The organism is Amycolatopsis thailandensis (assembly GCF_002234405.1).
Classification (GTDB): Bacteria; Actinomycetota; Actinomycetes; order Mycobacteriales; family Pseudonocardiaceae; genus Amycolatopsis; species Amycolatopsis thailandensis.
In genome coordinates this window covers 1-109913 of sequence record NZ_NMQT01000035.1, presented here as the reverse complement: position 1 = coordinate 109913, position 109913 = coordinate 1, and the positions used below count along the sequence as shown (strand labels likewise).

The 109913-nt window shown below is 69.3% G+C and carries 90 protein-coding genes and 1 riboswitch; of the genes, 47 read left to right on the top strand and 43 right to left on the bottom strand.

Translation table 11 applies throughout. The features are described from left to right. Nucleotides 1–159: 159 nt before the first annotated feature. Complete coding sequence (locus CFP71_RS11725) at nt 160–1380, bottom strand: PucR-like N-terminal domain-containing protein (RefSeq protein WP_167406085.1); 1221 nt, start codon at nt 1378–1380, stop codon at nt 160–162. Nucleotides 1381–1573: 193 nt separating this feature from the next. On the opposite strand from CFP71_RS11725, the gene CFP71_RS11720 reads away from it, so the two are divergent. The 5 genes from CFP71_RS11720 (at nt 1574) to CFP71_RS11700 (ending at nt 13877) form a co-directional block, all read left to right on the top strand. Continuing rightward, on the top strand, nt 1574–2980 hold the full coding sequence (locus CFP71_RS11720; RefSeq protein ID WP_093933862.1) for an MFS transporter: 1407 nt from the start codon (nt 1574–1576) through the stop codon (nt 2978–2980). Between the two features lie 170 nt (nt 2981–3150). After that, complete coding sequence (locus CFP71_RS11715; RefSeq protein WP_093933861.1) at nt 3151–4911, top strand: fatty acyl-AMP ligase; 1761 nt, start codon at nt 3151–3153, stop codon at nt 4909–4911. After that, complete coding sequence (locus CFP71_RS11710) at nt 4908–11306, top strand: type I polyketide synthase (protein WP_093933860.1); 6399 nt, start codon at nt 4908–4910, stop codon at nt 11304–11306. Before CFP71_RS11715 ends, CFP71_RS11710 begins: the two co-directional genes overlap by 4 nt. Continuing rightward, nucleotides 11303–12886: an acyl-CoA carboxylase subunit beta gene (locus tag CFP71_RS11705; protein WP_093933859.1), complete on the top strand. Its 1584-nt coding sequence runs from the start codon at nt 11303–11305 to the stop codon at nt 12884–12886. The genes CFP71_RS11710 and CFP71_RS11705 overlap by 4 nt, the downstream gene beginning before the upstream one ends. A 13-nt stretch (nt 12887–12899) precedes the next feature. Continuing rightward, complete coding sequence (locus tag CFP71_RS11700) at nt 12900–13877, top strand: alpha/beta hydrolase (protein ID WP_093933858.1); 978 nt, start codon at nt 12900–12902, stop codon at nt 13875–13877. Between the two features lie 85 nt (nt 13878–13962). Here the strand turns inward: CFP71_RS11700 and CFP71_RS11695 are convergent, their stop codons facing one another. The 3 genes from CFP71_RS11695 to CFP71_RS11685 are packed head-to-tail and all read right to left on the bottom strand — an operon-like array spanning nt 13963 to nt 15909. After that, nucleotides 13963–14922 (bottom strand): pyridoxal-phosphate dependent enzyme, encoded by a 960-nt coding sequence (locus CFP71_RS11695; protein WP_093933857.1) that lies wholly within the window; start codon nt 14920–14922, stop codon nt 13963–13965. Next, entirely contained in the window at nt 14919–15563 is a 645-nt protein-coding gene (locus tag CFP71_RS11690) for a helix-turn-helix transcriptional regulator (protein ID WP_093933856.1), read from the bottom strand. The genes CFP71_RS11695 and CFP71_RS11690 overlap by 4 nt, the downstream gene beginning before the upstream one ends. Next, nucleotides 15556–15909, bottom strand: coding sequence for a RidA family protein (locus tag CFP71_RS11685; protein WP_093933855.1), 354 nt, complete (start codon nt 15907–15909; stop codon nt 15556–15558). Before CFP71_RS11685 ends, CFP71_RS11690 begins: the two co-directional genes overlap by 8 nt. A gap of 113 nt (nt 15910–16022) precedes the next feature. On the opposite strand from CFP71_RS11685, the gene CFP71_RS11680 reads away from it, so the two are divergent. Both CFP71_RS11680 and CFP71_RS11675 read left to right on the top strand, forming a co-directional pair. Then, complete coding sequence (locus tag CFP71_RS11680; protein WP_093933854.1) at nt 16023–16769, top strand: GntR family transcriptional regulator; 747 nt, start codon at nt 16023–16025, stop codon at nt 16767–16769. A 70-nt stretch (nt 16770–16839) separates the two neighbouring features. Next, nucleotides 16840–17043: a fumarylacetoacetate hydrolase family protein gene (locus CFP71_RS11675; protein WP_279629217.1), complete on the top strand. Its 204-nt coding sequence runs from the start codon at nt 16840–16842 to the stop codon at nt 17041–17043. 139 nt (nt 17044–17182) lie between these two features. Here the strand turns inward: CFP71_RS11675 and CFP71_RS11670 are convergent, their stop codons facing one another. Together CFP71_RS11670 and CFP71_RS11665 are read right to left on the bottom strand one after the other, a co-directional pair. Next, nucleotides 17183–18751 (bottom strand): multicopper oxidase family protein, encoded by a 1569-nt coding sequence (locus CFP71_RS11670; protein ID WP_093933853.1) that lies wholly within the window; start codon nt 18749–18751, stop codon nt 17183–17185. Then, entirely contained in the window at nt 18748–19155 is a 408-nt protein-coding gene (locus CFP71_RS11665; RefSeq protein WP_093933852.1) for a hypothetical protein, read from the bottom strand. Before CFP71_RS11665 ends, CFP71_RS11670 begins: the two co-directional genes overlap by 4 nt. An 80-nt stretch (nt 19156–19235) precedes the next feature. On the opposite strand from CFP71_RS11665, the gene CFP71_RS11660 reads away from it, so the two are divergent. Then, on the top strand, nt 19236–20138 hold the full coding sequence (locus CFP71_RS11660; protein WP_093933875.1) for a LysR family transcriptional regulator: 903 nt from the start codon (nt 19236–19238) through the stop codon (nt 20136–20138). Nucleotides 20139–20161: 23 nt separating this feature from the next. On the opposite strand, the gene CFP71_RS11655 is transcribed toward CFP71_RS11660, so the two are convergent. The 3 genes from CFP71_RS11655 to CFP71_RS11645 all read right to left on the bottom strand — a co-directional run bounded on the left by CFP71_RS11655 (nt 20162) and on the right by CFP71_RS11645 (nt 23309). Continuing rightward, nucleotides 20162–21256, bottom strand: coding sequence for a S1 family peptidase (locus CFP71_RS11655; RefSeq protein WP_093933851.1), 1095 nt, complete (start codon nt 21254–21256; stop codon nt 20162–20164). Nucleotides 21257–21576: 320 nt separating this feature from the next. Next, nucleotides 21577–22728 (bottom strand): GDSL-type esterase/lipase family protein, encoded by a 1152-nt coding sequence (locus CFP71_RS11650; RefSeq protein WP_093933850.1) that lies wholly within the window; start codon nt 22726–22728, stop codon nt 21577–21579. A gap of 8 nt (nt 22729–22736) precedes the next feature. After that, nucleotides 22737–23309 carry a TetR/AcrR family transcriptional regulator gene (locus CFP71_RS11645; RefSeq protein WP_093933874.1) on the bottom strand — a complete coding sequence of 191 codons (573 nt, stop codon included), beginning with the start codon at nt 23307–23309 and terminating at the stop codon, nt 22737–22739. A 119-nt stretch (nt 23310–23428) separates the two neighbouring features. Here CFP71_RS11645 and CFP71_RS11640 point away from each other — a divergent pair, with 119 nt between their 5' ends. The 3 genes from CFP71_RS11640 to CFP71_RS11630 all read left to right on the top strand — a co-directional run bounded on the left by CFP71_RS11640 (nt 23429) and on the right by CFP71_RS11630 (nt 26260). Beyond that, nucleotides 23429–24277 carry a hypothetical protein gene (locus tag CFP71_RS11640; RefSeq protein ID WP_093933849.1) on the top strand — a complete coding sequence of 283 codons (849 nt, stop codon included), beginning with the start codon at nt 23429–23431 and terminating at the stop codon, nt 24275–24277. Nucleotides 24278–24307: 30 nt separating this feature from the next. Continuing rightward, nucleotides 24308–25318 carry a hypothetical protein gene (locus CFP71_RS11635; protein ID WP_093933848.1) on the top strand — a complete coding sequence of 337 codons (1011 nt, stop codon included), beginning with the start codon at nt 24308–24310 and terminating at the stop codon, nt 25316–25318. Between the two features lie 81 nt (nt 25319–25399). After that, complete coding sequence (locus tag CFP71_RS11630) at nt 25400–26260, top strand: endonuclease/exonuclease/phosphatase family protein (RefSeq protein WP_093933847.1); 861 nt, start codon at nt 25400–25402, stop codon at nt 26258–26260. A 6-nt stretch (nt 26261–26266) separates the two neighbouring features. On the opposite strand, the gene CFP71_RS11625 is transcribed toward CFP71_RS11630, so the two are convergent. After that, the gene (locus tag CFP71_RS11625; RefSeq protein WP_093933846.1) at nt 26267–26683 is read right to left on the bottom strand and encodes a Dabb family protein; all 417 of its coding nucleotides are present in this window, start codon (nt 26681–26683) and stop codon (nt 26267–26269) included. Beyond that, the gene (locus CFP71_RS11620; RefSeq protein ID WP_244199640.1) at nt 26680–27867 is read right to left on the bottom strand and encodes an MFS transporter; all 1188 of its coding nucleotides are present in this window, start codon (nt 27865–27867) and stop codon (nt 26680–26682) included. The genes CFP71_RS11625 and CFP71_RS11620 overlap by 4 nt, the downstream gene beginning before the upstream one ends. 80 nt (nt 27868–27947) lie before the next feature. Between CFP71_RS11620 and CFP71_RS11615 the strand changes: the two genes are divergently transcribed. From CFP71_RS11615 to CFP71_RS11600, 4 genes are all read left to right on the top strand, one after another. Continuing rightward, complete coding sequence (locus tag CFP71_RS11615; protein ID WP_093933872.1) at nt 27948–29291, top strand: FAD-binding protein; 1344 nt, start codon at nt 27948–27950, stop codon at nt 29289–29291. Between the two features lie 23 nt (nt 29292–29314). After that, on the top strand, nt 29315–30082 hold the full coding sequence (locus CFP71_RS11610) for an EI24 domain-containing protein (RefSeq protein ID WP_093933845.1): 768 nt from the start codon (nt 29315–29317) through the stop codon (nt 30080–30082). Between the two features lie 24 nt (nt 30083–30106). After that, a complete protein-coding gene (locus tag CFP71_RS11605; protein ID WP_244199639.1) occupies nt 30107–30544 on the top strand; it encodes a MarR family winged helix-turn-helix transcriptional regulator in 438 nt (145 codons plus the stop codon). A 108-nt stretch (nt 30545–30652) separates the two neighbouring features. After that, complete coding sequence (locus CFP71_RS11600) at nt 30653–32446, top strand: MSCRAMM family protein (protein ID WP_093933843.1); 1794 nt, start codon at nt 30653–30655, stop codon at nt 32444–32446. A 56-nt stretch (nt 32447–32502) separates the two neighbouring features. On the opposite strand, the gene CFP71_RS11595 is transcribed toward CFP71_RS11600, so the two are convergent. After that, nucleotides 32503–35487, bottom strand: a complete 2985-nt coding sequence (locus CFP71_RS11595) for a 3-keto-alpha-glucoside-1,2-lyase-like domain-containing protein (protein WP_093933842.1) — start codon at nt 35485–35487, stop codon at nt 32503–32505. 144 nt (nt 35488–35631) lie between these two features. Between CFP71_RS11595 and CFP71_RS11590 the strand changes: the two genes are divergently transcribed. The 7 genes from CFP71_RS11590 to CFP71_RS11560 are packed head-to-tail and all read left to right on the top strand — an operon-like array spanning nt 35632 to nt 44670. Beyond that, nucleotides 35632–36453, top strand: coding sequence for an SMI1/KNR4 family protein (locus CFP71_RS11590; RefSeq protein ID WP_093933841.1), 822 nt, complete (start codon nt 35632–35634; stop codon nt 36451–36453). A gap of 28 nt (nt 36454–36481) precedes the next feature. Next, complete coding sequence (locus CFP71_RS11585; protein WP_093933840.1) at nt 36482–37795, top strand: hypothetical protein; 1314 nt, start codon at nt 36482–36484, stop codon at nt 37793–37795. Beyond that, nucleotides 37792–38847: a hypothetical protein gene (locus CFP71_RS11580; protein WP_093933839.1), complete on the top strand. Its 1056-nt coding sequence runs from the start codon at nt 37792–37794 to the stop codon at nt 38845–38847. The genes CFP71_RS11585 and CFP71_RS11580 overlap by 4 nt, the downstream gene beginning before the upstream one ends. A 1-nt stretch (nt 38848) precedes the next feature. Continuing rightward, on the top strand, nt 38849–41881 hold the full coding sequence (locus CFP71_RS11575; protein ID WP_093933838.1) for a tetratricopeptide repeat protein: 3033 nt from the start codon (nt 38849–38851) through the stop codon (nt 41879–41881). Nucleotides 41882–41939: 58 nt separating this feature from the next. Beyond that, a complete protein-coding gene (locus tag CFP71_RS11570; RefSeq protein WP_093933837.1) occupies nt 41940–42467 on the top strand; it encodes a DUF3592 domain-containing protein in 528 nt (175 codons plus the stop codon). 8 nt (nt 42468–42475) lie between these two features. After that, complete coding sequence (locus CFP71_RS11565) at nt 42476–43336, top strand: DUF3592 domain-containing protein (protein WP_093933836.1); 861 nt, start codon at nt 42476–42478, stop codon at nt 43334–43336. A gap of 20 nt (nt 43337–43356) precedes the next feature. Continuing rightward, nucleotides 43357–44670, top strand: coding sequence for an MFS transporter (locus CFP71_RS11560; protein ID WP_093933835.1), 1314 nt, complete (start codon nt 43357–43359; stop codon nt 44668–44670). Here CFP71_RS11560 and CFP71_RS11555 read toward each other — a convergent pair. Both CFP71_RS11555 and CFP71_RS11550 read right to left on the bottom strand, forming a co-directional pair. Next, nucleotides 44663–45478: an MBL fold metallo-hydrolase gene (locus CFP71_RS11555; protein WP_244199638.1), complete on the bottom strand. Its 816-nt coding sequence runs from the start codon at nt 45476–45478 to the stop codon at nt 44663–44665. The two genes, CFP71_RS11560 and CFP71_RS11555, sit on opposite strands and share 8 nt — an antisense overlap. 82 nt (nt 45479–45560) lie before the next feature. Beyond that, entirely contained in the window at nt 45561–46157 is a 597-nt protein-coding gene (locus CFP71_RS11550; protein WP_093933834.1) for a DUF6801 domain-containing protein, read from the bottom strand. Nucleotides 46158–46384: 227 nt separating this feature from the next. Here CFP71_RS11550 and CFP71_RS11545 point away from each other — a divergent pair, with 227 nt between their 5' ends. Continuing rightward, nucleotides 46385–47179 carry an adenylate/guanylate cyclase domain-containing protein gene (locus tag CFP71_RS11545; RefSeq protein ID WP_093933833.1) on the top strand — a complete coding sequence of 265 codons (795 nt, stop codon included), beginning with the start codon at nt 46385–46387 and terminating at the stop codon, nt 47177–47179. A 36-nt stretch (nt 47180–47215) separates the two neighbouring features. Here CFP71_RS11545 and CFP71_RS11540 read toward each other — a convergent pair whose 3' ends face one another. Both CFP71_RS11540 and CFP71_RS11535 read right to left on the bottom strand, forming a co-directional pair. After that, nucleotides 47216–48613 carry a Gfo/Idh/MocA family protein gene (locus CFP71_RS11540; protein WP_093933870.1) on the bottom strand — a complete coding sequence of 466 codons (1398 nt, stop codon included), beginning with the start codon at nt 48611–48613 and terminating at the stop codon, nt 47216–47218. A gap of 172 nt (nt 48614–48785) precedes the next feature. Continuing rightward, entirely contained in the window at nt 48786–49481 is a 696-nt protein-coding gene (locus tag CFP71_RS11535) for a nitroreductase family protein (RefSeq protein WP_093933832.1), read from the bottom strand. A gap of 302 nt (nt 49482–49783) precedes the next feature. On the opposite strand from CFP71_RS11535, the gene CFP71_RS11530 reads away from it, so the two are divergent. Next, nucleotides 49784–50503, top strand: coding sequence for a S1 family peptidase (locus CFP71_RS11530; RefSeq protein ID WP_093933831.1), 720 nt, complete (start codon nt 49784–49786; stop codon nt 50501–50503). Between the two features lie 245 nt (nt 50504–50748). Here CFP71_RS11530 and CFP71_RS11525 read toward each other — a convergent pair whose 3' ends face one another. Beyond that, the gene (locus CFP71_RS11525) at nt 50749–51930 is read right to left on the bottom strand and encodes a Shedu anti-phage system protein SduA domain-containing protein (RefSeq protein ID WP_167406084.1); all 1182 of its coding nucleotides are present in this window, start codon (nt 51928–51930) and stop codon (nt 50749–50751) included. Nucleotides 51931–52172: 242 nt separating this feature from the next. Continuing rightward, nucleotides 52173–52796: a CGNR zinc finger domain-containing protein gene (locus CFP71_RS11520; protein ID WP_093933829.1), complete on the bottom strand. Its 624-nt coding sequence runs from the start codon at nt 52794–52796 to the stop codon at nt 52173–52175. A 64-nt stretch (nt 52797–52860) separates the two neighbouring features. Between CFP71_RS11520 and CFP71_RS11515 the strand changes: the two genes are divergently transcribed. The 6 genes from CFP71_RS11515 to CFP71_RS11490 all read left to right on the top strand — a co-directional run bounded on the left by CFP71_RS11515 (nt 52861) and on the right by CFP71_RS11490 (nt 60701). Continuing rightward, a complete protein-coding gene (locus CFP71_RS11515) occupies nt 52861–53499 on the top strand; it encodes a haloacid dehalogenase type II (RefSeq protein ID WP_093933828.1) in 639 nt (212 codons plus the stop codon). A 72-nt stretch (nt 53500–53571) separates the two neighbouring features. Then, nucleotides 53572–54069 carry a hypothetical protein gene (locus tag CFP71_RS11510; RefSeq protein WP_167406083.1) on the top strand — a complete coding sequence of 166 codons (498 nt, stop codon included), beginning with the start codon at nt 53572–53574 and terminating at the stop codon, nt 54067–54069. Then, nucleotides 54069–55448 carry a hypothetical protein gene (locus CFP71_RS11505; RefSeq protein WP_244199636.1) on the top strand — a complete coding sequence of 460 codons (1380 nt, stop codon included), beginning with the start codon at nt 54069–54071 and terminating at the stop codon, nt 55446–55448. The genes CFP71_RS11510 and CFP71_RS11505 overlap by 1 nt, the downstream gene beginning before the upstream one ends. Further along, nucleotides 55445–56815, top strand: coding sequence for a VWA domain-containing protein (locus tag CFP71_RS11500; RefSeq protein WP_093933825.1), 1371 nt, complete (start codon nt 55445–55447; stop codon nt 56813–56815). The genes CFP71_RS11505 and CFP71_RS11500 overlap by 4 nt, the downstream gene beginning before the upstream one ends. A 20-nt stretch (nt 56816–56835) precedes the next feature. Further along, nucleotides 56836–57948 carry an ATP-binding protein gene (locus CFP71_RS11495; protein WP_093933824.1) on the top strand — a complete coding sequence of 371 codons (1113 nt, stop codon included), beginning with the start codon at nt 56836–56838 and terminating at the stop codon, nt 57946–57948. Next, nucleotides 57945–60701 (top strand): DUF5682 family protein, encoded by a 2757-nt coding sequence (locus CFP71_RS11490; protein WP_093933823.1) that lies wholly within the window; start codon nt 57945–57947, stop codon nt 60699–60701. Before CFP71_RS11495 ends, CFP71_RS11490 begins: the two co-directional genes overlap by 4 nt. Before the next feature lie 42 nt (nt 60702–60743). Here the strand turns inward: CFP71_RS11490 and CFP71_RS11485 are convergent, their stop codons facing one another. Beyond that, nucleotides 60744–62219 carry a carotenoid oxygenase family protein gene (locus tag CFP71_RS11485; protein WP_093933822.1) on the bottom strand — a complete coding sequence of 492 codons (1476 nt, stop codon included), beginning with the start codon at nt 62217–62219 and terminating at the stop codon, nt 60744–60746. A gap of 83 nt (nt 62220–62302) precedes the next feature. Between CFP71_RS11485 and CFP71_RS11480 the strand changes: the two genes are divergently transcribed. Further along, complete coding sequence (locus CFP71_RS11480) at nt 62303–63022, top strand: TetR/AcrR family transcriptional regulator (RefSeq protein ID WP_093933821.1); 720 nt, start codon at nt 62303–62305, stop codon at nt 63020–63022. Nucleotides 63023–63045: 23 nt separating this feature from the next. Here CFP71_RS11480 and CFP71_RS11475 read toward each other — a convergent pair whose 3' ends face one another. Continuing rightward, entirely contained in the window at nt 63046–63651 is a 606-nt protein-coding gene (locus CFP71_RS11475; RefSeq protein WP_093933820.1) for a TIGR03086 family metal-binding protein, read from the bottom strand. Nucleotides 63652–63721: 70 nt separating this feature from the next. Here CFP71_RS11475 and CFP71_RS11470 point away from each other — a divergent pair, with 70 nt between their 5' ends. Then, entirely contained in the window at nt 63722–64150 is a 429-nt protein-coding gene (locus tag CFP71_RS11470) for a MarR family winged helix-turn-helix transcriptional regulator (protein ID WP_093933819.1), read from the top strand. Nucleotides 64151–64164: 14 nt separating this feature from the next. On the opposite strand, the gene CFP71_RS11465 is transcribed toward CFP71_RS11470, so the two are convergent. Together CFP71_RS11465 and CFP71_RS11460 are read right to left on the bottom strand one after the other, a co-directional pair. Then, nucleotides 64165–64785 (bottom strand): YaaA family protein, encoded by a 621-nt coding sequence (locus CFP71_RS11465; protein ID WP_093933818.1) that lies wholly within the window; start codon nt 64783–64785, stop codon nt 64165–64167. A gap of 13 nt (nt 64786–64798) precedes the next feature. Next, entirely contained in the window at nt 64799–65914 is a 1116-nt protein-coding gene (locus CFP71_RS11460; RefSeq protein ID WP_093933817.1) for a DICT sensory domain-containing protein, read from the bottom strand. A gap of 146 nt (nt 65915–66060) precedes the next feature. Between CFP71_RS11460 and CFP71_RS11455 the strand changes: the two genes are divergently transcribed. Continuing rightward, entirely contained in the window at nt 66061–69057 is a 2997-nt protein-coding gene (locus tag CFP71_RS11455; RefSeq protein ID WP_093933816.1) for a DEAD/DEAH box helicase, read from the top strand. Beyond that, a complete protein-coding gene (locus CFP71_RS11450; RefSeq protein WP_093933815.1) occupies nt 69050–69751 on the top strand; it encodes an SWIM zinc finger family protein in 702 nt (233 codons plus the stop codon). Before CFP71_RS11455 ends, CFP71_RS11450 begins: the two co-directional genes overlap by 8 nt. On the opposite strand, the gene CFP71_RS11445 is transcribed toward CFP71_RS11450, so the two are convergent. The 6 genes from CFP71_RS11445 to CFP71_RS11420 all read right to left on the bottom strand — a co-directional run bounded on the left by CFP71_RS11445 (nt 69742) and on the right by CFP71_RS11420 (nt 76843). After that, nucleotides 69742–70521 (bottom strand): enoyl-CoA hydratase, encoded by a 780-nt coding sequence (locus CFP71_RS11445; protein ID WP_093933814.1) that lies wholly within the window; start codon nt 70519–70521, stop codon nt 69742–69744. The genes CFP71_RS11450 and CFP71_RS11445 overlap by 10 nt on opposite strands. Then, nucleotides 70518–71405 (bottom strand): 3-hydroxyisobutyrate dehydrogenase, encoded by an 888-nt coding sequence (gene mmsB, locus CFP71_RS11440; RefSeq protein ID WP_093933869.1) that lies wholly within the window; start codon nt 71403–71405, stop codon nt 70518–70520. The genes CFP71_RS11445 and mmsB overlap by 4 nt, the downstream gene beginning before the upstream one ends. Then, nucleotides 71402–72430 carry an enoyl-CoA hydratase/isomerase family protein gene (locus CFP71_RS11435; protein WP_093933813.1) on the bottom strand — a complete coding sequence of 343 codons (1029 nt, stop codon included), beginning with the start codon at nt 72428–72430 and terminating at the stop codon, nt 71402–71404. The genes mmsB and CFP71_RS11435 overlap by 4 nt, the downstream gene beginning before the upstream one ends. After that, a complete protein-coding gene (locus CFP71_RS11430) occupies nt 72427–73566 on the bottom strand; it encodes an acyl-CoA dehydrogenase family protein (protein ID WP_093933812.1) in 1140 nt (379 codons plus the stop codon). Before CFP71_RS11430 ends, CFP71_RS11435 begins: the two co-directional genes overlap by 4 nt. A 7-nt stretch (nt 73567–73573) precedes the next feature. Further along, nucleotides 73574–75073, bottom strand: a complete 1500-nt coding sequence (locus tag CFP71_RS11425; RefSeq protein ID WP_093933811.1) for a CoA-acylating methylmalonate-semialdehyde dehydrogenase — start codon at nt 75071–75073, stop codon at nt 73574–73576. A gap of 158 nt (nt 75074–75231) precedes the next feature. After that, a riboswitch (cobalamin riboswitch) is annotated at nt 75232–75417 on the bottom strand. 25 nt (nt 75418–75442) lie between these two features. After that, nucleotides 75443–76843, bottom strand: coding sequence for a short-chain fatty acyl-CoA regulator family protein (locus tag CFP71_RS11420; protein ID WP_093933810.1), 1401 nt, complete (start codon nt 76841–76843; stop codon nt 75443–75445). A gap of 135 nt (nt 76844–76978) precedes the next feature. Here CFP71_RS11420 and CFP71_RS11415 point away from each other — a divergent pair, with 135 nt between their 5' ends. Genes CFP71_RS11415 through CFP71_RS11400 form a run of 4 tightly spaced genes read left to right on the top strand, consistent with a single transcriptional unit; the run spans nt 76979 to nt 82181 of the window. Continuing rightward, nucleotides 76979–78460, top strand: a complete 1482-nt coding sequence (locus CFP71_RS11415) for an MmgE/PrpD family protein (RefSeq protein ID WP_093933809.1) — start codon at nt 76979–76981, stop codon at nt 78458–78460. Next, nucleotides 78460–79353, top strand: coding sequence for a methylisocitrate lyase (prpB, locus tag CFP71_RS11410; protein WP_093933808.1), 894 nt, complete (start codon nt 78460–78462; stop codon nt 79351–79353). The genes CFP71_RS11415 and prpB overlap by 1 nt, the downstream gene beginning before the upstream one ends. Before the next feature lie 9 nt (nt 79354–79362). Further along, entirely contained in the window at nt 79363–80478 is a 1116-nt protein-coding gene (locus CFP71_RS11405) for a bifunctional 2-methylcitrate synthase/citrate synthase (protein ID WP_093933807.1), read from the top strand. A gap of 47 nt (nt 80479–80525) precedes the next feature. Further along, nucleotides 80526–82181, top strand: coding sequence for a DUF885 domain-containing protein (locus CFP71_RS11400; protein WP_093933806.1), 1656 nt, complete (start codon nt 80526–80528; stop codon nt 82179–82181). 22 nt (nt 82182–82203) lie between these two features. On the opposite strand, the gene CFP71_RS11395 is transcribed toward CFP71_RS11400, so the two are convergent. Continuing rightward, the gene (locus CFP71_RS11395) at nt 82204–84726 is read right to left on the bottom strand and encodes a LamG-like jellyroll fold domain-containing protein (protein ID WP_244199635.1); all 2523 of its coding nucleotides are present in this window, start codon (nt 84724–84726) and stop codon (nt 82204–82206) included. Between the two features lie 410 nt (nt 84727–85136). On the opposite strand from CFP71_RS11395, the gene CFP71_RS11390 reads away from it, so the two are divergent. Beyond that, nucleotides 85137–86720: an FAD-binding oxidoreductase gene (locus CFP71_RS11390; protein ID WP_093933805.1), complete on the top strand. Its 1584-nt coding sequence runs from the start codon at nt 85137–85139 to the stop codon at nt 86718–86720. A 21-nt stretch (nt 86721–86741) separates the two neighbouring features. On the opposite strand, the gene CFP71_RS44895 is transcribed toward CFP71_RS11390, so the two are convergent. Beyond that, entirely contained in the window at nt 86742–86855 is a 114-nt protein-coding gene (locus CFP71_RS44895) for a hypothetical protein (protein WP_244199634.1), read from the bottom strand. Between the two features lie 135 nt (nt 86856–86990). Between CFP71_RS44895 and CFP71_RS11380 the strand changes: the two genes are divergently transcribed. Beyond that, the gene (locus tag CFP71_RS11380; protein WP_167406082.1) at nt 86991–88376 is read left to right on the top strand and encodes a M20 family metallopeptidase; all 1386 of its coding nucleotides are present in this window, start codon (nt 86991–86993) and stop codon (nt 88374–88376) included. Between the two features lie 751 nt (nt 88377–89127). Here the strand turns inward: CFP71_RS11380 and CFP71_RS11375 are convergent. Further along, nucleotides 89128–90366: an HNH endonuclease signature motif containing protein gene (locus CFP71_RS11375; RefSeq protein ID WP_093933866.1), complete on the bottom strand. Its 1239-nt coding sequence runs from the start codon at nt 90364–90366 to the stop codon at nt 89128–89130. Between the two features lie 440 nt (nt 90367–90806). Further along, complete coding sequence (locus tag CFP71_RS11370) at nt 90807–92231, bottom strand: amidase (RefSeq protein WP_425266612.1); 1425 nt, start codon at nt 92229–92231, stop codon at nt 90807–90809. Between the two features lie 147 nt (nt 92232–92378). Between CFP71_RS11370 and CFP71_RS44620 the strand changes: the two genes are divergently transcribed. Both CFP71_RS44620 and CFP71_RS11360 read left to right on the top strand, forming a co-directional pair. Beyond that, the gene (locus tag CFP71_RS44620) at nt 92379–92546 is read left to right on the top strand and encodes a hypothetical protein (RefSeq protein ID WP_208635930.1); all 168 of its coding nucleotides are present in this window, start codon (nt 92379–92381) and stop codon (nt 92544–92546) included. Between the two features lie 225 nt (nt 92547–92771). Continuing rightward, nucleotides 92772–93299 (top strand): TetR/AcrR family transcriptional regulator, encoded by a 528-nt coding sequence (locus tag CFP71_RS11360; RefSeq protein WP_244199633.1) that lies wholly within the window; start codon nt 92772–92774, stop codon nt 93297–93299. On the opposite strand, the gene CFP71_RS11355 is transcribed toward CFP71_RS11360, so the two are convergent. Together CFP71_RS11355 and CFP71_RS11350 are read right to left on the bottom strand one after the other, a co-directional pair. Beyond that, nucleotides 93278–94861, bottom strand: a complete 1584-nt coding sequence (locus CFP71_RS11355) for an AMP-binding protein (protein WP_093933803.1) — start codon at nt 94859–94861, stop codon at nt 93278–93280. The genes CFP71_RS11360 and CFP71_RS11355 overlap by 22 nt on opposite strands. A gap of 118 nt (nt 94862–94979) precedes the next feature. Further along, the gene (locus CFP71_RS11350) at nt 94980–95540 is read right to left on the bottom strand and encodes a TetR/AcrR family transcriptional regulator (protein ID WP_093933802.1); all 561 of its coding nucleotides are present in this window, start codon (nt 95538–95540) and stop codon (nt 94980–94982) included. Between the two features lie 125 nt (nt 95541–95665). On the opposite strand from CFP71_RS11350, the gene CFP71_RS11345 reads away from it, so the two are divergent. From CFP71_RS11345 to CFP71_RS11335, 3 genes are all read left to right on the top strand, one after another. Beyond that, nucleotides 95666–96370 (top strand): alpha/beta fold hydrolase, encoded by a 705-nt coding sequence (locus CFP71_RS11345; RefSeq protein WP_093933801.1) that lies wholly within the window; start codon nt 95666–95668, stop codon nt 96368–96370. Between the two features lie 70 nt (nt 96371–96440). Next, nucleotides 96441–97085 (top strand): flavodoxin family protein, encoded by a 645-nt coding sequence (locus CFP71_RS11340; protein ID WP_093933800.1) that lies wholly within the window; start codon nt 96441–96443, stop codon nt 97083–97085. Further along, nucleotides 97086–98105 (top strand): LacI family DNA-binding transcriptional regulator, encoded by a 1020-nt coding sequence (locus CFP71_RS11335; RefSeq protein WP_093933799.1) that lies wholly within the window; start codon nt 97086–97088, stop codon nt 98103–98105. A 69-nt stretch (nt 98106–98174) separates the two neighbouring features. Here the strand turns inward: CFP71_RS11335 and CFP71_RS11330 are convergent, their stop codons facing one another. The 9 genes from CFP71_RS11330 to CFP71_RS11290 all read right to left on the bottom strand — a co-directional run bounded on the left by CFP71_RS11330 (nt 98175) and on the right by CFP71_RS11290 (nt 107962). Next, nucleotides 98175–99482, bottom strand: a complete 1308-nt coding sequence (locus tag CFP71_RS11330; RefSeq protein ID WP_093933798.1) for a protein kinase domain-containing protein — start codon at nt 99480–99482, stop codon at nt 98175–98177. Between the two features lie 16 nt (nt 99483–99498). Continuing rightward, nucleotides 99499–100131, bottom strand: coding sequence for an SGNH/GDSL hydrolase family protein (locus tag CFP71_RS11325; RefSeq protein WP_093933797.1), 633 nt, complete (start codon nt 100129–100131; stop codon nt 99499–99501). Beyond that, nucleotides 100128–100889, bottom strand: a complete 762-nt coding sequence (locus tag CFP71_RS11320) for a sugar phosphate isomerase/epimerase family protein (RefSeq protein ID WP_244199632.1) — start codon at nt 100887–100889, stop codon at nt 100128–100130. Before CFP71_RS11320 ends, CFP71_RS11325 begins: the two co-directional genes overlap by 4 nt. Continuing rightward, nucleotides 100886–101923 (bottom strand): LacI family DNA-binding transcriptional regulator, encoded by a 1038-nt coding sequence (locus tag CFP71_RS11315; RefSeq protein WP_093933796.1) that lies wholly within the window; start codon nt 101921–101923, stop codon nt 100886–100888. Before CFP71_RS11315 ends, CFP71_RS11320 begins: the two co-directional genes overlap by 4 nt. A 112-nt stretch (nt 101924–102035) precedes the next feature. Beyond that, entirely contained in the window at nt 102036–103478 is a 1443-nt protein-coding gene (locus CFP71_RS11310; RefSeq protein WP_093933795.1) for a polysaccharide lyase 6 family protein, read from the bottom strand. Between the two features lie 13 nt (nt 103479–103491). After that, nucleotides 103492–104790, bottom strand: coding sequence for an alpha-L-fucosidase (locus CFP71_RS11305; protein WP_093933794.1), 1299 nt, complete (start codon nt 104788–104790; stop codon nt 103492–103494). A gap of 27 nt (nt 104791–104817) precedes the next feature. Next, nucleotides 104818–105684, bottom strand: a complete 867-nt coding sequence (locus tag CFP71_RS11300) for a carbohydrate ABC transporter permease (protein WP_093933793.1) — start codon at nt 105682–105684, stop codon at nt 104818–104820. Then, a complete protein-coding gene (locus CFP71_RS11295; RefSeq protein WP_093933792.1) occupies nt 105681–106637 on the bottom strand; it encodes a carbohydrate ABC transporter permease in 957 nt (318 codons plus the stop codon). Before CFP71_RS11295 ends, CFP71_RS11300 begins: the two co-directional genes overlap by 4 nt. Next, nucleotides 106634–107962 (bottom strand): sugar ABC transporter substrate-binding protein, encoded by a 1329-nt coding sequence (locus CFP71_RS11290; RefSeq protein ID WP_093933791.1) that lies wholly within the window; start codon nt 107960–107962, stop codon nt 106634–106636. Before CFP71_RS11290 ends, CFP71_RS11295 begins: the two co-directional genes overlap by 4 nt. A 181-nt stretch (nt 107963–108143) precedes the next feature. On the opposite strand from CFP71_RS11290, the gene CFP71_RS11285 reads away from it, so the two are divergent. Both CFP71_RS11285 and CFP71_RS11280 read left to right on the top strand, forming a co-directional pair. Further along, on the top strand, nt 108144–109151 hold the full coding sequence (locus tag CFP71_RS11285) for a hydroxyacid dehydrogenase (protein WP_093933790.1): 1008 nt from the start codon (nt 108144–108146) through the stop codon (nt 109149–109151). A 124-nt stretch (nt 109152–109275) separates the two neighbouring features. Then, entirely contained in the window at nt 109276–109473 is a 198-nt protein-coding gene (locus tag CFP71_RS11280; RefSeq protein WP_244199631.1) for an alpha/beta fold hydrolase, read from the top strand. The last annotated feature ends 440 nt before the right edge of the window (nt 109474–109913 follow it).

The window sequence follows — 109913 nt, the reverse complement described above, 5'->3', positions numbered from 1 at the left end:
GGAACAAGTGTCCCTTGTGGACGGTCAAAGTCGTGACCGGCTCACGCGGCCAGGTCGGTCCGTGCCGCGAAGGCCATGCTCGGCAGGAGACTCGATCACGACATATTTGCCTTGCCTTCCAACAGGCCGAATCGCCACTCACGACCGACCCGGCCCCGCTCACTGATCGTCCGAAGTGGACTCTTCCGGCGGCCGGGTGCCCAGCAGCTGATGTGCCCGCAAGGCCATCTGGAGTTCGAGGCGTCGCGCGGGATCCGCCAGGCTGTCCCCGAACAGGTCGCTCAGCTGACTGACCCGGTAGCGCACCGTCTGCGGGTGGATCGCGAGCGCCTGCGCGATGTCCGGCGTGCTCCCGTTGTGCTCCAGCCAGGCCAGCAGTGTCTCCGCCAGCCGGATCTGCTGTTTCACCGTCAACCCGGAGAACGGCGCGAGCACCTTGTCCGAAACCTCGTCGAGCAGGAAGCGGTCGAGCAGGAGCCAATGGGTGGCCAAGTGGTCCGAAGTGCGGATCACCGCGCGGTCTTCGATCACGCCCCGGCTCACCAGATCGAGGGTGCGCCGGGCCCACCGCAGCGACTTCGCGGCGTCGGCCGGATGGACCCGGGGGCCGACGGCGGCGCGCCAGCCGGGGAGCCTGCCGTCGAGATCGCGCAGATCGCGGCCCGGATCCGGGGTGAGCAGACAGGGTTCGTTGCCTTCCAGATCGAGCAGGACGTCGTCGGCGACGCGCGGCGCGGGGATCCGGTGTTGTTCGGCGCGCGGGTCGAGCGCTACGACGCAGACCCTGTCCGGCATCTCCCACTTCGCGGCTTCCGCCATCGTCGCGAGAGTGGCGGGGGACGACGGGGGAGTGGCGAGCAGCAGTTCGAGCAGCCGTCTTCGCCTCCTCTCCAGTGTGCCGGTCGCGGTCGCCTGCGCGAGCGTGTAGCCCTCCACCGAATGCGACGAGATCTCGTCCACGTAGGCGAAGATCGCCTCCGCGCCGATGCAGAGGACCGCCGGGGGAAGGCGGTGCGCCTGCCCGAACTTCGCCACATAACGCAGCGCCGCGCGGCCGCCCGCGCGGTAGGCGGCTTGCAGCGTGTTCAGGCTTCCGCCGTCGCGGTGCACCCGCTTGCCGACCTCGACGAACAGCCGCACCCAGTCGTCCGGGGGCGCGCCGAGGTCACCGATGCTGTCGATGCAGCTGACCACCGCTTGTTCGATCGCGCGCACGATGACCCGGCCGAACTCGCCCTCCAGCGGCTTCCCGTACTCGGGGACAGCCTGCTGGATCTCCTCCAGGATGCGCCGCGCGAGCGGGTCGGCATGCGGCCGGAAGCGCCGCGCCACCTCGTCGGGCAGCGAACACCAGAGCCGCTGTGCGGCCGTTCGGGTCATGGCTACTCCTTGCCGCACGACGACGTACGAGCACGCCATGTACTCACACGAGTGAGGAATTCGGCAACCGCCGGAAGGAGTTCCTGTCACGAGTATCAACGGGCGCGGCGGAAATTGTCACGTGAGTGAGAGTGCGGGTTTCGCGAGTGGTAAAGACGGTTCGAATCGTCATTACCACTCGCGAGGAGTGAAAATGCGGCCGACGCTGGTCATGATCGCGCTCGGGGCTTTCGTCACCACGCTCGACAACACGATCGTCGCGGCGGGCGCGCCGTCCATCGCCCGTGACCTCGCACTCGATCTGCCCACGCTGCAATGGGTGAGCATCGGGTACATGCTCCCGTTCGCCGGGCTCCTGCCGGTCGCGGGCACGCTCGTGGACCGCTGGGGACAGGCCGCGACCCTGCGGGCAGGGCTGCTCGGGTTCGGCGCCGGAGCGGCCGTCGGAGGGCTGGCCACGACGGCGTGGCTCGTCATCTCCGCGCGAATACTGCAGGGCGCCGCCGCCGCGTTCCTGGTCCCGGCCCTGCTCAGCCTGCTCCGCACCAACCTCGACGAGCGAAGACGGGCAGTCGGCGCGACGGTCTGGACAGCCTGCCTCGCGGTCGCGCTGGCGCTCGGCCCGACACTCGGCGGCGTGCTCAGCGAGTACCTGGGCTGGGGCTGGATCTTCTTCGTCAATCTCCCGTTCGTGGCGGCGATGCTGGCTCTGTTGCGCAAGGTCGCCGTCGCGGGTCGCGATCTGGCCGCGGGCCGGCCCGCCGTGCTCTCGATGCTGGTGGCGACCACCGGGATGGTCCTGGTCACCGCCGCCGTCGTGGAACTGGGCGAGGGTGACGTCTTGGTGTCCGCGGTGTCCGGGGTCGCGGGAACGGGCTTCGCGATCTGGTTCGTGCTCAGGGAAAGACGCGCGCGAGACCGGCTGGTACCCAGCGAACTGACCGGTCAGCGGGTCTTCTCCGGCGCGCTCGTCGTGCAGTTGCTGTGGGGGCTGGGAGTCTCGGGAGTCTTCTTCTTCACCCCGTTGCTGCATCAGGAATCCCTCGGGCTCGGGCCGGTCCTCGCCGGGTCGCCGCTGGTCGTGGTGGCGATCGCGGTCGTCGCCGCGACCCCGCTGGTGCCCTGGGCCGTGCCGCGGTTCGGTCCACATCGGACCGTCGCGGCGGGGCTGGCCACGGTGGCGGTGGGCCTGCTGGCGGTCGCCGCGGTCAACCACGTCCCGGAGGTTCTCCCGAGGATTCCCGGGCTGGTGCTGATCGGGGCCGGATCGGCCTTGACCACGCCGCTGACCTCGTACGCGCTGGAAATCGTGGCGGAACGGCACGCGGGCACCGCCTCCGGGCTGCTCACCGCGTCCAGGGAGCTGTCGAGCGCGCTGGGCGTCGCGCTGATCGGAGCCGTACTGGCGGTGGTGCGTGCGGCGCGGCTCGACGAAGGTGCCGCGTCCGCGCTGGCCGACGGTTACACGGCGGGCTTGCTGACCGCGGCGGGACTGGAGATCCTCGGCGCGCTCCTCGCGCTCCGGTTGCTGAACCCGCGGGCGGGGCAAAGTCCGTCCCGAAGTGACAAGCGGGGTGCCCCGTTTCTCTCTTCCCGGTGAGCACGGCCGCACCGCCGTCAGCGTTTCACGGCCCTTTCATTGACACTCTTCGCGGATGATCCATACAGTTCCGGGAAGAGAAAAGAACGGTCTCCGGAATGGAATCCGCTTTCGGCAACGGCGCCGTTCCGCATTCACCCGCTCCTGCTCACGTCGTCAAACGAGGGGCCATGGAAACCATTTCGGAAACGGTCGTCGCCGCCCACGGCCAGGACGGCGCACCCGCCGGGGAGTCTTTCGCGACCCTGTTGGAGTACTGGGCGCGGCGGCTCGGCGACGAGGTCGCGGTGACCTACCTCGACCATCGCGCCGGTGCGGACGGCCGGGCGGTCACCCTGTCCTGGCGCGAACTCGACGACCGCGTCGAGGCCCTCGCCACCCGCCTGGCCACCTTCGCCGCCCCGGGGGAGCGGGCGGCGATCCTGGCGCGGCAGTCGGCCGACTACGTCGTCGCGTTCCTCGGCGCGATCCGGGCCGGGCTGGTCGCGGTCCCGCTGTTCGCCCCGGACCTCCCCGGACACGCGGGCAGGCTGACCGCGGTACTCGCCGATTGCGCGCCGCGGGTCGTGCTCACGACCACCGACGGAATCGACGCCGTCGCCGGTTTCCTCGCCTCGACGGCGATCGAGCGGCCCGCCGTGCTCGCCGTCGACACCTCTGCTTCGGTCGCGGCCGGTGAACGTTCCTGGCCGCGACCGGAACCTGACGCACTGGCGTACCTCCAGTACACGTCCGGTTCCACGCGGACCCCGGCCGGCGTGATGCTGACCCATCGCAACGCGCTCACCAACGCCCGCCAGGCCTGCGACGCCTACGCGATCGAGACCGGGACGACGTCCACCGTCAGCTGGTTGCCGCTCTTCCACGACATGGGCCTGATCCTCGGCATCGGCGCGCCGATGGCCGCCGGCGTGGCCTCGGTCCTGATGGATCCGCTCGCGTTCCTCGAACGCCCGTCCCGCTGGCTGCGCGCCCTCTCGGCCAGTCCCGGCGCGATCAGCGCGGCACCCAATTTCGCCTACGCCTACAGCGCTTCCCGCGTGACCGAAGCCGAGAAGAGCTACCTCGAACTGAGCCGGGTCGTCTCGCTGATCAACGGCAGCGAGCCGGTCCTGCCCGCGACCATCGCGAAGTTCCACGGCGCTTTCGCGGACTGCGGGCTGCGTCCCGAGGTCCATCGCTCCTCCTACGGGCTGGCCGAGGCCACAGTGCTCGTCTCCGTCACCGAGGCGGGCAAGGCGCCCCGCCAGGTCACCTTCGACCGCGACCGGCTCGCCGCCGGACTGGCGGCCCCCGCCGCTCCCGGCGCGGCGTCCACCACGCTCGTCTCCTGCGGATTCCCCGCCGGGCAACGGGTTCGCATCGCCGACCCGGTCACCGGCGCGCTGGTCGAACCGGGCCGGGTGGGGGAAATCCAGGTCAACGGCCCGAACGTCGGCGTGGGCTACTGGGGATTGCCCAGCGAGTCCGTCGCCGTCTTCGGCCTGCCGCCGATCGATCCGGACTCCGGCGCGGGCTGGCTGGCGACCGGAGACCTCGGCGTGCGCCACGACGGCGAGCTGTTCATGACCGGCAGGCTGAAGGATCTCGTCATCGTCGACGGCCGCAACCACTATCCGCAGGACGTCGAGCAGACCGTCGAGACCCACCCCGCGGTCCGCCCGCATTCCGCCGCGGCCTTCGCGATCGAGCGCGAAGACGGCGAAGCGGCGGTCGTGGTGGTGGAACAGGCCAAGGGGACCGAGGCCGACGTCGCCGCGGCGGCCGCGGAGATCCGCAGGACGGTTTCGACAGCGCACGGCCTGCGCCCTTACGACGTCGTCTTCCTCGCGCCGGGCGAAGTGCCGCGCACCTCCAGCGGGAAGATCAGCCGTTCCTTGTGCCGGAAATCCTATGTGGACGGTGTACTGACCGCGCGGCGGCTCGGATGACCGCGGGGATCCGGGCCTGGCTCATCGCGTGGGTGGCGGACCGCACGGGGCTGCCCGCGGACCCGGACCGGCCATTGCACGAAAGCGGGCTTTCGTCGCGCGAGTCGATGGAGCTGGCCGCGGACCTCGGCCGGTACCTCGGTCGTCCGCTGGCGCCGACCCTGGTGTGGGAACATCCGACGATCGCCGCCCTCGCCGACCATCTGTCCACAGTGGAGCAACCAGTGGCCGCTACCGGTGAGGCCCGGGAAGAGGAACCGATCGCGATCGTCGGCATCGGCTGCCGCCTGCCCGGCGGTACCGAGTCGCCGGAGCAGTACTGGCGCTTCCTGGACGTCGGCCGCGACGGCATCCGCGACATTCCCGAAGGGCGCTGGGAGGAAGACTTCGGCCGCGGTGGTTTCCTCGACGACATCGCCGGGTTCGACGCCGACTTCTTCGGCATCGTCCCGGGGGAGGCCGAAGCGATGGATCCCCAGCAGCGGATGCTGCTCGAAGTCACCTGGGCGGCACTGGAACACGCCGGGATCCCGCCGTCGACGCTGCGAGGAAGCCGCACCGGGGTCTTCGTCGGGCTCTCGGCGGGCGAGTACGGCCACCTGACCATGACCGATCCCGCCGCCGTCGACGTCTGGTCCGCCACCGGCGCCGCGACGAGCATCGCCGCCAACCGGCTCTCGTACCTGTTCGACCTGCGCGGGCCCAGTCTCACCCTCGACACGGCCTGTTCGTCGTCGCTGGTGGCGGTGCACCAGGCGGTGCAGAGCCTGCGCCGCGGTGAATGCGGGACGGCGCTCGTCGCGGGGGTGAACCTGCTGCTCACCCCCGCCGTCACCGCCACCTTCCGGCGGGCCGGAGTGCTCGCCCCGGACGGTCACTGCAAACCGTTCGACGCCGCCGCCGACGGCATCGCCCGAGGCGAGGGCTGTGGTGTCGTCGTGCTCAAACCGCTGAAGGCCGCCCGTCGCGCGGGGGACCGGGTGCTCGCGGTGATCCGCGGCAGCGCGGTGAACTCCGACGGCCGGTCCAACGGTCTCGTCGCGCCCAGTCCCCGTGCGCAGGCCGCCCTGTTGCGGGAGGCGTACGCGGCGGCGGGGGTCGAACCGTCCTCTGTGGACTACGTGGAGGCGCACGGGACCGGCACCGCGCTGGGGGACCCCATCGAGGCCGGCGCGCTCGGCGAGGTACTCGGAACCGGACGTGAAGCCGCCCGCCCGCTCCTGATCGGCTCGGTCAAGGGGAACCTGGGCCATCTCGAAGGCGCGGCGGGCATCGCCGGGCTGATCAAGGTCGTCCTCGCGATGGTCCACCGGCGGCTGCCGCCGACCCCGCACTACCGGGAACCCAGTCCGCACATCGACTTCACCGGACTCGGTCTCCGTGTGGTCGGCACCGGGGCGGACTGGCCCCGCTACTCCGGTGTCGCCCGCGCCGGGGTCTCCGCGTTCGGCTTCGGCGGCACCAACGCCCACGTCGTCCTCGAAGAGTGGCCCGCCGCGTCGTTCCCCACCCGCGGAAAGGAAACCGAAGGCCCGCAGGTGTTCGCGCTGTCGGCACGGTCGCCCGAGGTGCTCCGGACACGGGCCGCCGACCTGGCGGCCTGGCTCGAAGACCACCGTGAGGTACCGCTGGACGTCGTCGCCGCGACGCTGGCGCGAGGGCGGGACCACCTGCCCATCCGCGGGGCGGTCGTCGCCCAGGACCGTGACCGGCTCGCCGCCGCGCTGCGCGAAATGACCGCCGCCGAAGCCGGGCCCGTGCCCGATCTCGTGTTCGTCTTCTCCGGCTACGGCTCACAGTGGCCCGGCATGGGCCGTCTCCTGCTGCGGACCGAGCCCGCGTTCCGCGCCGAGGTGGAGGCACTCGATCCGGTGTTCCGCGAGGAAGCCGGGTTCTCCCTGCGCGAGGTGCTCGCCGGCGAGCGTGACCTGCCGGATCTCGGCGCGACGCAACTCGCGCTGTTCGGCATGCAGCTCGCCCTCGCGGGACTCTGGCGCGCGCACGGCGTCGTCCCGGACGCGGTGCTCGGGCATTCGATGGGCGAAGTCGCGGCCGCCGTCATCGCGGGGGCGCTGGACGTCGCCGACGGCCTGCGCGTGATGACCACGCGGGCCCGGTTGCTCTCCGAGGTCGACGCGAGCGGCGTCGGCGCGATGGCGGTGGTCGAGCTTTCCCCGGCCGAACTGGCCGAGCTGGAAGCGGAGTTCCCCGGCATCACCGTCGCGGTCTACGCCTCGCCGGTCCAGTGCACCGTCAGCGGCGACGCCGAGCAGGTCGAGGCCCTGGTCTCGCACGTCGAAAGCCTCGGCAGACTGGCGAGACGGCTGCCGGTCGGGGGCGCCGGGCATTCGGAGGCCGTCGACGCCGTCCTCGACCGGTTCCGTGCCGAGCTCGACGGGCTCGCGCCGCGACCGGCCGAGATCCCTTGCTACAGCAGCGTTCTCGACGATCCACTGTGGTCGCCGACGTTCGATGTCGAGTACTGGGCGGCGAACCTGCGCCGTCCGGTGCGGTTCAGCCAGGCGCTGGCGGCGGCGACCGCCGACGGGTACGGCGTGTTCGTCGAGATCTCCCCGCATCCGGTGGCGCTCGCCGCGATCGAGCAGAGCACCGGGGCGCTCGCGCTGCCCTCGGCGAGCCGCAAGATCGACGAACGGACGGCCTTCCTGACCACACTCGCCCGGCTGCACACCCTCGGCGTGCCGGGCGTGCTCGACGCCCGGGGTCCTCGTCCGGTCCCGGTCGAGCTGCCCGGCCCGCGCTGGCGGCATGAACGGTTCTGGCCGCGGCGCCCGGCCGCCCGGCCCGGATCCGGTGGCACGCACCCGTTGCTGGGTGTCCACATCGAACAGCCGACCGGTGGCGGGCACCTGTGGAACGCGGACGTCGGGACGGAGGTGCTGCCCTGGCTCGCCGATCACGCGGCGATGGGGGTCGCGTTGTTCCCGGGCGCCGGGTTCCTCGAACTGGCGCTCGCGGCGGCCAAGGCGGTCCTGCGGCCCGGTGGGCAACTGCGCGTCGGCGGGCTCGAACTGCACCGGGTGCTGCCGCTCGCCGCGCACACCGAGGTGACGACCAGCCTGAGCACCGGTTCCGGACCGTCCGAAGTGGACGTCTACGCGCGATCCGCGGGCGGCGGCTGGATCCGGCACGCCACGGCCCGAGTCCGCGACGGGGAGACGTCGGTGGTGCCGTTCGGCGCTGTCACCGAGGACGCCAGGCCTCTCGATCTCTACCGGACACTGGCTGGGATGGGACAGAGCTACGGTCCCGCTTTCCGCGGGCTGAGCGGTGTCTTCGCGGCGCCTGGCCGGGCGTCGGCGTCGATCACCTTGCCCGTCGACCATCCGGCCTACGTCCTGCACCCGGTGATCGCGGACGCTTGCCTGCACGCGCTGGCCGCGGCCGCCGGGGACGCGCTGCGCGAAGCCGAGGGAGTCTTCCTTCCGCTGACCTTGGGCGAGGTCGTCCTCGCGGGCGACCCCGGCCGGGGCGTCCGGGTGGACGCCGTGCTCGACTCCCTCGACCCGGCCGGTGACGGCTTGGTCGGCGGCGTCCAGCTGGTCGACGCCGACGACGTCGTCCTGGTCGAGTTCCGGGAGGTCTACTGCCGCCGGTTCCAGCGATCGGCGCTGCCGGTGCCGATGACGGACCTGCTGTTCGAAACGGTCTGGCGGCAGACCGACCTCCCGGCGGGGAAACCGGGCGCACGCCACTGGGCCGTCCTGCACGAGGGCGTGCCTTGGCTGACGGCGTTGCGTGATCTGCTCACCGAGTCCGGGGACGAGATGGCGACCGCGCCGCTCGGAGATCGCGCCGCGTTGGCGGAGCTCGTGGGGTCCCGGGAAGTGGCGGGGGTGCTCGTCTGTGTCCCGCAGTCGGATCCGCTGGTGGCCCCGCGGACGGTCGCCGCGCTCTCCGGCGTGGTCGCCGAGCTGGCCGGAGCGCCGACCCCGCCGCGGTTGTGGCTGGTCAGCGCTGGCGCCTCGGCCGTCGAAGCCGGCGAGTGCGGTGATCCCGGCCAGGCGTGGCTGCGCGGCTTGGTCCGGGTGCTCGCCTTCGAACACCCCGAGCTGCGGGCGAGTCAGGTCGACTTCGACGCCGAGCAGGTCCCCGCCCGGCTGTGGGCGGGCAGGCTGGTCGCCGAGATCCGCGCGGAGGCGCCGGACGACGAGATCGCGTGGCGCGAAGGCGTCCGGTACACGCGGGTCCTGGACCGCCCGGAACTCGGCGGCCCCGGCGACAAACCCGTGGTGCGCGAAGGCGCGTACGTCATCACCGGCGGCCTGGGCGGCCTCGGTCTGGTCGCGGCGGACTGGCTCGCGAAACGCGGCGCGACCAGGCTCGTCCTCTCCGGTCGTCGTGGCGCGAGCTCCGAGGTCGAACCGATGCTGGCGGATCTGCGTGAGCTGGGCGCCGACGTCCGGGTGATCGCGGGCGACATCGCCGATCCGGGAACGGCCGAGGAACTGGTCACGGCCGCCACGGACGACGGGATGCCGTTGCGTGGGGTGCTGCACGCGGCCGGTGTCCTGTCCGACGGCGCGGCCGTCTCCGTCGAGATCAGCGTGGTCGAAGCCGTCTGGCGGGCGAAAGCGCTCGGAGCGTGGCGGCTGCACGAGGCGACGGCAGGACACGACCTCGACTGGTGGCTGACGTACTCGTCGGCGGCCGCGATGTTCGGATCGCCGGGGCAGACCGCCTACGCCACCGCGAACGCCTGGGTGGACGCGCTCGTCGCGTGGCGCCGGGCCGCCGGCCTGCCCGCGGCGACCATCGGCTGGGGAGCCTGGGGCGAGGCCGGAGCTGCCGTCGGCAACCGCAACCCGGTTCTCGAACCGCTCGGTACGGAGGAGGCCCTGGCAGCGATGGATGCCGTGCTGGCGCGTGACCGGGCGGCGACCGGGATCGCCCGCGTCGACGCCGGGATCGTGCTGGCCCTGTTCCCGGGACTGGCCGCACGGCCGTTCTTCGAGATCTTGGTGCCGAAGGAAGAACCGGACACCGGACCGTCCACATGGGACGGACTGGAGGCGCTGCGGGCGGTCCTGCCGGAAGCCGCCCGTGAGATGCTGGCCGACTACCTGGCCGGGCTCGTCGCCGGGATGCTCGGCCTCGCCGCGGACGAGATCGACAGGCACACGTCACTCACCCGGCTCGGCCTGGACTCGCTCACCGCCATGCGCGCCAAAGGCGTCGTGGAACGCGATTTCGGCCTGCCGTTGCCGATTCCGCTGCTTCTGCGCGGAGCCAGCCTCGCCGAACTCGCCGACCATCTCGCCGACCAGGCAGGATTCGGCGAGACAGGCGCGCGGCCCGCCGGCCCGGGTGCGGCGGTCGGGCCCCGGGATCCGGCCGAACGCTGGGTCGCCCGGCATTGGCAGGCGGAACTGGGCGGCGCCGAGCCCGGTGTCCACGACGACTTCTTCGCGGTGGGTGGCGACGCCGAAGCGGCCGATCGGCTGCGCGCCGTGTTCGCCGGGGAGCTCGGAGCCGTCCCCGATCGGCTCTTCGCGACACCGACCATCGCCGCGGTGGCCGACCTGCTGCGCGACCGGATCGAGGGTCGCGGGGGCTGCCCGGTCCGGCCGTTGCGCGAGGGCGGCACGGATCCACTGTTCCTGTTCCATCCGGCGGGTGGCCCGACGAGCGTCTACGACGGACTCGTCCGCCTGCTGCCCGAGGGCAGGTCTGTCTACGGGCTCGAACGGATCGACGAAGAGGACACCGTCGAGGGCAAGGCCGAGTGCTACCTGGAGCTGATCCGGGAAATCCAGCCACACGGGCCGTACCGGCTGGGCGGCTGGTCGTTCGGCGGTTGTCTCGCCTACGAGACGGCCCGGCGGCTGACGGCGGCGGGGGAGCGGGTCGACCTCGTGGTCATGATCGACAGCATCCTGCCGTTGCCCGCGCCCGGGATTCCGGCGCAGGAGATCCTGCTGGACCGCTTCGCCCGGTTCGCCGAACACGTCGAGCAAACTTACGGCGTTCCCCTGGAGATCCCGCGCGAGGACCTCCTCCGGCTCGGCGACGACGAACAGATCCGGCTGGTGATCGGCGAGCTGGCCGCGCGAGTGCCCGGGATGGGTCAAGGGGTGCTGCGGCACCAGTACGAGTCCTATGTGGACGCGCGGGTGGCCGAACGCTACGCCCCGGAACCCTACGCCGGGCCGGTGCTGTTGCTGCGGGCGCAGGAACCACATCCGCTGACCACCACGCTCGACCCGCGCTATCTCCGGACCGACGACGCCCTCGGCTGGGACGCTTTCTGCGCCGAGCTGGAGGTCGTGCGCGTTCCCGGTGATCACCTGTCGATGATCGACCCGCCGCACGTCGAAGTGGTCGCCGGGGCGCTGGCGGCGCGGCTCGCGGCACCGAGAGCGGCGCGGCCATGACCGACGTCCCGTTCACCCCGACGACGGCGTTCCGCATCGCCGACCTCGCCGCCCGCCAGGACGAAGCCGTCCGGATCGCCGAGAAACGAGCCGTCGACCGGCAGCACGCCAAAGGCAAGCTGACCGCGCGCGAACGCGTCGAACTGTTGCTGGACCCTGGCTCCTTCGTCGAGCTCGACCAGTTCGCGCGGCACCGGTGCACGGAGTTCGGGATGGACGCCCACCGGCCCTACGGCGACGGCGTGGTGACCGGGCACGGCACGGTCGACGGCAGGCAGATCTGCGTGTTCTCCCAGGACTTCACCGTGTTCGGCGGCAGCATGGGCGAGGTCTTCGGCGAGAAGGTCCTCAAGGTGATGGATCTGGCGATGACGCTGGGCTGCCCGGTGGTGGGGATCAACGACTCCGGCGGCGCCCGGATCCAGGAAGGCGTCGTCTCGCTGGCCTACTACGCCGAACTCGGGCGGCGCAACGCGCTGGCGTCCGGTGTCATCCCGCAGATCTCGCTGATCATGGGCCCTTGCGCGGGCGGCGCGGTCTATTCGCCGGCGATCACGGACTTCACGGTGATGGTCGACGAGACCGCGCACATGTTCGTCACCGGGCCGGACGTCGTGCACGCCGTCAGCGGCGAGCGGGTCACCGCCCAGCAGCTCGGCGGGGCCGCGGTGAACACCGAGATCTCCGGGAACGCGCACTACCGGGCCACCGACGAGGATGACGCGATCGACTGGGTGCGGACGCTGCTCGGCTACCTGCCGTCCAACAACCTCGACGTCGTCCCGGAGTACGCCGACGACACCGCTCCCGACCTCACCGCCGCCGATCTCGAACTCGACCGCCTGGTGCCCGATTCGCTGAACCAGGCCTACGACATGACCGAGGTGATCGTCCGCCTCGTCGACGACGGCGAGTTCACCGAGGTGCACGGCGCCTTCGCGCCGAACATGATCTGCGCGTTCGGCCGGGTGCGGGGCAGGACGGTCGGCGTCGTGGCCAACCAGCCGCGGCATCAGGCCGGTGTGATCGACATCGACGCCTCGGAGAAGGCAGCGCGGTTCGTGCGGTTCTGCGACGCCTTCGGGATCCCGATCCTCACCCTCGCCGACGTCCCCGGCTATCTGCCCGGGGAAGCCCAGGAACGGCACGGGATCATCCGGCGCGGGGCGAAACTGATCTACGCCTACGCCGAGGCGACCGTGCCGAAGGTGACCGTGGTGATCCGCAAGGCCTACGGCGGCGGGTACGCGGTGATGGGGTCGAAGCATCTCGGCGCCGACGTCAACCTGGCGTGGCCCACCGCGGAGATCGCGGTCATGGGCGCGGAGGGCGCGGTGAGGGTGCTGCACCGGCGCGAACTGGCCGGGCTGCCGCCGGAACAGCGGTCGGCCGAACGGAGACGCCTCACCGAGGCCTACCGCGAACGGCACTCGAACCCTTACCTGGCGGCGGAACGCGGCTACGTCGATCAGGTCATCGCACCGTCGCAGACGCGCCTGCACGTGGCGAGGGCCCTGTGGGCGCTGCGGACCAAACGGCAGACCCTCCCGGCCAAGAAGCACGGAAACATCCCTTTGTGAGCGAGGAGAAGTGATGAACCGAAGGCGGTGGTGGGGTCCGCTGATGTTGTCGATGGTCGCCCTGCTCGGAAGCTCGATCCCCGCGGTCGCCGCGCCCGCGCAGGTCACTGCCGACAACGGCGCGAAAGTCGTCGAGGAGACCTGGCTCGACGCGCGCACCGTCGACCTCAAGATCAGCTCGCCCGCGCTCGGCACCACCGGCATGGTCCGCCTGCTGGTCCCGACCGGCTGGGCCGCGCAACCCGCGCGGACCTGGCCCGCGTTGTACCTGCTGCACGGCTGCTGCGAACCGGTGGACTACCGCTCGTGGGACCAGTTCACCGACGTGAAGGCGTTCACCGCGGACAAGGACGCCCTCGTCGTCATGCCGACCGGCGGCCCCGCCGGGATGTACACCAAGTGGTGGAACTTCGGCCTCAAGAGCACTCCGGACTGGGACACCTTCCACACCCTGGAGGTGCGGCAGATCGTCGAACGCGGCTACCGGGCGGGCACGCGCCGCGCGATCGCCGGACTGTCGATCGGCGGCTACGGCGCGCTCGCGTATTCGTACAAGCACAAGGGGATGTTCACCGCGGCGGCGTCCTACAGCGGCGTGCCGAACACGCTCAACCAGGGAGCCCCGCTGTTCATCCAGGGGATCCTGGCCCGCGCGGGGATCTTCAACTACCTGGAACTCTGGGGCGACAGCTGGGGGATGCGGCCGATCTGGTCGGCGAACAACCCGTTCGACCACGTCGACGACCTTCGCGGCACGACGCTCTACATCTCCTGCGGGAACGGGAAGACCGGCCCGCTCGACCCGCCGGGCCAGTCCGACTTCTTCGAGCCCGAGGCGCTGGCCTCGTCGGTGAGTTTCACGGATCGGTTGAAGGCCAAGGGGATTCCGGTGACCGTCGACTACTACGGCGACGGCACGCACAGCTGGCCCTACTGGCAACGGGCGCTGCGGAACTCGTGGCCGGTGCTGGCGGGCGGCCTCGGCCTCTGACCCAAGTCCGTGAAGGACTCCTTGAGGGACCCAGAGTCCCTCAAGGAGTCCTTCACGGACTACCGCGTTCAGAGGACGAAATGCGTCAGGGAGCGATCAGTTCGGCGAAGCGTTCCGGGCTGACGTTCCCGCCGCTGATGATCACCCCGACCCGGCCCGAAACGGGGATCTGCTTGCTGAGCAGCGCCGCGAGACCGGTCGCCCCGCTGGGCTCCATGACGAGCTTCAGCCGCTCGAACGCGAACCGCATCGCGTCCCGGACCTGGTCGTCGGTGACCAGCGCGATGTCGTCGACGAGCCGCTGGTTGATCGAGAACGTCAGCTCGCCGGGGATCGAGGCAGCCTGGCCGTCGGCGATCGTCCGCGGGACCGGGATCGACACGCGTTCGCCCGCTTCCAGCGAGCGCTTGGTGTCGTCACCTTCGGCGGGTTCGACACCGACGACCCGGATGCCGGGCCGCACGGCCTTCGCGGCGGTCGAGCTACCCGCGATCAGGCCACCGCCGCCGACCGGGACGACGAGAGTGTCCAGGGAGTCGGTGTCCTCCAGCAGTTCCAGCGCCGCGGTGCCCTGTCCGGCGATCACGTGCGGGTGCTCGTACGGTGGGATGAGCGCGAGACCCCGGTCGGTCGCCAGCGCCTCGCCGATCGCGACCCGGTCGCCGGTGTACCGGTCGTAGGTGACGATCTCGGCGCCGTAGCCCGCGGTGGCGTCCTTTTTGGACTGCGGGGTGTCCTCCGGGATCAGGATGACCGCGCTGCTCCCGAGTTCCCGCGCGGCCAGCGCGACGGCCTGCGCGTGGTTGCCCGAGGAGTAGGCGGCGATGCCCTTCGCCAGCTGTTCCGGCGTGAGCCGGGAGGCGGCGTTGTACGCGCCACGGAACTTGAAAGCCCCGACGCGCTGGAGGTTCTCGCACTTGATGAAGACCTCGGCGCCGACGAGGTCGTCGAGGGTACGGGAACGCACGACCGGGGTCCGGTGCGCGACACCGGCCAGGCGGGCGGCGGCGTCGCGGATGTCGTCGATGGTCACGGGGGCGGTCATGATGCTCCTTGATCACGGATTTCGGCGAGATAGTTGTAAGCGGAGGCCCGGGAGATCCCGATCCGGGCCGCGACCTGGGGAACGGCCCGGCGTACGGCGAAAACCCCGCGCGCGTGCAGGCTGCGGAACAGGTCGAGTCGTTCTTCGCGGCTGAGCGCGGTCCAGGGTTTGTTCAGCCGGAGCTGGTGTTCGTCGACGATCGCGTCCACGACGGCGTCCACGTCGTCGCCGAAGGTCGTCGTCGGTGTCTCGGTGGCGGTGCCGACGTCGGCGAGTTCACCGACGAGGGTCTTGAGCTGGCCGAGCGCGGTGACGTCGAGGTTCACGCACAGGGCGCCGAACACCGAGCCGCCGCTGTCGCGCAGCAGCATGGTCGAGGACTTCACCAGCTTCCCGGACGCCGTCCTGGTGACGTAGTTCAGCTGGTCTTCGGCGTCGTCGCCGCGGGCGAGCAGACCCATGCCGATCTCGCTCATCGACCCGCCGACGCTGCGGTCGGTGACCGAGCCGGCGATCGCCACCACCGACTGTTCAGGGCGCCGGAAGTCGTGCACCACGACCTCGCAGAACGAGCCGAGCGTCGCCGCGATGCCGTCGGCCACCGGGGCGAGCGCGTCGAGGATCGCGTCCTGCTCAGACATCGCGTACCCGGGCGAGGGCCTCGACTTCGACGGCGCCGCCGTAGGGGAGCGACGCGACTCCGACGCAGGTGCGAGCGGGCCGGGGCTCGGCGAAGAACTCTTCGTACACACGGTTGAGGCCGTCGCGATCGGCGATGTCGGTCAGGTACACGACGACCTTCACCACGTCGGCCCGGCCGGCGCCCACCGAAAGCAGCGCGCTGTCGAGGTTGGCGAAGGCGCGCGGGCATTCGGCGTCGAAGCCGCCGGGGACCAGTTCCCCGGTCTCGGTCACGCCGAGCCGTCCGGACACGGAAACCAGGTCGCCGCTGCGGAAGGCCGGAGGATACGGATGCTCGTTGGTCACGAGACTGACTGTATAAGCGCTGGACGGAAAGTCCAATCGAATAAGAGGTGACGTACCGCTCATGCCGACGGAAAGTGATTGATATACCGTATACAGAAGATGAGGGGGTTCGGATGACCACGAGTTCCACGGCCGCCGTGCAGGACGAGCACGGCCGGATCGTCGCGCCGCCGAGCATGGCCGATCTGGCCACCCAGGCGCTGCGCGCGATGATACTTTCCGGCGAACTCCCGCCCGGCACGCGTTTGGTCGAGGCCAAGCTCACCGAGCGGCTCGGGGTGTCCCGCCCGCCGCTGCGCGAAGCGTTGCAGGTGCTGGCGTTCGAGGGGCTCGTCGTGCCCCATCCGCGGCGAGGTGTCGTCGTCCGCCCCCTGACCCGCCACGACGTCTACGAGATCATCACCCTGCGCGAAGAGCTGGAAACCTTCGCCGTCCGGATCGGCGTCCCGGTCCGCTCGCCGGAGCGGCTGCAGGACTGCCGGAACGCCTTGGCCGCCTTCGAACAAGCGGGCCTCGACGGAGACGAAGGCGTCTTCACACAGCGCAAGTACGACTTCCACCAGTCGATCGTCGCGCTGGCCGGGCACGAACGGGTCACCGAGGCCTATCGCGCGCTTTCCCTGCAGATGCAGTTGTGCATGGCGCTCAACCGCAGCGCCCGTCGTGACGGCGAATCGCTGATGCAGAACGTCGAGCGGCACCGCGAACTGCTCACGATCATCGAGGGCGGCGATCCCGACGCGGTGCTGAAGGCACTCGCTGACCACGGTCACGGCAGTTTCCTCGACGAGGTGGTGGACCGGCTCGACGGCGGCACTCCCGACTCCGAGCGCTGGCTGGCCGAGCGCCGCTCCCGCTAGCGAAGAGTCCACATCGGACGGCTTTCGCGGACCGTCCGATGTGGACCCCGCTCAGCCCCAGCCCGGCAGGATGAACAGCAGCCAGGTCGTGACGGGCGCGATCTTCGGCGTGCCCGAGATCCTCGCTTGGGTGACCCGTTGGTTCACCCTGCGCCCCGGCGACGTCGTGCTCACCGGCAGCCCGGCCGGGGTCGGCCCGATGGAGCCAGGGGACGAGGTGACGGTGGCGATCGAGGGCGTCGGCGAACTGACCAACCCGGTCCGGCGTGCTTGAAGGCGGAACACACGTGCTTGAAGGCGGAACTCGCGTGTCTGGAGACGGATCTCGTGAGTTCCGCTCCCAAGCACGCGAGATCCGCCTCTGATCACGCGAGTTCCGTCCCTGATCACGCGAGATCGCCACACTCGCGGTTTCAGAGCACCTCGAAGTTCGCCATCATCGCCATGTCCTCGTGTTCGGCGTTGTGACAATGGAAGACGTAGCGGCCGCGGTAGCCGTCGAAGCGGGCGATGACCTCGACCGACTCGCCGGGGGCGAGGTCCACGGTGTCCTTGACGCCACCGTCGAACGGCCCGGGTTCGTGCCCGCCGCGCGAGAGGATCCGGAACCCCACCAGATGCAGATGCACGGGGTGGTGGATGTCGGCGACGAACCGCCAGATCTCCGTGTCGCCGAGGCGCGGGCTGGCCGACATCAGATCTGGCGAAAACGGTTCCCCGCCGATCACCCAGCCCGCGCGACCGTGGACGGTGCCCGCGCGGAACGAGAAGTCACGCGTGGTCGTGGCCTGTTCTCGGGGGAGCGGCGGGATTTCCGCGAGCTTCGCGGGAACCCGGCTTTCGTCCAATGCGCGGCGGGCGACGACGAACCGCATGACCTGGGCGGTCGAGCCGGTGCCGAGCCGGTTCACGAGGGTGACCTCGGTGCCGACCGGATACCGGCCGAAGTCGACGACGACGTCGTACCGTTCCGCGGGAGCGATGGGGAGGTGGTCGTGTGCGCGCGGTGCGTCGAGGAGGCCTTGGTCCGCGCCGATCTGGACGAAACCGCCCCCGCCGGGCGGCGGCGGATCGAGCACCAGGTCGTAACGGCGGGCATTGGAGCCGTTGAGGAAGCGCAGCCGATGCCGCACCGCCGCGACTTCGTGGACGGGCCACGGCGCGCCGTTGACGAGGATGACGTCACCGAAAACGCCCTCCACGTAAGCACTTTCCACGCCCGGCGTGGTCCGCAGCGTCCGGTCGAGCGAGGGGTAGGCGAAGGCGCCATGCTCGTCGAAGGAGCGGTCGGCGATCATCAGCGGCAGTTCACGCTCGCCGGACGGCAGCCCGAGGGCGTCTTCCTCGCCGTCGCGGATCAGGTGGAAACCCGCCAGCCCTCGGTACACGGCCGGGCCGGTGAAGTCCATGCGGTGGTCGTGGTACCACAGCGTCGCGGCCCGTTGCCGCAACGGGAAGACGTAGTCGCGTTCGCCGTCGGAGATCCGGGCGCGGGCGTCGACCATGCCATGGCCGGTGTGCCCGGCGTCCCAGCCGGACTTCGGCAGGACGAGGTCGGTCGGGTAGCCGTCGGATTCGGCGGGCGTGTGCCCGCCGTGCAGGTGGACCACGGTCGGCACCGGGAGTTCGTTGCGGTGGTGCGCCACCACCGTCCGGTCCCGCCGGGATTCGATCGTCGGGCCGGGGAAGATCCCGTCGTAGCCCCAGATCGGCGTCCGGACACCGGGGAGGATCTCCGCCGTCGAAGCACGCTGGGTGATCGTGTAGTGATCGGCGTCGGCCGTCCTTTGTGGACGCAGGACCGGCGGGATCGGCAGCGGCACTTGGAACGGCGGCGGCAACGGGAGTCCGCTGCGCAGCAGTTCGCCGGTCCCGGGAGAACCCTGCGCGATCAGCCGGGGTGCCGCGATTCCGGCGGCGACGAGGACCCCGGCCCCGCCGGCGAGCCCGAAGAACGTCCTGCGAGGCAGCTTGCGGCTCATCGGCTCGCCCGCCAGGCCTGTGGCCGCCAGACGGCGACGGTCGTCAGCACCATGCCGGTGACCAGGGCGACGCCGAGGGGGATGTGCAGATCGAGCGCGCCCGCCAGCCCGGCGAAGTATTGCGCGGTCTCACCCGCCGCGAGCAGCAGGCTGACCCAGAACAGCCAGCGCGGCCCGCGCGCCAGCCAGAGGGCCAGCGCCGCGAAGAGCTGCGCGTACGCCACGAACGACACGGCGTCGGCACCCACGCGATGCAGCGACAGCATGTCGTAGGCGCCGCCGAGGTAGCCGCCGGCGAACACCGGCTGGCCGATGATCGCGACGGCGTGGATGCTCACGAGCACCCGGTTCACCACCAGCGTCCCGTTCGCCTTCCGGCTCGGGCTGGTCAGGGTTTCACTCACGTGATCGAACGTAAGAGCCGACGTCTTATGCTGTCCAAGACAAGTTCGGTTATCTGTTCATAACAAGTGAGGTATCAGTGGTGGATCTCCTGGCCCTCCGGTACTTCCAGACGGTCGCCCGGCTCGAACACGTCGGCCGCGCCGCCGAGAAACTGCGGGTCGCGCAGCCCTCGCTCAGCCGGACCTTGGCCAGGCTGGAGCACGATCTCGGCGTACCCCTGTTCGACCGGCACGGCCGCCGGATCCGGCTCAACAGGTTCGGCGCCGCGTTCCTCCGCCGCGTGGACCGCGCGCTGGCCGAACTCGACGACGCCCGTCAGGAACTCGACGACGCCGCCGGACTGGAGCGCGGCATCGTCACTGTCGCGGCGGAAAGCCTGCTCGCCCTCACTGAACCGCTTCGCACCTTCGTTCCGGGTCATCCGCTGGTGGACCTGCGGCTGTCCCAGTCTTCGGCGGAGGGGATGTCGGAGAAGCTGCGATCCGGCGACGTCGACCTGTGCGTCACGTCGCAACCCTTGTCCGGCGACGACATCCGGAGTCGTGTGCTGCTCGACGAACGGGTGATGCTCTGCGTTCCGGCCGGTCACCGGCTCGCCGGACGCGGCCGCGTCGCACTCGCGGACCTCGCGGGTGAGCCGTTCCTCACCACCCGGCCTGGTTACTGGCAGCGAGCGCTCGTCGAGCGCCTCTTCACGAAGGCGGGTCTCGACCTGCACATCGTCTGCGAGGGTGACGAAGCCGCGGTGCTCTTCCAGCTCATCGACGCGGGTCTCGGCGTCGCGTTCGTGCCTTCTCTGGGGCTTCGGGCGGACACGAGCACGACGGTGGCCTGGCTGGAGGTCGACGACCCCGAGTGCCGGCGCGTACTCAGCGTCGCTTGGCGCGAGGACACCTATCTTTCCGTCGCCGCCCAGCGCTTTCGCGACCACGCTGTCGAGCACTTCCACGCGCAGGCCGAAGCCGGGTCCCGGTCGGAGTGACCGGAACCCGGCTCGGGGAGGAACTACTGGTTGAGCGCGACGCCGTAGGCGCTCATGGCCTCGCCGATCGGCTGGAAGTACGAGGTCCCGCTGCCCTTGCCCGAGGTGATGCCCAGGCCGACGCTGCCGGCGAACAGGCAGCCGCCCGAGTCGCCGGGGTTGACCAGCGCGCTGGTCTGGATCAGCTGGTACACCGAGCCTTCGGAGTAGTTCACCGTGACGTTCAGCCGCTGCACCGAGCCCGAGGTGAGGCGCGTGGTGCTGCCGCTCTTGCTGATCCGCTGTCCGACGGTGGCGGAGCCGGCGGAGGCGATCCGCTGGGTGGAGCCGTTCCACAGGGTGACCGCGCCGGGTCCGCTGCCGCTGGTGTTGCGGATCAGGCCGTAGTCGTTGTTCGGGAAGCTCGCGCCCTGCGACGGTCCGACGTTCCACTGCGACACCGCGCGGGTGCAGTGGCCGGCGTCGAGGATGTAGTTCTGGCCGCCCTTGTTGGTGTTGAACCCGACCGAGCAGCGCGTGCCGCCGCCGGTGATGGCTTCACCGTTGTAGATCGCGGTGTGCATCTCGCCGGTGGTCCGCTCCACCCGGACCTTGTCACCGAGCGCCTTCGCGGCCTTCACGAGGGCTTCGGAGCCCTTGGCCGCGTCGGACACCGTCAGCACGATCTGATTGGCCTTCGGGTCGACGCCGATCGACGTGTGCGCGACCGTCGGCAACGCCTGCAAGGCGTCCTGCGCGCCCGCCAGCGCCGCGCTGGAGTACTTGACCACGCGGGCCTGCGCGCCGCTCGCGGTCACCTGGTCCGCCGCGGCCTGGTCGAGCACGTTCACGACCGGCTTGGCGGCGTCGTCGAGGTAACCGTCGGCGGCACGGTCGCCGAGAGACGAGGTGACCTTCTGGAGCGTTTCGACGCTGGCCGTCTGCGTCCGGAGGAACTCGACGGCGGCGGCCTGGCTGATCCCGGCGTCCGACGCGAGGGACGTCACGGCCTCTTGCTGCACGGTGGGCGAGTAGCCCTCGATCGTCATGGCGGTGGCCGTCGACGGGGCCAGGAAGCCGATGGCCGCGGCCGCGGCCACCAGGGTGGTGGCGGTACGGGCTAAGGGGTTTGGGCGCATACCGGTGACTCACTTTCGCGAGGGAGGATCCAGCGCGAGGGGTGGCCGCACTGGACACAGTGGGGTCGCCGGGCACGGCCAAGGTGGCCCGGCACCGATGATCCGGTGCCGATCATGGTGGTCCGCGCCGCCGACGGCGGATACCGACTTTCGTTGGACAGGAAGAAAGATAGGTATCCCGCCGTTCGGCCTACCGATGTATTCGCGCACTGCAAACGGAGTTCGGCACGGTCGGGTTCACACGCCCGGCCTAGCGTCTCGAGTGGCGAGAATGGTTCGAACCACCGGAGGTCGCGAAAGCCGCTTCCGCAACGTGCCACTCACGAAGCCCACGTACCTCCGAAGGCGAGCATCGCGAAGCGCTCACCCATGAGCCGGTGCGTGGCCGCGTCCGGGTGGAGGCGGTCTGGCAGCGGCAGCTCGGCATGATCCGCTTCGCCGTAGAGGTCGAGGCCGTCGAGGTAGCTCAGGTTCGGGTCGGTCGCGCTCCGCTCCTTGACGATGCGGGCGAGTTCGCCGCGGATCGTCGTGAGCGTGAGCTTTCCCGCCTTGACCTCCGCGGGATCACCGGTGGCCGTGAACAACACTTTCCCTTCGCGCAGGCCGTCCGGGTCGAACGCGCAGGGGCCGGGGGTGTGCTCGTGGATGGGGCAGAGGATCGGCGAGACGACCAGCAACGGCGTGGTGGGATGCCCGTCCCGGATGGTGTCCAGGAAACCGTGCACGGCCGGGCCGAACACGCGCAGCCGCATCCCGTCCGAGTTGACGAGGTTGATGCCGATCTTGACGCTGATCAGGTCGGCGGCGGTGTCCCGCATCGCGCGGGCGGTGAACGGGTCCAGCAACGCGCTGCCGCCGAAGCCCAGGTTGATCAGGTCGACTCCGGCGAGGGCCGCGGCCGTGGCGGGCCAGGTCCCGGTCGGGGTCGCCGCGTTGGAACCGTGACTGATCGAACTGCCGTGGTGAAGCCAAGTACGGCGGCCGCTCGACTGTGCACTGTGGACTTTCGCGTCGGTGCGCAAGGCGACCAGCCGGGTGGCTTCGTCGTGCGGCAGCCAAATCTCGACGTCCTTGTCCTCGCCCGGCAGCCCGGTGAAGCGCAGGGTGCGCACGGGGCCTGGCCTGGACTCGGCGGAACCGGTGGACATGTCGATGGTGAGCGTGTCGCCTTCGGTCACGCTCGCCCGCCCCGCGAGCCGGCCGTCGACGAGCAGTTCGTAGACGCCGTCGGGCCTGGGCGGCGCGCCGAGGTAGGCCCGCTTGGTGGCGATGACGTCGAGTTCGACGACCGTCGCCGCGGTGCGGAAGACCAGCCGCACGCCGGAGGGCTGCGCTTCGGTCATGGCCAGCTGGCCGTCGGGGATCTGCCGCCTGGCCTGCGAGGGAAGCCGGTGGGGGAGGACGCCGCGTTCGGTGTGTTCGAGGTCCAGGGCGCCGCGCACGAGGGCGGCGGTGATCGGGGTCGTGAGCATTTCCTCTGTCATTTCCTTCGGGGCCAAGCGCGCAGCAGGACGTCGAGCGCGTCGAGGATTTCGGACCAGCTCTCCGGTGAGCCGGGGGTGCTGTGGCTGAAGCCGCCGGCGGCCTCCAGCCCGACAAAGCCGCTGAAGACACTGCCCAGTAGCCGGACCGCGTGCGTCTGATGTGGTTCGGCCAGGTCGTAGCCGCGCAGGATCGCGCGCATCATTTCGGCGTGCCGGACACCGGCGCTGGTGGCGGCCTGCTCGGGCGCGAGCCGGAACCTCGCGGCGGCGAATCTGCCGGGATGCGCGAGGGCGTAGTCGCGATGGACGTTCGCCAAGGCGATCAGCGCGTCCTTGCCCGCCAGGCCCGCCACCGCGCCGGCGGCGAGTTCGGCGAGCTCCGCCAAGGCCAGCAGGGCGATCCCGGTCTTCAGCTCGTGGGCGTTCTTCACGTGCGAGTACAGGCTCGCGGTCTTGACGCCGCACCGCTTCGCCAGCTCCGTCGGGGTCACCTGCTCGAAGCCGACCTCGTCGGCCATCTCCGCGCCCGCCTGGATCACGCGCTCCGTGCTCAGTCCCGCTCGTGCCATGACGACGACGTTACCATAGTCCATTCTGGATTTTCCTAATGTGATTAGGAATCAAAACGTGGGTTCGGTAGCGCCGGGCGCACCGGAAGCTGGACGCGAGCCGGACGGAGGTGAGCGTCATGAACACAGTGGACCCGGAGCGGGCCCGGCACGACCGCGTCGAGCGCCTGCGGGGAGACCGCCGCCTCCTCGTGGGTGCGATCCTGGCTTCGGTCATCAGCCTGGCCTGCGGTTTCCTGGCCGGACACGGCTTCGGAGACCTCCTTGAGCAGCTCCGGACCATGGCGATCGACAGCGTCTTCGACGACCGTGGCGACGCCGAACCTCCGTACGGTCCTGTGTGGGGGACCTTCGGCTTTCTCGGTTGCCTCGCGGCAGGCAGTCTCACCGGGGCAGCCGTGCGGCGCTACCAAGGACGGCCGTCGGGACCGGTGTTCCCGGCCGTGCTGGTCTTCGCGGCCAGTACGGCCGGCGTCTGGGTTTCGTCCCGAGGGTGGCTTCCGCCGCTCGCTGTCGGCACCGCTGTCGACCCGGTCTTCCACGAGGACGAAAAGTGGGGGTTCTGGGCGTGGCTGATGTACTACGCCGACCGGTGGGTGCCCGCGCTCCTGTTCGTCCTGACGGCGCTGGTCTCGTGGTACGCCGTCCAGGTTTCGCGCCGGTACGCCGAGATGGTCCGGACCAGGGACCGGCTGCTGCGACACGGGCGCCGGATACCCGCCGGAATCGTCGAGGTGAAGCTGCGCCTTGCAGGCGACGAGTCAGGTACCCGGGTCGTGGGCGCGGACGTGACGGTGTCGTTCCTCGACCTCGCGGGCGTCCGGCACTGGGTCACCCGCCGAACCCGGGAAACCACCATCTCGGCCGCCGAAGTGCTGTTCGACCCGGCTTCACCTTCGGACGACAAGAAGATCTTCGTGGCGCTGCGGCGCCATCCCGCCCTCGGTGACTGGCTGCCCGCGAGCTGAGCCCCACCCCGAAAGTCTGGAGACACGTTCATGTCGGCTGTAGCAGGACCGGTCGCTCTCGCCCGCGGGTTCCTGACGGGAATCGTCATCGGGACGACCCTGTGCGCCTTCGTCGTGGGGATCATCATCGAGTACGGCCCGCTGATCATCACCGGCGTCGGGCTCCCGGTCGTCTACGGAATCCTGCGCTACCTCGCCGGGGCACCGCGACGCGCTCGCGAGGCGCGGACGGCCCCGGTGGTCGCGCTCGCGAAGATCGAAAGCCTCCGGGCGGGCGGCACCGAGACGGGGGACATCCCGGTCGATTTCGACCTCACCGTCGCGCCCGACGGCGCGGCGCCGCATCGCGTGAAGATCACCCACGGCGTCAACCTGGTCGACCTCCCGGACTATCGGCCGGGCGGGATCCTCGTCGTCCAGTACCAGCCGGACCGGCCATGGAAGGCGCGGGTCGCGGAGCGGCTGTCACCGGAATGGGAGCGCCGCGTGGCCGGTGCCGTGATCGAGTCCGCTCCGGAGTCCAGCCTGGTCCAGGAACCACCGGAGGGCTGCCTGTTCAGCGCGCTCGCGTTCCTCGGGCTGCTGCTCGGTGCGGCGCTCGTGCTTTTCCTGTTCCGCGCCGAACTGTTCGCACCGGAAACGCCTGAGCGCACTGAAGAGCCGCAGTCCAGCGTGACCACTTCCTCGTCGGGATCCGCGACCGTGAACGTCGACAGGTCTCTGCTGGGGGAGGGGGAGCTACGCCGGGCGATCGACGCGCTGGCGCAGGCCACGGACGTCTCCCAGGTGATCACCGTGGTCGTCGAGGAGCGACGGCTGACCGTGGTCTTCGCGCCGACGGGCGCCCAGGTGCCGCGCTTCGACCTCCGTGCCCTTCCCGTCGACCGTGTCCCGCCCCTGGTCGAAAGGGCGACGAGCACGATCGACGTCGGGTCACCGCAGACGTGGCAGGTCACGATCGTGCCGTTCGGGACCGCGGTGAGCAGCCGCGTCATCGTGACCGGTCCCAAGGGCAGCGGCTCGCTCGCCGGCGACGGCTGAGGTGTCCGGCGCCTGGCCCGCCGTTGAACACTCGCCTGACGGCTGGACTTTCCCCTCCTCCCACCGGTAGACCGAGATCCCGTGACCTCCGCCAAGCGCCGCCTCGCCGGCGTCCTCGCCGTCCTCCTGCTCACGATGACCGGTGTCGCCACCCCGGCCGCCGCGGCAACGAACCTGACCGTGCTGAGCTTCAACATCTGGATGCGGGGCTCGCACGGCGGGATCGGTTCGGTGGTGAACCAGATCCGCGCCTCGGGTGCGAACGTGGTGGCGCTTTCGGAGACCGGCGGTGGCGCCACCGAAGCCATCGCCGACGCGCTGGGCTGGCAGCACACCGAACCCGGCTGGGACATCGACGTGATCAGCGCCCTGCCGATCCAGGACACCGATTGGAAGTCCTGGAACGACACGGGCGCGCGGGCCATCACAGCGAAGATCGCCGGTGTCTGGGTCTACGCGATCCACCTGGACTACACGAAATACGGCCCGTACAACGCGTGCTTCGACAAGGACAGCGTCAGCACGATCCTCGCCGACGAGACGAATCGCCGCCGTCAGGCCGAGCAGATCGCCGAGTGGACGGGCAGCAGCCCCGGCATCGTCGCGGGCGACCTGAACAGCCCGTCCCATCAGGACTGGACCGCGGCCGCCAAGTCACGGCACTGCGGCTACGAAGTGGCCTGGCCGACCACGAAGGCGTTCACCGCCCGCGGTTTCACCGACTCGTACCGGAAGCTGCGGCCCGACCCCGTCGCGGATCCGGGCGACACCTGGTCCCCGGTGGTCAAGGACAACCAGGGCAGGCCGGAACCGCAGGACCGGATCGACTTCGTCTTCTACCGCGGCGGGTCGATCACACCCGAGAGCACGCGCACGTTCGGTGGCGGGACGGGCTGGCCGTCCGACCACCTCGCCGTGCTCAGCTCGTTCACGGTGTCCTGACCACGGTCAGGAACCGTGCTTTCCGGGCGCGGCGCTGCCGGAGTACTCGCCGAGATCGGAGACCAGCTTGGTCAGTTCGGCGTCGTTGTCGTAGCGCCGCTGGTGGAGTTCGGCGATCTTCGTGCCCATCTCGGGGTCCGCGTCGTCGGTGATGTCGAAGGAGACGAACTTGTCGACCAGCGGCAGCCCGACCCGGTCGGTGTTCCGGTGCGCCGGGTGCATGAGGTACTCCCAGTAGCCGTCGAGGTCTTCGATCGCGAAGACGGCGCCCCATTCGTAGTCGCCGCCGAAATCGCGGCCGACGACGAACGACTTCACCGACGGGATGACCCGGCCCTGGTTGCGGAGGCTCTCCAAGGCTTCCTCGATCTGCTCCGGGGAGGCTTCGGGCCGCAGGGTGAAACGGTTGCCGTGGTAGATCATCGTGTTTCCTTTCGGTTGTTTCCGGTTGACCGGGAGCCGACGGCGGCGACCGCCGCGCCAGCTCCCAAGGCGATGCCCGTCCAGGTGAAGGCGTCGGCGATGCCGATGCCCTGGACGAGTGGCTGGACGACGAGCGGGGACAGGAACTGCCCGAGGAAGATCCCGGTGACCAGGCCGCTGAGCACCCGGCCGCGCTGCGCGGGATGGGCGAACTCGGCCAGGCGCAGGTTGAGATTCGGGACGATGAGACCGACACCGAACCCGCCGACGAGCAACCCGGCGACGATCTGGGCGACGGTGCCCGCCGCGCCGATCACCAGCCAGCCCACGCCCAGGAGCGCGACGCTGGCCGTGGTGATCGCCGTGGCGCTCAGTCGCTCGCGCAGGCGGGGGAAGACCAGCGCGCCGACGACGCTGGTTAGTGTGCTCCCGGCGACCACGGCGCCGATGACGGCGGGGCCGCTGCCGAAACCTTCGAGCAGGAACGGCAACTGCGTCGGCGCCATGTAGAAGATCAGCGTCGCGACCAGCGCCAGGACGTACACGCCGACGATGCGGCCGGGCAGGCGGGTCCGCTCACTCGTGCCGGCCGCCGGTTCGTCCCGTCTCGGTTCCCGCAGCGAGAAGATCGCGAAGACGGCCACGATCGCCGAGACCGAGTAGACCCAGAACGGCGCTTGCCAGCTCACCGTGGCCAGCAGCCCGGCGAGCGGCAGGAAGACGACGCCGCCCAGGCTCGCGAACGCCTGCTGGAGCCCGAGGAACGAAGCGCGGCCCGGACCGGAGAACCAGTCGGTGATCAGCGTGCTGATCGAGGTCATGATCCCGCCGACGGCGATCCCGAGCCCGGCGCGGGTGACCAGCAGCAGGTAGAGGTCGTCCACGAAGAACCCGGCCGTACCGGCGACCGCGTAGAGCCCGAGCCCGGCCAGGAGCAGCGGGCGGCGTCCGACGCGGTCGGCGACGATGCCGGAAAGGGGCGCGCTGATCGCGATCGCGAGCGAGGTCACGGTCAGCGCCAGCCGCACCAGAAGGCCGGAACCGGGCGTACCGGAGAAGACCTCGCGCATTTCGGGCAGGCTGGGCGCGATGATCGCCGCGGCCATGATGGTCAGCGGCGCCGCGGCGAGCACGGTGCCGCGGGCCAGGCGCGTCGGGGTCGTGGTGTCCGCTCGGTTCGTCACGACACCAACCTCGCAGCGGGACCACGGTGTTCGCGTCGGTGAAAATCGCCTATGTCCGCCCGCGTCGGTAGCGTGTGATCATGACCGACGAGATCCTGCCCGCCATCGCCGGAGAGATCCTCGCCGGAGAAGCGGCCCTGTCCGCCGCGGGGCGGGACTGGGGGAATCTGATCCACGCCAGGCCGGGCCTGGTGGTGAGGCCCGCTTCGGTGACCGATGTGGCCGTGGTGCTCAGGTTCGCCGCGGCGCGCGGCCTGCCGGTCGCGGCTCGTGGAGCGGGTCATTCACCGTACGGCCAGGGACAGGTCGAGGGCGGGATCGTGCTGGACATGACCGCGCTGCCACCGCGCCGGGTGGTCACCGGTGATCTGGTGTCGGTGGACGCGGGTGCCCGCTGGCGCGAAGTCCTGGAAACGACCTTGCCCTACGGGCTGACCCCGCCGGTGCTCACCGACTACCTCGACCTGACCGTCGCCGGCACGCTGGTGGTCGGCGGGATCGGCGGCGCGACCCATCACCACGGCACCCAGACCGACTGCGTGGTGGAACTGGAGGTCGTCACCGGCACGGGCGAGGTGCTCACCTGCTCCCGGGACACCGACCGGGAACTGTTCGACGCCGTTCTCGGCGGCCTCGGCCAATGCGGCGTGATCACCCGCGCGACCCTGCGGCTGATCCCGGCTCCGGCGAGGGCCAGGCGCTGGAAGCTTTACTACGACTCACTTCCGGCGTTCCTGGCGGATCAGCGCGCCGTCGTCGGAGACGGTCGTTTCGACTACGTGGAAGGCCAGCTGATCCCCGTGGACGGTGGCTGGCGGTACATGCTGGAGGCGGTCGCCTACTACAGCCCGGCCGACGGCCCGGACGAAGCCGCGCTGCTGGATTCACTCGAGTTCGGCGAGTCCGAAGACGAGGACACGACGTACTTCGACTTCCTGAACCGGATGGCCGACGGAGAGGCGGCGCTGCGAGCGGAGGGAGACTGGTTCCGTCCGCATGTCTGGCTGAACGTCTTCCTCACCGACGGCGCCGTCGAGGAGGTCGTCGCCGAAACACTCGCAGCCACCGGCGAAGCCGAGTTGGGCGCGACAGGGCTGATCCTGCTCTACCCGGTGCGAAACGACCGGCTGAAGACGCCTCTGCTCCGCGTGCCGCCGGGTGAGTTCTCCTGGCTCTTCTCCCCGCTTCGCACCGGCTCTCCCGACGACCCGCTGCACAACGCGCGCTTGATCGAGCTCAATGTGGACCTTCACCGGAGGGCGCGGGGCCTGGGCGGAAAGGTCTATCCGTCGAACACGCTGCCGATGACCGCCGAGGACTGGCGCGAGCATTTCGGTCCTGCGTGGCCGAAGCTCGCCGACGCGAAAGCCCGGTACGCGCCGGGGAACCTGCTCAACCCGGGACAGCGGCTCATGGTCGGCTGAGGCCGCACTGGTAGAAATGTCCGATGCGGGATTTCTTCAAGGGGTTCGGGATGTTCTGGCAAGGCCTGGGCATCCTGCTGCGGTCGCCGAAGCTGTTGCTGATCGGGGCACTGCCCGCGGTGCTGACCACGCTGCTGCTGCTCGGCGGAGTCGTCGCCCTGGCGTTCTGGATCGACGACCTCTCGCTGGTGCTCACTCCGTTCGCCGACGAGTGGTCGCCGCGATGGCAGGTGCTGATCCGGGTGGCCGTCGGGATCGGGGTGTTCGGCGCGGTACTGGCGATCTGCCTGATCGGTTTCACCGCGCTCACGATCGCCGTCGGCGGGCCGTTCTACGAGCACATCGCGGAGAAGGTCGAAGACGACCTGGGTGGAGTGCCCGGCGCCGTCGAGCTGTCGTGGTGGCGTTTGCTGGTGATGGGCCTGAAGGACGGGCTGGCGCTGGTGCTGCGTTCGCTGCTGTTCACGATCCCGCTCATGTTCGCGGGCTTCATCCCGGTGGTGGGGCAGACCGTCGTCCCGGTTCTGCTGGCCCTGGTCACGGCGTGGTTCCTGGCGCTGGAACTGATCGCCGTGCCGTTCTACCGCCGTGGGATGGGCCTGAAGCAGCGGCGCCCGCTGCTGCGCCGGCGCCGCGCGCTCGCCCTGGGGCTCGGTCTTCCCGCCTCGCTGCTGTGCTTGATCCCGTTCGCCGCGTTGATCGTGATGCCGGTGGCGTTCGTCGGCGGGGTGCTCGTGGCGCGTGAAGTCCTCGCGATGGACGCGGCGGATCAGCCGCTCCGGGTCGCCTGAGCTTCGCGAAGGAGGTCGATCGACGTGCTCCCGCAAGGGCTGGATGACAACCTCGGCTGGCTCCTCGCGCAGGTGTGCCGGGCACACGGAACCGCACTGGCGAACGCGGTTTCCGGGATCCCGCACGGCATGCGTGGCTACCAGGCGCTGTGCGGCGCGGTGCACGGGAGCGCGCGGAACCAGGCGCAACTGGGCAGGCAATTGGACGTCGACCGCACCGTGATGGTGTACCTGGTCGACGACCTGGTGGCCGCCGGGCTGGTGGAACGCGTGGTGGATCCGGACGACAGGCGCAACAAACTGATCCAGGGGACCGAGGCCGGGCGGAAGCTGCTGGAAACGACCAAGGCCGCGATCCTTTCCGCCGAAGCCGAGGTGCTGGCCCCGTTGGCGCACAAGGACCAGGACCGGTTCCGGCAGATGTTGCGCGCCGTCGTCGCGTACAACCTCGGCGGCCGCTAGCGGGAGTCATGGCGTCGCGGACCCCTCGGTCGCCGGTGTGTGTCAGGTGACGCAGACACCGGTGGATCCCCGCCGTCATCGTTGACGCGACACTGAGGGGAGCTTCCGATGAAGAGATCATGGGTGCTGGCCGCCGTCATACCGATCGCCGCGTTGCTCACGGCCGGTCCGGCGGCGGCCGACGAGGGGGTCGTGTCCGGTGTGGTCAAGGCCGCGGGGACCGGAGAGCCGGTGGCCGGAGCGTGCGTCACGTTGTTCGACCTGGACCTGAAGGAAACCGGCTCGGGGTGCGCGGGACCGGACGGCCGCTACGAGATCGCGGACGTCGTCCCCGGCAAGTACAAGGCCCGCGCGACCGCGGCCGGATACGCCGAGCTTTGGTCGTACAACAAGGGAAGCGCGCTGGCCGCCGAGGTGGTGGACCTGCCGCACGGCCTGGACTTCGCGCTGCGGCAAGAAAACTCCACGGTCCGCGGGCTGATCACCGATCAGGGCAAGCCCGCCGCCGGTGCGTCGGTGAGCCTCACCGATCAGAACCAGCGGTGGTGGTCGACGGTCCTCGCCGGGGCGGACGGTACGTACTCGTTCAGCGGCGTCACCGCCGACACCTACACGATGGTGATCACGTTCGGCGACCGCACGCAATGGATCCGGCAGAAGGCGAGCTTCCCGGAGGCGGACACGTTCGCCGTCACCGACGGCCAGGTGGCCGTCGTCGACGAGGCGATCGCACCGTTCGGGAAGCTTCGAGTGATCGCGACGGACGAGAAGACCGGCGCGCCCGTCGCGGGTGCGTGCTCACAGTTGGAACAGGGGCACCCGCCGCAGTCGCGGAAGTGCGCGGGCGCCGACGGCGTCATGGTCTACGAGGACTTGCCGCCGTTCGGCTACTACACGCTGAGTGTCTGGGGGCCGGACGGTTCGTACTATCCGGTCAACTCGCAGCGGGTCGAGCTGACTCCGGGGCAGACGACCGACTTCCGGGCGTCGATGAAACCCGCCGCTTCGATCGTGACCACCGTGCGGGACTCGAAGACGAAGGCTCCGCTGGAGGACATCTGCGTCGACACCTACGCCCTGCCGATCGTCGGGGTCCTCGACGCCGACTACCGGTATTACTGCAGTGACGAGAAGGGCCGACTGGTGATCGGGCCGATCGAGCCCGGCGCGTACAAGCTGCTGGTCAAGCCGCTGGACGAGCGCTACGGCATGCAGTGGGCGGGCCAGAACGGCGGCACCGGCGACATCGGGCGCGCCCGCGTCGTCACCGCCGAACTCGGCAAGGTCGTCTCGACGGCGGACATCAAGATGGACCCGGCGGGGACGATCACCGGCACGGTCACCGACCGGGCCACGGGCGCCCCGGTCAACGGCGTCTGCGTGTACCCGTACGCTGTCGATCCCCGGATCGGCTTCCGCTTCGACGTGAACTGCAGCCGGAACGGCGGGACCTACACGATCAAGGGCCTCGGCCCGTACGACTGGCCCCTCGAGTTCGCGTCCTCCCGGGGCGACTACGCGTGGCAGTGGTCCGGGGACGCCGCCGACCGGTTCGCCGCCCGTCCGGTGCGGGTGCGGCCGAACGCCACGGTGACCGAGAACGCCGCGCTCGTGCCGAACGGCGCGGTCAGCGGGCGGATCCTCGGCAAGGACGGGAAACCGGCCTTCGGCTACGTCTACGCCTATAACGCCCGGACCGGCGAGGTCCTCGACTCGACGAATTCGGACTCGAACGGGCAGTACGTCGTCAACGGCCTCACCACCCAGAACGTCAAGATCAAGTACTACACCGACGCCGAGTGCTGGCACCGCGACGCGGCCGATTTCGCTTCCGCCACCCCGGTTCCGGTCACCGCGGGGCAGACGACGGGAGGCGTGGACCTCGGTCCGTGCCGCCGCTGACCACCCGCGACGGAAGTCCGTGAAGGCCTCCTTGAGGCCTTCACGGACCACGTCACCTAGCCGATCGGTTCGATCCAGATGTTGCGGAACCGCGGGTTCTCGCCGGGATCCCCGTGATCCTGGAGCCGGATCGCGCCGGGCCCGGCGTTCTCCGGGTTGCTGTCGCCGGTACCGCCGTCGATCTCCACGTCGTTGTGGACCACGACACCGTTCCAGACCACGGTCACGCGGGCGTTGTCGGTCTTGTTCCCGGCGCCGTCGAACCGCGCGGCGCGGAAGGTGACGTCGTAGGTCTGCCAGGTGCCGGGCGCCGTCGCCATGTTCCGGTCAGGCGCCCGCTTCGAGTAGATCGCGCCCGCCTCGTTGTCGGCGAGAGTGGTGTCCCCGAACGATTCCAGCACCTGCAGTTCGTAGCGTTCCTGGAGGTAGATCCCGCTGTTCCCCCTCTGTTGCCCGGTGACCTCCGGCGGATAGTTCGGTTCGTTCCACTCGGCGTGCAGCCGGAAATCGCCGAACTGCTGCTTCGTGCGGATGTCGCCGCCGTTCGACTCCATCGCGCCACCGGACACCGGCCAGGTCGCGGCACCGCCCGCGCGTTTCTCCCAGGCGTTCAGGTCGGTTCCCTTGAACAGCTGGACGCGCTGGGACTCGGTGACCGTGAGGCTGTCGAGGTTGACGTTGCCCCCGTCGCCGGTGTCGTACCGGTAGGAGATCGTGTTCGACCCGGCTTTGAGGTTGAGCGTGTCGGGCTGCGTGTTCCACGTGTCCCAGTTGCCCGTACTGGCGAGCCTGACCTGTTTCACCTTGGCGCCGTTGACGTAGACGGTCACGGATTTGGTCCCGGGAGCGGGATCCGGGCCGTTCGAGTACCGCAGCGCGGCGTTGTAGGCACCGGTCTTGGGCGCGTTCACGGTGAACGTCGTCGCGGCGCCCTGGTTCCAGTAGCCGTCGACGAATCCGGTGCCGGTGTAGCCCTTGTGGTTCGTGTTCGTCGCGGCGCCACCGCTCACCGCGGCCCGCTCGGCCTCGTAGGTCGTGCTCGCCGGCGGCCCGCCGACCAACGAGTTCAGCGTGTACCAGGCCTCCGTGCTCCACAGCGCCGCACCGGACTCCGAGGCGAACGGCCGCGGGGACCGGACGTGCACGACGTGCCCCGCCTTCAGCCCCGCCACCTGCAGCGTGACCTTCTTGCGGTCGGGCGACAGGCTCGCGGAGGTCACGGACAGGGTCTGCTCGTCGATCTTCGGGCCGCCGTATGCCGGAGTGGGCTGGTAGCGCCACTGCTGTGCCTGGTATTTCGCCGCGAGGTTCTGCGCGGTCGCGGTCGACAGCGGCTGGGTGTATTCGAGTTCGAAGCCGCCGGCGACGGCCCGCATCGCGCGGATGTCGAAGGCGTTCGTGCCGTTGGGCGTCACCTTCTGGAGGCCGTAGGCGAGCTTGCCGGGCTGGCCCCAGTTGCCCCCGCCGTCGATCCCGCCGGTGTAGATCGCGCCGTCGGGTCCGAGGCTGATCCGGCTGACACCCGATTCGAGTCCTTGGGTGAGCCGGAAGACGGCGCCCTGGTATTCGCCGTTGACCTTCTCCAGGAAGGCTCGCTGGAGCCCGCCGTAGGTCACGTCGCCGTACACCATCTGCCCGGCGAAGGGGCCCTGCGAGAGCATGACCATGTTGCTCGGCGAGTTCGCGATCTCGTTGTGCGGCAACCACAACACCGGCGCGGTGACCGGCTTCGCGTCGAACGGTCCCGGGGGATTGGTGTAGTGGTTGAAGAAGCGGTCCTGCTTGACCCGCACGAGCTTGTTCGCCGGCAGCCAGCCGCCCTGGTTGTCCGTGACGAAGACGTCGCCTTCCGGTCCCCAGCCGATGCCGTGCGGCGTGCGCAATCCACCGGCGATGTAGGACACCTTCCCGGTGGCCTTCTCGACCTTGATCGTGGTCCCGCGGTTCGCGGCGGGCTGCGGATCGGTCGTGGCGCCGCCGTAGTTGATGGCCACGGAAAGGTTGGCGTAGAAGAAGCCGTCCTTGTACAGCAGGCCGAACGCGAACTCGTGGAAGTTGCCGCCGAACGGCCAGGTGGCGACGGTGCGGTAGTCGTCGGTCACGCCGTCGCCGTTGGTGTCGTTCAGTTCGACGAGCCGCGTCTTCTCCGACACGTACAGCTTGCCGTCGACGTACTTGACGCCCATCGGTTCCTTCAGCCCGCTGGCGACGCGCTTGGTCCGCACCTTGCTCGGGTCGGTGTTCCCGCTGACGTTGCTCAGCAGGTGGACCTCGCCGAGGACTTTGTCGGAGCCGCCCCAGGTGGCGATGGCGAGCCGCCCGTCGGGCAGCCAGTCCATCCCGGTGACCTGCGGCTGGAACCCGTCGGGACGCAGGTTCGTCAGCGTGAAGCCGGGGTGCACGGCGTTCAGCGGCAGGCCGTCACCGGGCGAGTCGGCGGCGCCCTCGCACTCCTTGCGTCCCGGCGAAGTCACCCGGACGACGTCGGCGTCGGTGCTGAGCACCGAATTCGGCACGAGCGCGAAGTCGCCCGCGCCCGGTGGCCGCCATTCGAGGGTGACCTGCTGGTCGTTGGTGTTGTCGAAGTGGTCGATCCGCAGCGCGTGGTAGCCGGTGCTCAGCTGGACCGAGCCGGTCGCCGGTGTCGCTCCGTGCAGGCCGTCGTGGTTGATCACGGTCTGGCCGTCGACGCTGAGCCGGGAGCCGTCGTCGCTGGTGAGCCGGAATTCGTACTGGCCGGCCGTGGCGATGTTGATGTTCCCGATGACCTCGGAGACGAACCGCTCTTCGAGCCCGAAGTCGGCGGTGCTCGTCCAATTGATCGTCGGCATGAGCTTGTCGACGTTGGGGGTCTGGCCGGTCTTGATCGCGCAGAGCTTGGTGATCTCGCGTTGCAAGTCGTACGTGCGGAGCGTGACACCGGGTTGCTGGGGTGGGACGGCCGCTGCGGCCGGAGCCGTCACCAGCCCTGACAGGCCCGTGACCAGCGCTAACGAGACGATTATGGACCGGTTGAAGCGCTTGCGGACAGACGGAAGCATCGTTGCCCCTCGGGTCGGCGGCGGAGCACCTCTGTGACGCCGCTGAACCTAAGAGGACTTTCGTATGAAGTCAACGAAAGTATGTACAACTCGGACGAAAGTTACCCCGAACGGTCGCGCCAGGTCGCTGGCTAGAGTCAGGGCGTGGGGAACCTTGACGATCTGATCCAGCTGATACCGCCGCCGGGGGGGCCGGTCGATCCCGGCGGGGATTGGCAGTCGGCCGAGAAAGAGCTCGGGCTCGTACTGCCGCCCGAATTCAAAGCGCTCGCCGCGCGCTATGGAGCGGGAAACTTCGACGACATCTCGCTGCTGAGTCCCGGCGAGCTGGTCGTGAGCGCGCGCGATCTCCTCGGAACGGCAGGAGCGTTCCGTGACGACTGCCCGGAAATGGTGCCCTTCGCGCTGTGGCCCGAGCCCGGTGGAGTGCTGGAGTGGGCCCGGACCGGCAACGGGGACTCACTGTGCTGGCTCACCGAAGGCGAACCCGAAGACTGGACGACCGTGGTCTGGAACCCCCGGGCCGGTTCAGGCCGCTACCCCCTGGGCGCGGTGGCCTTCCTCTGCGCCTACTTCGGCGGGCGGCTCGACGTTCCGTTGCTCGGTCCGCCGCCGCCGGAGCCGTGGTTCGATTCTCGCCGCGACAGATCCCATGTGTACGTCAAGCTTTCCGCGGGCGAGCTGCCCTACGAGCAACGCCTCGGAATCCTTCGCGACACCCTGAGTCCCACCGCGGACCGCGGATTTCATGACGAGGGTGAAGGCAACCGCCAGTACCACTTCAAGGCCTGCGACCGAGACTGGTTGCTGACCTACGAAGACTGCTACGGACACCAGATCCGGGTCGCGTTCCCGCCGGAAGACGACGGCGAGGCGCGTGCGGTGATCCTCGGCGCCGTGGAGGCGATGGGGTGTCAGGTGCTCAGAGTCATGACGATCGAAGGCAAACCCGCCTGGCTCGGATAGAGTCGTGATCAGCGCGAGGGGAGGGCGAGTGACGACGGGATCGAGCGAACCCCGCCTGCGTTCGGCCGTCCTCACTCGGGCTTGGGAACGCATCGACGGCGTCGAGGTCCTGTCGTCGGCCGACGGCGGACCGCTGACCCGGACGATCAAGAAGATCATCGACCCGCTGGTGATCCGCACGGTGGCGCGTCCGCGGCTCGGTCGCCCCGTCCTGGACGCGATCGCGGCGGCGGAAGTGACGGAACTGCTCCTGGCCGACGCGGACAGGCTGCGCGCGACGGCCGCGTGGTTCACCCATCTCAAGCGACAGCGCCGGGCCTTGCGCATCACGGCGGGCAACGTCCAGGACGTCTGCTTCCCGCTGGCGTACGAGCTGGCGACAGGCTTCGGCCCACCCGGGCCGGAGGCGGCCGAGACGGCGTCGGCGGCGTTGCGCGATCTGCACGGCGAGGGCGGGACGGCAGGCGTCGATCAGCTCGCCGGGTACCTCGCGGATCCCCGGATCTCGGCGGACCTCACCCGGGAACTGGAGCGCCGCTGGCACGCCGAGACCGCCCCGGATCAGGACATCGCGCGGCTGAAGTCCTTTGTGGACGAACTTTCCGACCCGGCCTGGCGCGCACTCGCCGGTTCGGCCGCCGGACACGCTTTCGGGCTCGCGCTGCGGCAACCGGACGGCGCCCGCGCCTTGAGCCGGACCGTCCAGGAGATCTCCGGGCTACCCGCGCCGGATCTCGGTCTCCAGCGCGGCGATCGCACCGCCGTCCCGCCGCTGAACCGGCGCGACGAGTCCGGCGCCGAACTCCTCGAACGCAGCGTCGAACGGCGGGTGCGCGCGACCCTGCGCCGTCTTCCCCCGGACGAACGAGCTCCGGTCGCCGACCTCGTCGACGACGAGCTGGCCCGCGCGGCCGCCGGATTCGGGCTGAGCGTGCCCGCCCTGGCCGCGTGCTTCGCGCTCGGTGTCGTCCTCGCGCCCGCGCTGCGGCCACTCGACGGCGCCGCTCCCGCGGGCGTGCCCGAATTCGCGCGACAACTCAACGCCCAGGTCGCGCGGGAGGGCTACGTCCTGCACGCCCGTCGCGCGCTGGCCGCCGCCACGCCGCTCACCCCGAGGCCCGACGCTGAACTCTTGCGCGATCTTCGCGAGTTCGCCAAGCAGTTCCTCAGCAGGTTGTGGGTCCGGCTGCACGGCTTCGACGTCCGAGGCGACCTGCCCGCCGACGCCGCCGACGTCCGCGACCTGGTCACCGGCGTGGTCCGCTCCACCTCGCTGGATCTGCGGACGAAGGTGCGCCGCGCGCTCGTGGCCCGGCTGCCGCGTCTGGAGGCCGTGTCGTGACGCATCCGGTGCACACGCCCGTGGTCGCGGCGGACGGCGGCCTGATCCGGTTCATACTCGCCGATCTGCTCGTCAGCCGGGCCACGTCGATGCGGCTCGAACTCAGCGACGGCGGGGCCGCGGAACCGTGGCTGACCCGGCTCGTGGGTGCGGAGACCAGCCTCGCCGTGCTCCGCCAAGGCCAAGCCGATCTGCCCGCCGGCCCGGAACTGGGCAGGCTCGCCTTGCTGCTCTGGCTGCGTCGCTGGTGGCCCGCGAGCCCGTCGCTCGGGGTGCCCCCACTCGACCCGGCGTTGCTGGACCTCGAAACGGCGGTCGCGACAGCCGACGTGGAGGACCTGGCCGAAGGTCTCCTCGACGGTTTCGAAGCTTCCCCGGCCGAGTTGTTCGACACGGCGATCGCGGACGGCGCCCTCCTCGCCGCCGCGCCGCCGGTCGCGGGCGAAGTCCGCGGACTGTGCGCACGCCTCGCGGCCTGGTTCGACGCCCAGGACGACGTCGTGCGAGCCGAAGCCGCGGCGGAAGTGTCGTCACGGTTGGAAAACGCGGCGCCGGGTCAGCGCGCGTACGCACTGGCGGCGGGCACCGATCCGGTCATGACCGGTGAAGGCGTACTGGCGAGCGGACGGGCGAGCGTCGACTGGGCACGGGTGCCACCGGGGATCCTGGACGCCGCCGAAGACACCGTGACCTGGCGGATCGTCGCGGCCGCGGCGGCCACCCGGCTCGAAGTCGAGGTAGCGGGCGCGTTCGCCGACGCGGCCATCACCGCGGTCGCGGCCCGCGACGGCGAGCCGTTCGCGGAAGTGCCGTTGTCCTTGGGGGCGGGGCGATTCACCGGTACGGCCGACCTGGACGACGCCGCGACCCGGCTCGCCGCCGAAGTCCACAGTGGACGGATCACGCTCATCGTGGGCGTCGCGGGCGAAGGTGTCGCCGGGACCACCGCCGAAGACCGGGCTCAGGTGGTCGCGCTCGTGCGGGCACGGCCGCCGGAGGCGAGGACGCTCGCCGAGCGGGCGGCGGCCGCCGCGGACGACGAGGAGTTCTGACGTGCTCGTCGGCATGCCGCCGCCCCAAAACCCGCCGGACCGCCCGCTCCCGCCCGAATTGAGTGCCGCGACCTCGCATGGCTACAACTGCCGCTGTGTCGCGAAGCATTTCGGCCTCGACCCGGCCGCGTACGGCGAAGTGCCGGCGTGCTCGCTCTCCGAGAGCAAGTACCGCAAGCTGCTCGTCGAAGCCGCCAAGGTCCAGGACCAGGCCAAACAGCTCGCCGCGGTGCGGAACGTCGCCGCCGCGCACCGGAAGTACGCCCGGATGCGCGAGATCGCGCAGCGGCTCGACCGGACCGATCTCGAACTCGCCGCGGTCAGCGATCTGGCCACGGTCTGCTATTCCGCGGGCGACCTGCGCAACGCGCGGCAATGCGCGGAGGCCGTGCTCCACGTCTTCAAGGTGAGCACGGCCGCCATCGTCCACTTCGGTCAGTACGCCGAGGTGCGGATGATCGAAGGCTCCCGGGAGGTCGCCGATCGTGTGCTCATCTCCCTGGCCACCGAAGAAGGGGACGTCGCCAAGGCTCGCGAGCTGATCGCGGGGCAGCGCAGCCGGGCGGCGTTCCGCAAGGACGCGGGGCCGGACCAGTATCCGCCCGAGTTGCTCGACGTCCACGGTTGCGACGAGATGGAACTGCGGATCCTCGACGCGCGCGTCCAGATCGCCGCCGGGGATCTGGCGGGGGCGCGGGTCGCGCTCGAGGAGAGCCTGGCCGGGCTGGAGGCCCTCGCGGAGATCGACGAGGTCCGCGAGCGGGCCGTCCAGCAGCAGGCCATGGCCAGGGCCGAACGTGCCCGGATCCGCCACGCGGGCGGCGAGGACGCGGACGCGCGGGCCGATCTGCTGAGGCTGAGCGCGCAGCACGAGGGCGGCCCACTGGCCGCGAAGACGGGCATCGGCCTGGCGGAGGCCCGCGCCCTGGCGGGCGACTTCCCCGGCGCGGTCGCCGCGATCGTCGCCGCCCGCGACGAACTCGCGGCGGCGGGTCTGACCGGCGACGTCGCGGAGGCGAGCTTCGCGCTGGGCACGTTGCTGCTGTACACGGGCGACGTCGCGCAGGCCAGGGAACAGTTCGAGCACGCGAAAACGATCCGGACGTCCAATGACGACGTTCCGGGTCTGCGCCTCGTCGACACCGCACTGGCCCGCTGCGCCGCGGCGGAAGGCGACTGGGCGACGGCTGAGGACTTCGCGACCCGCGCGCGGGAATCGGCGCGGGGGTCGGGGGACTGGTCGGACCTCCTGCACACGGATTTCGTCGCGGCTTCCATCGGTTTCGCTCGCGGGAACGATCCTCGGGCGGTGCTGGACCTGATGCTCCCGCTGACGCTCGCGGCGGCGGAGTACCGGTTCGAGTTCGTCTCGCCGGAGGCGCGCACGGCGTGGGCGCGGGACATCGCGGCTCCGACGATGGGGATGGCGTTGGCGCTGCTCGCGCAGCTTCAGGAGCCGAGGCTGGCGGCGGAACTGATCGAACGCACCTGCGCCGTCGGCGCGTACACGGGAGTCGAGAGGCCGTCGCTCGGCCTGACCGGGACACTGCCCTCCCTCGAAGTCATTCCGTCCACTGAGGACGATCGGCTTCCGTTGGCGGCCTTGGGTTCCGTCACCTCGTCGCTTCCGCTTCGGCTCGCCCCGCCGCCCGCCCTGCGCTGGTCTCCGTCCTCGCCGATGGAGCTGGATCGCTGGCACCGCCTCGCCACCGAGTGGTATCGCCTGCCGCGGCTCGCCGCCGAAGCCGTCGAGACGTGGCCCGCCGCCCGGTCGGGGAGGGAGACCTTCATCCTGCGTTTCGCCGACGCCGGGCACACGTTCCTCAGCTGGCGGACCACCGGGGACCTCGACACCGTCCACACGCATCCGATCGACTTCGCGCTGGTCGGGACCGCCCGTCAGTTCCTGGACGACGCCTCCCCGACACCGCACGAGGGCGAGAGCGTGGCCGACGCCGTCCGGCGCTCCCTGGGCGAAGACGCGTTCGGCGGCTTCGCCGGTGAGCAACGCCTGGCCCGCGTCCTCGCCCTCAATCTCCTGCCCGCCGACCTGGTCGCGGCGCTCCGTCGTGCCGCCGCCGACGGGAACCGCCCGCTCCTGCGGATCCAGCCGTCGCCCAGCCTCGCCGGTGTCCCGTGGGGACTGCTGGCGCTGCCCGACCGGCGGGCCGATCACGTACTCGAACTCGACGAGATCGGCACCTGTTTCGACGGCGACGAGCGCGTCCTCGACGTCGCCGACGTCTCTCTGCTCGCCCCGGCCGCGATCCCGCGTCGTCCGCCCGGCGCGGACGGCCCGCCGGTCTACCTGCTCGACCCGCGAATCCCCGGACAGAGCGCCTTCGGGGAACTGGGCTCCGTCCTCGGCAAGCAGGACGCGACGTCGCCGCTGATCCGTCATCTGGACGCGAGGCTCGCCGACGGCCCGGTCCTGCCCGCCGTCGCCCGGGGGCTCGATCTGGTCCGCCGCACCGACACCGACCGGGCCCTGCTCGCCGAACTCCTGTCGCGGCCCTGCTCCCGGCTGGTGTTCGTGGGACACGTCAGCCGCGTGCGCGACGAGTACGGCGCGCAGACCGCGCTGCACCTGTCCTGTTCGGCCGACCTTCCCGGCACGGCCCAGCCGATCGGACCGCACCGGCCGTTCACCGCCGCCGACCTCGCACTGTCCGAAGTGGACGCCATGCCCGCGCGGGTGGCGCTGATCGGCTGCGCCAGCGCGGGCGATTTCGGCCTGGCCGAACCGTTCGGCGTACTGCTCGCCGCCGTCGCGGCCGGAGCGGGGCTGGTCGCCGCCACAGTCTGGGCGCTGCCGACGTCGGCCGCCGTGCCCGGTTCGGATCCGATGTCCGAACTGGTCATCGCCGTCGACACCGCGCTCGCCGGTGAGGATCCGGTCGGCGAGCTGTGCGCGTGGCAGCGTTCCCGGCTCGCCCGCTGGCGCGAACAGCCGGAACCGGCGACCTCGCCGGTGTTCTGGGCGCCCCTGACCTGCCTCGACGCGACCGACGACGCGAAAACCTGGGTTCGGTAGCAGAGCGGCCCGCTGAAGCTGTGTCCAGCGAGAACGACACGGCGAAAGGCGGCACCCGATGTTCAAGAAGATCCGCGACAAGATCAACGACGCGACGCAGCAGGGCATGGCGCGCGGGCAGCAGGACTTCCAGCGGCACGCCGAGCAGTTCCGGCAGGCCGCCGCCGCGCAGGGGCACGACATCACCCCGCAGCTGCCGACGCCGCAGCTGGCGGCGCAGGCCTTCCGGGGCCTCAACGCCGATCCGGACATGGCGGAGTTCATGGCGCTGCCGATGGACGAGCAGCTGCGCCAGCAGCAGGAACTCCAGGCCTACGGAACCGAGCTGCGCCGGCTCTACGACACCTGCCAGCCCGCGACCCTGGTGATCCGCGGGCTGGAGCCGACCGGCCGGAAGATCGCCGGACAGGCGCAGTACACCGCGACGCTCGAGGTCACCCGCGCCGACGGCACCACCTACCGGACGGTGACCTCGCTGATCACGCCGCTGGCGACGATCCAGCAGTACGCGCCCGGCACCCGCCACGAGGCCCGCGTCGACCCCGCCGACCCGGCGAAGGTCGCCGTGTTCGGGCCGATCGGTTAGGGGCGGTCATGTTCGGGTCCTTCGAGTTCGGCCTGCCGGAGCACCCCCGGCAGGCCCGCCGCCCCGGCCTGCGCATGTGGCTGCTCGGCGTGCCGACGACGCTCGCCTGGGCGGTCACCGGCTGGTCGGGCGCGCTCGGGCTGCTGGACGGCTTCCGGTTGATGTCGCTGAACCGCGTCGACGCGTGGGGGGCCGACGCGGGCCCGGCGGTTTCCCTCGTCCTGCTCTTCAGCGTCGCGATCACGATCGCTTCGTCGCTCGGGTTCGCGATGCTGTGGAGCGGTGGGATGTCGCTGCGCGGGATGGGCGTCGGCTTCCGGGCGAGCAGCCTGGCCGCGTCGCTCGGCATCGCGCTGGGCAGCGGCGTCGCGATTCCGTCGTGGACACCGCCCGAATCGGTGGGGAAGCGGCTGCCGTTCGGTGACGGCGCGGCGGAACCGTGGACCGACGTCGACTGGATCGTCTACTACGAGCCGTATCTCGTGCCCGCGGTGGCCGGGGTGACCGCGCTGGTCATGATCATGGTGCTGGGGCGGGCGTTCGTCAGCAAGGCGGAGGCGGACGACCGCGCGCAGGCGCTGGCCCAGACCGGCGTCCAGGTGATGGGGCAGGTCGTCGGCGTCGAGTTCACGAACGTCTGGGTGATGGGGAATCCGCGGTTCACCGTGCAGGTCCGGTTCCCCACGGAAACAGGGGAGCGGACGGTCGTCGCGACGATGATCACCGCGCCGCTGCAGGCCCCGGCCCGCGGTTCGACGGTGAAGGTCACCTACGACCCGCGCGACCCCGACGTGGTCCAAGTGGATCCCGATCCCGCTGATCGGGCCGCCGGTGGCAACCTCGGTGCCTTCCTGCCACCACTGTTCTGACCCCCTCTACACTCCCGCGGATGGACGAACAGACGGCAGAGGTGTCCACCGCGCAAGCGGTCCGTAAAGCGATGATCCGGCTGGTCCCGTTCCTCGGGCTGCTCTATCTGCTCAACTATCTCGACCGGGTCAACGTCGGGTTCGCGGCGCTCACCATGAACGCCGATCTCGGCATCAGTTCGGCCGCCTACGGGCTCGGCGCCGGCCTGTTCTTCGTCGGGTACTTCTTCTTCGAGGTGCCCAGCAACGTCATCCTGCACAAGGTCGGCGCCCGGATCTGGATCGCGCGGATCATGGTCACCTGGGGCATCGTCGCCTCGGCCACCGCGTTCATCCAGGGCGAGGTCAGCTTCTACATCGTGCGGGTGCTGCTCGGGATCGCCGAGGCCGGGTTCTTCCCCGGCATCATCCTGTACCTGACCTACTGGTTCCCGCGGAAGGTGCGGGCCAAGATCGTCGCGCTGTTCTTCCTCGCGGTGCCGCTCTCTTCGGTCCTCGGCAGCCCGATCTCCGCTCTGCTCATCCAGAACGGCGAGGGCGTCCTCGGATTCGACGCGGGCTGGCGCTTCATGTTCTTCGCCGAAGGCGTGCCTTCGATCCTGCTCGGTGTCGCGGTGTTCTTCCTGCTGCCGAACAAGCCGAAGGACGCGAAGTGGCTGTCGCCGGGGCAGCGCACGGCGTTGCAGTCGACCCTGGACTCGGAAGACACCGCCACGGTCGCCCACGAGGTGAGCACGCGATCGGCGCTGACCGACCCGCGCGTGATCGCACTGAGCGCCGTCTACTTCGGAATCATCTTCGGCCTCTACGTCCTCGCGTTCTTCCTCCCGCAGGTGATCAAGGGCTTCCAGCAGCAGTTCCAGACCACTTACAGCATCGTCGAGATCGGGCTGATCACGGCGGTTCCGTATGCGATCGCCGCCGTCGCCATGGTGCTGTGGGCCCGGCATTCGGACCGCACCGGCGAACGCGCCGGGCACGTCGCCATCGCCGCGTTCGTCGGTGCGGTCTCGATCGCGGCCGCGCTGTACCTGGGATCGCCGTTCCTGGTGATGGCCGCGGTGACCCTCTGCGCGGTCGGCGTCTTCACCGCCGTCCCGGTGTTCTGGCAGCTGCCCAACGCGTTCCTCACCGGCGTCGGCGCCGCCGCCGGCATCGGCCTGATCAACTCGTTCGGCAACCTCTCGGGTTTCGTCGGCCCCTATCTCGTGGGCTGGCTGCAAGGACTGACCGGCAGCTTCCGCCCCGGCATGTGGTCCGTCGCGTTCTTCATGGCGATGGCCGGCGTCATCGCGTTGTTCTTCCGCCGCAAGGAGAAGAACGCCGTCAAGTGAGATGGTCGAAGTCGCCGCTGACCCACCGGATGTGGGTCTCGGCGCTTCGGCGGACCACCGCGCGGGCGTCCTTGTCGATGGTGTCGCCGCCGAGGGTGTAGAGCCGGTCGTAGGGGAAGTCGTCCAGCCGGTCGACGATACGGCGGACCACGGCCGCGGACATCGGGATGTGCTTGGGGAAGTTGCGCTGGAACGACACCCAGTCCGGCGCGAGCCCGCCGGTGATCGTGTCGCCTGCCAGGATGCTGCCGTCCGGCGTCCTGGCCACGGCGCTGCCGCGCATATGCCCGCCGAGCCGCACGAGTTCGAGTCCCGGCAAGGGTTCGGCGTGCTCGTCCCAGAACTCGAACGCCGGATCGGGTGCGGGCAGCCATTCGCGATTGCGTTCGTTGACCAGCACCGGGACCACGCCCAGCGCGCGGCTCCAGCTCAGCTGCGCGCCGAACATGTGCGGATGGCTGGTGGCGATCGCGGTGACGTCGCCGAGACCGCGCACGACGTCGAGCACTTCGGTGTCCAACCAGGACGGCGGATCCCACAGCAGGGCCCCGGCCGGGGTCACCGCGACGAACGACCAGTGCCCGATCGCGAAATGCGGCTCCCGTTTGACACTGTGCAGGCCGCGGCCGTGATCGCGGTGCAGCGTCTTGTGCGGCGCGGAGATCAGTTCCTCGTGCGTCCACCAGCGTCCGGTGTGCGCGCCGAGGTCACCGGCTTCCTCGATGCCGACCTCACCCCGGTCGAGGACACATCGGGGAGGTTCCGGGCTCGCCGGATGTTCGATACCGCACCTGTCGCAGATCCACATGATCGACAGCTTGTTACCTCCAGTGCGCTGGAGGTCAAGACGCGTCTTCCCCCGGCTCGCCGAGCCGGGGGAAGACGGGGGTTCAGCTGACGGTCGTCTTGCCGAGGACGGCGTCCTGGTCGGGCGGGTCGAGCGTGAGCTGCACGTCGAACTCGCCGAGCGAACTGTCGGTGATGATGTGCGAGGTCGCCGCGGCGTCCACGCTGCTGGTCGCCTCACCGGCGGGGGTCCCGGCCGGGATGGTGAAGTCGACCTTGCCCGACGCGGTGAACTTCAGCGACCCTTCGGCGGGCACCTCGGTGTCCGGGATCGGCAGCTCGATGGGGATGGCCACCTTCTGGTCGCCGAGCGCGACGTTCACCTTCGAGCTGATCGTGCCGGAGAGCTTCTTCGCGCCGACCAGCCGGAGCCCGTCGCCGGCCGCCTGGCCGGAATCGACGTCGAGGGTGAACGGCACCGAAATCGGCGTTCCGGCCTGGGCGGTCGCCGGGATCTCCGCCTTCACGACCACCGCCACCTGCTGGTCGCCGATGATGGGGAAGCCGCCCTTGTACGTGAGGTTCTTTTCGACGGCGGCCGCGGTTCCGGCCGCGGTGAGCATCACGGTTCCGGCGACCGCGGCCGCGATCCCGGCGGCGCAGAACCGGCGAACACCCTTTCGCACCAGGGTTTCCGTCATGTCAGGTCCTTTCGTCGTTGAATGGGCTCGACGCCGAATCTAGGTGGAAAGTCACCAACGAGGAAAGGGAAAGAACCATCGCTTTTTCTTTACGCGTCGATCTTGTCACGCGTAGGTGGAATAGAGCTTTCGTGAATTGTCACGCGAAGGCGGAAAGGGGAAATGCCTGCCGCTTTCTTGTCACCGGGGTGACAGGTGCCCGGGCCGGGTGGCGAACGACTAGGGTCTTGACCGTGACCGACCGACCCGAGCCGTGGCACCTCCGGACCCGCCGGTTCCTGCGCGCGACGGACCAGCGTGGTGAGCTGGTGCGCGGCGCGCGGTTCCTCCGGGGGCTCGTCCCGGGGGAGAACGACCCGCTGGCGCCCGCGACGGACCGTTCGTCCGACAGGCTCGCGCGGCTGCTCACCGAGGCCGGAGCCGACAGGCCCAGCGCCACCCGTGAGCTGGGGCTGGCCGCGGTCCAGGCCTGGCAGGCCGTCCGCCGGTCCGGCACCCGGCCGATGTCCGCGGACGGTGTCACGGTGCTGTTCACCGACCTCGTCGGCTTCTCGACCTGGGCGCTGCGCGCCGGTGACGAACGCGTCCTGGAGCTGCTGCGTTCGGTCTCGAAGGTGACCGAGTCGGTGGTCACCGGGCACCGCGGCAGCATCGTCAAAGGACTCGGCGACGGCGTGATGGCCGTGTTCGCCGACCCGGACGAGGCGGTGAACGCCGCCTACGAGACCTGTTCCGCCGTGAGCGTGATCAAGGCCGAGGGCTACCTTCCGCATTTGCGCGCGGGCCTTCATCGAGGGAATCCGCAGCGGGTCGGCAACGACTATCTCGGCGTCGACGTGAACATCGCGGCCAGGATCATGGCCGCCGCGGACGGCGACGAGGTGCTGGCCAGCGCCAGCGTCGTCGAAAAACTCGACCGGGACGCCTTCACCGTGCGCCCGCGCCGGAACTTCCGGGCCAAGGGGACACCGAGGGACCTCCGGGTGTTCCGGGTCGTTCCCCGCTACACGGCCGACGGCTGACCGGTCCTCTTCGGACCGGCCGGCCGTCGCCGTGGCCTAGCCGGGCATCTCCGAAGGCTGCGAGTCGAGACCGGCCCGGGGCTTCGACCAGCCGCCGCGCGTGAAGTCCGGCATCGACACCGGCTTCCCGCCGCGGGCCAGCGAGACCACGCTCAACGGCACGGGGGAGCACCAGGCCGCGGAGTCGTAGACGTCGATGTCCGGCACCAGCCCGGCGCGCATCTGCTGCACGATCCGCCACTGCAGCACGTAGTCCATGCCGCCGTGACCGCCGAGGTTCGGGTCGTCCTTGAGTTTCTTCCACAGCCAGTGGTCGTGCCGCTCGCGGTACGGTTTGAAGTCCTTCCACGCGTGCCCGCTGTGGTCGGGTTCGAGGTAGATCCGCTCGGGGTAGTCCTCCACGATGCCGCGGCTGCCCGCGAGGCTGTTGATGCGGCTGTACGGGCGCGGCGAGCTGACGTCGTGCTCGGCGCGGATGATCCGGCCCTGCTCGGTCTCGATCAGGCAGGTCACCAGGTCGCCGTTGATGTAGGTCTCTTTCCACGACGGGTGGCCCGGCGGCATGTGGCGCTTGCGGTAGTCGGCTAGCCCCTTCGGCTCGGTCGCCGTGGCGCGCAGCGTGGCGAACCGGTCGCCGCGGTTGACGTCCATGCAGGCGGCGATCGGGGCGAGACCGTGCATCGGGTAGAAGCTCGCGGTGCTGCGGGTGTGCCACTTCCGGCGCCACGCGTCGGTGTAGTACGTGTCGGAGAACAGCAGTTCGCGCAGGTCGTGCAGGTAACCGCCGTGCCCGTTGGTGATCTCACCGAAGACACCGGCGTGCGCCATCTTGAGGATCGCGAGCTCGTTGCGGCCGTAGTTGCAGTTCTCGGCGAGGAACAGGTGCTTGCGGGTCTGCTCGCTGGTGTTGACGAGGTCCCACAGCTGGTCGAGCTCGGTGGCGATCGGGAGTTCGACGCCGACGTGCTTGCCGGACTGCAGCGCGGCCTTGCCCTGCGGGTAGTGGAACTCCCACGGGGTGGCGATGTAGACGAGGTCGATGTCGTCGCGGGCGAGCATCTTCTTGTAGGCGTCGGCGGATCCGCCGTACTCGGCCGGGCGGGGGCGCCCGTCGGCCGCGAGTTTGTCCGCGGCGGCCTTCGCGCGCTCGGCGCGGATGTCGCAGACCGCGGTGACCGCGGCGCCCGGTACGGCGCTCCACCCGCCGATCATGGACATGCCGCGGTTGCCGAGACCGATCATCCCGATCCGGACGGTCCGGTGCCGCTCGAACGGCACCCCGATCATGCTGCGCTGACCAGGACGGCGGGGCGCGCTTTCCGCTCCGGTGGCCTCTTCCGCGGCGGTGGCGCTCGTCGGGATCGCGGCGAGCGCCCCGGCGGCGAGCGCGCCGCCGAACAGGGTCCGCCGGGAGACAGAGGGCAGGTCGGCCATGAAGAACACTCCTTCGTGTCGCCTTCGGTTGCCCGACTTTGTCCAATCGCCGCCAGATATGTCAAGAGATGCGTCAAACTGAGCACTAAACTGCACAAATGCGCAGTTTGACTGCTTGCTTACGGTCGCTTCGCGCAACCCGGGTGCGCGCGCACCCGGGTCACGCCTGGGCTCAGCGGCGGATCAGCACCTGGTCGATCGACTTGCGCACGAGGTCCGGCACCACGCAGTCGTCCGCCGGATAACCGACCGGGATGACCGCGAACGCCTTCTCGTTCTGCGGCCGCTCGAGCAGTTCGCCGAGGAAGCGCATCGGCGACGGCGTATGCGTCAACGCGGCCAGCCCGGACAGATGCAACGCCGTGAGCAGCATGCCGACCGCGATGCCCACCGACTCGTCGACGTAGTAATGCTTGTGCTTGGTGCCGTCCTCGTCGAGGAAGTAGCGCTGCTGGAAGACGACGATGAGGTACGGGGCGTCGGTGAGGTGGGTTTTGACGGCGTCGGTGCCCAGCGGACGCAAGGCGGACAGCCACTCCTCGCCGAGCCTGCCCTCGTAGGAGACGCGTTCCTCCTCTTCGGCGGCGTCCCGGATCCGCTGTTTGGTCGCGTCGTCCTTGATGAGGACGAAGGTCCACGGCTGCTGATGCGCGCCGCTGGGTGCGGTGGACGCCACCGCGATGGCGTCGACGAGCACCTGCTCGGGCACCGGGTCGGTCGAGAACATCCGCACGGTGCGGCGGGTGTCCATGCGGCGGCGCAGATCGGCGGCGGTGGCCAGCGATTCCTCCGCCGAAACGCGAGCCGGGCGGTAGGGCACCGGTTCGAAGGGGTCGCCGTAGGTCGGGGTCCACTGTGCTGTGGTCATGGTGCCGATTCTGGCGTGACCGGGGCCTGATTCGAAACCCCTCGGGTCCGGACTATGCCCCTAGGGTTATGCCACCATTCGTCTCAAATGGACGGACGCCGATCGGGCCATTCGGTTTGGGCCGACATCGACGGCATGGCCCGGATACCTGGAGCAAACACCTAACGGTGGCCGAAACGGAAAGATAGGTACCTTCTGCACGACTTTCGTCGGTGTCCGATTTCACTTGCCGCGTCACAGAATCAGCCCATCCTTCCCTCGGTACGCGGCCTTGTTCCTCGCCGCAGAAATGAGTCGGAACCATGCGACTGCGCTCCTTCGCCCTCATCGCCGGCACCGCCTTCGCGGCGATGCTCGGCGTGACCGCCCCCGTGGCGTCCGCCGCGGAACCCACGTCCGACGTCCAGCCGATGATCATCGGCGGCCAGAACGCGTCGAGCGGCCCGTGGGCGGCCAGACTCTTCGCCAACGGCCGGCAAACGTGTACCTCGACGATCATCGCGCCGCAGTACATCCTGACCGCGAAGCACTGTGTGGCCAGCGGCGGGACGTTCACTTTCCGGATCGGCAGCCTCGACCAGCAGAGTGGTGGCACCATGGCCACCGGCTCGACCGTGACCCGCCACGCGGGCGCGGACCTCGCGATCGTGAAGCTGACGACCTCGGTCAACGCCACCTACTCGCCGCTGGGCACCACCGCCAACGTCTCGACCGGGCAGACCGTGCAGGTCTACGGCTGGGGCGCGACCAGCCAGTGCGGCTCGGAGATCAACTGCCAGTCGCGGTACCTGAAGGTCGCCAACGTCCGCGTCACGTCGGTCTCGTGCCGTGACTACAACGGCGGCGTCGCTGTCTGCGCGAGCCGCGGCGACGGCATCACCGCCGGTGGAGACTCCGGTGGTCCGATGTTCGCTTCCGGCAAGCAGGTCGGCGTCGCGTCGACTAGTGACCGGCAGACGACCACCGCTTACACGAACATCACGCGGTACCGGCCCTGGATCCAGCAGGTGGCCGGCGTCTGATCCTTCTAGTCCGTCAACTGGTCCCTCGTCGGCAGCACCGGGGAGGGACCAGCTGACGTGTCTCGAGTGTAATTGAATACGGCATAGAGTTCTTGAACTCTATGTGTTCTGTTGAAATTTTTGAGTAGTATTTAGGTGCTTTCGAATGCTGTTGTTCTTTCGGTTCAGGCGGGAGAAACAGGGAAGCATGCTACTGGGGTATCCGAGGTTAGGGTGGCGGATCGGTGTGAGGCGATTGTGGAAGCTTACGGATCGTTCTTGGCGGCATCTTCGAAATTTAGTAGTCGTTCAGCGTTGTCCAAGAGTTCGGCATAGGTCAGAATATCGATTCTACTAAGATGACTCGCGTAGATGCGTAGCGCTTCGTTTATCTTTCTTGTATTAATCTCAGGCTGAAAAATAGGATGTCCGATCACGACCGTAGCGAACGATCGCCTGGTCTCTATGCCGAAAGCTTCAGCTATCTCATTTCGCTCTTCATCTAGTTTTTGCAGGTAGTTTGCTGCCTGGCCTACTGCATTGTGTACAGGAGAAGTTGGAACGTATCCGCTTCGATATTTTTTGACAATCTCGACGTTTGCCTTCTTTAGTTCGACGACATGTAACACGCCGTCTGGTCGGAGGAGTGGGATGTCCACTTCCATTCCGACTGCCAGTCGGCGTCGGTAAAGTTCGCCTACATACTTTCCGCCGAAGATCCACCACGCTTCAGATAGGGCTTCCTGGATATGCTCCTCTGAGCTGTAGCGATTTTCGACCGTGCTTTTGATCGTGGCTAGTTGGCGTCGGCGTCGTGTGATCTGTGCGGCCGCCAAGGCGTCGTCAAGATCAGGTAATGCGAGCATTTCTTCAAGTGAATATTTGCTGTCATCAAAATGATGGACGTAGTCGACTCTGTCGGCCAAGACATCCACTACCCATGCGGAAATATCTGATCGTATTCGAAAGGCTCCGTAGTGGCCTGCGCGTCTTGCCCGAGCGAATCGCAGTGGTCTGTTTCCGTGCTGGGCGAAGTAATTCCTTACATCTTCACCGGAAGCGTTCGGGTTTTCCTTGAGAAAGTCTTCGATTTCATGTGCTGCCAGGCTTCTTAAAGCGCTCGACGCGCGCTCTAACATTTGCACGTCATCTTGCCCGTCACCTGAATATAGCGGGTAATCTTGTCTTAAATCTTTCTCTAGTACCTTCCCGTTTGTGTATCCCAAAGCGTCTTCTAGGCCGCGTGCGGTGCGCTCGTCGTTCTGCTCAACTGCTGTCCGTCGAGCGAACTGTAGGAGATCGATCAGTTGTCGCCCTCCTCGATATGGACTCAGCGTCCCCATGTGCTCAAGTGCATCCATGATGGGCTGGGAAACTTCGTCACGTTTCGCGTGTTCGTTAATTGCAAGTAGCAGATACTTGAGTGTTGAGTCAGATCTGATGCGCATCGCGGGTCCTGCTGGGGTGCCATGACTCTGTTTCCTGGTAAGGCTTCCGAGGTGTGCAAACCATTTCGTATGGTAGGCGGTTGGATGGCATCTTCGGTACTCCTTCGGCATTCTTTGGCGGTCGGCCAGTTTTCAGATTCTCGTGTGGCCGATGATGGTTCAGTTTCGCTAGGTATTATTCGTTCGCGTGACTCCTGTCGTCGGGCGAATAGTGCATCGCGTAATTTGTTACAGGAGGCTCGCTAATCAGAGGGTGTGGAGAGGTGTTTGACCGGAGGGCTGTAGATGGTAGGTGGCACGTCAAGCCTTTTGGTATGTGGAGAAGGGAGCGAGGCTCGGCGTGACCGGTGGTTGGCGACGTTGACGCGGTTCCCGCACAGGCCTGGCATGCAGTAGCGACGCCGTCCAGGTCTCGTGGTGTCGATGAACGCGCCCCGGCAGGTGGGTGCGCCACACGCGCGGAACCGTTCGGCGCCGAGAGTCTGGACTGCGCCAAGGATGCCGACGCCGCAGATCAGGGACAGGGCGTCCGCCACCGTCGCGGCAGGTTGAAGGGAAACCGCCCACCGCGCGCTGTCGGTCAGGAGGGTGACGTGACCGGCGGGCGACGTGAGGGCGGAAGCTCCGGTGACGAGGTGCTCCCGGTCAGGGTGGTCGATCAGGTCCCGCACGGTGGTGCGCAGTCGGTGAACGGCGCGCAGATCGCTGGCCTGGGCGGGCGTGGGTATCGAGTGAAGGTCCGCGAAGGCGGCGAGAGCGGCCAGGTCAGGCAGGTGGTCTTCGCCGTGCCAGACCTCGGGAGCGGTGTTGACCAGGTCGGTAGCAACACCGGCCGCCCAGACGTAATCGTCTAAAGCTACTTGCATCCCTTACCAACCTCTCGTACGTTCGCGGTTAACCGCCACTTTAACCCTTACTGGGAGGTTGCTCGTGCAGATCGACGCCTTGGTGTTCGACATACTCGGCACGCTCGTCGACGAACCGGCCGGGATCCGCGCGGCCATCCGTCAAACCGCGCCGGACGCCGACGTGGATGAGCTGGCCAGGCAGTGGCTCGACCACGTCGCAACCGAGCAACAGCGCATCGTCGACGGGGAGAGGCCATACGCCCCGAGTGACGTGCTGGACCGTGAAGCGGCTCAAACGGAAGCGCTCGCGACAGCGGGCCGCAGGATGCCACCCTGGCCCGACACTGTCGACGGGCTCAACAAGCTGGCCGAGCACTACCCGCTGATCGGCCTCTCCAACGCCAGTCGGACGACCCTGCTCCGGATGAACGCCTACGCCGGCCTCCGCTGGCACCAGGCGCTCTCCGCCGAGGAGGCGCAGAGCTACAAGCCGGACCCGGCTGTCTACGAGCTGGCCGTCACGGTGTCGGGCACGCAGCCGGAGCGGCTGCTGATGGTCGCGGCCCACGCGTGGGACCTGAGGGGCGCGCAGAGCGTCGGCCTGCGCACCGCATACGTCGCCAGGCCCGTCGGGGACCCTCCATCGGAGACGGATCGGTTCGACTTCTACGCGGAAGACCTCGCGGATCTGGCGACTCAGCTCGCAAAACTTCGGATGTGATCAAAACTGTCGGTGCCTCCCGCTAGGTTCTTCCCAGTCCCCACCGAGGCACCCCCGCAAGGAGAAGATGCGTTGTCAGACTGGGAAAGAGCGAGCACGGCCCGGGTGTTGTCACCTGCCCGCCCGCGCAAGCTCGCGAAGGTTCCGTTCGTCGAACTGGCCGACGGACGGGTGCAGGGCGTGGTGTCCAGCGGATCGGACATCGGGCGCGTGTACGTCTCGTCGGTCGCGGCGAGTACGTACGAGTTCGCCTGTAGTACCAACAACAATCGGCCTTGCGGTGGCGCGCGGGGCATGTTCTGCAACCACATCCTCGCTCTGCTCAACGAATCCACCCTTCAGTACGGCGCCGAGCGCGTCGCGCGATACTTGCGCGTCGACGTTCCGGAGCCGACCGCGCAGGCCATTTCGCAGACCATGAGCGCGACGCGACCGTCGCAGGGCGACAACACCGCGGCCGCGTCCGTGTTCAGCCAGTTCTTGCGGCACTTGGCATATCTGGAGTTCGCGGCGTCGACGGCGCCGGTGCCGGAACTTCAGTGGTTCCCGCCGACCAGGGCGGTGGTGTGATGCGCACCGATCTGCTCACCGACCCGATCGCCGGCCTCGACGAGGCGTTGGCGGCTGTCGACGCGTTCGACGACGTGCTTGTCGCCGGACTGCTTCGTCCACAGAAGATCGCCGGTCTCACCGAGCTGGCCGATGCCGTCGCGGGGTCGCCGCTGGCGGCCAGGGTCGCCGAGGCGGCCGAGAAGACCGCGGCCGGGGCGGCGGGGGAGGAGCACTTCGTTTCCCTTGCCGCGGCGAGGGCCGCGGTGTGCGGCTCCGTGCATGACGCGGTCCTCGCGCGTATCGGCGAGGCGACCGGGCGGCCATCCGACGAGGAGGCCGACCGACAGCCTTCCGAGACGGAAACGCCGAATCTGCTGGCCGCCGCCCGATCCTGGCTGTCCGATCTGGCCCGGGCCGGCTGGCAGGGCATCGACCACGACCTGATTTCGGCTTCGGCTCCGGTGATCTCCGCGTTACTCGCGGAACCGGGTTTGCGCCGGTTGGCGGTCCTGCTCGACGGGTTCGCGGCGGAACTGGCGGCGTCCTGTCCGGGGGCGGCGTTGGAGCGCGTTCCCGTCCGGCGCTGGGGCGACCTGTGGTCGCGCGGGATGCTGCTGACCCTGCCCGGCGTGGCGGCGACGCCGGCGACGGGCACCGTCACCGGGCGCCTGTTGCCGCTGGGCGTCGATCTGCTCGAACACGCGACGGCGGCGCAGGCCCAGGTCCACGCCGTGCTCGAACCCGAAGACGGCACCGCGCCGCGGCTCGTGCGTGCGAGCGTGACGGTGCCCAAACCGGACACGATCATCGGCGCCGGCATCTGGCAGTTGCTGCGCCCACATCTTTCCCTGCTCGCGGCCGTCAGCGAAGGTCGCTCGATGGACCTCGTCGACATGCCGGTCACGGCCGAGGGCGACCTTCTCTGGCAGGACGAGCATGCCCGCCTCGGTGAGCCCGCGGACGCGTTCTCCACCGCGCGTGTCGTGCTGCCGAAAGCCGTCACGTCGGCGGTCGCGCCACTGGACCGGCACCCGGTGCGCATCGCGGTCCCCGTCTTCCTCGAGGGCTACGGCGTCGAGGGAGACGAGGAGGCGCTCTCGTTCACCTTCGCCGGGAATCGGCTTTCCGTCGAGGTCGATCGCATCCCCGTCGCCGGGCCGCTGACCCCGAAGGCGATCGCGACCTCCAGCGCGTGCATCGGCCTGATCCGATGGGACGGCGAGTTCCGGCTTCAGCCGCTCGCGGTGGAGACCACCGTGCGCAAGAAGACCACGGCTGTGCACGCCGGCGCTTGGGCCGGAGGCACGGAAGACAAAGCCGGGGTGAAAGCCGAGAAGGCGGCCACCGACGCCGCGGCCGTGCTGCGCGAGCGTGCCGGAAGGTTGTTGCGGAAATGACCGACTCCGAGGACAACCGCCGTCAGGTCCTGTACTGGCGGCTGCTCGCCCGGCTCTTCGACGGCGATGAGCAGGCCGCGCTCGAATCGGCGAGTGTGGCCGTGGTCGAGGACATCGGCTTGCCGTCGGCGTTGCTGGATCCGAACGTCGCGGTCGACTCGGTCGTCCAGCGGCATCCGGAGCTCGCCGCCGAGTTCGACGGGCTGATGGTCCCCGAAACCGAGGACAGCCGGGACAAGGCCGCCGAAGTGCGGCGCGCGGCGCTGGTGTCGAAGGTGCTGCTCAACGTCTTCGCCCCGGCACCGCACACGGTGACGGCCGGGCAGCTGTCCTGCTGGCAGGCCGACGCGGGCTGGCTCGAGCGCGCGCTGGGGTGCCGTCCGGGTGAGCTGCGCGGCGGCAGGCCGGGAGGTGCACCGACCGGTCTGGGCGGCACCGGTGGGGGCGGCACTCCCGACTTGAGCACGCTGCTCCCGGCGATCGGGCCGGACCTCGCCGGTATCGAAGCGGACCTCGTCAAGCGGATGCATCTGCGCGAGGTCCTCGCCGATCCCGCGCTCGCCGCGAAGCTGAGCCCGAGCATGTCGCTCATCGAACAGTTGTTGCGGGACAAGGACAACCTGTCCGGAGTGGCGCTGGCCAACGCCAAGTCGCTGATCCGCCGCTACGTCGACGAGATCGCGGAGGTCCTGCGCACCCAGGTGGAGAAGGCCTCGACGGGCAAGGTGGACCGCTCGGTCCCGCCGAAGCGCGTTTTCCGCAACCTCGACCTCGATCGCACCATCTGGAAGAACCTCACCAACTGGAGCCCGGAAGAGGAAAGGCTCTACGTCGACAGGCTCTACTACAAGCAGACCGCGAAGAAGACCACACCACAGCGGCTCATCGCGGTCGTCGACCAGTCCGGTTCCATGGTGGACTCGATGGTCAACTGCGCCGTACTGGCCTCGATCTTCGCCGGACTGCCCAAAGTGGACGTCCACCTGATCGCCTACGACACCCAGGCGCTCGACCTCACCCCGTGGGTGCACGACCCGTTCGAAACCCTGCTGCGCACCAATCTCGGTGGCGGCAACGACGGCATGGTCGCGATGGGACTGACCCAGCCGAAGATCGCCGAACCCACGAACACCGTGGTGGTGTGGATCTCCGACTTCTACGAGACCCGCGTCGAGCAGCTCTTCGAAAGCATGGCCGCGATCCACCGGTCCGGGGCGAAATTCATCCCGGTCGGCTCGGTCACCAGCGCCGGCCGGGGCAGCGTCAACCCGTGGTTCCGCGAGCGCTTCAAGGACCTCGGCACCCCGGTGATCTCCGGTCACATCACCAAGCTCGTCCACGAACTCAAGACTTTCCTCACCTCCTGAACCTCCCCGAAAGGCACGAAATGTCCGACGTCCTGCGCGCCCCCGCCGAACTCAAGTACGCCGAAGAACTGGACTGGCTGGAGTCCGTCGACGACAGCCCCAAACCGTTCGCGTGGCGGCTGTCCCCGAAGATGATCCGTCTGTTCGTCCTCGGTTCCGAGCGAGCCGACGGCCTCGACCGCGAAATCTCGCAGAAGTGGTTCGGTGACCGGAGCATCGTCGAGCGAGCCATCGTCACGCTCGCCTCCGACCGCGGCCTGCTGCTGATCGGCGACCCCGGCACCGGCAAGAGCTGGCTCGCCGAACTGCTGGCCGCGGCGATCTCCCGTAACTCCACGCTCGTCGTGCAGGGAACCGCCGGCACCACAGAAGACCACATCAAGTACTCGTGGAACGTCTCCATGGTCATCGCCAAGGGGCAGTCCCGCGAGTCCATGATCCCGTCGCCGATCATGACGGCGATGGAGGCGGGTTCGATCGGCCGCTTCGAGGAGCTGACCCGGTCCACCAGCGACGTCCAGGACGCGCTGATCTCGATCCTTTCCGAGAAGTACATCTCGGTGCCGGAACTGGACAGCGACGGCATCGTCTTCGCCAAGCCGGGCTTCTCCGTGATCGCCACCGCCAACAGCCGTGACCGCGGCGTCAACGATCTGTCCTCCGCGCTCAAGCGCCGGTTCAACTTCGTCCGCATCCCCGTGGTGACGAACAAGAAGAGCGAGGCGGAGATCGTCCGCTTCCGCACCGAGGAGCTTCTGCGCCGTCACCAGATCGAGCTGGACGTGCCGCCGACACTGCTCGACGTGCTGCTGCGCAGCTTCGGCGATCTGCGCGCCGCGGCGGCGGCCGCGGGCAGCGACGACGAGAAGCTGGAGTCCGCGCTGTCCACCGCCGAACAGATCGGCGTGCTCGAAGACGCGGTCCTGCACAGCAACTTCTTCGGGGAACGCGCGCTGACCGCCCGCACGCTCGCGTCCTCGCTCGTCGGCTCGCTCGCCCGGCGTGAGCCGGAGGACCTGGCGATCCTCAACAAGTACCTGCACGGCGTCGTCGAGCCGCGCAGCAAGGACGAGGGCGGGGACTGGCCGGAGTTCCTCGACGGCGGCCGCGACACGATCGCCACCCTCTCGTGAGCGGCGCCTTCGAGGCGTTACGCGGCCAGTTGCAGGAGGCCGCGGCCGCCTTCGCCGACGGGCCCGGCGCTCTGGAGGGCATCCTGCTCGGGCTCGTCGACGACGTCGACCGCGCGGTACGGGAGCCCTTGGAGATCTTCCCGGTCTGCCACCATTCCCCGGCTTCGGCCGTGGCGATGGCGCGGCGGCTGCGGGAGAAGCAGCCGAAGGTGGTGTACCTCGAACTGTGCGAGGACATGGCACCGCTGCTGACCGAGCTGCGCAACTGCCGCCTTCCCGTGGCGGTTCAGGCCTTCGCGACCGACGTGAAGGGATTCCCCGCCGAGTGGGCACCGCTGTCGGTGGTCGCGCCGATCACCGAGGCTTCGGCGGAGTACCAGGCGATCGCGTACGCCCTCGACACCCCGGGCGTCGAACTCGTCCTCGTCGACCGGTCGGCGGATCACGTCTTCCAATGGGACGAGCGTGAGCCGTCGCCCGATCCGGACGCGCCGCCCGCGGAAGAGGAGGCCGCGCTGCACGGCGACGCGGTGGGTGTGGAGATCGGCGACCTGCGGCCCCGATTCGCCGAACTCGAGGAACACCTGCTGCGGCACGGGCGGGTGCGGCACTGGTCGGAGTGGTGGCACCAGTACGTCGAGCTGCCGCTCGGCGACAGCGACCACGACACCTACCGCCAGGTCATGTTCCTCATCGGCAGCCTGTTCCGCCGGCTCGCGCCCGGGGACACCCGCCGCGTGCGGGTGGACGAAGACCGCGAGCGCTACATGTGGACCCGCATGCGCGAGCATCTCGCCGCGTCGGGCGCGGATCCGGCGGACTGCCTCTACATCTGCGGCGCCTTCCACGCGGCCAGCCGGGTCGCGGAGTTCGGTGTCGAGGGGACGGACGGGTTCGTGATCAGCCCGCGCAGCGGGAGCACCTGGCAGTACGGGCTGATCCCGTCGAGTCACGCGTCGATCGAAGCTCAGTTCGGTCTCGCCGGGGGATCGGTGTCGATCGCCGCGACCGAATGGGCGAAGAACCTCAAGCGCACCAAGGTGAAGCAGTTCCAGCTGGAAGGACAGGTGGGCGGGCCGAAGCGGAAGAAGGCCGCGGAGCTGCCCGCGCCCACGACGGATCCCGTCGCATCGGATCAGCTTTCGGGCTTCCTGCAACGGTCTCCGGTCCTCGACAAGCTGGACGAGGCCGAGTTGCTGGGCTGGTCGGTCGAGATCGTGCGGGCAGCCCGCCGTAACGGCTACCTGTCTTCGACGGCCGACGCCATCGCGGTGTTCGAGACCTCGATCCTGCTGGCGGGCCTGCGGGACAGGGCCAAGCCGACGCCGTACGACTTCCAGGACGCGGCGGTCACCTGCATCGAGAAGGACGTCGTGCCCGGCAGGCGCGACGTGCGCCGACTCGTAGAGATCATGATGGGCGGCGACCGGATCGGCCAGGTCGGCTACGACGCGTTGCCACCGCTGGCGCGCGACGTGCACGACAGGCTGGAGCCGCTGAACCTCAAGCTGCAGCAACGCGGTGTGCAGCGGGCCCTGCTCGACATCGCCTCGCGGCCGGAGCTGGAGCCGTGCTCCGACCTGCTGTGGATGCTGAGGTATCTGATGCCGCACGGCGCGGCACGGCCGATCATGGGGGAGCGGCGGCTCGGTGAACGGCCGATCCAGGAGTCGTGGGATCTGGCGCTGGGCACCCATCAGCGAGCCCTGATCGAGCTGGGTTACGAGGGCGTCAGCATCGAACAGGTGCTGGAACAACGGCTTCGGCGCGCCGCCTATCACCCGCAGGCCACCGCGGCGAAGGTGCTCGGCGCAGTCGAGGACGCGACGCTCTACCTGCGCAGCGCCCGGCTGGCGGGGGAGCTGGGCACGCGTGCCCTGGAGGTGCTGGCCACCGAACGCACCGTCGACGGCGCGCCGGAAGTGCTGCGGCGGGTGCGGAGGCTGCTGGCGCACTACCGGACCAGCGAGCCGGTGCTGCCGAAGTGGATCGAGGACTTCGTCAGGACGGGGTACGCGCACTACTGCACCCTGCTTCCGGCGGCGTTCGCCGACGAGGAGGCCGGTGTCGAACAGGTCGCCGCGATGCTCGGCTTCCTGTTCAGCATGGAGGCGCTGGCCCTGTCACTGGGCTGCGACCGGACCCAGCTGGAGTTGTCAATCGCCGGATCGCATCCACAGGAGCCGTCGAAGGTGGCGCTGCTGTGGGCGGCACAGGTCCAGCTCGGAACCCTCTCGCGTGCGGAGCTGCGTGAGCGGTGCGCCGAGCTCTTGGCCAATCCGATGGTGCTGCCCGCTTATCCGCGCTACCTCAGCGGGTTCGTCCACGCGCTGGAACCCGCGCCGGGGCTGGCCGACTTCGTCGTCGAGGCGATGTCGAACGCCTTCGCCGAGCTCCCGGACAGGCTGCTGCTGCCCTGGCTGCCGACGTTGATCACCACGCTCCGGTCGAGGGGCGCCGAGCTGGTGCCGCTGATCGTGCGTGAAGCCGGGCGGATCTTCCCCGGACGGCTCGCTGCGCTCGACGAATGGGTTCCGCCCTGGAAGGCCCAGCCGGAACCGCTCGCGGTGACCAGGAAGGCCGGGGGCGGCGGCTTGGCGTTGCTGGCGGCGCATCCGGCGGCTTGTGACGCCGTGGCCGGCCTGCTGGGCTGCGACGAACCGTGGGGGAGTGCCACACCGACCGGATTGGCGCTGCTGGAGCGATATCCGGACACCGGCGCCGCACTGGAGGAGGTGCTCACCGGGGTGTGAACCAAAGGGCGGTCGCCGGGCACCCGGCGACCGCCCTGGCACTCAGTCGGCGACCCAGCTGCCGTGGAAGCCCAAGGGCACCGGCCTCGGCAGGTGGATGCGGGCCAACGGTTTCGCGGTGAAGTCCTGCGCCGAGAGGATCACCAGATCCGAGGCGCCGCGGTCAGGGTTGTTCACGTAAGCGAGGGCGTAGCCGTCGTCCTCCGCCTTGCTCCGAGCCGATGGCACGAAGACGGCTTCGCTCGCGTCGGCACCTCGGCCGAAGCGGTGGACTTCCGAACGTCCACTCCGCAGGTCGTGCTTGATCAACGCGTTGCCGAAGGAGTTGGCGGGCTTGTCCAGGTAGACGTCGAACAGTTCGCCCGGCGAGGCCGAGTAGCCGTACCGGTGCCGCCGCGACACCAGGCTTTCGTTGACCCGCGGGAACTCCTGCGGCCGGTCGTCGAGGACACGGCGCCGCACGCGTCCCCGCGCGAGATCGATCGTCCAGCGCTCCAGCACCGGCGGGCCCGACGCCGACGGGCCGCCGAAGCCCTGCTTGCCCGCCACCTCGAACGGCGCCGGCATCGTGGTCAGGTCGACCACCACCGTGTCGCCCTGTTCGTAGGCGTTGAGCGTGTGCGAGTAGAACACGGGATCCACCCCGAACCAGCGGACCGGACCGCCGTCGCGTTTCATCACCCCCACCCTGGCCGGGTGTTCGGTGTTCCACTTGTAGGGCACGACCTTGCCCGGGCGCGGGTCGAAGGTGACCGGCACGTCGAAGACGACCACGTAGTTCTCGGTGAGCCCGAAGTCGTGCATCATCGGGCTGTCGGTGACCGGGATCAGGGTGGTCCGCACCACGCGGCCGGTTCGGTCGACCAGCAGATGCCGCACGTGGTCCCAGGTCGGGTGATAGGTCACCGCGTGCAGTTCGTCGGCGTGGGCGTCGAACTTGGTGTGCGCAGTGTAGGAACCCTCCAGCGAGCCACCGAAGTCGAACGGCCCCAACGTGTTCAGTTCGCCGTCGAGCTCGTACGGCGGCGCGCCGGACTCCTGCAAGGTGAGAATGCGGCCGTGGTGGCTGATCACGTGCGTGTTCGGCGCGAAGTCTTCGGCGGGCACCGGCCACGGGTATCGCTCGCCCAGCTTCGCCGCGACACCGGACGAACGCACCCAGCGGTTGCGGTACCACTCGGCCTTCCCGTCACGCAGCCGGACGCCGTGCACCATCCCCTCACCCATCATCCAGTGGTGAGCGCGCGGGTCTTCGAGTCCGAGGACGTTCGGCCCGGTGCGCAGGTACCGCCCGCAGAGGTCCTTCGGAATCCGGCCTGTGACCGGCAGTCCGAACGCGGTCACTTCCTCCTTCACCGGCGCGAAAGCACCCTCGATGAAAGGGAAACGCTCCTTCGCCGCGGCGGGCGAAAGAGGCTGAGCGGCGGCGGACCCGGTGCTCCCATAGGTCGCGGCGACTCCGCCGATGGCCAGCGCGGCGGCCCCCCGAAGCACGTTCCGCCTGTTCGGTTCGGTCATGGTCGATCCCCCAACTCCAGATTTAACTGTGTATGGCATGAACAGTGTATGCCTTTACCTGTTTTGGATGCAACAATGCCCGGATGGACGACGCCGAGATCGAGTTGCTGCCGCCGGGCACCGCGCTGGCCTGGGGGCATGCCCCGGCGCCGAGGCGCGGGCCGAAGCCGGGGTACAGCCTCGACCAGATCGTCGACGCGGCCATCGCACAGGCCGACGCGGAGGGTTACGCGGCACTGTCCATGCCGTCGATCGCCAAACGTCTCGGGATCACCGCGAACGCGCTTTACCGCTACCTGAGCTCCAAAGAGGAACTGCTCGTCCTCGTCGCCGAAGCGGCGTGGGGTCCGCCGCCGAAACCGTCGTCCGGTGACTGGCGCGCCGCGGTCACCGCCTGGGCCCGCGCGCTCCTGGAACGCAGCCGCCGCCATCCGTGGCTGATCGACTTGCCGGTGCGCCGCGCGCCGAGTACGCCGAATCTTCTGGGGTGGCTGGAGAACTTCCTGGAGGGGATGTCCGGCTCAGGTCTGGGAACCCAGGACGTGATGGGCTGCGCCGTCCTGGTCGACGGGTGGGTGCGCAGCACCGCTTCCCTGCTGCGGGACGTGAACGCGAGCCCGCCCGAGCAAGTCCGGGCGCTGAGCGGGTTCTTGGGGCCACATCTTCAGAGGCGCGGCTATACACGCGTTGCCGCCGTGGTCTCCGGCGAGGCGTACAGCGAAGAAGGCATCGAGGACGCCGACATAGAGTTCGGTCTCGGCCGCATCCTGGACGGCATCGAGATGCTCATCGCCCGTCGCTGAACACTCCGTCGAGCTGGTACCGGTCAAGCCTGAGGTGTGACGTCCGGCCACGAGGGTGAGCGGCCGAGCAGGGCGACGATCGTGTCCAGATCGGACGGTCCTGTCGCGGCCACTGCCGGGCCGAAAGCGGCGCCCGGTGCGGTCCGGTTCCGCCCGTCTGGAATCGACTCGGCGAACTTCAGCCCCGCGTCGAGCACCTCCTGCTCGAACTTCACCGGCAGGCCGAGGGTCTTGGCGACGTCCCAGGAGTGCACCAGGTAGTCCACGAAATGGAAACCGAGGGCCTGCTCCGCGGTGAAGGTGACTTCGGTGGAGAACTCGGGAAGCGCGAACTTCCGGTCGGCGAGGTCGTGGGGGACGAAGGCGTTCAGCACCCGGTTGACCGAGGTGCGATAGGTCTCGACGGGATCGTCGCCCAGCGGGAGAAGTCGCCAGCCGAGGTCGCTCTCACCGTCGGCCGCGGCGGCGAAGCCGTGGTGCTGGGTGGCCATGTGTGCCAGCAGGCCGTGCAGGGTCCAGGCGCTGCACGGGGTCGGTTTGGTCAGGTCCGCCGGGGTGATCTTGGCGACGAGGTCGAGGCTCGTCCGGGTCACGATGGCGTCGAGGAAGCGGAGTTCATCGATAGGCATACGCATATCATCTACATATGCGTACGAGTTCGTCAACCGATTCCGTGACTTCGGTCGGTATGGTCTGCGCATGGCGGAGCAAGGGAGGCCGGATCTCGCGGCGATGCTCGGCGGGCTGATGCGCAGGCTGATGAACGCCGAGACGCCGGTGCTGGCGGAGCACGGGTTGACGATGTGGGGCTACGTGGTGCTCAGCGCCCTCGACGACGGTCCCGTTCGCACTCAGGCCGCGCTCGCCAAGGCGATCGGCGCGGACAAGACCCGGATCATCGGCACCCTCGACACGCTCCAGGAAGACGGCCTGATCACGCGCGAGCCGGACCCGAAAGACCGCCGGGTCCGGCTGCTGGGGATCACCGACGACGGCCGTGCCGCGCGGAGGTCGGCTCAAGCGCAGATCCAGGAGCAGGAGGAACGTCTGCTCGGACAGCTTCCCGCCGCCGACCGCAAGGCGTTCCTCCGTGCCGCGCGCACGCTTTCCGAGGCGCGCTGGCCGTGAACGCGGAGGCGGGATCAGTCAAGTACCTCGACGACCATGCCCGGCGGGTAGTCCGAAGGTGAGCGGCGCCACCACGCGCCGAAGGCCTGGGCCAGCCGCCGGGGTACCTCGACTTGCGCGCCGCCCCCGTGGAAGTCGATCGTCACCAGCACGCCTTCGATTTCCGTGGAACCCCAGGGAATCCGCCGGGCCAGCTTCGCGTAATCGGCGCTCGCGGACACGAAGGTGACCACCTTGGTCGCGCCGATCCGCCGGGCCTCGTCGATGACGGCGTCTTCGAGCACGCCGGTCGGCCAGTCGCTGAGCCTCAGCTTCCGGTCGTAGTAGGGGATCGGCTCATCGGCGCGCAGGATTCCGTAGCCGCCGCTGAGGATCAGCAGCCGCCCGCTTCCGGCGGCCTCGCCCAGCTCGCTGCCAACGTTCCGGTAGAAGTTGCCGCTGTAGCGCAGCCACGCGGGCCGCAGTCCGCCACCGTCTGCCTTGGACTTCGCGAGCACGTCGGCTCGCGCGCGCAGTAGCGGTTCCGGCCAGACAGCGCCGGAGTCGGACGCGTCGCCGCCTCGGATCTTGGCCTTCGAGGGGCCGAGGATCGTCAAAGCCTCGCGCGGATCTATCGCGTCCAGGACGGTTTTCACCGGTGAGACCGTATCAGTGGAACCAGGGCGAACCGTTGCCGTTCGGTGTCGGGAGCATGCCGTGGCTGGGCGGCCACAGCACCGCTGTCGGCACCTGCTTCAGCTGCGCGCGCAGGGAATTCACGGGCAGCGGCCGCTTCCGGGTGAGCATGGTCGTCGTCCGCGGGTGCAGGTCGACGAACGGGTAGGTGGTGTGGAGCGCGCCGAGCCGCCGTTCCAGGCGCAGGCTGCGTTCGGTCAGATCGGCCGATTCCAGCGCGGGCTGGACGAGCAGGAATTCGGCGTTGCCGAGCCGGACCGCGCGGTCGAGCGGGCGGAGGTCCTCGCGGATCAGATCGGCGATGTTCTGTTCGGTGTGCATCTTGACCCGGTTGCCGTGGCGCCGCCCGACCTCGTCGAGGTCGTCGACGGTGATCAGGATCAGGCCGAGCGGGACGGTGTCGGTCGACGCGCCCAGCCAGCCCGAGATCCCGGCCATGGTCGCCAGCCCGGTGTCGGGATCGGTCGCGAGGGCCGGTTCCTCCGGCTTCGACGGCGCCCGCCGCTCCAGCCTCCCGGCGAGATGGCGCAAAGCCGCTTCCGCGCGGTTCTCCACCGGCGCCGCCGCGGGGGTCGTCACACTCTTCAGGACCTCGTCGATCTTGATCCGCGCGGTGGGCGGAAGACGATCGCCGAGCGCGTCGCGCAGCCGGACGACCTCGGCGTAGGCCTCGTCGCGACGGAAACCCCAGCGGCCCTGGAAACGCCGTGCGGCTTCGACCGACGTCGCCGACGGGTCGACGTCGTCGAGATCCTGGGCGACGACCGAACCGCCGAAGGTCGGGGTCAGCACCGCGACCGACCATTCGCGGGCGAGGTTCTCCTCGGCGCGCAGCAGTACCGGGGTCACACCGTGCGGCAGGTCCGGGCGGCCGGAGTCGACCATGCCGACGACGGTCACGGCGGCGCGCCGGGCGATCCTGGCATAGACCTCGCGTTCCCGCTCGAAGTAGGGCAGGCGCTGGAAGAGCGCGAGAACGACCATGTTCTCGTCCGTGCCCTCGGCGAGCGCGGCTCTTTCCACGGCGTGTGAGGCGATCACGAGCGCGCGTTTGGACAGCACGCCGGCGCGTGCTTCTCCGTCGGTCATCGAGTGATCGCTTCCGTGTGGGGACTAGCTCATCAGGCTAGAAGAGCCGAGGATCGCCGCCTAGCTACACGATGGTGTGACCCTCGCTGATCGGACGCTGACCGGTCCCGGGCATGCTGGAGGGACCAGACCGCGGAAGGGGGATCATGTCGCCACTCGTCGTGCACGGCCTGTGGTCCCGGGGCCGCGGGATCGTGCTGTGGGGTGAACACGGCGACCGCCCGGCGACGACGTCGATGCGGCCGTCGAGCGCGGCCCGGCCGCATCCGTTCGCCGCGTCGGTCGCGGACCTCACCACGCTGCACCCCGGGAAGCCCGCGTCGGCTGTCCTGCTGTTGCCGTCGCGGCGCGGCGGTCCGGTCGCCTCACCCGAACTCGGCCCGCGCGGCCGTCCGCAGACGGAACTCACGCTGGAACCCTGGTCGGTACCCGCGCTTTTGATCGACCCTTCCGAGCTGGGCGACCTGGCCGACACCGTCAGCTACGGAACTTCCGTCCGTCATCTCCGCGCCGTCGTCCGGCTGGCGGACGACCTGGTGCGCCGCGGCCGGGTGCTCCCCACCCTGGTGCGGAACGAGATCGTGGCGCGGGCGCGCTGGCGGCCGGTGGCCCGGGGCGGCGACGCGGTCAGGCTCCGGGCGCTGATCGCGGCCACCCCGCCGGTCGGCCGGGCCGAACACCCCGGACCGGATCCGGCGGCGCTCGTGACCGACGCGCTCCACACGCTGGTCGACGCCGCCGTCCGCGAGCGACTGGCCGCCGCCGGTCACGCGACCGAAAGCGACGGGCGCGAAGGGCCGTTCGGGTCTTGGCTCCACGCGCTGAAGAGCGCCGACGACCGGATCAGCCAGACGCCGGGACGCATGGGGATCGTCGCCGAAGGCATCGCCGCGTGGGACGAGGTCGGCGACACCGACCTCGGCGAGGGCACCGTCTGCCTCCGGCTCGACGAGGTCCCGACGTTGTACGGACCGGCCGACGACCCGGACGACCAGACAGGCGACGGGACCAAGTGGCAGCTGCGTTTCCTCCTGCGCTCCGCGGCCGACCCCAGTCTCCTGCTCCCGGCCGAGGACGTCTGGTCCGGCAAGGCGGGCGCGAAGTTCACCGATCCCGAAGGCCTGTTCACCGCGGAGCTGGAGCGGGCCGCGGGAGTGCTGCCGCTGCTCGGGCCGGCGGTCGAGACCCCGAAACCAGGCACCTACGACCTCACCGTCGCCGAGACCGTGGAATTCCTCGACGGCGGCGCGGAACAGCTGGTCGCGGCCGGCTTCGACGTCCAGCTCCCGGCGAGCTGGGGTGGCAGGCGGAAGCTCGCGCTGAAGCTGTCCGTCCGCGGCGCGCCCGTCGACCAGGCCGCCGTGCACCGGCTCGGCCGCCACCAGCTCGCCTCCTACCGCTGGTCGCTCGCGGTCGGAGAGGACGCTCTGACCGACGAGGAACTCGCCGGGCTCGCCGAGGCGAAGTCGTCGCTGGTGCGGCTGCGCGGCCGGTGGGTGAGCGTGGACCCCGACCTGCTGCGTGCCGGTCTCGAGTACCTGCGCCGCGACCCGGACCGCGAGAAACCGCCGCTGCCCACCCCCGCCGATCTGCTGGCTCTGCTGCGCGGCGGCTTCGAAGCGCCGCTGCCGGTCACCGAGATCACGACCGACGGCTGGATCGACGACTTCCTGGCCGGACGGGTCCAGCGCACCATCGAGCCGGTCGAGCCACCGCCGACTTTCCTGGCGACCCTGCGGCCCTATCAGAGTCGCGGCGTCGCCTGGCTCTCGTTCATGACGTCGATCGGGCTCGGCGCCTGCCTCGCCGACGACATGGGGCTGGGCAAGACCGTCCAGCTGCTCGCCCTCGAAGCGACCGAGCGGGCACAAGACGCCGTCGGTCCGACGCTGCTCGTCTGTCCGATGTCGCTGCTCGGGACCTGGCGGCGCGAAGCGGCCAAATTCGCGCCGGACCTGCGCGTGCGCATCCATCACGGTGCCGATCGTGGTCACGTGCGCGTCGAGGGCGCGGATCTCGTCGTCACCACCTACTCGACCGCCGCGCGTGACGCGGACGAGCTCGCGGGCATCCGATGGCACCGGCTCGTGCTCGACGAGGCGCAAGCGGTCAAGAACCAGAACACCGGCCCGGCGCAGGCTTTGCGCCGGATCCCCGCCGGTCACCGGGTCGCGCTCACCGGGACACCGGTGGAAAACCGGCTCGCCGACCTGTGGTCGCTTTCGGATCTGCTCAACCCCGGCGTCCTCGGCGGCAGGCAGGAGTTCCGCGAGCGGTTCGAGGTTCCCATCGAGCGCCTGGGCGACCTCGCCTCGGCGACCGAGCTGCGGCGGCTGACCCGGCCGTTCCTGTTGCGGCGCCTCAAAACCGATCCCACCGTGCTCGCCGACCTGCCCGAGAAGATCGAGATCCTCCAGGAATACCGTCTCACCCGCGAGCAGGTGACGCTGTATCGCGCGACAGTCGACGAGATGATGACCAAGATCGCCGACAGCGCCGGGGTCAAACGGCGCGGCAACATCCTCGCCGCGATCACCAAGCTCAAGCAGATCTGCAATCACCCCGCGCATCTGCTGCACGACGGTTCGCCGATCGGAGCGCGCTCCGGCAAGGTCAACCGGCTCGAAGAACTTCTGGCGGAGATCCTGGACTCGGGCGATCGCGCGCTGTGCTTCACCCAGTTCGCCGAGTTCGGGCACCTGCTGGTGCCGCACCTTTCGAGCAGGCTGAACGTGAAGATCGCCTTCCTGCACGGCGGATTGTCGCAGCGTCGACGTGATTCGATCGTCGAGCACTTCCAATCGGGCGAGGGCCCGTCGATCCTGCTCGCGTCGCTGAAGACCGGGGGAGCGGGACTGACCCTCACCGCTGCCACCCACGTGCTGCATCTCGACCGGTGGTGGAATCCGGCGGTCGAGGAACAGGCCACCGACCGGGCGTTCCGCATCGGCCAGCGGAATAGTGTCCAGGTGAGGAAGTTCGTCTGCCCGGGAACCATCGAGGAACGGATCGACGCCGTCATCACGAAGAAGGAGGCGCTGGCCGATCTCGTCGTCACCGACGGGGAGGACTGGCTGACCGAACTGTCGACCGCGTCGCTGCGCGAGGTCTTCGCGCTGGGACGGGAGGCGGCCGGTGACTGACGGATTCCGCCGGGCGCTCGACGACCTCGGCGTCCACAAAGGACTGATCCCGCCCTGCCGGGTCGACACGCTCACGATCGCGCCCGGTGCGGCCGTCGCCCGCGTCCGCGTGACGCGGCAGCGCTTCTACGACGTCCGTATCGGCCTGCCGACGTTCGGCAAGCAGGTGTGGACGGCGGTCATCGCCGCGGTGGTCGCGGACGGGGCCACCACGACGGCGCTGCTCGACGGCCAGGTCCCGGACGACGTCGAAAGGTTCTTCGCCGCGGAGCAGGTGCCGTTGTTCCCCGAGGCGGGCTGGGAGCTGTCGCTGGACTGCACCTGCCCGGGCACCCGGGTCCCGTGCGATCACCTCGTCGCCGGGCTGATCGCGCTCGCGGAAGAGACGGACCCGTTCGCCATCTTCGCCCTCCGCGGGCGCGAACGTGCGACGCTGCTCGAAGAGATCGGACGGCAGGCGGGCGCCCGCGTGACGGCCCCCTCGGCCGAGGACGGGACGCCCGGCCTGGACGAGGTCATGGACGACTTCTTCGGCTGGGGCCCGGCCGGGGACGTCACGAACACGCGACGACCGCCGGCCGGGGACCCGCTGGGGCTGCTCGACGAGGTCCCGCCACTGAAGTCCACAGTGGACGGAAAATCGGTGACCGCCCTGCTGCGGCCGCTCTATCGGTCGATCACCGGTCAGGAGTGAAGGAACTTCGGCTCGCGTTTCTCGGTGAACGCGGCCATCCCTTCCTTCTGGTCCTGGGTGGCGAAGGTGCCGTGGAACAGGCGCCGTTCGAAGCGGAGGCCGTCGGCGAGCCCGGATTCGAAGGCCTGGTTCACGGCCTCCTTGACCATCATCGCGGCGGGACGCGACATGCTCGCGATCTTCTTCGCGACAGCCAGGGCGTCGTCGAGCAGGCTCTCCGTGGGGACGACGCGGGAGACGAGTCCCGACCGTTCGGCTTCGGCGGCGTCGATCATGCGGCCGGTGAGGCACAGGTCCATCGCCTTGGCCTTGCCGATCGCGAGGGTCAGCCGCTGGGAGCCGCCCATGCCGGGGATGACGCCGAGGGTGATCTCCGGCTGGCCGAACTTGGCGTTCTCGGCCGCGATCAGGACGTCGCACATCATGGCCAGTTCACAGCCGCCGCCGAGGGCGTACCCGGAGACCGCCGCGATCAGCGGGACACGGACCCGGGAAAGCGCGTCCCAGCCCGCGAACCAATCGGCCGCGTAGACGTCGCTGAACGACTGCGGCTGCATCTCCTTGATGTCCGCGCCCGCCGCGAAGGCCTTGGCGGAGCCGGTGAGCACGATCGCGCCGACCTCGGGATCCTCGCCGAGTCCGGCCGCGGCCTCGGTGACTTCGCGCATGACCCGCAGGTTCAGCGCGTTGAGCGCCTTGGGCCGGTTCAGGGTGATCAGGGCGACGCGGTCGCCCGCGCGCTCGACGGTGATGGTCTCGTACTCGCTCATGCGGTGATTTCCTTGGTGAGAAGGCCGTCCCGGACGGCGGTGACGATGGCGGAGAAGTCCCGGCCGGGGCCGTCCCGCTCGACGAACGCCGCGTAGAGTTCCGCGGCCCTCGTGCCGAGCAGGGTGGCGACGTCGTTGTCCCGGGCCGCGGATTCGGCCAGGCGCAGGTCTTTCAGCATCAGGCCGCTGGCGAATCCGCCGGTGTACTCCCGGTTGGCGGGGCTGGTGGGGACGGGGCCGGGCACCGGGCAGTTGGTGGTCAGCGCCCAGCACTGGCCGGACGCGGTGGAGGCGACGTCGAACAGCGCCTGATGGGTGAGGCCGAGTTCCTCGCCGAGGGCGAACGCCTCCGAGACGGCGATCATCGAGACCCCGAGGATCATGTTGTTGCAGATCTTCGCCGCCTGACCGGCGCCGGAAGATCCACAGTGGATCGCCCGGGCGCCCATGATGGCCAAGTACGGCTCGGCGGTGACGAACGCCTGCGAGTCGCCGCCGACCATGAACGTCAGAGTCCCGGCTTCGGCGCCGACCACCCCGCCGGACACCGGTGCGTCGACGGCGCGGTGACCGGCCGCGGTCACCAGTTCGGCGGCTTGGCGGGCATCGGCGACGTCGATGGTGGAGCAGTCGACGAACAGCGTCCCGGGCCGCGCCGACGGCAGGATCTCCCGGTAGCAGTCGAGGACGTGCCTGCCGCTGGGCAGCATCGTGACGACGACGTCCGCCGCCGCGACGGCCGCGCTCGCGCTGTCGAACCTGGCCACGCCCTCGGAACGCGCGCCGGGAGCCGGATCGTAGCCATGGACGGTCTCACCGGACTTGACCAGGTTGGCGGCCATCGGACCGCCCATGTTGCCCAGGCCGAGGAAGGCGATCGTCATCGGGCCACCCACTCGGCGTCGCCGAGATCGGCGAGGTAGGCGTCGACCAGATCCTCGTCCACTTCGGACAGAGTGGCGGGGGACCACTTCGGGGAGCGGTCCTTGTCGATGATCTGCGCCCGGATCCCTTCGACGAATTCCGCCGAGGAGAGCGCGTGAGCCGAGATCCGGAACTCCTGTGCCAGCACGGCTTCCAGGTCGGGCAGCGCCGCGGCGCTGCGGAGCGCCCGCAGGGTCACCTTCAGCGAGGTGGGCGACTTCGCCTCGATCTCCTTGGCGGCGGTGGCCGCCGCGTCACCGCTCGCGTGGAGCCGGGTCAGGATCTCCTCGACGGTGTCGGCCGCGTAGCAGCGGTCGATCCAGTCGGCGTCCTCGGCCAGCGCGCTCGGCGGCGCGGGTTCGGCGATCAGCTCCAGCGCGGTGTCCGGGGTCCGGGACGCGAGCGCGTCGAGCAGGTCCGGGATCCGTTCACTGGCGACGAAATGATCGGCGAGTCCACAGTGGATGGCGTCGGCGCCCGAGATCGATCCGGCGGTGAGGGCGATATGCGTGCCGAGTTCACCGGGCGTCCGCGACAGCAGGTACGTGCCGCCGACGTCGGGGACGAAGCCGATACCGGTTTCGGGCATGCCGACGCGGGAGCGTTCGGTGACGATCCGGTGGCTGCCGTGCGCGGAGACGCCGACACCGCCACCCATCACGAGCCCGTCCATGAGCGCGAGGTACGGCTTGGGGTAGCGCGAGATCAGCGCGTTCAACCGGTACTCGTCGGCCCAGAACTTCAGCGACGCGGTGCCGCCGGTGCGAGCGTCCTCGTAGATGGCGCGGATGTCGCCGCCCGCGCAGAGCCCGCGGTCACCGGCGCCGTCGATCAGCACGGCGCGGACCGACGGGTCGGAGCGCCATGCTTCGAGGTGGTCGAGCATGGCGAGGACCATGTCGTGGTTCAGGGAGTTCAGCGCCCGCGGCCGGTTCAGCGTGATCCGGCCGATTCCACTGTGGACGAGGAATCCGACGTCGTTCACGAAGCCTCCTGCAGCATCCGGCGCGAGATGATCACGCGCATGATTTCATTGGTCCCTTCGAGGATCTGATGCACCCGCAGGTCGCGGACGATCTTCTCCAGCCCGTACTCGGCGAGATAGCCGTAACCGCCGTGCAGTTGCAGCGCCTGGTTGGCCACTTCGAACCCGGTGTCGGTGCAGAAGCGTTTGGCCATCGCCGAAAGCTGGGTCGCGGTGTCCTCGCCGTGGTCGAGGGCGTCCGCGGCCCGCCAGAGCAGGGTGCGGGCGGCTTCGAGGTCGGTGCGCATGTCGGCCAGCCGGAACTGCAACGCCTGCTTCTCCGACAGCTTCTCGCCGAACGCCGAACGCTCCGACAGATGCCGGACGGCCATCCCGAGCGCGGCCTCGGCGCCGCCGAGGGAACAGGCCGAGATGTTGAGCCTGCCGCCGTCCAACGCGGACATCGCGACCCGGAAGCCGGAGCCCTCTTCACCGAGGAGCGCGGAAGCCGGGACTCGGGCGTCTTCGAAGATCACCTGCCGGGTGGGCTGGGCGTTCCAGCCCATCTTGATCTCGTTGGGACCGAAGGAAACGCCGGGCGTGTCCCGTTCGACGATGAACGCCGAGATCCCGCGCGCGCCGGGGCCGCCGGTGCGGGCGAGCACGACGTGGACGTCCGAAGTGCCCGCGCCGGAGATGAACTGCTTGACCCCGTCGAGCACGTATTCGTCGCCGTCGCGGCGGGCACGAGTGGAGAGCGCGGCCGCGTCGGAACCCGCGTCCGGTTCGGTCAGGCAGTAGCTGCCGAGGGCGTCCATAGTGGACAGGCGAGGCAGGTATCGGTGGCGCTGGGAGTCGTCACCGAACTTGTCGATCATGGTCGCGACCATGTTGTGGATGGAGATGTACGCGGCCAGCGACGGGCAGCCGGTGGCGAGCGCCTCGAAGACGAGGACGCCGTCGAGCCGTCCGAGCGCGGAGCCTCCGAGCTCTTCGGGCAGGTAGACGCCGCCCATGCCCAGCTGGGCGGCCTTGCGCAGGACGTCGACCGGGAAGTGCTTGGCCTGGTCCCACTCGATGGCGTGCGGGGCGAAGTGTTCCGCGGCGAACTCCGCCGCGGTCTCGCGCAGGGCGCGCTGTTCGTCGGTCAGTCTCATCGTGGCCTCAGCTCATCGTCGGGATGACGAAGCTGGCGCCTTCCTTGGTGCCGGAAGGCCAGCGCGAAGTGACCGTCTTGGTCTTGGTGTAGAAGCGGATCGAGTCCGGTCCGTGCTGGTTGAGATCGCCGAAGCCGGAACGCTTCCAGCCGCCGAAGGTGTGGTAGGCGATCGGCACCGGGATGGGCACGTTGACCCCGACCATGCCGGTGTTCACCCGCGAGGTGAAGTCGCGGGCGGTGTCGCCGTCGCGGGTGAAGATCGCGACGCCGTTGCCGTACTCGTGCTCGCTGGGCAGCCGGAGTGCCTCTTCGTAGTCGGCGGCGCGGACGATCGACAGGACCGGCCCGAAGATCTCCTCGCGGTAGATCCGCATGTCAGCGGTGACGTGGTCGAACAGGCAGCCGCCGAGGAAGAAGCCGTTCTCGTGACCGTCCACAGTGGTCCCGCGGCCGTCGACGAGCAGTTTCGCCCCTTCGGCGACGCCGACGTCGATGTAGTCGCGGACACGCTGGACGGCCTCGGCGGTCACCAGCGGCCCGAAGTCGGCCGTCTCGTCGAGCGAGGCGCCGACCTTCAATGTCTTGACCCGCTCGGTCAGCCGGGCGGCCAGCGCGTCGGCGGTGGCCTCACCGACCGGGACGGCGACAGAGATCGCCATGCAGCGTTCGCCGGCCGAGCCGTAACCGGCGCCGATCAGCGCGTCGACGACCTGGTCGAGGTCGGCGTCCGGCATCACGATCAGGTGGTTCTTGGCGCCGCCGAAGCACTGCGCGCGCTTCCCGTGCGCGGCGGCGGTCGTGTAGATGTACTCGGCGATCGACGACGAGCCGACGAAGCCGACGGCTTCGACGCGGGGATCGGTCAGCAGCGCGTCGACGGCCTCCTTGTCGCCGTTGACCACGTTGAACACACCCGGCGGCAGACCGGCTTCGAGGAAGAGCTCGGCCAGCCGCAGCGGGACCGACGGATCGCGTTCGGACGGCTTGAGCACGAAGGCGTTCCCGCAGGCGATCGCCGGGGCGGCCTTCCACAGCGGGATCATCGCGGGGAAGTTGAACGGCGTGATCCCGGCGACCACGCCGAGCGGCTGCCGCATCGAGTAGACGTCGATGCCGGTGCCCGCGCTGTCGCTGTATTCGCCTTTGAGCAGGTGCGGGATGCCGATGGCGAACTCGACCACTTCGAGACCACGCTGGATGTCACCGCGCGCGTCGGGGACGGTCTTGCCGTGCTCGGAGGCGAGCAACCGGGCGAGGGAGTCCTCTTCGGCGCGGACGAGGTCGACGAATTTCATCAGCACCCGGGCCCGCTTCTGCGGGTTCCAGCGGGCCCAGTCGAGCTGGGCCTGCGCCGCGTCGGAGACCACATCGGAGACCTCGGCGGCCGAGGCGAGCGGGACCCGGGCCTGGACGGCGCCGGTGCTGGGGTCGAAGACGTCGGCGAACCGGCCGGACGTGCCCGGTACCGGCTTGCCGCCGACGAAGTGACTGAGTTCGGTGCTCATGGATGCCCTTTCCGAAAGTGCGCAGGACGGAGCCGCCCGGGACCGCGATCGGCGGCCGGGCAGGGGAGTACGGACGACTTACCGCCGGGGTGGTGGCGGGTCGGCGACTTTCGCGCAGGCAGGAAGAATCCGCATGCGTTCAGCTCCATCCTCGTGGACGAACACGGACATCTGCGGCCGGTATCCTGGCTCCCGGATCCGCGGCGGCTCCGGCCTTCCCGGCTCGCGCCAGTGGCCTTCTCTGCGGGAGCGCCGCTCCCCGGTCACAGTGGCGGGACCGCGCCGGATTCTCACCGGCTTCCCTGCACCGCAGACCTGTGGACACCATAAAGTAGGAAGTCCGACTATGTCGAGGTTGTGGCGTAGGCCTCAGCCGAGCGGTGGATAAGGCAGCAGACTGGACGAATGCTCGTCGACCCGCATCGGCTTCCCGATCGCCGGGAAGGCGCGCTGCGGGCAGGCGGGCCGCTCGCAGACCTTGCAGCCCATCCCGATCGGGGTCACGGCCGCGCCGGTGCCGAGCGCGAGGCCGTCGGAGTAGACGAGCCGCTTGGCGTGCCGGAGTTCGCATCCGAGCCCGATCGCGAACGTCTTGCCGGGGTCACCGTGCCCGCCCGCGGCGCGGGAGACGGTGCGGGCGAGCCAGAAGTACTTCTTGCCGTCCGGGAGTTCGGCGATCTGGGTGAGGATCCGGCCCGGTGACCCGAAAGCCTCGTAGACGATCCACAGTGGACACGAGCCGCCGACACGGGAGAAGTGGAAACCGGTGGCGGACTGGCGTTTCGAGATGTTGCCCGCGCGATCGACCCGGACGAACGAGAACGGCACGCCGCGTGTCCCCGGACGCTGCAAAGTGGACAGCCGATGGCAGACCGTCTCGAAACCGACGCCGAAGTGGTCGGACAGCCGGGTGATGTCGTAGCGATACCGCTCCGCCGCGCCGAGGAACACACGGTACGGCAGCACGACAGCGCCCGCGAAGTAGTTGGCCAGGCCGATCCGCGCGAGCCGCCTCGCGGTGTCGCCGCTGAACTTCCCGTCTTCGACGAGCCGGTCGATCACCTCGCCCGCTTCCAACAGCGCCAGTTCCGACGCGAGCCGGAACGCGGCCTGGCCGGGGCGCAGCGCGGGGGAGAGCCGCAGGGTTTTGCGGCGTGGGTCGAAGTGGTGCTGGTCCGGGCCGAGGGATTCGGCGGTGACCTTGACGCCGTGGCGCTCCAGCAGGCCGGTCGCCAGTCCACTTCGGACCTCGCCTGGATGGAGCCGCAGTTCCGCGGCGAGCTTCTCGGCTGGGGCGTCGAGTTCGGCGACATGGTTGCGGCGCAGGTAGAACCAGTCGCGGATCTCCTCGTGCGGCTGCTGCGCCGTCGAGCGGTCCAGCCCCTGCTCGGTCACCAGGGTGGCGACGTTCTCCACCGCCTCCCGGTAACGGCGATGCAGCGCGACGAGTGTCCGCGCCACCTCGGGCAGCGTGGTGGTCAGCGCGTCGACCTCGCCGGCGGAGATCGCACCGCTGACGGTGTTGTCGTCGAACACTTCACGTACGTCGGCGATCAGCCGTGCGGTGTCGCGGGCGGCGAAGAACTCCGTGTCGACGCCGAAGGTCTCGGTGAGCTTGAGCAGCACCGGCAGGGTGAGCGGCCGGCCGTTGTGTTCGAGCTGGTTGACATAGCTCGGCGAGATCTCCAGCAGTCTGGCCAGCTCGGATTGGGTCATGGACCGGTCTTCGCGCAGCTGGCGCAGGCGAGCGCCCGCGTACATCTTCTCCACAAGCGGACTGTAACAACATTGACAAGGAGGGCGCGAACGTTCACAAAGCTTCACAGGGTCGAGTGGTGGCAAGGACTTCCTGAAGCTGCCACGCTCAGAGGCAGAGCGCCACGAGGTTCACAACCGAGGGGAACCATGATCGACCACACCGTCCGCACCCACCGCTCCGCCGAGTCGCTTTCCCGCGAGGACCAGCTCGCGTGGAAGCTCGCCGCCGTCGCCACCGACGACGTCCCGGTCACCTCCGAGGTCGCCGACATGGTGATCAACCGTGTGATCGACAACGCCGCCGTTGCCGCCGCGTCGCTGACCCGGCGTCCGGTCGGCTCCGCCCGCGACCAGGCGCTGGCCCATCCCGGTAAGCCGGGAGCGGCGGTCTTCGGCGTCGAAGGACGGTATTCACCGGAATGGGCGGCCTGGGCCAATGGAGTCGCGGTGCGGGAACTGGACTATCACGACACCTTCCTCGCCGCGGACTACTCGCATCCCGGCGACAACATCCCGCCGATCCTCGCGGTCGCCCAGCACGCCGGGCGCACCGGCGCGGACCTGCTGAGCGGGATCGTCGCCGGGTACGAGCTCCAGGTGAACCTCGTCCGCGGGATCTGCCTGCACGAACACAAGATCGACCACATCGCCCACCTCGGCCCGTCGGTCGCGGGCGGTCTCGGCGCGCTCCTGGGCCTCGACACGGAAACCGTCCACCAGGCCATCGGGCAGGCACTGCACACCACGACGACGACCCGCCAGTCCCGGAAGGGCGAGATCTCTTCCTGGAAGGCGTACGCCCCGGCGTTCGCGGGCAAGGCCGCGATCGAGGCCGTCGACAGGGTGATGCGTGGTGAAGGCGCGCCGAGCCCGATCTACGAAGGTGAGGACGGTTTCATCGCGTGGCTGCTGAGCGGGCCCGGCGCCGAGTACACGGTGCCGCTGCCGGCACCCGGCGAGCCGAAGCAGTCCATTCTGGACACTTACACCAAGGAACACTCGGCCGAGTACCAGAGCCAGGCGCTGATCGACCTCGCACGACGGCTCGGGCCGAGGATCGGCGATTCCGGCGAGATCGAGCGGATCCTCATCCACACCAGTCATCACACGCATCACGTGATCGGCTCCGGTTCCGGAGATCCGCAGAAGTACGATCCGCGCGCCAGCCGGGAAACGCTCGACCACTCGATCCCGTACATCTTCGCGGTCGCCCTGCAAGACGGCGCCTGGCATCACGAACGGTCCTACGACAGGGCACGCGCGACCCGGCCGGACACGGTCGGGCTCTGGTGGAAGGTCGCCACCGTCGAGGATCCCGAGTGGACCCGCCGCTATCACGCGCCCGAGCCGGCATTCGGCGGCCGGGTCGAGATCACGCTGGCCGACGGCACCGTACTGTCCGACGAGATCGCCGTCGCGGACGCTCACCCGGCCGGGGCGCGACCGTTCGCCCGCGAGCAGTACATCGCCAAGTTCCGTACGCTCGCCGACGGGGTGATCGCCACCGCCGACCAAGACCGGTTCCTCGACACGGTCACCCGGCTCGCGGAACTGGACGCGGCCGAGGTCGCCGGGATCGCGCTCCCGGCCGGACTCGACGCCGCGCCGAAGAGCAAGGGGATCTTCTGATGCTGCACGCCGCTCCCTCCGCCGCGCAGAAGCGGAGCGCCTTCCGCGCCGGACTGAATTCCGGGACGCTTCAACGGTTTCCCGGTGCCTTCAATCCCTTGAGCGCCAAACTGATCGAGCGTCGTGGCTTCGAGGGTGTCTACATCTCCGGCGCCGTCCTTTCGGCGGACCTCGGACTGCCCGACATCGGACTGACCACGCTCACCGAGGTCGCCGGACGATCCCAGCAAATCGCCCGGGTCACCGCGCTGCCCGCGCTGGTCGACGCCGACACCGGGTTCGGCGAGCCGATGAACGCCGCCCGCACCGTGCAGGTACTGGAGGACGCCGGTGTCGCCGGAATGCACCTGGAGGACCAAGTGAATCCCAAGCGGTGCGGGCATCTCGACGGCAAGGACGTCGTCGACCGCGACGTCGCGGTCCGGCGGATCACCGCCGCCGTCGCCGCCCGCCGCGATCCGGACTTCGTCATCGCCGCCCGCACCGACGCGGCCGCTGTCCACGGCATCGACGACGCCATCGACCGCGCCAAGGCCTACGCCGACGCCGGTGCCGACCTCATCTTCCCCGAGGCGATGCGGAATCCCGCCGACTTCGACCGGCTGCGCGCCGCCGTCGACGTCCCGATCCTGGCCAACATGACCGAGTTCGGGAAGAGCGAGCTGCTGGACGTGAAAACACTGGAGTCCCTCGGCGTGAACATCGTGATCTACCCGGTCACGCTCTTGCGGCTGGCCATGCACGCCGCGGAAACCGGGCTGAACGCGATCGCCGAACACGGTACGCAAGCGGGTTTTCTCGACAGCATGCAGCATCGGCGCGACCTCTACGACCTGCTCGACTACGAGTCCTACAGCACGTTCGACGAGAACGTCTTCACCTTCCGCATCTGAGGGGAAACCATGACCAGCATCCACAAAGGACTCGCCGGGGTCATCGTCGACACCACGGGGGTGTCGATGGTCAATCCCGACACCAACTCCTTGACCTACCGCGGTTATCCCGTCCAGGAGCTGGCCGGGAAGTGCCGCTTCGAAGAGGTCGCGTACCTGCTCTGGTACGGCGAACTGCCGACGCCGTCCCAGCTGGCGGCCCAGAACGAGGCCGAGCGGGCGCACCGCGCCCTGCCGCGCGACCTTGTGCTGACCCTGCTGTCGTTGCCGGAGACCGCGCATCCGATGGACACCCTGCGCACCGCGGTGAGCGTCCTGGGCGCGCACGACCCGCACGAGGACGACAACGGCCCGGAAGTCAACCGTGCCAAGGCACTCCGGCTGTTCGCCGCGCTTCCCGCCGTCGTCGCGCTGACCCAGCGGCGCAGGCATGGCCTGCTCCCGCTCGCCCCGCGCGACGACCTCGGCTACGCGGAGAACTTCCTGTACATGACCCTCGGCGAGGTCCCCGAACCCGTGATCGTCCGGGCCTTCGAAACTTCGCTGGTCCTCTACGCCGAGCACAGCTTCAACGCCTCGACGTTCACCTCGCGAGTCGTCACCTCCACACTGTCGGATCTCTACAGCGCCGTCACCGCGGCCATCGGCGCGCTCAAGGGCCCACTGCACGGCGGGGCCAACGAAGCCGTCATGGCGACGTTCCAGGAGATCGGCACCGCGGACAACGCCGAAGCCTGGCTCACCGCGGCGCTGGCGGAGAAACGCAAGATCATGGGCTTCGGGCACCGCGTCTACAAGAAGGGCGACTCCCGTGTCCCGACCATGCGCCGTGGCCTGCAAGAGATCGCGGAACTACGCGACGGTCACCACCTGCTCGACCTCTACGAGGCGCTGGCCCGCGCGATGTACGACGCGAAGGGGTTGCACCCGAACCTGGACTACCCGGCGGGCCCGGCGTACCACCTGATCGGCTTCGACACCCCGGTGTTCACGCCGATCTTCGTCGCCGCACGGATCACCGGCTGGACGGCGCACATCGCCGAGCAACTGGCGGACAACAGCCTGATCCGGCCGTCGAGCGCGTACACCGGACCCACCGAACGGGTGGTCGGCCTGGTCGGATAACGGGAAAACGCCAGCGGAAAACGGATCCGGTCTGGTAGGTGTCGGATATGAGTAATGAGCCGACAGCTGGGGAGTTGGCGGATGAACTCCTCGACCTCCTCGCGACCGAAATGCCTTTGATGGCGACCTTCGACAACATTCCCGGGCACGATCACGAGTTACGGGACGTCTCCGAAGCCGGTTACGCCCGCCTGAGGGAGCAGGCCGTCCGGATCGCCGGATTCGCCGCCCGGTCCACCGACCCGGACCGGATCACCCTCGGCGTAGTCGCCCACCACACTGAATCGCTCCTGGCCAGGCTGGACGCCCGCCAGAGCGAGTTCACCCTCGCCGATCCCATGGTGGCCGAGGGTGTCGGGGTGCTGTCCTGGCTTCCGCAGCTGGAACCGTCGGGAGAGCAGGCGGAGGAGGATCATCTGACGAGATTGGCGGCGTTCCCGGACTTCTTCGGGGCGCTGGCGGATCGGCACCGCGCGGGGATCGAAGCCGGCCGGACGCCGGTGGAACGCGCGGTGCGCAGCGCCGTCGAGTACGTCGACCGGTTCCTGGCGGCCGAACCCAACCCGCTGCTCGTCCCGGCTCTGACCGGTGACCGCGGGGCGCGCCGGGATCGGTTGTTCGCCGAGAAGGTGCGGCCGGCGCTCGCCGCCTATCGAGACATGCTCGCCCGCGAGATCGCCGGGCACGGCCGTCCCGACGACCGGCCCGGGCTCTGCTGGCTGGAGGGCGGCAAGGAGACCTACGCGGGGCTGCTCAAGACGCACACCACCACCGGGGTCTCCGCGGAGGAACTGCACGAGACGGGCCTCGCGATCGGACGGGCGCTGGACGAGGAGTACCGGAGGCTCGGCGCCGCCGTCTTCGGCGAGGACGATCCGGTCGAGGTCCGGCGCCGGATGCGCACCGATCCTTCGCTGCGCTGGCGGGACGCGGACGAGATGATCACCACCGCGACGGAGGCGGTCGCGCGGGCCACGGCCGCCGCGCCCGGTTGGTTCCGTCAGGTGCCGGCCGCCGAATGCGTCGTCCGCGCCGTGCCGGAAGCGGACGGTCCGTCCGCGGCTCAGGCGTACTACATGCCGCCCTCGGCCGACGGCAGCCGTCCGGGCGTCTACTCCACCAACGCCTACCGGGTGACCGAGCGGTTCCGGTTCATCGCGGAGTCCGTCGCCTTCCACGAAGCCGTTCCAGGACACCACTTCCAGGCTTGCGTGTCCTCCGAACTCGAAGGAGTGCCGCAACTGCGAAAGCTCTTCCCGCTCTCGGCGTTCGACGAGGGCTGGGCGCTCTACACCGAACGGCTCGCCGACGAAATGGGCCTGTACTCGGACGATCTGATGCGGCTGGGCATGGTCACGGAGGATTCGTTGCGCGCGGCACGGCTCGTCGTCGACACTGGGCTGCACGCGCTGGGGTGGACAAGGCAGCAATGCGTTGACTACCTCACCGAGCATTGCGTGCTCAGCGACGTCGAGGTGGCGTCCGAGACCGACCGGTACATCGAATGGCCCGGCCAGGCGCTGTCGTACATGACGGGCAGGCTGGAGATCCAGCGGCTGCGCGCCTTCGCGGAGGAGCGCCTGGGCGAGGCCTTCGACATCCGCGACTTCCACGACGTCGTGCTGCGGAACGGGCAGGTGCCGCTGCCCGTGCTCGGCGACGTCGTGCGGGACTGGGTGACGGACGCGCGGCGCCGGGAGTGATCCCGGCGCCGCGCGTCCTGGATCAGTCGCGCTTCGCCAGCGTCGCGACCTCGGCGTCGGACAGCGGCCGGTCGTAGAACCGGACGTCGTCCACGGCGCCACGCAGGAAGTCGACCTGCTGACCGCCGTACTGGCCGCGGCCGATCACCGTGTGGCCGGTGCTCGGTGCGGCGGAGCAGGCGTTCTGCGAGGCGACCTTCGTGCCGTCGACGTACAGCGACAACGTGCCCGTCTTGGCGTCACGGACGCCGGTCAGGTGGTACCACTTGCCGACCTGCGGCTTCTCCGGCGACAGGGCGCGGAGACCGACGAAACTCATCGCCCACCGCTGGTCCTGTCCGGAGTACTGGAGGAAGAACGCGCTGTCGCGGCCGGTGTCCTGGCTGACGACGGTCTGGAACGCGCCACCGGCCTCGTCCAGCTTCGCCCACGCGGAGACCGAGTAGCTGCCCGCAGTGTTGACGAGGTTCGCCCCGGTGTCGGCTTGCCCGTTGCCCGCGAAGGCCAGCGCGCCGCCCTCGACACCGCCTGCCCACTGCGTGTTGGTCAGCGTGGCGTTCGCGGTGCCGACCGAGTCCGCCGCGCTGGATCCCGTGCCCTCGTCGAACTTGTAGGCGTGCACGCCGGTGATCCCCGGAGTGCCGGGGCCCGGGTCGGGCGCGCCGGAACCGCTGCCGTCGGCGTTGCGGATGATCGCCTGGTTGACGGCGCGCACCTGCGCGAAGTCCATCTTCTTCACCTGCCTGTCGTAGGTGAAGAAGCCGTTGACCTCATGCTCGACGTCGGTGATCTGCGTGTAGATCGAGCCGCTGATGCCGCAGCTCTGAGCCGACGCGAGCACGTCGCGCTGGTTCTGGACGTAGCGGCTGTTCAGGGTCGCCTGGTCCTTCACCATCTCGTAGGCGTGGCCTTCGCCGAACCACATGTGGTCCTTGACCTCGAGGCCGTAGCCGCCGTGCTCGCCGTCGATCGAAATTCGCTTGGCGTCGGGCATCGGCTTCGCGGGACCCGGGTAGGAATGCCAGTCGAGGACGTCACCCTTGCCGGAGTCGCCGAGCGAGTCACAGCAGTTGACGCCGCTGTGCGCGTTGACCAGCCTGGTCGGGTCCTGGGCCTTGACGCTTTCGGCGACCTTCCCGGTCTCCTCGCGCGACCACTCGGCCCAGCCCTCGTTGAACGGCACGTAGCCGACGATCGAGGTCCAGTTCTTCTTCTGCTCCACCAGTTCTTTCAGCTCGGCTTTGAACTGTTGCTGGGCGTCGACGGGCGGGCGGCCACCGGTGCGCATCGACGGCATGTCCTGCCACACGAGCAGACCGAGCTTGTCGGCGTGGTGGTACCAGCGATCGGGTTCGGTCTTGATGTGCTTGCGGACCGTGTTGAAGCCGAGGACCTTGTGCTGTTCGAGGTCGAAGCGCAGTGCCTGGTCGGTCGGCGCGGTGTAGATGCCGTCCGGCCAGTAGCCCTGGTCCAAAGTGGACTGGAGGAAGAGGATCTTGCCGTTGAGGGTGAACCGGAGTTTGCCGTCGGCGCCCTTCGTGGTGCCGTACTCGCGCATGCCGAAGTAGGACGACACCTTGTCGACGGTGCGGCGGCCGTCCTTCAGTTCGACGTCCAGGTCGTACAGGAACGGTGAATCCGGCGACCAGAGCTTCGCCTTGGGCACCGGCAGGGAGATCGTCCCGGCGGCCGACGCCTTGCTGCGGCTGACCACCTTCCTGCCGTCGCGGACCACGGCCTCGACGGTCAGCCCGGAGCTGCCGCCGGTGTCGACGGTGAGCTTGAGCGTGGAGGACTTGAGGTCGGGGACCATGCCGAGCGTGCCGACGTGCTTGGCCGCGACCGGTTCCATCCACACCGTCTGCCAGATGCCCGAGGCGCCTTCGTAGAAGATCCCGCGGTCGGGGACGAGGCGCTGCTTGCCGACGGGCTGCCAGGTCGCGTCTGCGCGGTCCTCGACGCCGACGATGATCTCCTGCTCTCCCTTGGGTTTCAGCGCCGAGGTCACGTCCGCGGAGAACGCGCCGTAGCCACCCTGATGCGCGGCCACCTCCTTGCCGTTGACGTAGACCTTCGCCTTGTAGTCGACGGCGCCGAAGTTGATCCGCAGGGTGTTGTCCCTGCCCACGTTCCAGTTCTTGGGCACGGTGAACGTGCGGCGGTACCACATGTAGTCCTCGTGGCGCTGGATCCCCGAAAGCGCCGATTCGGCGGGGTAGGGGACCAAGATCTTCTCGGCGAGCTTCTCGCCGAACGGCGGGACCTCGCCGGGCGCGGCGCCGGCGAACTCCCAGACCCCGTTGAGGTTCTGCCAGTTCTCGCGCACCAGTTGCGGCCGGGGGTACTCGGGCAGCGCATTGGTCGGCGAGACCTGGTTGGTCCACGGGGTGGTCAGGCGCGGCTTGCCCATCTTCCAGCCGCTCTCCGCGGCCGTCGCGGCGCCCGACGTCAACGCCAGGGCCGAGGCCACCGCGACGGCGGTGGCCAGTGTCTTCCGGAAGCGTTTCGGCTTCCGGGGGCGTGGTGGTGACAACGTTGGCAACATCTGCTCGACACCCTTCTCCGGGGGCGGCCGCCTCGGCGGAGGTGCGCCTCCCGCTGGACTGTGCAGGCGTGAAACCACGACCCCGTGGCGGTGGGAACCGGTGTGAGCCGGGCCACGGCTGGCCGTCAGGACGTTTTTACATCGTTGATACAACGTTGTAAAGCGTCGAAGGCCTCCAATCGGTCCTGGGCGGCAGAGCTGTCCTGTGTGTCAGGGAGCGAGTGCGGCGGGGGCCCAGCTCGGTCGTCCCCGTGACCGAACGGACGACACAGGTGACCCCATGGACGACACGTGTGACTGGATGGACGACACGTGTGTTCGGACGGACGACTCGCGGCGGACCCCGAGCGTTGACACGGCAACTGACTGATAAGTAACTTACTGGCGAGTCAGATCGAAGGGAGGCGACGGTGCCGACCGAAGAGCGGTCCTGGTGGGGCTGGGGCACCACCGACGGCGAACTGTCCAGGGAAGAGTCCGACGCGCTGGTCGCTCGTACCTCGGGCGTCCTGCCCGGTCACGATTTCACCGACCACGCCCCGCCGGAACCGGCGGAGCTCGACGTACCCGCGTCGCGGATCCGCCCGCCCGCGACGCTCGCCGCGTTGTGCAGCGACGAACCCGTCGATCGGCTGTCCCACGCCCGGGGCAAGGCTTTCCGCGACGTCGTCCGCAACCTGCTCGGCCGGCTCGACCACGTCCCGGATCTGGTCGCCCGCCCGCGTACGGAACAGGACGTCGTCGACCTCCTCGACTGGTGCACGGCCTCCGGAACCCCGCTGATTCCCTACGGCGGCGGCAGTTCCGTCGTCGGTGGGATCGAGCCGCGGTTCGACGGGCCGGCCGTGTCGATGGACCTCGCGGGACTCGACGCCGTGCTCGAAGTGGACACGGTCAGCCGCGCGGCCCGGATCCAGGCCGGAATCTTCGGCCCGGCGCTGGAAGACCGTCTTCGTCCGCTGGGCCTGACCCTGCGGCATTTCCCGCAGTCGTTCGCCCATTCCACGCTCGGCGGCTGGCTCGCCACCCGCGCCGGCGGGCATTTCGCCACGCTCGCCACGCATATCGACGATCTCACCGAGTCGCTGCGCGTCGTCACCCCGGCCGGGATCAGCGAATCGCGGCGCCTGCCGGGATCGGGCGCCGGGCCCGCGCCGGACCGGATGTTCCTCGGCTCCGAGGGCAGCCTCGGCGTGATCACCGAAGCCTGGATGCGGCTCCAGGACCGGCCGGTCTGGCAGGTCACCGCGTCGGTCGCGTTCGAACGACAGGAAGACGCGGTCGCCGCCACCCGCGCGATCGCGCAGTCCGGGCTCCATCCGTCGAACTGCCGTCTCCTCGATCCGGCCGAGGCCTTCATCAACGCGGGCGCGAGTGTGGGCGGGGGACTGCTCCTGGTCGCGTTCGAATCCGCCGATCATCCGGTCGACACCTGGCTGGAGCGCGCGCTCGAACTGACCTCGGGGCACGGCGGGGTGGTGAAAGCCAGGCGCAGCAAGGACTCCCCGAACCAGGACAGCGCCTCGACCTGGCGTTCGTCGTTTCTGCGGATGCCGTACCAGCGCGACGCCCTGGCCCGCCGGTCGCTCATCGTGGAGACCTTCGAGACCGCCTGCACCTGGGACGCCTTCGACGAGTTCCACGACGCGATCACCTCGGCGGCGCGCGCCGCGATCGACGAGGTGTGCGGCGGCGCCGGTGTCGTCACCTGCCGCTTCACGCACGTCTACCCGGACGGCCCCGCGCCCTACTACGGGATCTACGCCGCCGGGCGCTGGGGGAGCACGGTCGCGCAGTGGGACGAGATCAAGGCCGCCGTCTCCGAGGCGATCACGGGCCACGGCGGCACGATCACCCATCACCACGCCGTCGGCCGCGACCACCGGCCCTGGTACGACCGCCAGCGGCCCGATCCGTTCGCGGCCGCGCTCGACGCCGCCAAATCCGCCCTCGACCCGGCCGGAATCCTCAATCCCGGGGTGCTGATCCGCTGACCGGCGGCCGGACGAACGAGGTCAGCAGCGTGCCGCGCGGATGCCGGACGAACAGCGGCACCCAGCCTCGAGTTCGGCGATCTGACGGCTGATCGCCGAGGGCGCCACCGTCAACTCCGTCGCCGCTTCGGACACCGAACCGGTGCGGGCGACTTTCGAGGAAGTACGCCAACGCGATCGGCAACAGCAGGTTTGCTGGATGAGAACGCGGGGTGTAAGCAAACCGTCTTACGCTCCTCAGCGACACCGGACGAGCGAATCGGAGACACCGTGGCCATCCCCGCAGAACTGGTCTCGAAAGCCCAGAAGCACGTCGACTCGGGGGCCTTCTTCGCCGAGCTCGCCGAACTCGTCCGCTATCCGACGGTGAGCGATCATCCGAGCGGGCGCGTTGCCATCAAGGCATACCTGGACAAGGTGCTGACCCCCGCGCTGAGCGCGCTCGGCTGTTCCGTGACGACGTATCCCAACCCCGACCCGAACGGCGGCCCGTTCCTGATCGGCACCCGGATCGAATCCCCGGGGCTGCCGACGCTCCTGTGTTACGGCCACGCCGACGTCGTCGATGGGCACGAGGGCCAGTGGAGCGAAGACCGGGATCCGTGGACGCTGACCGCCGACGGTGAGCGCTGGTACGGCCGCGGCTCCGCGGACAACAAGGGACAGCACCTGATCAACCTGACAGCGCTCCGGCTGCTCCTCGCCGAAACCGGATCGCTCGGGTTCAACCTCAAGTTCCTGTTCGAGACCGGGGAGGAGATCGGCTCGCCCGGCCTCGACGAGTTCGTCGCGGCGCGCCGGGAAGAGCTGAGCGCAGACGTCCTCATCGCCTCCGACGGCCCGCGCCTGGACGCGGCGACGCCGACGCTGTTCCTCGGCGCGCGGGGCAGCGTCCGGATCGCCCTCGACGTCGATCTCCGGCCCGACGCGTACCACTCCGGGAACTGGGGTGGCGTCCTGCGCAATCCCGCCACCACGCTCGCCGGGGCGATCGCCTGTCTCGTCGACGGGCACGGCCGCGTCCAGGTGCCGGAACTCCTCCCGCCCGAACTCCCGGGCAGTGTCCGCGCGGCACTCGCCGACCTCGAAATCGGGAACACGCCGGGAGATCCGGTGCTGGACGAGGGCTGGGGCGACACCGGGCTGACCGCGGCCGAGCGCCTGTACGGCTGGAACACCCTCGAAGTCCTGTCACTCGGCGCGGCCGACATCGACCGGCCGGTCAACGCCATCCCCGGCCGGGCCCGCGCGATGCTGCAACTGCGTTACGTGGCGGGCACCGACGTCGACGGAGTGGGCGAGGCCATCACGAAACACCTTGCCGCGCAGGGGTTTCCGATGGTCGGCGTCACCGCCGAAGCCAGCTTCGTCGCCAGCCGTACTCCGGTCGACGACCCCTGGGTGGACTGGGCGAAAGGCGTCCTCGGCGAGGTGTCCGATAGCCCGGTGGCGATCCTGCCGAGCTTCGGAGGCGGCCTGCCGAACCACGTGTTCACCGACGTCCTCGGTCTGCCGACGTTGTGGCTGCCGCATTCCTACCCCGGCTGCCTGCAACACGCGCCCGACGAGCACCTGTCGGCCCCGATCGCCCGGGAGGGTGTCGTGCTCGCTGCGGCGCTGTTCCACGCCCTCGGCAGGCGTGGCGAGGAAGCGTGACGAGCGATCGGACGCCGTCGTCGACGCGGCGCGCCATCGCCGCGGCCAGCATCGGCAACGCGCTCGAATGGTTCGACCTCGGCGTGTACGCGCCTGATGGCGGCCCACATCGGTAAGATCTTCTTTCCCGGCGGGAACGCCGCCGTCCAGCTCGTCCGGGCATCCGCGGTCTTCGGGACTAGGTTCCTCGTGCGCCCGCTCGGCGGTCTCGTGCTCGGCGCCTACGCCGACCGCCTCGCTCACCACCGATGCGATGACGTCGTGGGGTTGCTGGATCCCGTTCGTCTTCGGGTTGCCGGTCGGCCCAGTCGGCTGCTACATCCGGCGTCACGTCGACGAACCCGCCGCCGAAACCGTTGCCACGCGACCGGATTCACCGAAGACGACGCCCGTCCGACGCTGTTCCGCTTCCAGTGGAGCGGTCTGCTGATCGCCGGGGGAGCGCTGGTCATTCGTCGCCCTGATGATCACCCGCCGCCATCCTGACCGTGGTGACGCCGATCGTGAGGCTGTTGACCGACCGACCGGCCGGCACGGCCGGATCCGGATCATGATCGCGGCCACCGGTTCGCCGGTTTCGCCCGGCTACTGCCTTATGGCGACCGCGTCGCTGAGTGTTGTCGCGCTGGTCGCGGCGAACCGGCGTCGCGGGATTCGCTGAAGCCGGAAACAGCTGCGTTTCGGGTTTCCGCCTGTGCCTCGGGCAGGCCGAGGGGCCCGTCGCCGGTGGTGGTGGCGGGCTCCCTCGGGTTCAGCGGCGTGGCTTCTGTAGTGGGTCGAGGTATTGGGGTGGAACGAACTCAGGCCTGCCGTCGGTGGCGAGGTGGACTGTCCAGCCGGATTGGCCGTGGATGACCATATGGTGATAGCGACACAGCAGACACAGATTGCCGAGGTCGGTGTCACCGAGTTCACCCCACGGAAGAATATGGTGGGCCTCGCAGTGCTTGGGCTTGCGATGACAACCGGGGAAAGCGCACCCGTGGTCACGAAGGTTCAAAGCCCGGCGTTGCGCGGGGGTGACAGTGCGGGCCGCCCGGCCGATATCGAGGGGTTCACTTTCCGACCCGAGCACGGCGGGGATGATCTTCGCGTCGCAGGCCAGCATCCGGACGTGCCGGGCGGTGATCCGGGTGACCTCGTCCACGCACGCCATCCCCAGCCCTGAGGTCAGTGTCTCCAGGGGGATCGTGACCACGATCGTGGTCCGGTCCCCAGACAGGGTCGGAGCCTTGTCGTTGGTCATCGCGTAGTGGATCGCGTCGAACAACGCGTCACCGTGGCGCTCGCCGGGGGTGCGGGGATCGCGGTTACCGTCCTCGTCGACCGGTCTTCGCTGCCCCCAGGTCTCGAACAAGGCGTTCACCCGAGCACCGAACTCCGGATCCAGCAGCCCATGGAGCCGCCACCAGCCATCCTCACGTTCACGCACATGCACCTCACGTGAGGGCGGCGGCAGATCGTCGTCTTTCGGCTCGTTCCCATCAGGATCGAGATGAGCCAGCAGCTCCGCGCCGATCCTGCCGATCTCGTGCGGACCGGCGTGGCGGGCCAGATTCACCAGGATCCGCTCCGCGCCCGACCGGTCCTCCTCTGACACATCCGCCGGGATCTTCTTCAGGAGCGCGAGGATCGGATCCAGCTGCTGATGCCCGAGGTCGCCCTCGGCCGCGGCGGCACCGGCGATGGGGGCGAAGGCGGGTGCGGGGGTGCCGTCCAGATTCAGGCCCTCGTTCAGCGCCACGGCTCGGGCTACGGTCGCACCGGCTTCTTTCGGGCTGATCCGGGCGGTTTCGGCGAACCAGCCCGCGGTCGAGCCGTGCCCGAACAGTTCCATCGGGCCCCGGGATTCGATCTCCACCAGGAACTGCCCGACCTCGGCCAGCGCCTGCCGCGCCAGCGACAACCGCTCGACCACACCGTGCGCGAGCTCCCGCGCACCGGCACGCCACAACTCCCGCGGCGGCTCGAGGATTCGCTGACTGGACACCCTGCAAGAATACCGGAAATCGAACACATGTGCGAATGTGAAAAGTGTTTCGACTTTAGTGTCAGGGCCGTGTGAGTCCGAGCGGCCACGTGGGGTATTGGTGGCGTAAGTATGCGTTCGAATGGTTCCGCGCGTGCTCGTGAGTGGTAGGGAGGGTTGTTGGGCCGAAATGTGAGGTAGCGATGCTTCATCGCTCGTGCCCCTGCTGGTTCCGGGTGTCGCGAAAGCCACTTTCGGGACATCAGGCGTCCCGAAAGTGGCTTTCGCGACGTTGGGTCCTGCCAGGGTGCATCGTCCCTGTCCATGTGCTTCGGCGTCGGCTGTCTCGGGACTCCGCTCACCCGCCCGACGCGACAATGGGTCCCTCAAAACGGGTTCCAGCTGAAAAATTGTCCTTTGTGGACGGTCGAGATCGCGATCAGTCACCGTGGTCGTCGCGATCAGGGAAGCTCAGGTCGACCTTCGCCGTACCGCGTCGCCTGCTCGAACATGTGGGCCGCGCGAAGCAGGTTCAGTTCACCTCGGTGCGGGCCGATGATCTGCAATCCCACCGGACTGCCATCGGCGGTGAAGCCCGCGGGGACGGAGATCGCCGGGCATCGGGTGGCCGAAATGGCGGAGGACGACCGCATCCAGTCGATGTAGTCGCGCATTTCGTGCCCGGCGACGGTTTCCGGGTATTCCCACTCGACAGGGAAGGGCGGCACCTGACTGACCGGAGCGAGCAGCAGATCGTATTTCGAAAAGAACTCCCGCGTCGAAGCGACGAGCCGGGTCTGGAGGAGATTGGCCGTCGCCACCCGTTGCCCACCGAGTGTGCCACCGTACGCGATTTCGTCGGCGAGGGTCTTCTTGATCCGACCGGGATGGGCCTCGGCCAGCGCGCCGAGGTTCAGGTGGAAGATCCGGGCTCGCAGGGTCCGGAAGACCTCGTCCGCGTTCGTGAGGTCGGGCGTGGCCTCTTCGACCTCGCAGCCGAGGTCGCCGAACACCTTCACCGCCGGTTCGAGGACCTGACTGACGGCGGGGTCGACCGGGAGCCCGCCGAGGTCGGGGGACCAGGCCACCCGCAGCCCGGTGAGGTCGGTGTCCAACGGTTCCGCGAACGGTTCGGACGGCTCCCGGAGGCTGAACGGGCTGTGGGGGTCGTAGCCGGCGATCACCGACAGCAGGAGCGCGACGTCCCCTACGGTGCGGGCCATCGGGCCGTGCACGGCGAGCCACGAGGCCGGGAGGCCGTCGGGTCCGCAGGGCACCCGGCCGGGGGACGGCCGCAACCCGACCACGTTGCAGAACGACGCGGGATTGCGCAACGAACCGCCCATGTCGTTGCCGTCGGCGAGCGGATGCAGCCCGGCGGCCAGTGCCGCGGCCGCCCCGCCGCTGCTGCCACCGGCGGACAGCGAAGGCCGGTACGGATTGCGAGTCGCCCCGAAGACCGGGTTCATCGTGTGCGAACCCGCGCCGAACTCGGGGATGTTCGTTTTCCCGAGCGTGATCACCCCCGCGGCGCGCATTCGTTCCACGATGGGCGAATGCGCGGTCGGGACGTTGTCCGCGAGCAGCGGTGAACCATAGGTGGTGCGCACGCCGGCGACGTCGTGATTGTCCTTGTGGGCAACCGGGATCCCGTGCAGTGGCCCGACTTCCTCGCCGTGGGCCAGCCGTTCGTCGGCCTCGGCGGCGTCGGCGAGGGCCTGGTCCGCGGTCAGCGTGACTATCGCGTTGATCCCGGGATTGACCCGTTCGACGCGGTCGAGATGGGCTGTCACCACTTCCCGCGCGCTGACTTCACAGGTGCGTAGCCGCTTCGCCAGCTCCCTCGCGGGGAGGTGGCAGAGTTCGTCTTCGATCACGTCCTCCAACCAACTTGTGGGAATGGTCGAATTCTCGGCTGCGGTGACCAGGTTCGACAAGATCCGCTCGATCGCCGCGTCATCGGTGCGCTGGAGGTGGATGGCCGGGCGTCCTGACGGCGGATCGCCGAGGTGCTCGACGCTCCAGAACCTACCGTGGCCAGGCGCGGGGCCCGGCTGCTGGAGAACGGGATCGTCACCGTGATCGCGGTGACGCCGCACGGGGTGCCGATGCTGGTGCGGGCCAAAGCCGCGCCGGTCTCGCCAGGACCGCCGGTACCGCGCTGGCGCGGCGCCCGGAGACGAGCTTTTGCTACCTGGTGACCGGGCAGGCGGAAGTGCGGTGCTCGCGGGAGCGTCTCGCGGTCTACGTTTCGGAGGATCTCGCCGCCACTTCCGGGCTGCACGAGGCCACCGCCGATCCGATCACCAAGTACTACCGGACCGTGCACGAGTGGCAGCCCGTGATCCTGACCCCGGAGCAATCGGCCCCGACGGCGCGCGGACGCGATCCGCAACCAGGAGGCGATCGTCGAGGCAGCCACCGAAGTGCTGGCCGAGCAGGGCACCGCGGTGGACGTCCGCGAGATCGCCCGCCGTAGTGGCGTGGGCATGGGCACCCTCTACCGGCACTTCCCGAAAAAGGAAGATCTCATCCGGACGGTCCTGCGTCAGGACTTCTCGAGGTGGGCGGAATCCGCGCGCCGGGCGGCGATCGGTGCCGAGGATCCCTGGGCGGCGCTCACCGACTTCTACGAGCAGGCTCTGACCGGCTACGCGCGCCACCGGGTGATCGTCGAGAACTTCGCGCTGACCTGGTCGGACCCCGATCTGGAGGGTATCCGGCAGCTCCGGCTCGTCATCGAAGAACTGCGCGCCGGCGCCGAGGATCTCCTACGGGCCGGTGTGACCACCGAAGACCTGCTGCTCCTGCTGGTCTCATTGGGCCACGCCGTGCAGCTCACCGACGGGGGTCACCCGCTTATGTGGAACCGGCTGCTGCGCATCTCCCTCGACGGCCTGCGCGCCGACCACGGCGAACCGCTTCCCGGCGCTCACAGTTCACGCAGCAAGTAGCGCTGAAGCTTCCCGCTCGCGTTGCGTGGCAACGCCTCGATGAACCGGACGCGGCGCGGATACTTGTACGGCGCGGCAGTCGCTTTCGCGTGATCCTGGAGCGCCTGCGCGAACCGCGGGCCTTCTTCGACGCCGGGACGCGGCACGACGAACGCCGTCACGATCGAACCGCGGTCCGGGTCTGGCGTGCCGATCACGGCGCATTCCTCCACGTCCGGATGGGCGAGCAGGACTTCTTCGACCTCGGGGGCGGCGATGTTGTAGCCCGACGAGATGATCATGTCGTCGCTGCGCGCGACGAACCGGAAGTAGCCGTCCGCGTCCCGGACGTAGGTGTCGCCGGTGATGTTCCAGCCGTCGCGGACGTAGTCCCGCTGGCGCGGGTCTTCGAGGTACCGGCAGCCCGTGGGGCCTCGCACCGCGAGGAAACCGGGCGTTCCGTCGGGGACGGGCGAGCCGTCGATGTCGAGGACGGCGGCCCGGTAGCCGGGGACGACCTTCCCGGTCGCGCCCGGACGCGCGTCGTCGTCGGCGGCGGAGATGAACACGTGCAGCATTTCGGTGCTGCCGAGCCCGTCGATGAGCGGCCGTCCGACGACCTCCCGGTACCGCTCGGCCACGGGAGCGGGGAGCGACTCGCCCGCCGAGATCGCGCGGCGTACCCCGGCGAGGAGCCCTCCGTGGCCGGAGTTCAAGATCGCCCGGTACGCGGTCGGGGCGGTGAAGAGGACCGTGACGCCCTTGTCGGCGACGACGGCGGCGAGTTCCGCCGGAGTCGCGCGTTCGACCAGAAGCGTCGCCGCACCCGCTCGCAGGGGGAAGATCAGCAGCCCGCCGAGGCCGAAGGTGAAAGCGAGCGGTGGCGTGCCGCAGAAGAGATCGTCCGCGGCCGGTCGCACGACATGCCGGGAGAACGTGTCGGCGATCGCGAGCAGATCGCGGTGGAAGTGCATCGTCGCCTTGGGGGATCCCGTCGTGCCGGAGGTGAAGGCGAGCAGGGCGACGTCATCGGCCGCTGTCGGGACGTCGGCGAACGTCGCCGGATGCCGTTCCGCCCGGGCGGCGAGATCCGTTCCGTAGGACACGACGGGCAGATCCGGCGGGAGTTCGTCCAGGAGGCGTTCGTCGCAGACGGCGATCGCGGGCTTCGCGCGACCGGCGATCTTGTCCAGTTCGGCCCGCCGCAGCATCGGCATGGTCGTGACGGCCACCGCGCCCGCCTTGAGGACGGCCAGCCACACCGCCGCGAGCCACGGGGTGTTGGTGCCCCGCAACAGAACCCGGTCGCCGGGGACGACACCGAAATCGGTGACCAGGACATGCGCGACCCGGTTGGCGCGGGCCAGGACTTCGCCGTAGGTCCACGTTTCGGCGGGCGAAGACAGACAGGGCCTGTCCGGGCCCAGTCGCTCGACGGTCTCGTCGAGCAGCGTGGTCGCGGCGTTCAGCCTGTCGGGATACCGCAGTTCCGGGAGGTCGAACACGAGCTGTGGCCACTGGTCGGCGGGCGGCAGCCGGTCGCGGCAGAACGGGTCGACGTGCGCGCTGGGAGAAAGGCTCATCGTCGCCGCTCCTCGATCCGGCCGGGCCCCCTCTCGCGAAGGTAGCACTTGTTACGACCGTCGAGAAGGCGCTATGTCCTGTCCGTGACGACAGTGCCGGACAAGATAGGGCGACGGCTCAGGCGACGACCTCGGTGACAGCGCGGCGCAGGGTCGTGCGCACGGTTTCCGCGTCGTCGAGGTTCCCGCCGTGCAGCGCGCCGTCGCGGAGCAGGACGAGGGTGCGCGCGGCGTGGTCGGGATCGGCGTGACCCGCGTCGCGAGCCAGGTCGCGCAGGACGCCGAAGAACCAATCCCGGTGGTCGTCGATGACCTGCCGGACCTGGTGTGCGGGATCGGGGTATTCGGCGGCGGCGTTGAGGAACTGGCAGCCGCGGAAGTCGTCGTCGAGCGTCCGGTCGCCGACGATGCCCAGCGCGCCGAGTAGTGCTTCGCGAGGAGGCTTCCCGCTGGTCACCGCGCCCACACCCGCGCGGATCTGCTCGCTCGTGGTGCTCAGGTACGCGGCGACGAGGTCGTCCTTGGTGGGGTAGTGGCGGTAGAAGGTCGCCCTGGTCACGGCCGCTTCGGAGACCAGGCGCTCCACTCCGACGGCGTGGATGCCCTCGGCGTAGAACAGCCGTGACGCTGTCTCGAGCAGCCGGATCTTCGGGTGGACGTCCCGGTCGACAGTCGGCATCTCTCAACTGTAGAGAAAGAACGGTCATTCCACTAAGTCGTCTTCGTCACGTTGCGGAAGGTGTTCCGGACGAGCATCGTTCAGGCAGAAAGACCGATCATTCTTCCTGACTTCGAGGAGCCATCATGAGCAACCAGAAGCCCACCATCGTCCTGGTCCACGGTGCTTTCGCCGACTCGTCCAGCTGGAACGGCGTCGTCCCGAAGCTGCGTGAGCAGGGCTACCGGGTGCTGGCCGCGTCGAACCCGCTGCGCGGGATCGAGTCCGACGCGGACTACGTCGCCGACGTCGTCAACGGAGTGGACGGCCCCGTGGTGCTGGCCGGGCACTCCTACGGCGGTGTGGTGATCAGCCGCGCGGCCACCACCGCGCCGAACGTCAAGGCGCTCGTCTACATCGCCGCTTTCCAGCCGGAAGCGGGGGAGAGCGTGTTCGAGCTGTCCGGCCGGTTCGAGGGAAGCAAGCTCGGCCCGGACACCACGAACGTCCTCGCCTCGCAGGGCGAGCTGTCGATCAAGCCCGAGAACTTCTCGGACGTGTTCGCGGCCGACGTTCCCGCGGAGACCGCCGACGTCATGGCCGTCACCCAGCGCCCGGTCACCGAGCGCGCGCTCGGCACCCCGTTCGACGGCGAGCCTGCCTGGAAGAACGTGCCGTCCTGGGCGCTGATCGCCGAGCAGGACCACGCGATCCCCGCCGCCGCGCAGGCGTTCATGTCCGAGCGCGCCGGTTCGGAGGTCACCAGGATCGACGCCTCGCACGCGGTCTCGGTCTCGCGGCCGGACGTCGTCGCGGAGGTCATCCTCGCGGCCGCCGCCAAGGTCGCTTGACCGCTTGACAGGTGATACCTCCCCGGAGAGACTGCAAAAGCGTTTTTGCAGTCTCTCCGGGGAGAACCACGTGAAGGTCTTGGTGCTGGATTCGAGCCCGCGTCGTGAGGGCAATTCCTGGGCGCTCGCCCAGGCGCTGGGCAAGGGAGCGGAGGAAGCCGGGCACACGGTCGGCTTCGTCCGCCTCTCCGATTTCGTCGAGTCGCCGCTGGGGGACTGCCGCGAGTGCCGGTTGAGCGACCGGTCCTGCGGGATCGCGGACGACTACGAGCGGCTGCTGTTCGACCACGTGCTCCCGGCGGACGCGATCGTCTACGCGACACCGCTGCACTGGTACGGCATGACCGGCCGGCTCAAATCCTTCTTCGACCGCCTTTTCTGTTACACCTCCGGCAGTTCGCCGCATACCGGCGAGGTCGTGCCGGGGCTGATGAACAAACGCGCCGCCGTGCTGATCTCCTGCGAAGAGAGCTATCGCGGCGCGACGCTCGGCCTCGAGGCCCAGTTCCAGGAGCTCACCCGGTACCTGCGCCAGGACCTGGCCGGGATCGTCGTCGGGGTCGGCAACAGCCGGGGCGAGGTGGAGCGCGATCCGGCCCGGCCGCTGGAGGCGGCGGCGGACCTCGGACGTAGGCTGGGCGACGCCCACGTCACCGACTACCGGCTGGACACCGACCGGCCGAACCGCGTTTGGGGACCGCCCGTGGAGGTCTGAGTGCCGACGACCATCCGTGACGTCGCCGCCGCCGCGGGGGTCTCGATCACCACCGTCTCCCACGTGCTCAGCGGGCAGGGCCGGATCTCCGAGGAGACCCGGCAGCGCGTCGCGCGGGCGGCGGCCGAGCTCGGCTACCAGGCGAGCGTGCACGCCCAGCAGCTGGTCACCCGGCGCAGCCGCACCCTGGCGATCCAGCTCGCGAACTCGGTCGACGCGAGCAGCGCCTGCGCGCTCGTGCCCAACTCGGACTACTTCCTCGAAGTCCTCAACGGGGCCGCCGAGGCCGCGTCGAAGCGCTCGTACGCCCTGCTGCTGGCCCCGACGGACGCGGACCTCGACCGGCTGAACGCGTTTTCGGTCGACGGCGCCATCCTGGTGGATCCTCGTGGCGACGAGCCGTTCTTCGCTTCGGGCTGGTGCCGTGACCGGCCGCTGGTGACCGTCGGACGCCCGATGGCGGCGCCGTGTCCCGTGCCGGTCGTCGTGGACAACGACCTGGTCGAGGCCGCCCGGCTGATGCTGGATCACCTGGCGGACAACGGTTACGCGCGACCGGCGATGATCACCACCGACACCGGCCGTTCCTACGCGGCGGATCTGGTCGCGGGCTACACCGGCTGGGCGGAAGACCGGGGGCTGGAGCCGGTGGTGGTCGAGATCGACGAACCGCCGACCACCGAAGGCACGGCCGAGGCGCTGGGCAGGCTGCTCGACCGGCCGGTGTGCCCGGACGCGGTCTTCACGACGTCGGAGAACCTGGCGCTCGGCGTTCTGCACGAGGCACGCCGCCGGAGCATCGCGGTGCCCGGCGCGCTCGGGATCTGCAGCGCGGTCGACAGCGGTTCGCTCCGGCTGACGTCGCCGCAGGTGACCGGCATGTTCGTCCATCCACGCGAGGTGGGCGGCCGCGCCGCCACGGCGTTGATGGACCTCGTCGAGGGCGTCGCCCGGGGCACCGAGCCGGTCCGGATCGAAGTGCCGGTGCGGCTGAACGCGCGCGAATCCACCGCCCGCTAGAACGCGTTTCGTCCTCTGGATGCGGTAGTTGCACGGGCAACTACCGCATCCAGAGGACGAAACGCGTTCTCAGGAACTCCGGCACTCCGCGACCGGCGCGTCCCCGCCGTCGTCACCGGTGGTCGCGATGAAGCCGAACGTGGTCGTCCCGCCCGCGGGCAGTACCGCGTTCCAGTCCACTTCGGACACTCGCACCCGATCGCCGTCCTGTGCGAGGGAACCGTTCCACAGGTTGGCGATCTTCGTCCCCGGCGGCAGGGTCCAGCTGACCTCCCAGCCGGTGAGGCGGGTGTCCTGGGAGTTCCGGACGGACACGCGGATCTCCGAGCCGCCGGGCCAGCGGCTGGCCACTTCGTAACGCGCTTCGCACATCGGCTTCGCGGCGGGAGCGCTCGCGGCGGGAGCAGCCGGCGCCGCCACCGGGACATCGGGTGCGTCGTCGACCAGGAGGATCCCCGCCAGGACTCCGCCCGCCACCACCACTCCGCCCGCGATGGCGAACGGCAGCCGCGAACGGCGGGCGGGCGCGGGAAGCCGTTTCGTACCGGCCAGGATCGCCGGACGGCCGTCGGCGACGGCGCTGAGCATCCGCTCGGCCTCGGCCATGTCCGGCCGCTCCCCGGGGTCCCGCCGCAGCAGCCGCAGCAGGACGTCCGTGAGCGGGCCGGTGGCGCGTGGAGCGGTGATCTCGCCGCGCGCGACCCGTTTGAGGAGCGCGATCTGGTTGCCGTCGGCGCCGAACGGCGGCGCGCCCTCCAACGCCGTGTAGAGCGTGGAGCCGAGGGAGAACACGTCCGACGGGTAGCCGGGTTCCTCGCCGTCCGCGACCTCGGGGGAGAGGAACGCCGGAGTGCCGACGACGAGGCCGTCACCGGTCATGGTGCCTTCGCCGGTGGCGTGGGACAGGCCGAAGTCGGCGATCTTCGCCTGGCCGTCCTTGGTGATCAGGATGTTGTTGGGGGTGACGTCCCGGTGCAGGATGCCGTCCTCGTGGGCCGCCGCCAGCGCCGACGCGATCTGCGCGCCGAGCTCCGCCACCCGGCCGGCGGGGAGCGGGCCGTCGTCGGCGAGGAGTTCCGTCAGCGGCCGTGACGGCAGGAACTCCATGACCAGGAACGGGGTCCCGTCCTGTTCGGCGACGTCGTACACGGTGACGGCGTGCGGATGCTTGAGCCGCGCGGCGACCCGGGCCTCCCGCATCGCGCGCACGATCGACCGGAACGGGGCATCGTCGCGCGAGTTGTCCGGCAGCAGCTGCTTGACCGCGACCGTGCGATCGAGCCGTTCGTCCCGCGCCCGCCACACCACGCCCATCGCGCCCCGGCCGACTTCGCGCTCCAGCCGGTACCGCCCGGCAATGATGGCATCCCGGTTCACGACGCAACTCTAACCGCTAGGACAGCGGGACCTCTTCGACCGGCGCACCGGCCGCCGTGAGCCAGGCCTCGGCGAGCAACCGGTGTCCGAGCGGGCTGGGATGGACACCGTCCGGGGCCAGCGTCGCCGCCCCGTGTTCGGCCGCCGCGCGCGGCATGAACAGATCCGCGCGGATCAGCCGCGCGCCGAATTGGGTGGCCACGTCGATCGCGGCTTCGATCCGGGGCGCCAGATCGCCTTCCCATTCTTGCTGTTCCGGCTCCACCGGCAGCAGGAACGGCGTGATCACGTACAACTCGGCCGGGAGGTGCTGCCGAGCACTGGCCAGCAGCCGGGTGTAGGCGGCGCGGAATTTCCCGATCGGGCTCGGCAGGCCGCGGTCGAAGGTCCGCCAGGTGTCGTTGATGCCGATCTTCACCGTCAGCACCGTGGGCCGCGCCGCGAGGACGTCGGTGGTCCAGCGGGCTTCCAGGTCGTAGATCCGGTTGCCGTTGACGCCCCGGTTGATCACCTCAGGCCCGTCACCCAGCAGTTCCGCGATCTGCCGGACGTAGCCCTTGCCCAGTGAGGCCGGATCGGTGCGGTCGCGGCTGGAGTCGGTGATGGAGTCACCGGCGAACAGCAGCCTGTCGGCTTCGGTGTACTTCACGCGCCCGCCTCGATCAGCTTGCGCAGGGAATCGGCCTCGCCGGGGATCAGGTCGGGATCGTTGTCCGGGACGAACTCCAGCAGCGCGTCGAACGGGCGTCCGGCGTTGGCGAGCAGCCCGAACGCCGCCGTCCACAGCTCAGTCCTGGCGGTCAGCGGATGCCGCTCGTTGCTGGGCCACCACGAGAACACGTGCACCGCGCGGACACGTTCGAGGACCAGCTCAAGGCCGGCCAGCGCTTGCTCGTCCGGCAGGTCCTGCGGTGGCTGCCAGTAGGTGCCGAGGTTGTCGCGGCCGACCTCGTCGAGCAGCCGGACGGTCGATTCGGCGGTGTCGGTCAGGGTCCCGCCGTGGAACTCCAGGGCGACCTCCAGCCCGTGTTCGTTCGCGACGTCGGCGGCCTCGCGGAGACCGGCGACGACCTGCTCGCGTTCGTAGGAGTCGACGTCCTCGGAACCCGCCTTGCCCGCCCACACCCGGACCCGGGACGCGCCGAGCCGGACGGCGGTGGCGGCGATCTCGCCGAACTTCCCGGACTCCACCGGGGTGGCACGGAAGTAGGAACCGTAGGAATCGCAGGTCAGCCCGTGCCGCGCCATGGCTTCGAACGCGCGCTCGGCCGCCCAATCGTCGCCGGGGCGCACATGGACGTCGGCACCCCACTCGATCACTTGCAGCCCGGCTTCTTCGGCGCGGCGGGCCACCTCGTCGGCGTCCAGCCGTCGCAGCGTCACCGAACACAGTCCCGGGCGGATCATTTTCCCTCCAACGGTTGAGTGCTTTCCCGCAGCACGACCTCACCGGTGATCGGCTTGACGCGGGGACTGGCCGCGCGGTCGTCGAGGATGAAGTCGAGGGCCTGCTCGCCCATGCGCTCGATCGGGACGCGCACGGTGGACAGCGAAGGCCTTATGTCGCGCAAGGTGATGATGTCGTCGAAGCCCGCGATCGCGATGTGCTCCGGTACGTCGAGGCCGTGGTCGCGGCAGGCGGCCATCGCGCCGACGGCCATCACGTCGTTGACCGCGAAGACACAGCCCCGGAAGCCGCTTTCCAGCGCTCGCACCATCGCCGCGTAACCGCCGTCGCGGGTGAACTCCGCGTGCAGGACGTGGTTCGCCGGCAGGGAGACACCGTGGTGCGCGAGGCCGTCGCGGAAGCCGAGGACGCGATCGCGTGAGGTCAACAGTCCGGGCGGCCCGGCGAGGACGAGGAAGTCGCGGTGTCCGATCCCGGCGAGCCGTCCGGCCAGGGCGGCCGCCCCGGGCCCGTTCTCCAGCATGACGGTGTCGAACGGCAGTTTCCGCTGCCCGATCACCACGACCCGGCCGTCGGCGGCCTCGAACGCCTTGAGCTCTTTGGTCAGGTTCCGTTGCAGGGCACTGTCTTCATTGCGCGACCCGGCCAGGATGACCGCTCGCGCCCGTTGCCCGCGCAGGGTCGTGACGTACTCGAGTTCCTTCTCAGGCCGGTTCTCCGTGCTCGCGATGGTGACCGTGAGCCCGTGCCGGGCGGCCACGCGCATGACCCCGGAAGCGATCGAGGAGAAGTAGGGGTCGACGATGTCGTGCACCAGCAGCCCGACGACGTTGCCGCGCCCGCGGGCCATCGCCTGTGCGGGCACGTTCGCCGTGTACTGCAAGCGTTCCGCGGCCTGGAGCACCGACTCCCGCAGAGTCCCGCTGACCTGTCTGGTCCCGCCGTTGAGCGCTCTCGACGCCGTCGCGAGCGACACTCCCGCCTCACGGGCGACGTCGGCCAGGGTGGCCGAACCGGCGGCGCGCTGCGGCATGGTTCCTCCTCGGTGGTGCGGTGGGCTCACGCCGGCGTGGGCTGACGCCGGCGTGAGCCCGGCTCTGTTGTCGACAGCCGGGTTGTCGACCGCCTGGTTGTCGACCGCCTGGCTACGCCGCGCCGGGGCCGACGTCCGCGGTGGTGAGCGGCCGGTTCGCGATGGCGGCCGTCGAGTACTCGTCGGCGCCGACGTCACGGCTGCTGCCGCGGGACTGACCGTCGATGTCCAGCGTGACCGGTGCGGGCGACAGGGTCGCCGCGTCGATCGCGGGGCTGCCCGCGGCGAGCCGCGAGACGCCGTCGGTGCCCTGCACGAGCTTCGGGTCGACCCGCTGGAAGGTGCCGGCCGGGATGTTCCCGTTCCCGGCCGAACCCCACAGGATGTTCCCGGACCACGTGAAGTTGCCCGTGGTGCTCATCGCGACCAGTTCGCCGTTGCCGCCGACGAAGAGGTTGTCCGAGATCGTGCAGTCGCGCGGTTCGATCGTCCGCTTGGTCTCGCCGGAGAGCGTGCTGCTGTTGTTCAGCAGCGTGTTGTGCGCGATGAGCACGCGGTCCGCCGCGTCGTTGCCGCGCCGCGATTCCTTCGATTCACCCGGGAAGTGGTCCCGGACGGAGCCGCTGCCGAGGACCAGCGCGTTGCTGGACAGCCCGGCGACGTAGTTGTTGAGGATCTTGTGGTCGTTGCCGTAGATCCGGATGCCTTCCTTGCCGCCGAGGATGAAGTTGGATTCGACGACGGTCTTGTTCCCGTGGCGCAGCACGATGCCGCCCAGGCTGTTCCGGATGGTGTTGTTGCGGATGAAGTTGCCCGACGACTTGACCGAGATCGCCTCCGGGTCGCCGTTCGCGCGTTCGAACAGGTTGTACTCCACCGTGGCGCCGGCGGTGCTCAGCGCGCGCGGGCTGACGCCGAGCCGGATCGGCTCGCCGCCGTTGTCCCCGGCGAAGGTGTGGTCGGAGAAGTAGTTCCGCAGGACGTGGACGCCCACCGCCATCTTGTCTTCGTCCGCGCCCTCGATGCAGAGCATGACGCCGAGCGTGGTCTTGTGGTGGAAGTGGTTGCGGTCGATCTTGCTGTAGTCGGCGCGGACCATCACCCAGTGCAGGTCCGTGATGTCGGCGAACTGGAGATCGTTGCGGGTCAGGCGGATCCGGGAACAGTTCGGCGGGATCTCCAGCGTGGTGCTCTGCCGGAGATTGAACCCGCTGATCGTGACACCGGTGGAGTCGTCGAAGACGAAGCTCTGCTCACCGTTCAGGGTCACCCCGCCGGTGGACTGGGCGACGATGGTGATCGGCTGGTCCTTGGTGCCGCGCTTGCCCTTGATGCTGATCGGCTTGCCCGTCGGCACGGTGTAGGTGCCGTTGTTCACGGTGATGACCGCGCCCGCGGCCGCCGAATTGATGGCGTTCTGCAGTTCGGTCAGCGAGCTGACGTTCAGCGCGCACAGACCGTTCGGCTTGGCCGACGCCGTTCCGGCGGTGACCCAGGGAACGGTGACCAGCGCGGCGCCGAGAGTGGCGCCGGTGAGGAACCTTCTGCGATCCATGATGCCTCCGTGCTCAATCGGTGGGGAGGGTTTCCGCGGCGGCGGGGCTGGTGAGGAACAGCTCGATCACCGGGACCGGGGTGTCCGGTTTCCGGATCGGGAGCTTGAGGGTGAGCGTGCCTTCCGGCTGCCCGCCCATCTGGGTGTTCTGCGCGGTCTGCCCGGGCTCCGTGTGCACCACCCGGATTTCCGAGGCGTCGTCGAGCAACTGGGCGTAGCGCACCCGTCCGGCGAGACCGGGCAGGTGGACGTGGTTCATCGGCCAGCTGAAGAGGTGCAGGTAGAGCCGGTCTTCACGCTGGGTGTAGCGTCCGTCGGCGGGTGCGGTGAACTCGGCGGGGCCGCAACCGCGGATGGACCGTTCGTGCCGGTCCATCCAGCGGCCGAGTTCGGCGAGCACCTCGTGCGCCCGCGGATCGATCTCGCCCCGGCCGTTCGGCCCGACGTTGAGCAGCAGGTTCCCGTCCTTGGACACGCCGTCGACGAGCATCCGGATGAGCAGTTCGGGGCTCTTGTAGTCGAGGTTGTCACGGTCGTAACCCCAGCTGCCGTTGAGGGTCTGGCACGCCTCCCACACCACGGGGACGCCGTCGCGGGTCATCGGCCCGGACGGCTGGTACTGCTCCGGGGTGATGAAGTCGCCGGGGATGCCGGTGCGGTCGTTGACCAGGATGCCGGGCTGGAGTTCGCGGACCAGCGCGAGCAGGCCGGGGGAGTCCCAGTCGTCCGGCCCCTTGCCGCCCCACCATTCCTTGCGGCCCTGGTAGGAGAAGTCGAAGAACAGGTAGTCGATCTTGCCGAAGCGGGTGAGCAGTTCACGGACCTGGCCGTGCAGGTAGAGCTGGTACTCGGCGATGTCGGCGTACTGGTGAGCCGCGATGTACTCCTGGTCGTCACGGCGGGGATGGGTGCCGTCGACGGGGAACGCGGGGTGGTGCCAGTCGATCAGCGAGTGATAGAAGCCGACCTTCAAGCCCTCTTCGCGGCACGCGTCGACGAACGGTTCGAGCAGATCCTCGCCGTACGGGGTGTTCGTCACCTTGAAGTCGGTGAGATCGCTGTCCCACAAGCAGAAACCGTCGTGGTGCTTGGTGGTGAGCACGACGTAGGTCATGCCCGCGTCCTTCGCCGCGCAAGCCCACGAACGCGGGTCGTACTTGTCCGGTTCGAAGTGGTCGAAGTAGACCCGGTACTGCTCGTCGGTCAGCTTTTCGCGGTTCTGCACCCATTCGTGACGGGCGGCCAGGGAATACAGTCCCCAGTGGACGAACATCCCGAGCCGGTCGTGGGTGAACCAGGCGGTGGAACTCACTGCAGGATCGCTCCTCGAGTTTGTGGGTCAGCCCTTGAGCGCGCCCGAGGCGAGGCCGCGGACGAACGAACGCTGGAAGAACAGGAACGCGGCGACCGAGGGCAGCAGCGCCAGCAACGACGCCGCCATGATCACGCCGGGCGTCACGTCCGCGTCGATGCGCAGGGTGCGCAGGGCCAGCGGCAACGTGTACGTCGAGGCGTCGGACGAGACCAGCATCGGCAGCAGGTACTGGTCCCAGATCATCGTGAAGCCGAAGACACCGATCACGCCGAGCGCGGGCTTGCACATCGGCAGGATGATCTGCGCGAAGATCCGCAGGTCGCCCGCGCCGTCGATGCGCGCGGCCTCTTCGAGCTCGCGGGGCACGTCCTTCATGAACTCGGTCATCACCAGGATCGAGAAGGCCCACGCGCCGAGTGGCACGATCATCCCGGCCAGGCTGCCGATCAGGTTGATGTGCACCACGGGAAGGTCGGACAGGATCAGCGACAGCGGGATCGCGAGGATCTCCTCCGGCAGCATCAGCGTCGCCAGGATCGCGACCAGCACGAAGGTCATGAAGCGGAACTTCTTGCGTGCCAAGGCATATCCGGCGAGCACCGAGATGACGACCTGCAGCAGCAGGCCGAAACCGACCACCAGGAACGAGTTCAGCAGGTACAGCCCGACGCCGTGGCCGAACGCGATGCCGAAGTTGTCCAGGGTGGGGCTCGACGGGACGACGCTCAGCGCCGTCGGGTCGGACACGTCGCTGAACGCGCTGACCAGTAGCGCCAGCAACGGGCCGGCGAACACCACCAGCAGCAGGGCGTACACGGCGTACTTAAGGATCCGTCCGCCCGGCGACTTGACGGCGTCGAGGCCGAGCGCCGAATCGTTGGCCGCGGTCATGCGTCTCGCCTCCGTCGGAGCACCTGGACGAACAGGGTCAGCACGAGCGTCGCGAGGAACAGCAGGACCGCTCCCGCCGCGCCGACGCCCAGCCGGTTCTGTTCCAGTCCGAGTTTGTAGATCAGGGTCATCGCGACTTCCGTGGAGCCGTTCGGCCCGCCGTTGGTCAGCAGGAACACCTCGGTGAACACCCGCAGGCCGCGGATCGCCGCGAGGACGAACAGGATCGAGAACACCGACCGCAGGCCCGGCAGCGTCACGTGGAGGATCTTGCGCCAGCGCGAGGCACCGTCCACAGTGGCCGCTTCGTAGAGCCCGCGGTCGATCCCGGCGAGACCCGCGAGGAAGATCATCATGTCGTACGGCGCGCCGCGCCAGATGCCGGTGATGATGACCGAGACCATCGACGTGTCGGGATCGTTGATGAAGCCCGACGGTCCCAGCCCGACCAGGCCGAGGATGGAGTTCAGCATCCCGTCCTCGGTCGGGTGGTACATGATCCGCCAGAGTTCGGCGACCACCGCGATCGGCACGACCACCGGCAGGAACGCCGCCGACCGCAGGAACTTCAGCCGCTTGCTCTGGCCCTCCATCAGCAGGGCGAGCGCGAGGCCGATGACCATCGACCCCGCCGTCTGGCCGATCGCGATCACGACGGTGTGCCAGATCGCGGAGTGGAACGCCTCGTCACCGAGGACGGTGCTGTAGTTCTCCCCGCCGACCCACTGGTTGCCCAGGTACGGCTGGACGTCCTGAAAGGACATCGTCACCGCGGTGATCATCGGGATGAACTTGAAGTACACGAACAGGATCAGGGCGGGGGCCAGGAACAGCCACGGCGTCCACCACTTCCCGTCGCGGTCGCTGCGCCTGCGGGCCTTCGGCGCGGGCGTCCGCTTCACGGCGGGACGGTCCGCGCCGACGGCCGCCGGCTTGGCGTGATCTACGGTCATGACGCGCTGATCCCCTGTTGCTGCAAGGTCGCGGTGAGCTTCGTGTCGAGTTTGGCCAGTTCCGTCTTGAGGTCGAGCTTGCAGTCGGCGACGAGCGCGCTGACGGTGTCGGCGGTGTCCTGGCGGACCGGCGTCCAGTTCGGGATGGACGGCGCGTAGTGGCCGGACTTGGCGTAGATCTCGGCGTAGGTCTTCCAGCGCGGGTCCGGGCGGACCTGGCTGATGTCGACGTTCTTGTTCACCGGGAGCTGCACGATGAAGGCCGATTCGCCCTCCATGCCGATCTTCTGGCCGTCGGCCGAGATCGCGAAGTCACCGAAGGCGTCCTGCCCGGCCTGGTTCGGCGAACCGGCCATCATGTAGATCGACAGGCCCTCGGCCAGGACGTCGGAGTTCTTGGCGCCCTTCGGCATCGGGACGACCTCGTACTTGTCCTTGCCGAGCGACTTGTCGAAGCGCGGCAACAGGTACGGGCCGACGACGTACATCCCGGCCTTGCCCGCTTCGAAGGTCTCGTTGGTCGCCGGGGTCGGCATGGTGACCGAACCGGGCTGGATCACGTTGTCCTTGCAGCCGAGGTCGCGGAACCACTGCGTCGCGGCGACGGATTCGGGCGTGCTCATCGACGGCTTGTACTTGCCACCACCGGCTTCGGTGATGAAGTCGCCGCCGGCGGCCCACAAGAAGTTGGAGAAGTACCAGGAGGCGTAGCCCCGCTTGGTCGACAGCGTCGCGGTCAGCCCCGCGGTGTCGTTCTTCCCGTTGCCGTCCGGGTCGCCGGTGGTGAAGGCCTTGGCGAGATCCGCCAGTTCGGCCCAGCTCTGCGGGACGCTCTTGCCGAGCTTCTCGCGCCAGTCCTTGCGGATCAGCAGCGCCGAGGCCTGCGCGCTGTAGGGCAGGCCGTACAGCTTGCCGTCCGGGGTCTGGTTCGACTTCAGCGCCTGCTCGGTGAGCTCCGAGGCGTGCTTGATCTTGCCCTGTTCGATCTCACGCACGAGACCCTGGCTCTTCAGCGTTCCGACCTGGGTGACGTCGTTCATCACGATGTCCGGCAGGTCGCGCTGGGCGGCGCGCTGGGCCAGCTTCGTCTCGAAGTCGTCGAAGATCGCGGTGACCTGCACCTTGAATCCCGTGGCCTTCTCGAAGGCCTCCGCGAGCCGTTTGGTGGCCTGCTCGCCCGCGCCGCCGGGAGTCGTCCGGGTCCACAGTTCCAAGGGTGCCTTGGTGTCCTGCGCGACGTTCGTTCCGGCGGGGCCTGCCGAGCAGCCCGAAAGGACCAGCGCTGAGACCGTGAGTCCCACGCCGATCCACCGCGTTTTCCGCATCGCTTCTCCTGTTCACTGTGGACCACGCTGTCTACTCCGGAGGGACGGTAAGCGCTTTCCCGGTGCCCGGTCAATGGTCCGATGATTACGAATTTCAATCGGCAGGGTTTGCCTCTGTATGGGACTGGCCGTCCGTGGACCGGGTCAGGCATCCGATGTATGGTCGCCGGCGGAGGTAGGGATGACCGAGCTGCAACACCGCCCGACAGCGCTTCTCGTGATGGAGGAACGCCGCCGCGACGACGTGTACCCCGAGGCGGTGCTGAAGGAGATCGGAACGCTGGTGGACCTGCGGGAGCCGCTCACCCGAGAGCGGCTGGCGGAGGATCCGGCGGCCCTGGAAGGCGTCGAAATCCTGCTGTCGGGCTGGGGTGCCCCGGTGCTGGACTCCGTCCTCTTGGGACACGCGACGGACCTGCGCGCCGTGCTCGTCGCCGCCGGTTCGGTCCGGCCGCTGACCACGCCCGAGTTCTGGGCGCGCGAGCTCCCGATCGTGTCCGCCGCGGCCGCGAACGCCGTCCCGGTCGCCGAGTTCACCCTGGCCCAGGTCCTCTTAGGACTCAAGCAGGTGCACCGGATCTCCCGCGAGATCCGGGAGCGGAAGGCGTACCCGCCGGACCCGAGGGTCGCCGGGGCGTATCGCTCCCGGGTCGGCCTGCTCGGTCTCGGCGAGATCGGTGCTCTCGTCGCGTCGCATTTGCGCGGTTTCGACGTGGAAGTCCTGGCGAGTGATCCCGTCGTCGACTCGGCGCGCGCCGCCGAGCTCGGTGTGCGGCTGGTCGGCCTGGACGAACTGTTCGCCACCTGCCCGGTGGTCAGCCTGCACGCGCCGCTGCTCCCGGAGACCGAGGGGCTGGTGAACGGGGGGCTGGTGGCCAGGATGGGCATCGGCGCGACACTGATCAACACCGCTCGCGGCGCCGTCGTCGACGAGCCGTCGGTCATTCCCGTGCTGGGCGAGCGGCCCGACCTGACGGCGATCCTGGACGTCACCTGGCCCGAACCGCCCGCGCCGGACTCGCCGCTGTACACGCTGCCGAACGTCGTGCTCACTCCGCACCTCGCCGGCGCGCTGGGCGCCGAGCGCGCGCGGATGGGCGAGCTCGTGGCGGGGGAACTACGGCGGTTCGTGCTCGGCCAGCCGCTGCAGCACGCCGTCGCGCCGGACCGGGCCCACCTGCGGGCCTAACCTGACGGGGTGACGCTCGCCTTTCGAGAGACCGGCCTGCGGACCGGCGTGCCTGTGGTCCTGCTGCACGCCCTCGGCAGCAAATCCGGCACCTGGGACGATTTCGCGTCCCGCCTGGACCGCCGTGTCCTGGCCGTCGACCTGCCGGGACGAGTGCGGCGGCTGGTCGTCGAGTCACGTCACGCTCGAATCTCTGGAACGGATGCGGGGGCTGATCCCGGACTGCCGTCTGGTGACCGTCGAGGGGGCGGGGCATCGGGTGCACTCCGTCAGGCCGGAGGAGTTCGCGGCGGTGGTGGGGGAGTTCCTCGGGACGGCCTAACGAGCGTATAACGCCCTATACTGTGCGCCGTTGCCGCGAAATGGGCTTTCGCCGCATCGTGCGCTGGGAATGTCTCCTTCGAGGCATGCCGTCGAGCCTCCCGATCCCGGATCGCCCCGAATGTGGCATTGGGGACACTCAACGTCCCCAATGCCGCATTGGGCGCACACCTCAATAGAACGACACTTGCCACTCCCGGCGACCCGCACCGAAGACCTGCCGCCGCCCTCGCCCACCTTGCGGGTACGTGATGGTCCCTTTCATTGCATCTAGCGCGGTGCAGGGGACCATCACTGCGGCACCGCTGTGACTACTGGTGTTCCTGGGGCCACAGGGGCGTTCGGGTGTCCGTGAAGGCCTCCTTCCCTACCCTGAGAGTAGGCAAGGAGGCCTTCACGGACCTGCCGCCGCCCCAGAGACGGCAACGGTCACGGAGGGGC

Excerpts from the sequence above, each read along its gene's own strand:
- CFP71_RS11530 (WP_093933831.1), top strand. The coding sequence starts at position 49,784 with ATGCGACTGCGCTCCTTCGCCCTCATCGCCGGCACCGCCTTCGCGGCG.
- CFP71_RS11540 (WP_093933870.1), bottom strand. The coding sequence starts at position 48,613 with ATGGCCGACCTGCCCTCTGTCTCCCGGCGGACCCTGTTCGGCGGCGCG.
- CFP71_RS11555 (WP_244199638.1), bottom strand. The coding sequence starts at position 45,478 with ATGTGGATCTGCGACAGGTGCGGTATCGAACATCCGGCGAGCCCGGAA.
- CFP71_RS11645 (WP_093933874.1), bottom strand. The coding sequence starts at position 23,309 with ATGGCACGAGCGGGACTGAGCACGGAGCGCGTGATCCAGGCGGGCGCG.
- CFP71_RS11300 (WP_093933793.1), bottom strand. The coding sequence starts at position 105,684 with ATGACCGCGGCCAACGATTCGGCGCTCGGCCTCGACGCCGTCAAGTCG.
- CFP71_RS11670 (WP_093933853.1), bottom strand. The coding sequence starts at position 18,751 with ATGAGCCGCAAGCTGCCTCGCAGGACGTTCTTCGGGCTCGCCGGCGGG.
- CFP71_RS11710 (WP_093933860.1), top strand. The coding sequence starts at position 4,908 with ATGACCGCGGGGATCCGGGCCTGGCTCATCGCGTGGGTGGCGGACCGC.
- CFP71_RS11615 (WP_093933872.1), top strand. The coding sequence starts at position 27,948 with ATGACCGACGAGATCCTGCCCGCCATCGCCGGAGAGATCCTCGCCGGA.
- CFP71_RS11455 (WP_093933816.1), top strand. The coding sequence starts at position 66,061 with ATGTCGCCACTCGTCGTGCACGGCCTGTGGTCCCGGGGCCGCGGGATC.
- CFP71_RS11700 (WP_093933858.1), top strand. The coding sequence starts at position 12,900 with ATGAACCGAAGGCGGTGGTGGGGTCCGCTGATGTTGTCGATGGTCGCC.
- CFP71_RS11690 (WP_093933856.1), bottom strand. The coding sequence starts at position 15,563 with ATGTCTGAGCAGGACGCGATCCTCGACGCGCTCGCCCCGGTGGCCGAC.
- CFP71_RS11595 (WP_093933842.1), bottom strand. The coding sequence starts at position 35,487 with ATGCTTCCGTCTGTCCGCAAGCGCTTCAACCGGTCCATAATCGTCTCG.
- CFP71_RS11570 (WP_093933837.1), top strand. The coding sequence starts at position 41,940 with ATGTTCAAGAAGATCCGCGACAAGATCAACGACGCGACGCAGCAGGGC.
- CFP71_RS11675 (WP_279629217.1), top strand. The coding sequence starts at position 16,840 with ATGAACAGCAGCCAGGTCGTGACGGGCGCGATCTTCGGCGTGCCCGAG.
- CFP71_RS11635 (WP_093933848.1), top strand. The coding sequence starts at position 24,308 with ATGTCGGCTGTAGCAGGACCGGTCGCTCTCGCCCGCGGGTTCCTGACG.
- CFP71_RS11290 (WP_093933791.1), bottom strand. The coding sequence starts at position 107,962 with ATGCGGAAAACGCGGTGGATCGGCGTGGGACTCACGGTCTCAGCGCTG.
- CFP71_RS11295 (WP_093933792.1), bottom strand. The coding sequence starts at position 106,637 with ATGACCGTAGATCACGCCAAGCCGGCGGCCGTCGGCGCGGACCGTCCC.
- CFP71_RS11470 (WP_093933819.1), top strand. The coding sequence starts at position 63,722 with ATGGCGGAGCAAGGGAGGCCGGATCTCGCGGCGATGCTCGGCGGGCTG.
- CFP71_RS11650 (WP_093933850.1), bottom strand. The coding sequence starts at position 22,728 with ATGCTCACGACCCCGATCACCGCCGCCCTCGTGCGCGGCGCCCTGGAC.
- CFP71_RS11655 (WP_093933851.1), bottom strand. The coding sequence starts at position 21,256 with ATGCGCCCAAACCCCTTAGCCCGTACCGCCACCACCCTGGTGGCCGCG.
- CFP71_RS11430 (WP_093933812.1), bottom strand. The coding sequence starts at position 73,566 with ATGAGACTGACCGACGAACAGCGCGCCCTGCGCGAGACCGCGGCGGAG.
- CFP71_RS11520 (WP_093933829.1), bottom strand. The coding sequence starts at position 52,796 with ATGCAAGTAGCTTTAGACGATTACGTCTGGGCGGCCGGTGTTGCTACC.
- CFP71_RS11550 (WP_093933834.1), bottom strand. The coding sequence starts at position 46,157 with ATGACGGAAACCCTGGTGCGAAAGGGTGTTCGCCGGTTCTGCGCCGCC.
- CFP71_RS11695 (WP_093933857.1), bottom strand. The coding sequence starts at position 14,922 with ATGACCGCCCCCGTGACCATCGACGACATCCGCGACGCCGCCGCCCGC.
- CFP71_RS11355 (WP_093933803.1), bottom strand. The coding sequence starts at position 94,861 with ATGAGCCTTTCTCCCAGCGCGCACGTCGACCCGTTCTGCCGCGACCGG.
- CFP71_RS11495 (WP_093933824.1), top strand. The coding sequence starts at position 56,836 with ATGTCCGACGTCCTGCGCGCCCCCGCCGAACTCAAGTACGCCGAAGAA.
- CFP71_RS11680 (WP_093933854.1), top strand. The coding sequence starts at position 16,023 with ATGACCACGAGTTCCACGGCCGCCGTGCAGGACGAGCACGGCCGGATC.
- CFP71_RS11460 (WP_093933817.1), bottom strand. The coding sequence starts at position 65,914 with ATGACCGACGGAGAAGCACGCGCCGGCGTGCTGTCCAAACGCGCGCTC.
- mmsB (WP_093933869.1), bottom strand. The coding sequence starts at position 71,405 with ATGACGATCGCCTTCCTCGGCCTGGGCAACATGGGCGGTCCGATGGCC.
- CFP71_RS11315 (WP_093933796.1), bottom strand. The coding sequence starts at position 101,923 with ATGCCGCAGCGCGCCGCCGGTTCGGCCACCCTGGCCGACGTCGCCCGT.
- CFP71_RS11560 (WP_093933835.1), top strand. The coding sequence starts at position 43,357 with ATGGACGAACAGACGGCAGAGGTGTCCACCGCGCAAGCGGTCCGTAAA.
- CFP71_RS11475 (WP_093933820.1), bottom strand. The coding sequence starts at position 63,651 with ATGCCTATCGATGAACTCCGCTTCCTCGACGCCATCGTGACCCGGACG.
- CFP71_RS11600 (WP_093933843.1), top strand. The coding sequence starts at position 30,653 with ATGAAGAGATCATGGGTGCTGGCCGCCGTCATACCGATCGCCGCGTTG.
- CFP71_RS11725 (WP_167406085.1), bottom strand. The coding sequence starts at position 1,380 with ATGACCCGAACGGCCGCACAGCGGCTCTGGTGTTCGCTGCCCGACGAG.
- CFP71_RS11505 (WP_244199636.1), top strand. The coding sequence starts at position 54,069 with ATGCGCACCGATCTGCTCACCGACCCGATCGCCGGCCTCGACGAGGCG.
- CFP71_RS11720 (WP_093933862.1), top strand. The coding sequence starts at position 1,574 with ATGCGGCCGACGCTGGTCATGATCGCGCTCGGGGCTTTCGTCACCACG.
- CFP71_RS11395 (WP_244199635.1), bottom strand. The coding sequence starts at position 84,726 with ATGTTGCCAACGTTGTCACCACCACGCCCCCGGAAGCCGAAACGCTTC.
- CFP71_RS11480 (WP_093933821.1), top strand. The coding sequence starts at position 62,303 with ATGGACGACGCCGAGATCGAGTTGCTGCCGCCGGGCACCGCGCTGGCC.
- CFP71_RS11625 (WP_093933846.1), bottom strand. The coding sequence starts at position 26,683 with ATGATCTACCACGGCAACCGTTTCACCCTGCGGCCCGAAGCCTCCCCG.
- CFP71_RS11415 (WP_093933809.1), top strand. The coding sequence starts at position 76,979 with ATGATCGACCACACCGTCCGCACCCACCGCTCCGCCGAGTCGCTTTCC.
- CFP71_RS11640 (WP_093933849.1), top strand. The coding sequence starts at position 23,429 with ATGAACACAGTGGACCCGGAGCGGGCCCGGCACGACCGCGTCGAGCGC.
- CFP71_RS11500 (WP_093933825.1), top strand. The coding sequence starts at position 55,445 with ATGACCGACTCCGAGGACAACCGCCGTCAGGTCCTGTACTGGCGGCTG.
- CFP71_RS11525 (WP_167406084.1), bottom strand. The coding sequence starts at position 51,930 with ATGCGCATCAGATCTGACTCAACACTCAAGTATCTGCTACTTGCAATT.
- CFP71_RS11310 (WP_093933795.1), bottom strand. The coding sequence starts at position 103,478 with ATGGATCGCAGAAGGTTCCTCACCGGCGCCACTCTCGGCGCCGCGCTG.
- CFP71_RS11715 (WP_093933861.1), top strand. The coding sequence starts at position 3,151 with ATGGAAACCATTTCGGAAACGGTCGTCGCCGCCCACGGCCAGGACGGC.
- CFP71_RS11405 (WP_093933807.1), top strand. The coding sequence starts at position 79,363 with ATGACCAGCATCCACAAAGGACTCGCCGGGGTCATCGTCGACACCACG.
- CFP71_RS11350 (WP_093933802.1), bottom strand. The coding sequence starts at position 95,540 with ATGCCGACTGTCGACCGGGACGTCCACCCGAAGATCCGGCTGCTCGAG.
- CFP71_RS11565 (WP_093933836.1), top strand. The coding sequence starts at position 42,476 with ATGTTCGGGTCCTTCGAGTTCGGCCTGCCGGAGCACCCCCGGCAGGCC.
- CFP71_RS11610 (WP_093933845.1), top strand. The coding sequence starts at position 29,315 with ATGCGGGATTTCTTCAAGGGGTTCGGGATGTTCTGGCAAGGCCTGGGC.
- CFP71_RS11535 (WP_093933832.1), bottom strand. The coding sequence starts at position 49,481 with ATGACCACAGCACAGTGGACCCCGACCTACGGCGACCCCTTCGAACCG.
- CFP71_RS11485 (WP_093933822.1), bottom strand. The coding sequence starts at position 62,219 with ATGACCGAACCGAACAGGCGGAACGTGCTTCGGGGGGCCGCCGCGCTG.
- CFP71_RS11445 (WP_093933814.1), bottom strand. The coding sequence starts at position 70,521 with ATGAGCGAGTACGAGACCATCACCGTCGAGCGCGCGGGCGACCGCGTC.
- CFP71_RS11345 (WP_093933801.1), top strand. The coding sequence starts at position 95,666 with ATGAGCAACCAGAAGCCCACCATCGTCCTGGTCCACGGTGCTTTCGCC.
- CFP71_RS11285 (WP_093933790.1), top strand. The coding sequence starts at position 108,144 with ATGACCGAGCTGCAACACCGCCCGACAGCGCTTCTCGTGATGGAGGAA.
- CFP71_RS11400 (WP_093933806.1), top strand. The coding sequence starts at position 80,526 with ATGAGTAATGAGCCGACAGCTGGGGAGTTGGCGGATGAACTCCTCGAC.
- CFP71_RS11320 (WP_244199632.1), bottom strand. The coding sequence starts at position 100,889 with ATGATCCGCCCGGGACTGTGTTCGGTGACGCTGCGACGGCTGGACGCC.
- CFP71_RS11425 (WP_093933811.1), bottom strand. The coding sequence starts at position 75,073 with ATGAGCACCGAACTCAGTCACTTCGTCGGCGGCAAGCCGGTACCGGGC.
- prpB (WP_093933808.1), top strand. The coding sequence starts at position 78,460 with ATGCTGCACGCCGCTCCCTCCGCCGCGCAGAAGCGGAGCGCCTTCCGC.
- CFP71_RS11705 (WP_093933859.1), top strand. The coding sequence starts at position 11,303 with ATGACCGACGTCCCGTTCACCCCGACGACGGCGTTCCGCATCGCCGAC.